At 74.4% G+C, this 111535-nt stretch carries 105 protein-coding genes and 1 pseudogene (2 of these 106 only partly in view); 56 read left to right on the top strand and 50 right to left on the bottom strand.

From position 1 onward, the window contains the following. A protein-coding gene (locus tag NBH00_RS20725) for an NRAMP family divalent metal transporter (protein ID WP_437126625.1) crosses the window boundary here: on the bottom strand, positions 1 to 335 show its start. Its footprint begins 841 nt before the window's first position; 335 of the gene's 1176 nt are visible here — the first part of the coding sequence; its start codon is at positions 333 to 335; its stop codon lies off the left edge, out of view. Between the two features lie 270 nt (positions 336 to 605). Here NBH00_RS20725 and NBH00_RS20720 point away from each other — a divergent pair, with 270 nt between their 5' ends. The 5 genes from NBH00_RS20720 (at position 606) to NBH00_RS20700 (ending at position 4268) form a co-directional block, all read left to right on the top strand. Next, positions 606 to 1043, top strand: coding sequence for a hypothetical protein (locus NBH00_RS20720; protein WP_254570477.1), 438 nt, complete (start codon positions 606 to 608; stop codon positions 1041 to 1043). A gap of 10 nt (positions 1044 to 1053) precedes the next feature. Continuing rightward, positions 1054 to 1968 carry a universal stress protein gene (locus tag NBH00_RS20715; RefSeq protein WP_254570476.1) on the top strand — a complete coding sequence of 305 codons (915 nt, stop codon included), beginning with the start codon at positions 1054 to 1056 and terminating at the stop codon, positions 1966 to 1968. A 6-nt stretch (positions 1969 to 1974) separates the two neighbouring features. Beyond that, positions 1975 to 2676, top strand: coding sequence for a universal stress protein (locus tag NBH00_RS20710; protein WP_254570475.1), 702 nt, complete (start codon positions 1975 to 1977; stop codon positions 2674 to 2676). An 87-nt stretch (positions 2677 to 2763) separates the two neighbouring features. Beyond that, entirely contained in the window at positions 2764 to 3666 is a 903-nt protein-coding gene (locus tag NBH00_RS20705) for a universal stress protein (protein ID WP_254570474.1), read from the top strand. 35 nt (positions 3667 to 3701) lie between these two features. Beyond that, complete coding sequence (locus tag NBH00_RS20700; protein WP_254570473.1) at positions 3702 to 4268, top strand: HD domain-containing protein; 567 nt, start codon at positions 3702 to 3704, stop codon at positions 4266 to 4268. A 78-nt stretch (positions 4269 to 4346) separates the two neighbouring features. Here NBH00_RS20700 and NBH00_RS20695 read toward each other — a convergent pair whose 3' ends face one another. Continuing rightward, on the bottom strand, positions 4347 to 4979 hold the full coding sequence (locus NBH00_RS20695; RefSeq protein ID WP_254570472.1) for a TetR/AcrR family transcriptional regulator: 633 nt from the start codon (positions 4977 to 4979) through the stop codon (positions 4347 to 4349). Between the two features lie 128 nt (positions 4980 to 5107). Here NBH00_RS20695 and NBH00_RS20690 point away from each other — a divergent pair, with 128 nt between their 5' ends. Genes NBH00_RS20690 through NBH00_RS20680 form a run of 3 tightly spaced genes read left to right on the top strand, consistent with a single transcriptional unit; the run spans position 5108 to position 8435 of the window. Then, a complete protein-coding gene (locus tag NBH00_RS20690; protein ID WP_254570471.1) occupies positions 5108 to 5941 on the top strand; it encodes an SDR family NAD(P)-dependent oxidoreductase in 834 nt (277 codons plus the stop codon). Between the two features lie 3 nt (positions 5942 to 5944). After that, entirely contained in the window at positions 5945 to 7096 is a 1152-nt protein-coding gene (locus tag NBH00_RS20685) for a thiolase family protein (protein ID WP_254570470.1), read from the top strand. A gap of 16 nt (positions 7097 to 7112) precedes the next feature. Further along, on the top strand, positions 7113 to 8435 hold the full coding sequence (locus tag NBH00_RS20680) for a phytoene desaturase family protein (protein ID WP_254570469.1): 1323 nt from the start codon (positions 7113 to 7115) through the stop codon (positions 8433 to 8435). A 42-nt stretch (positions 8436 to 8477) separates the two neighbouring features. On the opposite strand, the gene NBH00_RS20675 is transcribed toward NBH00_RS20680, so the two are convergent. Further along, on the bottom strand, positions 8478 to 8714 hold the full coding sequence (locus NBH00_RS20675) for a hypothetical protein (protein ID WP_254570468.1): 237 nt from the start codon (positions 8712 to 8714) through the stop codon (positions 8478 to 8480). A 134-nt stretch (positions 8715 to 8848) separates the two neighbouring features. Between NBH00_RS20675 and NBH00_RS20670 the strand changes: the two genes are divergently transcribed. After that, a complete protein-coding gene (locus NBH00_RS20670) occupies positions 8849 to 9160 on the top strand; it encodes a hypothetical protein (RefSeq protein ID WP_254570467.1) in 312 nt (103 codons plus the stop codon). 90 nt (positions 9161 to 9250) lie between these two features. Here the strand turns inward: NBH00_RS20670 and NBH00_RS20665 are convergent, their stop codons facing one another. From NBH00_RS20665 to NBH00_RS20640, 6 genes are all read right to left on the bottom strand, one after another. After that, on the bottom strand, positions 9251 to 10336 hold the full coding sequence (locus NBH00_RS20665; protein ID WP_254570466.1) for an Rv3169 family protein: 1086 nt from the start codon (positions 10334 to 10336) through the stop codon (positions 9251 to 9253). Then, positions 10320 to 11864 (bottom strand): pyruvate, phosphate dikinase, encoded by a 1545-nt coding sequence (locus NBH00_RS20660; protein WP_254570465.1) that lies wholly within the window; start codon positions 11862 to 11864, stop codon positions 10320 to 10322. Before NBH00_RS20660 ends, NBH00_RS20665 begins: the two co-directional genes overlap by 17 nt. Beyond that, positions 11864 to 14176, bottom strand: a complete 2313-nt coding sequence (locus NBH00_RS20655; protein WP_254570464.1) for a PEP-utilizing enzyme — start codon at positions 14174 to 14176, stop codon at positions 11864 to 11866. The genes NBH00_RS20660 and NBH00_RS20655 overlap by 1 nt, the downstream gene beginning before the upstream one ends. A gap of 84 nt (positions 14177 to 14260) precedes the next feature. Next, entirely contained in the window at positions 14261 to 15022 is a 762-nt protein-coding gene (locus NBH00_RS20650) for an SDR family oxidoreductase (protein WP_254570463.1), read from the bottom strand. After that, positions 15015 to 16385, bottom strand: coding sequence for an aldehyde dehydrogenase family protein (locus NBH00_RS20645; protein WP_254570462.1), 1371 nt, complete (start codon positions 16383 to 16385; stop codon positions 15015 to 15017). The genes NBH00_RS20650 and NBH00_RS20645 overlap by 8 nt, the downstream gene beginning before the upstream one ends. A gap of 38 nt (positions 16386 to 16423) precedes the next feature. Next, complete coding sequence (locus NBH00_RS20640; RefSeq protein WP_254570461.1) at positions 16424 to 17626, bottom strand: cytochrome P450; 1203 nt, start codon at positions 17624 to 17626, stop codon at positions 16424 to 16426. A gap of 75 nt (positions 17627 to 17701) precedes the next feature. On the opposite strand from NBH00_RS20640, the gene NBH00_RS20635 reads away from it, so the two are divergent. After that, the gene (locus tag NBH00_RS20635) at positions 17702 to 18316 is read left to right on the top strand and encodes a TetR/AcrR family transcriptional regulator (RefSeq protein ID WP_254570460.1); all 615 of its coding nucleotides are present in this window, start codon (positions 17702 to 17704) and stop codon (positions 18314 to 18316) included. 15 nt (positions 18317 to 18331) lie between these two features. Here NBH00_RS20635 and NBH00_RS20630 read toward each other — a convergent pair whose 3' ends face one another. From NBH00_RS20630 to NBH00_RS20620, 3 genes are read right to left on the bottom strand one after another with little or no spacing between them, the layout of a single operon-like run. Then, complete coding sequence (locus tag NBH00_RS20630) at positions 18332 to 19174, bottom strand: EamA family transporter (RefSeq protein ID WP_254570459.1); 843 nt, start codon at positions 19172 to 19174, stop codon at positions 18332 to 18334. 46 nt (positions 19175 to 19220) lie between these two features. Then, positions 19221 to 20570, bottom strand: coding sequence for a protoporphyrinogen/coproporphyrinogen oxidase (locus NBH00_RS20625; RefSeq protein WP_254570458.1), 1350 nt, complete (start codon positions 20568 to 20570; stop codon positions 19221 to 19223). Between the two features lie 46 nt (positions 20571 to 20616). Further along, positions 20617 to 22410, bottom strand: coding sequence for a 1-acyl-sn-glycerol-3-phosphate acyltransferase (locus NBH00_RS20620; RefSeq protein ID WP_254570457.1), 1794 nt, complete (start codon positions 22408 to 22410; stop codon positions 20617 to 20619). 247 nt (positions 22411 to 22657) lie between these two features. Between NBH00_RS20620 and NBH00_RS20615 the strand changes: the two genes are divergently transcribed. The 5 genes from NBH00_RS20615 (at position 22658) to NBH00_RS20595 (ending at position 28416) form a co-directional block, all read left to right on the top strand. Then, positions 22658 to 23641, top strand: a complete 984-nt coding sequence (locus NBH00_RS20615) for an iron ABC transporter substrate-binding protein (RefSeq protein ID WP_254570456.1) — start codon at positions 22658 to 22660, stop codon at positions 23639 to 23641. Between the two features lie 4 nt (positions 23642 to 23645). Further along, positions 23646 to 25244: an ABC transporter permease gene (locus NBH00_RS20610; protein WP_254570455.1), complete on the top strand. Its 1599-nt coding sequence runs from the start codon at positions 23646 to 23648 to the stop codon at positions 25242 to 25244. Next, positions 25241 to 26335: an ABC transporter ATP-binding protein gene (locus NBH00_RS20605; RefSeq protein WP_254570454.1), complete on the top strand. Its 1095-nt coding sequence runs from the start codon at positions 25241 to 25243 to the stop codon at positions 26333 to 26335. Before NBH00_RS20610 ends, NBH00_RS20605 begins: the two co-directional genes overlap by 4 nt. A gap of 132 nt (positions 26336 to 26467) precedes the next feature. Continuing rightward, complete coding sequence (locus NBH00_RS20600; protein ID WP_302182760.1) at positions 26468 to 27484, top strand: DegT/DnrJ/EryC1/StrS family aminotransferase; 1017 nt, start codon at positions 26468 to 26470, stop codon at positions 27482 to 27484. 2 nt (positions 27485 to 27486) lie between these two features. After that, positions 27487 to 28416: an NAD-dependent epimerase/dehydratase family protein gene (locus NBH00_RS20595; protein ID WP_254570452.1), complete on the top strand. Its 930-nt coding sequence runs from the start codon at positions 27487 to 27489 to the stop codon at positions 28414 to 28416. Between the two features lie 11 nt (positions 28417 to 28427). Here the strand turns inward: NBH00_RS20595 and NBH00_RS20590 are convergent, their stop codons facing one another. Continuing rightward, positions 28428 to 29129: a polysaccharide deacetylase family protein gene (locus tag NBH00_RS20590; protein WP_254570451.1), complete on the bottom strand. Its 702-nt coding sequence runs from the start codon at positions 29127 to 29129 to the stop codon at positions 28428 to 28430. Positions 29130 to 29155: 26 nt separating this feature from the next. On the opposite strand from NBH00_RS20590, the gene NBH00_RS20585 reads away from it, so the two are divergent. Beyond that, positions 29156 to 30028 (top strand): DMT family protein, encoded by an 873-nt coding sequence (locus NBH00_RS20585; protein WP_254570450.1) that lies wholly within the window; start codon positions 29156 to 29158, stop codon positions 30026 to 30028. A gap of 3 nt (positions 30029 to 30031) precedes the next feature. Here NBH00_RS20585 and NBH00_RS20580 read toward each other — a convergent pair whose 3' ends face one another. Then, on the bottom strand, positions 30032 to 31087 hold the full coding sequence (locus NBH00_RS20580) for an MGDG synthase family glycosyltransferase (protein ID WP_254570449.1): 1056 nt from the start codon (positions 31085 to 31087) through the stop codon (positions 30032 to 30034). A gap of 18 nt (positions 31088 to 31105) precedes the next feature. Next, on the bottom strand, positions 31106 to 32449 hold the full coding sequence (locus NBH00_RS20575; protein ID WP_254570448.1) for an MptA/MptB family glycosyltransferase: 1344 nt from the start codon (positions 32447 to 32449) through the stop codon (positions 31106 to 31108). A 131-nt stretch (positions 32450 to 32580) separates the two neighbouring features. On the opposite strand from NBH00_RS20575, the gene NBH00_RS20570 reads away from it, so the two are divergent. Next, positions 32581 to 33003, top strand: a complete 423-nt coding sequence (locus tag NBH00_RS20570) for a CHRD domain-containing protein (protein WP_254570447.1) — start codon at positions 32581 to 32583, stop codon at positions 33001 to 33003. Positions 33004 to 33079: 76 nt separating this feature from the next. On the opposite strand, the gene NBH00_RS20565 is transcribed toward NBH00_RS20570, so the two are convergent. Both NBH00_RS20565 and NBH00_RS20560 read right to left on the bottom strand, forming a co-directional pair. Then, positions 33080 to 34237, bottom strand: a complete 1158-nt coding sequence (locus NBH00_RS20565) for an acyl-CoA dehydrogenase family protein (protein WP_437126624.1) — start codon at positions 34235 to 34237, stop codon at positions 33080 to 33082. 258 nt (positions 34238 to 34495) lie between these two features. Then, positions 34496 to 35779 (bottom strand): IS1380 family transposase, encoded by a 1284-nt coding sequence (locus NBH00_RS20560; protein WP_254570445.1) that lies wholly within the window; start codon positions 35777 to 35779, stop codon positions 34496 to 34498. A 119-nt stretch (positions 35780 to 35898) separates the two neighbouring features. Here NBH00_RS20560 and NBH00_RS20555 point away from each other — a divergent pair, with 119 nt between their 5' ends. Genes NBH00_RS20555 through NBH00_RS20540 form a run of 4 tightly spaced genes read left to right on the top strand, consistent with a single transcriptional unit; the run spans position 35899 to position 38057 of the window. Next, complete coding sequence (locus tag NBH00_RS20555; RefSeq protein WP_254570444.1) at positions 35899 to 36468, top strand: TetR/AcrR family transcriptional regulator; 570 nt, start codon at positions 35899 to 35901, stop codon at positions 36466 to 36468. Positions 36469 to 36513: 45 nt separating this feature from the next. Next, complete coding sequence (locus tag NBH00_RS20550; protein ID WP_254570443.1) at positions 36514 to 37005, top strand: CinA family protein; 492 nt, start codon at positions 36514 to 36516, stop codon at positions 37003 to 37005. Positions 37006 to 37046: 41 nt separating this feature from the next. Continuing rightward, the gene (locus NBH00_RS20545) at positions 37047 to 37589 is read left to right on the top strand and encodes a hypothetical protein (RefSeq protein ID WP_254570442.1); all 543 of its coding nucleotides are present in this window, start codon (positions 37047 to 37049) and stop codon (positions 37587 to 37589) included. A 12-nt stretch (positions 37590 to 37601) separates the two neighbouring features. Beyond that, on the top strand, positions 37602 to 38057 hold the full coding sequence (locus NBH00_RS20540) for a DUF421 domain-containing protein (RefSeq protein WP_254570441.1): 456 nt from the start codon (positions 37602 to 37604) through the stop codon (positions 38055 to 38057). Here NBH00_RS20540 and NBH00_RS20535 read toward each other — a convergent pair. Further along, positions 38054 to 39139 carry an IS630 family transposase gene (locus NBH00_RS20535; protein WP_254569016.1) on the bottom strand — a complete coding sequence of 362 codons (1086 nt, stop codon included), beginning with the start codon at positions 39137 to 39139 and terminating at the stop codon, positions 38054 to 38056. The genes NBH00_RS20540 and NBH00_RS20535 overlap by 4 nt on opposite strands. 156 nt (positions 39140 to 39295) lie before the next feature. Between NBH00_RS20535 and NBH00_RS20530 the strand changes: the two genes are divergently transcribed. Both NBH00_RS20530 and NBH00_RS20525 read left to right on the top strand, forming a co-directional pair. Beyond that, entirely contained in the window at positions 39296 to 40165 is an 870-nt protein-coding gene (locus NBH00_RS20530; protein WP_254569017.1) for an IS982 family transposase, read from the top strand. Positions 40166 to 40340: 175 nt separating this feature from the next. Further along, positions 40341 to 40709, top strand: a complete 369-nt coding sequence (locus tag NBH00_RS20525) for a Na-translocating system protein MpsC family protein (RefSeq protein WP_254570440.1) — start codon at positions 40341 to 40343, stop codon at positions 40707 to 40709. Positions 40710 to 40725: 16 nt separating this feature from the next. On the opposite strand, the gene NBH00_RS20520 is transcribed toward NBH00_RS20525, so the two are convergent. Beyond that, on the bottom strand, positions 40726 to 41754 hold the full coding sequence (locus tag NBH00_RS20520; protein WP_254570439.1) for an LLM class flavin-dependent oxidoreductase: 1029 nt from the start codon (positions 41752 to 41754) through the stop codon (positions 40726 to 40728). A 117-nt stretch (positions 41755 to 41871) separates the two neighbouring features. Between NBH00_RS20520 and NBH00_RS20515 the strand changes: the two genes are divergently transcribed. From NBH00_RS20515 to NBH00_RS20505, 3 genes are read left to right on the top strand one after another with little or no spacing between them, the layout of a single operon-like run. Beyond that, entirely contained in the window at positions 41872 to 42732 is an 861-nt protein-coding gene (locus tag NBH00_RS20515) for a lysophospholipid acyltransferase family protein (protein ID WP_254570438.1), read from the top strand. Beyond that, positions 42729 to 44822 carry an AMP-binding protein gene (locus tag NBH00_RS20510; RefSeq protein ID WP_254570437.1) on the top strand — a complete coding sequence of 698 codons (2094 nt, stop codon included), beginning with the start codon at positions 42729 to 42731 and terminating at the stop codon, positions 44820 to 44822. Before NBH00_RS20515 ends, NBH00_RS20510 begins: the two co-directional genes overlap by 4 nt. A gap of 41 nt (positions 44823 to 44863) precedes the next feature. Further along, on the top strand, positions 44864 to 45067 hold the full coding sequence (locus tag NBH00_RS20505) for a hypothetical protein (RefSeq protein ID WP_254570436.1): 204 nt from the start codon (positions 44864 to 44866) through the stop codon (positions 45065 to 45067). Here the strand turns inward: NBH00_RS20505 and NBH00_RS20500 are convergent. The 9 genes from NBH00_RS20500 to NBH00_RS20460 all read right to left on the bottom strand — a co-directional run bounded on the left by NBH00_RS20500 (position 45064) and on the right by NBH00_RS20460 (position 52359). Next, positions 45064 to 45534, bottom strand: a complete 471-nt coding sequence (locus NBH00_RS20500) for a DUF2269 family protein (protein ID WP_254570435.1) — start codon at positions 45532 to 45534, stop codon at positions 45064 to 45066. The two genes, NBH00_RS20505 and NBH00_RS20500, sit on opposite strands and share 4 nt — an antisense overlap. Before the next feature lie 33 nt (positions 45535 to 45567). After that, positions 45568 to 46077, bottom strand: coding sequence for a DUF6328 family protein (locus tag NBH00_RS20495; RefSeq protein ID WP_254570434.1), 510 nt, complete (start codon positions 46075 to 46077; stop codon positions 45568 to 45570). Positions 46078 to 46081: 4 nt separating this feature from the next. Then, positions 46082 to 46636 carry a type 1 glutamine amidotransferase domain-containing protein gene (locus NBH00_RS20490; RefSeq protein WP_254570433.1) on the bottom strand — a complete coding sequence of 185 codons (555 nt, stop codon included), beginning with the start codon at positions 46634 to 46636 and terminating at the stop codon, positions 46082 to 46084. Then, positions 46633 to 46989 carry a Rho termination factor N-terminal domain-containing protein gene (locus tag NBH00_RS20485; RefSeq protein WP_254570432.1) on the bottom strand — a complete coding sequence of 119 codons (357 nt, stop codon included), beginning with the start codon at positions 46987 to 46989 and terminating at the stop codon, positions 46633 to 46635. The genes NBH00_RS20490 and NBH00_RS20485 overlap by 4 nt, the downstream gene beginning before the upstream one ends. 81 nt (positions 46990 to 47070) lie before the next feature. Further along, a complete protein-coding gene (locus NBH00_RS20480; RefSeq protein ID WP_254570431.1) occupies positions 47071 to 47418 on the bottom strand; it encodes an STAS domain-containing protein in 348 nt (115 codons plus the stop codon). A gap of 143 nt (positions 47419 to 47561) precedes the next feature. Continuing rightward, entirely contained in the window at positions 47562 to 48347 is a 786-nt protein-coding gene (locus NBH00_RS20475) for a nuclear transport factor 2 family protein (protein ID WP_254570430.1), read from the bottom strand. 55 nt (positions 48348 to 48402) lie between these two features. Next, positions 48403 to 49875 carry a phytoene desaturase family protein gene (locus NBH00_RS20470; RefSeq protein WP_254570429.1) on the bottom strand — a complete coding sequence of 491 codons (1473 nt, stop codon included), beginning with the start codon at positions 49873 to 49875 and terminating at the stop codon, positions 48403 to 48405. Then, a complete protein-coding gene (locus NBH00_RS20465) occupies positions 49872 to 51719 on the bottom strand; it encodes a DUF3556 domain-containing protein (protein ID WP_254570428.1) in 1848 nt (615 codons plus the stop codon). The genes NBH00_RS20470 and NBH00_RS20465 overlap by 4 nt, the downstream gene beginning before the upstream one ends. Positions 51720 to 51963: 244 nt before the next feature. Beyond that, a complete protein-coding gene (locus tag NBH00_RS20460; protein WP_254570427.1) occupies positions 51964 to 52359 on the bottom strand; it encodes a plastocyanin/azurin family copper-binding protein in 396 nt (131 codons plus the stop codon). A 139-nt stretch (positions 52360 to 52498) separates the two neighbouring features. On the opposite strand from NBH00_RS20460, the gene NBH00_RS20455 reads away from it, so the two are divergent. Both NBH00_RS20455 and NBH00_RS20450 read left to right on the top strand, forming a co-directional pair. Next, positions 52499 to 53794 carry a sensor histidine kinase gene (locus NBH00_RS20455; protein ID WP_254570426.1) on the top strand — a complete coding sequence of 432 codons (1296 nt, stop codon included), beginning with the start codon at positions 52499 to 52501 and terminating at the stop codon, positions 53792 to 53794. After that, entirely contained in the window at positions 53791 to 54420 is a 630-nt protein-coding gene (locus NBH00_RS20450; RefSeq protein WP_254570425.1) for a response regulator, read from the top strand. The genes NBH00_RS20455 and NBH00_RS20450 overlap by 4 nt, the downstream gene beginning before the upstream one ends. A gap of 146 nt (positions 54421 to 54566) precedes the next feature. On the opposite strand, the gene NBH00_RS20445 is transcribed toward NBH00_RS20450, so the two are convergent. Continuing rightward, on the bottom strand, positions 54567 to 54710 hold the full coding sequence (locus NBH00_RS20445; RefSeq protein WP_254570424.1) for a hypothetical protein: 144 nt from the start codon (positions 54708 to 54710) through the stop codon (positions 54567 to 54569). Positions 54711 to 54855: 145 nt separating this feature from the next. On the opposite strand from NBH00_RS20445, the gene NBH00_RS20440 reads away from it, so the two are divergent. Further along, complete coding sequence (locus NBH00_RS20440) at positions 54856 to 56088, top strand: YncE family protein (RefSeq protein ID WP_254570423.1); 1233 nt, start codon at positions 54856 to 54858, stop codon at positions 56086 to 56088. 32 nt (positions 56089 to 56120) lie between these two features. On the opposite strand, the gene NBH00_RS20435 is transcribed toward NBH00_RS20440, so the two are convergent. Further along, positions 56121 to 56501 carry a DoxX family protein gene (locus NBH00_RS20435; protein WP_254570422.1) on the bottom strand — a complete coding sequence of 127 codons (381 nt, stop codon included), beginning with the start codon at positions 56499 to 56501 and terminating at the stop codon, positions 56121 to 56123. Positions 56502 to 56597: 96 nt separating this feature from the next. Between NBH00_RS20435 and NBH00_RS20430 the strand changes: the two genes are divergently transcribed. Then, positions 56598 to 57569, top strand: a complete 972-nt coding sequence (locus tag NBH00_RS20430) for an alpha/beta hydrolase family protein (RefSeq protein WP_254570421.1) — start codon at positions 56598 to 56600, stop codon at positions 57567 to 57569. A gap of 45 nt (positions 57570 to 57614) precedes the next feature. Here NBH00_RS20430 and NBH00_RS20425 read toward each other — a convergent pair whose 3' ends face one another. Beyond that, positions 57615 to 58085 (bottom strand): Hsp20/alpha crystallin family protein, encoded by a 471-nt coding sequence (locus NBH00_RS20425; RefSeq protein ID WP_254570420.1) that lies wholly within the window; start codon positions 58083 to 58085, stop codon positions 57615 to 57617. A gap of 174 nt (positions 58086 to 58259) precedes the next feature. Between NBH00_RS20425 and NBH00_RS20420 the strand changes: the two genes are divergently transcribed. Further along, entirely contained in the window at positions 58260 to 60140 is a 1881-nt protein-coding gene (locus NBH00_RS20420) for a hypothetical protein (RefSeq protein WP_254570419.1), read from the top strand. 1546 nt (positions 60141 to 61686) lie between these two features. Here the strand turns inward: NBH00_RS20420 and NBH00_RS20415 are convergent. The 3 genes from NBH00_RS20415 to NBH00_RS20405 all read right to left on the bottom strand — a co-directional run bounded on the left by NBH00_RS20415 (position 61687) and on the right by NBH00_RS20405 (position 64591). After that, positions 61687 to 62568: an alpha/beta hydrolase gene (locus tag NBH00_RS20415; protein ID WP_254570418.1), complete on the bottom strand. Its 882-nt coding sequence runs from the start codon at positions 62566 to 62568 to the stop codon at positions 61687 to 61689. Further along, positions 62556 to 63353 carry an alpha/beta fold hydrolase gene (locus NBH00_RS20410; protein ID WP_254570417.1) on the bottom strand — a complete coding sequence of 266 codons (798 nt, stop codon included), beginning with the start codon at positions 63351 to 63353 and terminating at the stop codon, positions 62556 to 62558. The genes NBH00_RS20415 and NBH00_RS20410 overlap by 13 nt, the downstream gene beginning before the upstream one ends. Positions 63354 to 63436: 83 nt before the next feature. Next, positions 63437 to 64591: a LuxR C-terminal-related transcriptional regulator gene (locus NBH00_RS20405; protein ID WP_254570416.1), complete on the bottom strand. Its 1155-nt coding sequence runs from the start codon at positions 64589 to 64591 to the stop codon at positions 63437 to 63439. A 344-nt stretch (positions 64592 to 64935) separates the two neighbouring features. Between NBH00_RS20405 and NBH00_RS25335 the strand changes: the two are divergent. The 3 genes and pseudogenes from NBH00_RS25335 to NBH00_RS20390 all read left to right on the top strand — a co-directional run. Continuing rightward, a pseudogene (locus tag NBH00_RS25335) lies at positions 64936 to 65451 on the top strand (FAD-binding oxidoreductase); the annotation flags it as partial. 833 nt (positions 65452 to 66284) lie between these two features. Further along, the gene (locus NBH00_RS20395) at positions 66285 to 67709 is read left to right on the top strand and encodes a flavin-containing monooxygenase (protein WP_254570415.1); all 1425 of its coding nucleotides are present in this window, start codon (positions 66285 to 66287) and stop codon (positions 67707 to 67709) included. A gap of 78 nt (positions 67710 to 67787) precedes the next feature. Further along, on the top strand, positions 67788 to 67991 hold the full coding sequence (locus NBH00_RS20390; RefSeq protein ID WP_254570414.1) for a hypothetical protein: 204 nt from the start codon (positions 67788 to 67790) through the stop codon (positions 67989 to 67991). Positions 67992 to 68059: 68 nt separating this feature from the next. On the opposite strand, the gene NBH00_RS20385 is transcribed toward NBH00_RS20390, so the two are convergent. Genes NBH00_RS20385 through NBH00_RS20370 form a run of 4 tightly spaced genes read right to left on the bottom strand, consistent with a single transcriptional unit; the run spans position 68060 to position 71549 of the window. Next, the gene (locus NBH00_RS20385) at positions 68060 to 68956 is read right to left on the bottom strand and encodes an SDR family oxidoreductase (protein ID WP_254570413.1); all 897 of its coding nucleotides are present in this window, start codon (positions 68954 to 68956) and stop codon (positions 68060 to 68062) included. A 34-nt stretch (positions 68957 to 68990) separates the two neighbouring features. Beyond that, entirely contained in the window at positions 68991 to 69857 is an 867-nt protein-coding gene (locus NBH00_RS20380) for a MaoC/PaaZ C-terminal domain-containing protein (protein WP_254570412.1), read from the bottom strand. Beyond that, positions 69854 to 70288 carry a type II toxin-antitoxin system Rv0910 family toxin gene (locus NBH00_RS20375; protein ID WP_254570411.1) on the bottom strand — a complete coding sequence of 145 codons (435 nt, stop codon included), beginning with the start codon at positions 70286 to 70288 and terminating at the stop codon, positions 69854 to 69856. The genes NBH00_RS20380 and NBH00_RS20375 overlap by 4 nt, the downstream gene beginning before the upstream one ends. Before the next feature lie 58 nt (positions 70289 to 70346). After that, the gene (locus NBH00_RS20370; protein WP_254570410.1) at positions 70347 to 71549 is read right to left on the bottom strand and encodes a lipid-transfer protein; all 1203 of its coding nucleotides are present in this window, start codon (positions 71547 to 71549) and stop codon (positions 70347 to 70349) included. Positions 71550 to 71634: 85 nt separating this feature from the next. Here NBH00_RS20370 and NBH00_RS20365 point away from each other — a divergent pair, with 85 nt between their 5' ends. Together NBH00_RS20365 and NBH00_RS20360 are read left to right on the top strand one after the other, a co-directional pair. After that, complete coding sequence (locus tag NBH00_RS20365) at positions 71635 to 71940, top strand: ArsR/SmtB family transcription factor (protein WP_254570409.1); 306 nt, start codon at positions 71635 to 71637, stop codon at positions 71938 to 71940. After that, positions 71937 to 72902, top strand: coding sequence for an SRPBCC domain-containing protein (locus NBH00_RS20360; RefSeq protein WP_254570408.1), 966 nt, complete (start codon positions 71937 to 71939; stop codon positions 72900 to 72902). Before NBH00_RS20365 ends, NBH00_RS20360 begins: the two co-directional genes overlap by 4 nt. Positions 72903 to 73004: 102 nt before the next feature. Here the strand turns inward: NBH00_RS20360 and NBH00_RS20355 are convergent, their stop codons facing one another. Then, the gene (locus NBH00_RS20355; RefSeq protein ID WP_254570407.1) at positions 73005 to 74525 is read right to left on the bottom strand and encodes a flavin-containing monooxygenase; all 1521 of its coding nucleotides are present in this window, start codon (positions 74523 to 74525) and stop codon (positions 73005 to 73007) included. Between the two features lie 81 nt (positions 74526 to 74606). Between NBH00_RS20355 and NBH00_RS20350 the strand changes: the two genes are divergently transcribed. Then, the gene (locus NBH00_RS20350) at positions 74607 to 75833 is read left to right on the top strand and encodes a PucR family transcriptional regulator (protein WP_254570406.1); all 1227 of its coding nucleotides are present in this window, start codon (positions 74607 to 74609) and stop codon (positions 75831 to 75833) included. Positions 75834 to 75857: 24 nt separating this feature from the next. On the opposite strand, the gene NBH00_RS20345 is transcribed toward NBH00_RS20350, so the two are convergent. The 3 genes from NBH00_RS20345 to NBH00_RS20335 form a co-directional block, all read right to left on the bottom strand. Beyond that, complete coding sequence (locus NBH00_RS20345) at positions 75858 to 76496, bottom strand: TetR/AcrR family transcriptional regulator (protein ID WP_254570405.1); 639 nt, start codon at positions 76494 to 76496, stop codon at positions 75858 to 75860. Positions 76497 to 76610: 114 nt separating this feature from the next. Continuing rightward, on the bottom strand, positions 76611 to 77429 hold the full coding sequence (locus NBH00_RS20340) for an alpha/beta hydrolase (protein WP_254570404.1): 819 nt from the start codon (positions 77427 to 77429) through the stop codon (positions 76611 to 76613). Positions 77430 to 77555: 126 nt separating this feature from the next. Further along, entirely contained in the window at positions 77556 to 79154 is a 1599-nt protein-coding gene (locus tag NBH00_RS20335; protein ID WP_254570403.1) for an acyl-CoA carboxylase subunit beta, read from the bottom strand. Between the two features lie 75 nt (positions 79155 to 79229). Here NBH00_RS20335 and NBH00_RS20330 point away from each other — a divergent pair, with 75 nt between their 5' ends. The 9 genes from NBH00_RS20330 to NBH00_RS20290 all read left to right on the top strand — a co-directional run bounded on the left by NBH00_RS20330 (position 79230) and on the right by NBH00_RS20290 (position 91149). Beyond that, a complete protein-coding gene (locus NBH00_RS20330) occupies positions 79230 to 80807 on the top strand; it encodes a 3-hydroxyacyl-CoA dehydrogenase NAD-binding domain-containing protein (RefSeq protein WP_254570402.1) in 1578 nt (525 codons plus the stop codon). A gap of 69 nt (positions 80808 to 80876) precedes the next feature. Next, entirely contained in the window at positions 80877 to 82100 is a 1224-nt protein-coding gene (locus NBH00_RS20325; protein ID WP_254570401.1) for an acyl-CoA dehydrogenase family protein, read from the top strand. A 14-nt stretch (positions 82101 to 82114) separates the two neighbouring features. Next, entirely contained in the window at positions 82115 to 83203 is a 1089-nt protein-coding gene (locus tag NBH00_RS20320; RefSeq protein WP_254570400.1) for an acyl-CoA dehydrogenase family protein, read from the top strand. Between the two features lie 5 nt (positions 83204 to 83208). Next, positions 83209 to 84609: an OB-fold domain-containing protein gene (locus NBH00_RS20315; RefSeq protein ID WP_254570399.1), complete on the top strand. Its 1401-nt coding sequence runs from the start codon at positions 83209 to 83211 to the stop codon at positions 84607 to 84609. A gap of 3 nt (positions 84610 to 84612) precedes the next feature. After that, complete coding sequence (locus NBH00_RS20310) at positions 84613 to 85806, top strand: acetyl-CoA acetyltransferase (protein ID WP_254570398.1); 1194 nt, start codon at positions 84613 to 84615, stop codon at positions 85804 to 85806. A gap of 143 nt (positions 85807 to 85949) precedes the next feature. Continuing rightward, on the top strand, positions 85950 to 87215 hold the full coding sequence (locus NBH00_RS20305; protein WP_254570397.1) for an aromatic ring-hydroxylating oxygenase subunit alpha: 1266 nt from the start codon (positions 85950 to 85952) through the stop codon (positions 87213 to 87215). Continuing rightward, complete coding sequence (locus tag NBH00_RS20300; RefSeq protein WP_254570396.1) at positions 87215 to 87748, top strand: aromatic-ring-hydroxylating dioxygenase subunit beta; 534 nt, start codon at positions 87215 to 87217, stop codon at positions 87746 to 87748. The genes NBH00_RS20305 and NBH00_RS20300 overlap by 1 nt, the downstream gene beginning before the upstream one ends. Next, entirely contained in the window at positions 87748 to 87978 is a 231-nt protein-coding gene (locus NBH00_RS20295; RefSeq protein ID WP_254570395.1) for a hypothetical protein, read from the top strand. Before NBH00_RS20300 ends, NBH00_RS20295 begins: the two co-directional genes overlap by 1 nt. Before the next feature lie 339 nt (positions 87979 to 88317). After that, positions 88318 to 91149: a hypothetical protein gene (locus NBH00_RS20290; RefSeq protein ID WP_254570394.1), complete on the top strand. Its 2832-nt coding sequence runs from the start codon at positions 88318 to 88320 to the stop codon at positions 91147 to 91149. A gap of 97 nt (positions 91150 to 91246) precedes the next feature. On the opposite strand, the gene NBH00_RS20285 is transcribed toward NBH00_RS20290, so the two are convergent. Next, on the bottom strand, positions 91247 to 92494 hold the full coding sequence (locus tag NBH00_RS20285) for an Ig-like domain-containing protein (RefSeq protein ID WP_254570393.1): 1248 nt from the start codon (positions 92492 to 92494) through the stop codon (positions 91247 to 91249). Between the two features lie 236 nt (positions 92495 to 92730). Continuing rightward, a complete protein-coding gene (locus tag NBH00_RS20280) occupies positions 92731 to 93024 on the bottom strand; it encodes a hypothetical protein (RefSeq protein WP_254570392.1) in 294 nt (97 codons plus the stop codon). A 73-nt stretch (positions 93025 to 93097) separates the two neighbouring features. Between NBH00_RS20280 and NBH00_RS20275 the strand changes: the two genes are divergently transcribed. The 3 genes from NBH00_RS20275 (at position 93098) to NBH00_RS20265 (ending at position 96377) form a co-directional block, all read left to right on the top strand. Next, positions 93098 to 94714, top strand: coding sequence for a chloride channel protein (locus tag NBH00_RS20275; RefSeq protein ID WP_437126596.1), 1617 nt, complete (start codon positions 93098 to 93100; stop codon positions 94712 to 94714). Continuing rightward, positions 94711 to 95121: a MarR family winged helix-turn-helix transcriptional regulator gene (locus NBH00_RS20270; protein ID WP_254570390.1), complete on the top strand. Its 411-nt coding sequence runs from the start codon at positions 94711 to 94713 to the stop codon at positions 95119 to 95121. Before NBH00_RS20275 ends, NBH00_RS20270 begins: the two co-directional genes overlap by 4 nt. A 95-nt stretch (positions 95122 to 95216) precedes the next feature. After that, entirely contained in the window at positions 95217 to 96377 is a 1161-nt protein-coding gene (locus NBH00_RS20265; protein WP_254570389.1) for a metallophosphoesterase, read from the top strand. Between the two features lie 46 nt (positions 96378 to 96423). Here the strand turns inward: NBH00_RS20265 and NBH00_RS20260 are convergent, their stop codons facing one another. Continuing rightward, positions 96424 to 96735: a hypothetical protein gene (locus tag NBH00_RS20260; RefSeq protein WP_254570388.1), complete on the bottom strand. Its 312-nt coding sequence runs from the start codon at positions 96733 to 96735 to the stop codon at positions 96424 to 96426. A 204-nt stretch (positions 96736 to 96939) separates the two neighbouring features. Between NBH00_RS20260 and NBH00_RS20255 the strand changes: the two genes are divergently transcribed. Beyond that, the gene (locus NBH00_RS20255) at positions 96940 to 98679 is read left to right on the top strand and encodes an LVIVD repeat-containing protein (protein WP_254570387.1); all 1740 of its coding nucleotides are present in this window, start codon (positions 96940 to 96942) and stop codon (positions 98677 to 98679) included. 48 nt (positions 98680 to 98727) lie between these two features. On the opposite strand, the gene NBH00_RS20250 is transcribed toward NBH00_RS20255, so the two are convergent. After that, a complete protein-coding gene (locus NBH00_RS20250) occupies positions 98728 to 100302 on the bottom strand; it encodes a S53 family peptidase (RefSeq protein WP_254570386.1) in 1575 nt (524 codons plus the stop codon). Positions 100303 to 100608: 306 nt separating this feature from the next. Between NBH00_RS20250 and NBH00_RS20245 the strand changes: the two genes are divergently transcribed. Then, complete coding sequence (locus NBH00_RS20245; RefSeq protein WP_254570385.1) at positions 100609 to 100998, top strand: hypothetical protein; 390 nt, start codon at positions 100609 to 100611, stop codon at positions 100996 to 100998. Positions 100999 to 101183: 185 nt separating this feature from the next. On the opposite strand, the gene NBH00_RS20240 is transcribed toward NBH00_RS20245, so the two are convergent. Continuing rightward, positions 101184 to 101390: a hypothetical protein gene (locus NBH00_RS20240; protein WP_254570384.1), complete on the bottom strand. Its 207-nt coding sequence runs from the start codon at positions 101388 to 101390 to the stop codon at positions 101184 to 101186. Between the two features lie 112 nt (positions 101391 to 101502). Between NBH00_RS20240 and NBH00_RS20235 the strand changes: the two genes are divergently transcribed. Further along, a complete protein-coding gene (locus NBH00_RS20235) occupies positions 101503 to 102525 on the top strand; it encodes a hypothetical protein (RefSeq protein WP_254570383.1) in 1023 nt (340 codons plus the stop codon). On the opposite strand, the gene NBH00_RS20230 is transcribed toward NBH00_RS20235, so the two are convergent. Next, positions 102503 to 103510: a patatin-like phospholipase family protein gene (locus NBH00_RS20230; RefSeq protein ID WP_254570382.1), complete on the bottom strand. Its 1008-nt coding sequence runs from the start codon at positions 103508 to 103510 to the stop codon at positions 102503 to 102505. The two genes, NBH00_RS20235 and NBH00_RS20230, sit on opposite strands and share 23 nt — an antisense overlap. After that, positions 103507 to 104259 carry a ferritin family protein gene (locus NBH00_RS20225; RefSeq protein ID WP_254570381.1) on the bottom strand — a complete coding sequence of 251 codons (753 nt, stop codon included), beginning with the start codon at positions 104257 to 104259 and terminating at the stop codon, positions 103507 to 103509. The genes NBH00_RS20230 and NBH00_RS20225 overlap by 4 nt, the downstream gene beginning before the upstream one ends. Before the next feature lie 342 nt (positions 104260 to 104601). On the opposite strand from NBH00_RS20225, the gene NBH00_RS20220 reads away from it, so the two are divergent. Beyond that, entirely contained in the window at positions 104602 to 105057 is a 456-nt protein-coding gene (locus tag NBH00_RS20220; protein ID WP_254570380.1) for a helix-turn-helix transcriptional regulator, read from the top strand. Between the two features lie 21 nt (positions 105058 to 105078). Here the strand turns inward: NBH00_RS20220 and NBH00_RS20215 are convergent, their stop codons facing one another. Then, the gene (locus NBH00_RS20215; protein ID WP_254569017.1) at positions 105079 to 105948 is read right to left on the bottom strand and encodes an IS982 family transposase; all 870 of its coding nucleotides are present in this window, start codon (positions 105946 to 105948) and stop codon (positions 105079 to 105081) included. A 161-nt stretch (positions 105949 to 106109) separates the two neighbouring features. Between NBH00_RS20215 and NBH00_RS20210 the strand changes: the two genes are divergently transcribed. From NBH00_RS20210 to NBH00_RS20200, 3 genes are all read left to right on the top strand, one after another. Beyond that, entirely contained in the window at positions 106110 to 106541 is a 432-nt protein-coding gene (locus NBH00_RS20210; RefSeq protein ID WP_254570379.1) for a VOC family protein, read from the top strand. 48 nt (positions 106542 to 106589) lie between these two features. Continuing rightward, entirely contained in the window at positions 106590 to 108809 is a 2220-nt protein-coding gene (locus tag NBH00_RS20205) for an MMPL family transporter (protein ID WP_254570378.1), read from the top strand. Positions 108810 to 109026: 217 nt separating this feature from the next. Further along, positions 109027 to 111535, top strand: partial view of an MMPL family transporter gene (locus NBH00_RS20200; protein WP_254570377.1) — the 5' portion only. 752 nt of this gene lie beyond the right edge of the window; only the first 2509 of its 3261 coding nucleotides appear in the window; its start codon is at positions 109027 to 109029; its stop codon lies off the right edge, out of view.

The following is a 111535-nucleotide window of genomic DNA, read 5'->3' as shown; positions in this document are numbered from 1 at the left end:
ACGAGCACGGCCAGCGGGACCGACACGACCTTGGGCACCCCGCCGAGCAGCTCGCCGCCCGCCGCGACGCCGGCGAGCTCGGCGCAGAGCGTGCCGAGGTTCGCGACGACGAGCACGGCCGCGGCGCCGGTCGCCGCGCGGTGGCCGTAGCGCTCGCGCACGAGCGCGAGCAGGCCCTTGCCCGTGACGACGCCGAGCCGGGCGCCGAGCTCGTGGAAGACGATGAGCGCGGCGGTGGACAGGGTCAGCACCCACAGAAGCTGGTACCCGTACCGCTGTCCGAGCAGCGAGTAGGTCGTGATCCCGGCGGGGTCGTCGTCCGAGAGCCCGGCCAGCAGCCCGGGCCCCAGGACGGCGAAGAGGGTCAGGCGGCCGCCGCTGCGCAGCCCCTCGCGCCGGCGGTGGACGAGGCGGCGCGGCAGGTGGCGGCCCGGCGTGGGCCGGTGGATGTGGTGGTGCGGGGGGCGCGTGGGCGGGACACTAGACGCCGCCCCGGCCGCGGCCGCGGGGCCCGCGGCGGGCCCGACGCGGACTTCGGGAAACCCGCAACCGGGCCGCGGTCACCTCCCGATGGCGACGGGCGCCGACCGGGTCACGCTCGGGGGATGGATGTGTTCCCCGGCATGGAGACGGTGCTCGGCCGCGCAAGCGTGCTCGCCCGCTCCGCCCCGATCGACCGGCGCCTCGGGCGCCGCGCGGGGGTCGATGCCGGAGTCGCCGCCCTCATCCCGCTCTACGGACCGCGCGCGGAGCTCGCCGTCGCGCTGCGCGACCCCGCCGACCTGAGCCTCGCCGACGAGCTCGTGGCAGAGCTCGCGTGGGTCGCGAACCTCCGCGGGATCGACACGCTCATCGCCCCGCTGCAGATCGGGCAGCAGGCGATCGCCCGGCGCTTCTCGACCGGCCGGAAGGTGGGCGGGGCGCTGCACCTCCCCACGGCCCAGACGATGCCCGCGGGGTGGGCGCCCGCCGCGGAGGCTGCGGGGGACTACCGACCCGGAGCGGGGGTTGCGCCGGATGACCCCCGCCGCCGGTCGGCTTAGCGTCGTCGTCATGTTCACCAACGTCATCGTCGGAGTCGACGGGCACAGCGGAGGTCGCGACGCGACCGCGCTCGCCCGTCACCTCACCCGCGACCGCCTCACGCTCGTCGGCGCGTATCCGCATGACCCGCTGCGGATCCGCGGCTCGCTCGGCGGCTTCGAGGAGATCCAGCGCGGGGACACCGAGCGCGACCTCGAGGAGTGCCGCGCGGCCGCGGGCGTCGAGGCCACGATGCTCGCGATCGGGGACAGCGAGCCCGCGCGGGCGCTGCACGAGGTGACCGTCGCGGAGGACGCGGACCTCCTCGTCATCGGCTCCGCGCACCACGGCCGCGTCGGCCGCCTCTTCCTCGGGGACGTCGGACGCGAGGTGCTCCACGAGTCGCCCTGCCCCGTCGCCGTGGCGCCGCGCGGGTTCGCGGGTCACGCGCCGCGCCGCGTCATCGTCGGCCACGACGGCTCGGACGAGAGCCGGGCGGCCGTCGACCTCGCCGCCGCCCTCGCGGCCGACCTCGGCGCCGCGCTCACCGTCTGCGTCGCCTGGCAGGACCCGCCGGCCCCCTCCGCCGCCGCGGGCGGCTTCGGCGCCGCCTACCCGGTCCTCGCCTCCGACCTGCGCGACAGCGCGCAGCACGTCCTCGACCGCGTGCTCGCCGAGCTACCCGCCCGGACCGAGGGCCGCCTCGTCCACGGCTCCGCCGCGCCGGTGCTCGAGCAGCAGGCCGACGCCGACGACCTGCTCGTCGTCGGTTCGCGCCGCACCGGGACCCTCCGCCGCATCACGCTCGGCAGCACGTCGGACCACCTCGTGCACCACGCCGCGTGCCCCGTCCTCGTCGTGCCGCGGCCGGAGCCGAGCACCGACCCGAGGGCTGCGCCGGCCCCGGCCACCGGCGTGGTGGCGGGTGACGCGGGCCGGGACTGACCGCGCATGGGACCGCACCCCGTCATCGCCGCCTACGCGGGCGGTGCGAGTGCGAGCGCCGTCCGGCTCGCCGCCGCGCTGGCCACGGCGCTCGAGCGGCCGCTCGCCGCCGGCTCGGTCGCCGAGGCGCTCGACGACCTCGCCCGCGAGGAGGACGCGACGCTCATCGTCGCCGGCGCCGACGAGGACGGCCGCGTCACCCGCAGCCTCCTGGCCCGTGGGTCCTGCCCCGTCGCCGTGGCGCGCACCGGCCACGCGGTGCCGCGTGTCCTGCGGGAGATCGCCGTCGCCTACGACGGCTCGCCCGCGGCCGACCGCGCCGTGACCGCGGCGATGCACGTCGCGGCGCGTCACGGGGGGCGCGTGACGGTGCTCGCCGCCGGTGGCCCGGGGACGGACGCCGGGGCCGACGCGGCCGACGGGGACGCGGCCGAGCGGGCGGCGGCGTCCATCGCGGAGGTCGTGCCGTCGGCGGTGCTGCGGCCTCGGGGCGACGACCCCGCGGCGGCGCTCGTCGGCGTGGCCGGCGCGTTCGACCTGCTCGTATGCGGCTCGCGCGGCCGCGGCCCGCTCACGGCCCGGGTCCTCGGGAGCGTCTCCGAGCGGCTCGTGACGCGGTCCCCGTGCCCCGTGCTCGTCGTCCCGGCGCGGGCAACGCATCACGCCTCGGGCCCGCTCGGCCTGACGACCGCGGCCGCCGCCGGATAGCCCGCGGTCACGACTGCGGGTCTCCCGCAATCCGCGGCCGTGCGTTCCCCGGATGGCGGGCCGCACGCCGGGCGGGAGCATGGGGACATGTTCTCCAAGGTCCTCATCGGCATCGACGGCGGCGACGGCGGCCTCGATGCGCTCGCGCTCGGCCGGTCCCTCGCGGCCGCCGACGGAGAGCTCGTCCTCGCCCACATCTGGGAGCCCGCGGCCGGCATCGTCGCCGCCGCGACCGGGGAGCCCCACCCGGCGCGTCTCGCCGAGGAGCTGCTCGGCGCGGCCGCCCGCGGCCTGACCGGCCCCTACCGGACCATCGCCCGTCCGGCGGCGTCGCCGGGCGCGGGCCTGCACGCCCTCGCCGAGCAGTTCGGCTGCGACCTGCTCGTCGTCGGGTCCGCGAGCGCGCAGCGCACCGGCCGCGTCCACCTCACCCGGGACGTCCGCATGGCGCTCCACGGCGCGCCGTGCGCCGTCGCCGTCGCGCCCGCCGGCCACCGCACGGCCGGGAGGGACATCGAGCGCGTCGGGCTCGGGTTCGAGGAGACGGACCTCTGCGAGCAGGCGCTCGTGAGCGCCCGCGGGCTCGCGGCCGGGCTCGGCGCCGAGCTCTGGGTCGAGACCGTCGTGCCGCTCGTGCCGAGCGCCTGGTTCGGCGGCCCGTTCACGTACCTCGCCCTCTTCGACGACATCGCCGGGCGGACGGTCGAGGAGGCGCGCGAGCGCCTCGAGGCCCGCGGCGGGTTCAAGGTGAGCATCGCCCGCGGCGCCGCCGCGCCGAGCCTGCTCGAGTTCTCCTCCCGCGTCGACCTGCTCGTCCTCGGCTCACGGTCGTACGGCCCCGCGCGCCGGATGCTGCTGGGCAGCACGAGTGACGCGGTCGTCCGCGACGCGGCCTGCCCGGTCCTCATCCTGCCGCTCCCGGTGCTCGCGGAGACCGAGGCGCACGAGGCCGCCGCCGCCTCCGAGCCGGTCGCCGCCGGCGGGTCGTGAGCACGGCGCGGTCGCGCCGCGACTAGGCTCGGGCGATGCCCGTCGCCGACGACCTCTGCACCACCCCGGCCGGCCGCCGCTGCCTCGAGCTCGTGCGCGAGCTCAGCGGCGCCGGTCCCGACGGCCCGATGGAGCGCCACTCCGTCCGCGTCGTACTCCTCGCCGAGGAGCTCGCGCGGCGGACGGGCCGGGCGATCGACCACGAGGTCGTCCTCTGCGCCGGCCTGCTGCACGACCTCGGCCTGTACCCCGGCGCCGCGACGAAGGCGGCGTACGTCACCGACGGCCGGCATCTCGCCGAGCGCGAGCTCACCGCCCTCGGCTGGGACGCCGCCCGCGTCCGCCTCGCGGCCGACGCCGTCGAGCACCACCACGAGCTGACGGCCCAGTGGGCCCGCGGGAACGAGGTTGAGCTCCTGCGCAAGGCCGATCTCGTCGAGGTGAGCCACGGGCTCGTCATGGCGGGCGTCCCGCGCCCGTTCTACCGCGACCTCCTGCGGCGCGTCCCGCGGGACGGCTTCGTCCCCGAGGTCCTCCGCGGCCTCGGCGCCGCGCTGCGGGAGCGGCCCGGCTCGCTGTGGCGGATCGCGCGCCCCGGCTGACGGGGGCCGGTGGCGCGCCCGGTCTCCGGATGGGCCCCGGTGACTGACAGCTGACGCAGAGGGGGTCTGCCTCAGCTGTCAGTCGACGCGCCGGTACAGCACGCCCCACACGATGTACGTGTAGGTCTCGGTGAGCTGGGTGACGGCGCGCGGCGGCGCGCCGGGGAGCAGCTGGTTGAACGTCCGTTCGGCCATCCAGGTGAGGTGGGTCGCGCAGCTCTCGGGATGCAGGCCGGGGTCGACCCAGCCGGCCTTCTGGCCCCGGATGATGTGACGGCGCAGGCCGTCGACGCTCTCGGAGATGAGGACGTCCGTGAGGCGGCGCAGGTCGGCGTCGTGGGTCGCCGCGTCGAACGTCGCGGCCATGAGGCGCGCGTGGAGGCGGTAGACCGTGACGATCGCGCCGAGCGCGTCGCGTACGGCGCCGCGGTCCGGGGCGGGGCCGACGGCCCACCAGCCGCGCGTCGCCTCGACGATCTCGTCGACGACGGACGAGAACCACAGCCGCATGAGGTCGGCCCGGTCCTCGAAGTAGACGTAGAACGACGAGCGCGAGACGCCGGCCTGCTGCGTGAGCCGGTCGACCCCGAGGTCGGCGAGGGTCACGCCGTCGTCGAGCAGCTCCTCAGCGGCCGCCATGAGGCGGACGCAGAGCTCGCCGCGGCGGCGAGCGCGCGGGCTCTCGGTGCGCGCGGGGAGGGGGACCGGCATGGCGCCAGCGTACCAGCCGGGACGGCGAGTGTGGACACCATGTCCATGCTTCGTGTATAAATCGGACGTGCAGAACGTCCGGACGAGGTGTCCGAGCGGACGAGGGCCGATACGAGGAGCAGACACGCATGGGTGAGCTGGACGGCAGGGTCGCGATCGTGACCGGAGCAGGGCGCGGGATCGGCGAGCAGGTGGCGCGCAAGCTCGCCGCCGCGGGCGCGCACGTCGTCGTGTCCGATCGTGACGGCGCGGAGGCCGAGGCGGTCGTGGCCGGCCTGCAGACCGCCGGGCACGCGCACGTCGGCGACCTCACGGCGCCCGGCGTCTGCGACGCCCTCGTCGCGAGCGCCGTCGCGACGTTCGGCGGCCTGGACATCGTCGTCAACAACGCGGGCTACGCGTGGGACGGCCCGCTGCACAAGGTCACCGACGAGCAGTACCAGGCGATGCTCGACATCCACACGATCGTGCCCTTCCGCGTGCTCCGCGCCGCCGCGCCGCACCTGCGCGAGGCCGCGAAGGCCGAGCGCGCCGAGGGCCGCGAGGTCTTCCGCAAGGTCGTGAACGTCACCTCGCTCGCCGGCGTCATGGGCAACGCGGGGCAGACGGCCTACGCGTCGGGCAAGGGCGCGATCGTCGGCCTGACCCGGGCGACGGCGAAGGAGTGGGGCGCGCTGAAGATCAACGTCAACTGCGTCGCCTTCGGGGTCATCGACACGCGCCTCATCGCCCCGGTCGGCGAGGCGGGGGAGATCCCGGCCGGAGACACCGGCGGGACGATCACGCTCGGCGTGCCCGCGAAGGTCCGCGAGAGCTTCGGCCTCGCGATCCCGCTCGGCCGGCCCGCGACGCCCGAGGAGGCCGCGCGCGGCGTGTACTTCCTCTGCTCACCCGCGTCGGACTACGTCCACGGCCAGGTGCTGAACGTCAGCGGCGGCCTCTCGCTCGGCATGGCGGGCTGAGCGGTGGCCACGCGCGACGCCGTCATCGTCGAGGCCGTCCGCACGCCAGTGGGACGCCGGGACGGCGGCCTGGCCGGTACGCATCCGGTCGACCTCTCCGCGCACCTGCTGCGGGCGCTCGCCGAGCGGACCGGCATCGACCCGGCGCAGGTCGAGGACGTCGTCTGGGGGGTCGGGGCGCAGGTCGGCGACCAGTCGTTCAACGTCGCGCGCTCCGCCGTCCTCGCGGCGGGCTGGCCCGAGGCGATCCCGGGCGTGTCGATCGACCGCCAGTGCGGCTCCTCCCAGCAGGCCGTCCACTTTGCGGCCGCCGGCCTCGTCGCCGGCCACCACGACGTCGTCGTCGCGGGCGGCATCGAGTCGATGTCGCGGGTGCCGATGGGCGCCTCCGCCGCGGGCGGTGAGCCGTACGGGCCCGGGCTCCTCGCACGCTACGGCGGCGTCGCGCCGAACCAGGGCGTCGGCGCCGAGCTGATCGCCGAGCGCTGGGGCCTCTCCCGCACGGAGCTCGACGAGTTCGCGCTCTCCTCGCACGAGCGCGCCGCGGCCGCGATCGACGGCGGCCGCTTCACGGCGCAGATCGCGCCGGTCCCGACCGCGGGCGGCGTCGTCGTCGACACCGACGAGGGCGTGCGCCGGGGCGGCACCGTGGAGTCGCTCGCCCGGCTGCGGCCCGCCTTCCGCGAGGACGGCACCGTCACCGCGGGCAACGCCTCGCAGATCAGCGACGGCGGCGGCGCGCTGCTCATGACGACGAGCGCGAAGGCCGCCGAGCTCGGCCTCGAGCCGATCGCCCGTGTCCACAGCGTCGCGGTCGCCGCCGAGGACCCGGTGATCATGCTCACCGCCCCGATCCCCGCGACGGCGAAGGTCCTGCGGCGCGCCGGCCTGGCGCTCGCCGACATCAACTGCTTCGAGGTCAACCAGGCGTTCGCGTCCGTCGCCCTCGCCTGGCTCGCCGATACCGGGGCGGACCGCGAGAAGCTCAACCCGAACGGCGGCGCGATCGCCCTCGGCCACCCGATCGGCGGCTCCGGCGCGCGGATCATGACGACGCTCGTCCACCACCTTCGCGACACGGGCGGCCGGTACGGTCTGCAGACCATGTGCGAGGGCGGCGGGATGGCGAACGCCACCATCATCGAAGCCCTCTAGAGGAGCGAGCCAGACCATGAGCACCACTGACACCAAGCACGTGGACGTCCTCGTCGTCGGTGCCGGGATGGGCGGCATCTGCGCCGCCGCCCGCCTCCAGCACGCCGGCGTCAGCACGCTGCTCGTCGAGCGCGAGGACCGCGTCGGCGGCCGCGCGTCCACCTTCGACGTCGACGGCTTCAAGGTCAACACGGGCGCCGTCGCGATCGAGAACGGCGGCGACATGGAGCAGACCTTCGCCGACCTCGACGCGACCCTCGACCTCCGCTACCCGCAGCCGGCGAACGTCTTCCGCATCAAGGGCAGGACCGTGAACCCGGCGAAGGGCGGGTGGGCCTTCCTCCTGGACCAGATCACGAAGAAGGGCGCGAAGGTCCTCGCCGGCCTCGGCAGCGCGCGCAAGGGCGAGATGCCCGAGGAGCAGCTGACCCTCGAGGACTGGATCGGCGGCGCCACGCCGAACGAGACGGTGCACCGGCTGTTCCGCAACCTCAGCGCGGCGATCTTCGCCGTCAACGCCGACGAGATCCCGGCGAAGGCGTTCCTCACGTACTTCATGCAGAAGGGGGCGTTCCGGAACTTCGGCTTCCACCCGGACGGCACGATCGGCGTCTGCCAGGCGATCGCCGACGTCGTGACCCGGGACGGCGGCGAGGTCTGGCTCTCCTCACCGGTGACGCGTCTGCACGTGGCGGACGGCCGCGTGACCGGCGCGACCATCGAGCGCGAGGGCGTCACCACCGAGGTGACGTGCGGCGCGGTCATCTCGAACGCCGGGCCGGTCGCGACGATCGCGCTCTGCGGCGGGGCCGACGTGCTCGGCGCCGAGTACGTCGACCGGATCGCGGCGGCGTCGAAGCCGTCGGCGAACATCATCATCCACGTCGCCTCGCGCGAGCCGCTGCTCGACACCCCGGGCCTCATCGTCTTCAGCGCGACCGACCGCATCTGCAACGCGGGCAACATGACCGCGACCTGCCCGGAGCTCGCGCCGGAGGGCTGGCACCTCACCGTCGTCTACGCGGTGCCGCGGCCCGCGATCGGCGAGTTCGACTCCGAGGAGGAGCTGCGGCTCTCGCTGGAGGAGCTCGAGGAGGAGCTGCCCGGGATGAAGGACCCCGAGACGCGGGTCATCGACGCGCGCGTGATGCGCGACGGGTGGCCGGCCCAGCGGGCGGCCTCCGGCTACGAGCTCCCGCGGGAGACGCCGCTCGACAACCTCTTCAACGTCGGGGACGGCGTGCGCGAGTACGGCGACGGCGGGACCCAGTCGTGCGCGACGACCGCCCGGCTCGTCGTCGAGGAGCTGCTCGCGACGCGGAGCGGGGCGGCGTCATGAGCACCGCCCGACCCGCTCCTCGTGCTGCTCGCCCTGTTGCGCTCAGCGCGCGCGGCAGTCGCCGTCGGCGCAGCCGGTGCGCTCGCGCGTCTGCATGAGGCCGACGGCCCAGCACGTCGGGCAGCCCCGCCACGCCACGGCCGTGACGAGGAGCAGGGCGAGGGCGGCCGGGGCGCCGAGGGCGACGCCGGCGATCGCGGCGACGACGGCGAGCAGGCCGACGACGCCGCGCGCGTAGTGACGCGGGACCGACGAGCTGGCGAAGGGCGAGGAGGCCATCGGTCCTTCCTAACGGACGCGGCACCCGGGCGGATCAGTCACGTCGGGTCCTGCCGACCCCGCGGCTACGGTCCGCCGCGCAATCCGGCGGCGGCGTACTGTGAAGGGCCAGACCACCCGCGACGGAGGTGCGCATGACCACCAGGACCGACGTCCCCGAGCAGAGCGCCATCGGCACGGCCAGCCGCCACCTGCCGAGCAGCCCGCTCGTCACCTTCCTGCGCTGGTGGCTCCCTGCGATCGTCTGCCTCGTCGGCGTCGCGCTCGCGGCGGCGGGCGGCTTCAGCGACGACAGCCTCGAGGGCGCGTCGGCGGTCATCGGCGCCGGGAGCTCGATCTGGCTCATGAACTTCCTCTGGCGGATGGGCGTCAGCGGCGACGACGAGCGCGAGGCCGAGGCCGCCGCCCGGGAGCACTTCGACCGCCACGGGCGCTGGCCTGAGTGACAGCTGACGCAGGACAGGTCTGCGTCAGCTGTCAGTCGGCGCGGGGTGCGGGCGCTGCGCGGGGTGCGGGGCGCGGCGGGCCCCCGCCGCTCAGCCCAGCCCGAGCGGCGCGTACGGCCCGATGACGAGGTGCTCGAGGATCCCCGTCCCGCGCTCGGTGGTCTCCGCCGCGCGGTCGACGGCCGTCACGTCGCAGAGCAGCTGGCGGTGCCAGCGGTGCAGCGCGCCGGGGTCCGGGGCGGTGAGGTCGATCGTCTCGCGGGCGACCTCGAGCTCCCCGTGGGCGAGCCCGTGCGACCACGACGGGTGGCGGTAGCCGAGCCCCTGCATCTCCAGGTGCGCCCGCGGCTCGTACGTCAGCTCGAGGTCGGTGCCGTCGTCGGCCGCGATCGTCAGGGTGGCGCCGGCGACCCAGCGCGTCCCCGGCTCGAGCACCGGCGTCATGACGCCGTGGGCGTGGACGTGCTCCTCCTCGCCCGCGCGGTCGGGGCAGATCGTCGCGCGCGTGTTCCACGGGCGTCCCGCCGCGTCGGCGTTCAGGTGCCAGAAGATCGTCCGGCCGGGCAGGCGGACCGGCGTCCACAGCCAGGCGAACTGCGGAGCGCGCGGCGGGAGGTGCGGCTGCGGGTCCGGGGCGCCGGTCGGGCGGATGCCCCACGAGCGGTCGCGCAGCGCGAAGGCGCCCGCGCCGAGGACGTGGCGCTCACCGTCCACCGACACCCACCCGTCGACCGTGCATCCCTGCGAGAGCCGCGTGTAGTCCATGAACGTCCGCGGCCCGATGCGGTAGACGAACCGCGGCTCCTCGATCGGGAAGTGCGTCCCGGTGACCGTCAGCTCGGCGGCGACGCCGTCGGTCTCGTCGACCGTCACGCGTAGGCACCGCAGCGGCTCGACGACCTCGATCGCGACCGGCCCGACCCGCAGCGTCGCGCGGTCGGAGTGCAGCGTCTTGGACGCGTGGACGGCGTGCTGCACGCCGCCGAGGACGACGGTGAGGTGCGCGTCGGCGACGTTCAGGTGCGGGTACATCCCGAACGCCGCCGCGACCATCAGGCCGCTCTGCGGGTCGAAGGCCCCGAAGTACGAGCGGTCGTAGAAGTTGCGGTCGGTGCCGGCGACCGCGATCGGCTCCGGGGTCTGGTGGACGTGCCACTCGTCAGCCGCGGTGAGCATCGTGCCACTCCAGGAAGGTCTTGATCTGCGGGTCGGCGTGCGCGGGGTGCAGCGGCTGCGCGCCGCGGAGGACGAGGCCACGGTCCCCGTCGACGGAGACCGTGTCCCCGTCGGCGATGCCGGTCGGCCCGGTGCCGCACACGGCGGGGCGGTCGAGGCCGCGGGCGACGACGGCGGCGTGCGACGCGCGGCCGCCGCGCTCGGTGACGACCGCCGCCGCGGCGAGCACCCCGGGCAGGTCGGCGGGCGCGGTCGTCGGGCGGACGAGGACGACGCTCTCGCCGGCCTCGGCGCGCCGCTGGGCGGCCTCGCACGTGAGCGCGGCGACGCCGACGACCGCGCCCGGCGAGCAGGCGAGGCCCCGCGCGATGACCGCCTCCTCGTCGGGGGCGTCCGCGAAGATCGGCGCCTGCGCCGTCTGCAGCTGCTCGTCGCTCACGCGGGCGAGCGCCTCCTCGACGGTGATCGCCCCCTCCTCGCAGAAGGCGACCGCGAGCTTCACCGCCGCCCGTGCGGCCCGCTGGCCGGCGCGCGTCTGGAGGATCCACAGCGCACCCTCCTCGACGGTGAACTCGATGTCGCAGAGGTCGCGGGTGTCGGCCTCGAGCGTCCGGCAGACCTCCTCGAGCTGCGCGGCGACGTCGGGCATCCGCTCGGCGAGCGCGGCGACCGGGAGCGTGTCGCGCTCACCGGCGACGACGTCCTCGCCCTGGGCGTCGAAGAGGATGTCGCCGTAGGCGCCCGCCTCGCCGGTCGCCGGGTCGCGGGTGAAGCAGACGCCGCTGCCCGACGTCTCGCCGCGGTTGCCGAAGACCATCCGCTGGACGACGACCGCGGTGCCCATCCCGTCGTCGATCCCCTTGTGGCGGCGGTACGCCTTCGCCCGCGGCGAGTTCCACGAGCGGAAGACCGCCTCGACGGACTCGAGGAGCTGGCCCCGGGGATCCGGAAACCCACCCACCCCGGCCGCACCGCCTTCGGCCTCGATCAGCGCGAGCAGCGCGTCGCACCGCGCGGCCGCGTCGCTCCCGGCGGGGAGGTCCAGCAGCGCGTCCTCGACGACGCCCGCCGAGATGCCGCGCACGGTCGTCGCGAACCCGTGCAGAAGGCGCTCGAACGAGGACCAGGCGAAGTGCGCGCCGCCGCCGCTCTCGGCCTCGAGGGCGGCGACCCCGCCGGCGGTGAGGCCGACGTTGAGGATCGTGTCCATCATGCCCGGCATCGACACGGGCGCGCCCGACCGGACCGAGATGAGCAGCGGCCGCGCCTCGTCGCCGAAGCGCCGGCCGGCGCCCGCCTCGAGCGCCGCGACCCGCGCGTCGACCTCGGCGACGAGCCGCTCCGGCAGCGTCCCGTCGCTGAGGTAGGCGTGGCCGCAGGGCGTCGTGAGGATGAACCCGGGCGGGACCGCGAGGCCGAGCCGGACCATCTTCACGAGCCCGGCGCCCTTGCCGCCGAGCAGCTGCCTGTCGGCCTCCGGCGCGTCGTCGAAGGCGTAGGTGAGGTGGTCCGGCGCGGCGACGGACATCAGTAGGACCCCTCCTCCTCGCGGGAGATGCCGAGCGTCTGCAGGAAGTTCTCGTGGAGCTCCATCCAGACGGTGTGCAGCGAGTCGAGCCGCACGCTCGTCACCCAGTCGAACTCGCCGGCCTCGACCTTCGCGAGCGCGCCCTTCAGCCGCGCGTCGTAGCCGCCGAAGCGGGGGAGGTGCTCGCACGTGCGGCGCAGCACCGGATCCACGCGGCCGACGAGGTCGGCGAGCTCCCCGACGAGCTCCCAGCGGGCGTCCTCGCCGGCCGACTGCCACTTGCCGTTCAGCGCCTTGAACGGGCCGTTGGCGGCGAGGAAGCGCTCGTAGACCGGCCTGAGCGCGTCCGTGTCGAGGCCGCGCTGCTCGGCGGCGAGCAGCTCGGCGTGCTTCGCCGTCCCGGCCTCGGTGAGCATCCACCCGGCCGGCGTCTGCACAGCGAGGCCGGCGGCGGCGAGCGCGTCCATGTCCCCGGCCGGCTCGGCGACCGACCCGCGCAGGGCGAGCGGGTGCAGGTCGGCGAGCTCGACGTCCGCGAAGGCGCCGTCGGGCAGCGCCGGGAAGCCCGTCCCGGTGATGAAGAGCTTGCCGACGAGCTGCGCGCCGAGCCCGTCCCGCACGAGCGGGAAGTACGACTGCGAGGTGACCTCGTCGTACTCCCAGAAGTCGTGCTCGGTCAGCAGCTCGTCCCACACGCCGGCGGCGCGGGCCACGGCGGCCACGAACTCGCCGTAGTACACCTGCGCGCCCGCGGCGATCTTGTCGCGCTTGGGCATCGAGGCGATCCGGCGGTAGAGCTTCGCGGTCGCGACCTCGGTCTTCGCGAGGATCGCGCGCATCTCGTCCTCGTCGAGGAGGCGGATCTCGGACGCGGGGGTGTCCCACGTCTCACGGCAGTAGACGCTCATCGACTCCAGGCGGCGCAGGTAGTTCGCCGGCTCGGAGAAGAGCGTCCCGCCGTCCATGAGCATCGTCTGCAGCTCGTCGGGCGACGCGCGGAAGACCATCGCCTGCGTCAGGCAGTGGGGAAGCTCCTCCGCCACGTCGTGCCAGTGGTACATCGGGTCGTGGAGGAAGTGGTCGCGGACGATCATGAAGCGCCCGTCGCCGAGGTCGTACGGGCCCGTGTCGTTCAGCCCCGAGCGGTTGTCGAAGTGCAGGAGGAAGCCGAGCATCTCGGTGTTCGCGTTGAAGGACTGCAGGAGCCGGCGGCGCTCCTCGTCCTCGCCGATCGCGATCTGGTCGGCGGCGAACCGGTCGATCCACGCCTGGTCGAGCATCGGCGCCGCGTAGCCGCGCATCGAGGTGAACATGTCCCCGCCCTCGCCCCAGAGGCCGCGGTAGAGGCGGCGCATGAACTGCAGCAGGAGCCGCGAGTCCTCGGCGCGCTCGTCCGGCGACGCCATGCCGAGCTCGCCGAGCAGCGCCCGGCCGAACATCGGCGTGAAGCCCGAGCACCACACGTGCAGGAGGTTCACCTTGTTCGCCGGCTCGCGGCGGGGGATCGCGCCGATGTCGACGAGGCCGTCCACGCCGACCCGGTCGAGGATGAGGCGGTAGAAGCCGGGGTAGCGCTGCCACTGGTGGATGCAGCCGAAGCACTCGTACTCCTGCCGCGGGATGAGCCCGGACTCGCCCTCGGTCGCGCGCAGGGCGAGGAAGTCCCAGATGTTCCAGGCCATGTAGCGCTGCAGCTCGTTCGCCTCCTCGACGGTGAGCTCGCGCTGCGTGTTCTCGTCGGTGACCTGGAGGATCCCCGTCGTCATGTCGGCCCGGATGGCGGCGTCGCCCTCGCTGCCGTGCGGCACCTGGCCCTGGAAGGACTGCAGGAGGACGGCGATCTGCTCCTGCATCGCGACGGCCTCCGCGTCGGGGTCGGGGAGCGGGGTGTCGTCGACCGGCGCGCCGGGCTCGACGAGCACCCGGCCCTGGGCGGACGAGATGTCGAGGCGGACGCGGACGCCGTCGGCGGGGATGACCTCGCCGCGCGCCGACCGCACGCCCTTCTCGAAGGTCACGCCCATGACGCACGGGATGCCGTACTCGCGGGAGAGGATGCCGAGGTGGCTCGTCGGCGCGCCCTGCAGGGTGATGACGCCCTTCACGCCGCCGGTGAGCGCGGGGGTGAGGAACGTCGTCGTCCCGCCGCGGGCGAGGACGATCGTCTCCTTCACCGCCCCCGAGCTGACGAACGTGATGACGTCCTGCGGCGAGTCGAGGAAGACGACGGGGCCCTCGACGACCGCGTCGTCCACGAAGACCGTCGTGCCCGCGCCGACCGGCTCGAACTCCTGCCCTGCGATCTGCTCCATCTCGATCTCTCTCCCTCGTTGCCTGTCGTTACCTGATGCCCTGGGGGCCCGATGAAGCAAGCCCGTCGTTCGACGGCAGATGCCTCATCGGACCCCCAGCAGTCCGCCGTCGACCCGGATGTCGACGGCGTTGACCCAGCGCGCCTCCCGCGAAAGCAGGAAGGCGATGAGCGGTGCGTTGTCCTCGGGCCGTCCGTGCCGGCCGACGACCTGCGCGGCGGCGGCCATGCGGTCCGCTCCCATCGTCTGCTCGAAGTCGCCGAGGATCGGCGTCTCCGTCGGGCCGGGGGAGACGCTCAGCGCCCGCACGCCCGCCGCCAGCCCGTCCCGCGCCTGCCGCAGCGTGAGCGCCAGCAGGGCCTTCTTCGTGAAGTCGTACGTCGCGCTGCCGTCGAGGCCGTGGGCCGCGACGGCGGCGAGGACCGCGGCGTCGCCCGACGCGTCGAGGACGGCGGCGACCTCCGCGTCGGTCGCGGCGCTCCGCTGCGCGGCGACGGACGCGACGTTGACGATCGCGCCCTCGCGGGCGATGCGCGGGGTGAGCGCGGCCCCGAGCCGCCGGGGCACGAGGAGGTTCACCGCGACGATCCGCTCCGGCGGGTGTGTGCCGGGGACGCCGGCGACGGACGCGAGGCCGCCGAGCCGATCGGGCAGCGCAGCGACGGCGGCGTCGATCGCGGCCGGGTCCGAGAGGTCGCAGGCGCGCGCGTCCACGCCGTCCGGCGCGGACGCGTGCCGGTCCAGGCCGATGACCGGCGTGCCGCCCGCGACGAGCAGCGCCGCGACCGCGGCGCCGATGCCGGAGGCGGCGCCGGTGACGACGACGGGGAGGGGTGACTCAGACACCGAGCACGGCCTTGACCTCGACGAACTCCTCGAGGCCGAAGCGCCCGAGCTCGCGTCCCAGGCCGCTGAGGCCGTAGCCGCCGAAGGGGGCGCCCAGGGCATCCCGTGCGCTCACCCCGCCGACCTTCACCTGGCCGGCGCGGAGCCTCGCCGCGACGGCGCGGGCGCGGTCCGGGTCGCCGGTGAAGAGCTCCGCGGAGAGCCCGTAGTCCGTCGCGTTCGCGAGGCGCACGGCGTCGTCCTCGTCGTCGTAGGCGACGATCGCCAGGACCGGTCCGAAGACCTCCTCGCGGTGCACCCGCATGTCCTCGGTGACGCCGGCCAGGACGGTCGGCGCGACGTAGAAGCCGCGGTCCGGGGTGCCCGCGGGGGCGGCGCTGCCGCCGTGGACGGCCCGCGCCCCGGCGGCGACCGCCCCGTCGATGTGCGCGCGGATGCGGTCGCGCGCGGCGGCCGAGACGACGGGGCCCATCGTCGTCCCCTCGTCCAGCGCGGGGCCGACGACGAGCGCTGCCGCGGCGTCGGCCGCGATCGCCACGGCGTCCGCCTCCTGGCCGCGGGCGACGAGCAGGCGGGTCGGCGCGTTGCACGCCTGCCCACTGTTGAAGCAGCAGCGGGCGGTCGTGTAGCGGACCGCGTGCTCGAGGTCGGCGTCGTCGAGGACGACGGCGGGCGACTTGCCGCCGAGCTCCAGGCACGCGCGCTTGACGGCGCCGCCCGCGATGGCGCCGACCCGGCGGCCGGCGGCGACCGAGCCGGTGAGCGAGATGACGTCGACCCCGGGGTGCGAGACGAGCGCCTCGCCCGTCACCGGGCCGGTGCCGTGGACGACGCCCAGCACGCCCGCGGGGAGGCCGGCCTCGCGGGCGGCGTCCTGCAGCAGGTCGATCGTCAGCGGCGCGAGCTCGCTCGGCTTCAGGACGACGGTGCAGCCGACCGCGAGCGCCGGCGCGAGCTTCGCGGCGATCTGGTGCAGGGGGAAGTTCCACGGCGTGATCGCGGCGACGACGCCGGCGGGCTCGCGGAGGATCGTCGCGCCGCCCTCGTGCGAGGAGAACGGGAAGTCCCGCGCCGCCGCGACGGTCGCGCGGATGACGCCGACCGGCAGCGCGGCTTGGACCGCGGTCGCCTGGGCGAGCGGCATCCCCATCTCGCGGGCGAGGGATGCCCCGATGGCGGCGGCGCGCGCCTCGAGCCCGTCGGCGAGGGCCGACAGCATCGCGAGGCGCTCGTCCAGCGGCGTGCCCGACCACGCGGGGAGCGCGGCGCGGGCGGCCCGCACGGCGGCGTCCACGCCCGCGGGCCCGGCCTCGGCGACCTGCCCGATGACCGCCTCGGTGCTCGGGTCGACGACGTCGATCATCGGCGCACCGCGACCGGGAGCTTCTTGATGCTGCGGCATCAGGGTCCGACCCCGACGGAGACGGGAAGTCGTTTGATGCCGCGGAAGAAGTTCGAGCGCAGGCGCTCGGGCTCGCCGGTGACCGCGATCCGCAGGTCGCGCCGCACGAGCTCCTCGAGGAGGATCTCGCCCTCCAGGCGCGCGAGGTGCGACCCGATGCAGAAGTGCGGCCCCCAGCCGAACCCGAGGTGCTTGTTCGGCGTGCGGTCCAGCCGGAGCGTGTCGGGGTCGTCGAAGACCCGCTCGTCGCGGTTGGCCGACGTGAACCAGAGGACGACCTTGTCGCCCGCGCGGACCTGCCGGCCGTGCAGCTCGACGTCGCGCGTCGCGGTCCGGCGCATGCAGACGATGGGGGAGACCATGCGCACGATCTCCTCGATCGCGACCCGCGGCGTCACGAGGCCGGCCTTCAGCCGCTCCCACTCGCCGGGGTTCTCGTGGAGGAGCAGCGCGGCCCCGGTCATCATGTTGCGCGTCGTCTCGTTGCCCGCGACGAGCAGCACGAGGTAGTACGGGTCGAGCTCGTCGCGCTCGAGGCGCTGCCCGTCGATCTCGCCGGTGACGAGGACGCTGATGAGGTCGTCCTGCGGCTGCGCGCGGCGCGCCTCGGTCAGCGCGTGGAAGTAGTCGAAGACCTCGTGCCGCACCCGCTCGACGACACCCGGGTCGGCGACGTAGTCCGGGTCGGTCTGGCCCGACATGACGTTCGTCCACTCGAGCAGGCGGTGGACGTCCTCCTTCGGCGCGCCGAGCATCGTGCCGAAGACGAGGATCGGGATCTGCATCGTCGCGGTGGCGACGAGGTCGCACCCGCCCGCGGCGACGAGCCGGTCGAGGTACTCGCTCACGACCTCGCGGGCGCGGGGCTCCATCCGCTCGACGCGCTCGCGGGCGAAGTCGCTCGTGAGCAGGCCGCGGAGGGGCTTGTGCCGCGGCGGGTCCATGTTGTGGATCGACGGCTTGCCGTGGCCCTCGGCCCGCCGGCTCTGGATCTGCGTGCCCTGCGCGCTGGAGAACGTCTGCCAGTCCGAGCCGGCCGCCTTGACGTCCTCGTAGCGGGTGAGCGACCAGAAGCCCGGGCCGTCCTGCTCGTCGTTCCAGTGGCACGGGTCCTCGTCGCGCAGGCAGCGGAAGAGCGCCCCGTCCTCCCCGGCGACGAACGGGTCCAGCTCCATCAAGTCGATGTCCAACCCCTGGGGCATCCCGGCTCCTCCGACCTGTTTGCGATTGCGTATTCACATTCGCATAGTCGCCCGGCGCGTGTCAAGCTGTCGTTCGTGACGGACATCGCCCTCCCCGGAAATGCCCGCGGCCGGGCCTCCCGTGCCCGCCTGCTGGAGGCCGCCGCGCGGTGCTTCGGGGAGCGGGGCTATGCGGCGACGCGGATCGCCGACATCACCGCCGCCGCGGGCATGTCGCAGGCCGGCTACTACCGCCACTTCCCCGACAAGAACGCGCTCCTCCTCGAGGTCCTCGAGGAACCGCTGGATGCGCTGCTCGCGGCGACCGGCCCGCTCACCGAGGGCAGTGAGGTCGACGAGGAGACGATCGTCGCCCGCAACACCGAGTTCTTCCGCGTCTACGCCGAGCACCGCCAGGTGCTCCGCGTCCTGCGCGAGCTCGCCGCCGCCCACGAGCCCGGCCTCGACGCGGTCTGGCTCGACGTCCGCCGCGCCTACGTCGAGCGGATCGAGCGCTGGCTGCGCCGCCTCGAGAAGGCCGGCCACCTGCAGACCTCCGACGTCGGCCTCCTCGCCGACGCGCTGGGCGGCGTCCTGGACCAGCTCGCCTACACGCGCCTCGCGCTCGCGGCGACGCCGCCCACCGAGGCGACGATCACCGCCCTCGGCCGCGTCTCCGGCGAGATCTGGTCGCGGACGCTGCTGGGCTGACAGCGGGGCCGCCCCTCAGGCGGCGACCGCGACGACGCCCGCGATGATGCAGCCGATGCCGACGGCCTGCGTCCGCGTCACGCGCTCGCCGAGCAGCACGAAGGCGAGTGCGACGGTGACGGCCGGGTTGAGGCTCGCGAGCACGGCGACGACCGACAGCGAGCCGCGCTCGGTCGCGAGCGTGTAGAGCAGCGTCCCGCTGATGAGCAGGACGCCCGGGACCGCGAGCCGCGGCAGCTCCCGGGCCGGGGCGCGGAGGCTGCGGCCGGTCGCCGCGGCGAAGCCGAGCACCGCCAGGACGATGACCGCGCGGGCGTCCGCGAGGGCCCACCAGCGGCCGCCGTCGGCCGCCTGCGGCAGGGCGATGAGCAGGAGGCCGAAGCCGGCGGCGCTCACGAGCGCGAAGGTGACGCACCGGCGCAGGTCGTGGTGGGCGGGCGGCGCCGCGCCCCCCGTGGGCCGGCGGGCGGCGATGACGACGCCGACGAGCGCGAGCGTCAGGCCGACCGCCTCGAGCCTGCCGAGCGACGCCCCGCGGGCGAGGTCGTAGACGACGGGGAGCACGCCGCCGCTCGCGCCGATCGGCGCGACGAGGGAGACGGGGCCGGCCTCGGCGGCGAGGAGGAACCCGATGAGCCCCGCGGCGTTGCCCACGCCGGCGAGCACCCCGAAGCCGATGTCCCCGGCGCCGGGCACCGGCTCGCCCGTGACCGCGAGGCCGACGAGCGTCAGGGCCAGCGCGGTCGCCTGCCCCGCGAGGAGGACGGCCGCGAGCGGGAAGCGCTGCGCGAAGAGCGGCGCGAGGAGGTTCGCCACGCCGTACCCGACCGACGTGCCGAGGGCGAGGAGGACGGCCACGGGGCGCCCACGGTCTTGCCTCCGCCGCCCCGGCGTCGCCGGTGATCTACCCGAGCCCGTCCCCCACCCCGGCCGGGGTGGCCACCGGCGCCGGACCCGCCGCCCGCAGCCGCTGCGCCGCGAGCTCGCCGCTGAAGATCGCCGCCTCGACACCCGCGTGGGCGAAGTAGTCGCCGGCCAGCGTGATGCCCGGCGGCATCTCGAGGTGGACCGAGTTGAGCGTCGCGTAGTGCCCGGGGCCGGCGATCGACAGCCCGCGCCGGTAGTGGAAGACGTGCACGAAGCTCGGCTCGGGCGCGTCCCCGTAGGCGAGCCGCGCGGCGTCGACCGCCGCCCGGCCGATCTCCTCGTCGGTCATGCCCGCGAGCGGGGGCGTGTAGAAGTAGACGCCGACCGCCTCGCCGCCGGGCGGCACCGCGCCCGGGTGGCGGTGGCTCTGCAGGACGGCGGCACCCCACACGGCGTCGGGCATGTTCGCCGGCAGCGCGACGGAGATCTTCGACCCCGGCCACGGGTTCTGCTCCCAGCAGACCTGCGCGTGCGCGTACTCGGAGTAGCGGCAGACGCGGAGCTTCGTCGTCGCCTCCTCGGGGACGAGGCCCGCGAGCAGGTCGGCGGCGACGCCGGGCTCACAGGCGACGACGATCGCGTCCACCTCGTAGGTCTCGCCGCCCGCGGTGACGGCGTAGCCGGACGGCGTCCGCGTGATCGCCTCGGCGGGCGTCGAGAGGTGCACGCGCGCGCCGGGCGACCCCTCGACGAGCCAGTCGCAGATCTGCCCGATCCCGCGCGGCGGCACCGACAGCGAGAGCTTGTAGAACTGCTGGAGGATCGCCTGGTAGAGCGACGTCGACAGCCACGACATCGGCACCGCGTAGAGGAAGCCCATGTACGGGACCGTGATGTAGTCGTGGCCCTTGTCCCCGAGCACGCGGCGCGACCACGTCTCGAGGGTCTCGCCGCGGTCGTACCGCGCGAGCTCGGCGCCGTCGAAGCAGCGCTTCGGGCCGCGCGACAGCAGCTGCCTCGCCACCCCCGCCGCGATGCGCGCCTTGTCCTTCACGCTGAAGACGGGCAGCTTCAGGAAGCTCATGACCTGGTCGAACTTCACGACGTAGCGCCTGCCGTCGGCGTCGATGACGTGCGTCTGCGCGTCCCACGGGACGAGCTCCTCGTAGTGCCCGAGCTCCTTGAGGATCGCGTTCGTCCGCGGGTAGATCCCGCCCATGAGGAAGAGCGCGCCCGACCCGAGGTTGAAGCCCTCGCGCATGAGCTGGCTCGTGCGGCCGCCGACCCGGTCCGCGGCCTCGAACACCTCGACCTCGTGGCCCTGCCGGCGTAGCGTGTAGGCGGCGGTGCACCCGGCGGGGCCGGCTCCGATGACGGCGGTCTTCATGGCGTGGCGGGTCCCTTCCGATGGCGAATGGTCGTGGCGCGCGCGGTCATGAGAACGCGAGCGCCTGCTCGATCGAGGCGTGGGCGAGGTCCCCGGCGGCGCCGAGCCGGCGCTGCAGCGCGTGGAGGTAGGCGGCGTGCTCCCGCCGCCGCCGCACGAGCTCGGGCCCGTCGAGCAGCCCGTAGTTCGCGCAGAGCTTCACCGCGGGGGAGAAGAGGTGCAGCGAGATCGCGTCGCGGCTCGTGATGCGCCGCTGCCGCAGGTACTGCGTGCCGAGCCCGAGGCAGTCGTCGGCGATCGCGCCCGGCTCGGTCGGCCACTCGCCGAGGGCCTGCAGGCGGTCGGCGACGACGAGGTGGGTCTCGATGAACGAGCGCAGGATGCGCGGCGCCATGAGCGCACCGCTGCGCACCATGGCCGGGCCGATCTCGCCGAGGTGCTCGCGGCCGTGCTCACGCCAGCCCGGTTCGATGAGCTCGATCTCCGCGGTGAGGTCGGCGCGGGACTGCTCGCGATCGGCGAAGAAGAAGTCGAACTTCAGCAGGTCGCGCAGGCGGAAGGCCTCGTCCCAGGCGGACTCGACGACGTCGTCGCCGGGCTCGTCCGCGACGTGCAGGAGGGCGAGCTCGGCGATCGCCCGGTCGAGGAACCAGTGGATCGAGATGTTGCGGTAGAAGCCGGCGACGAGGGCCTGCTCGGCGCCGATGCCGAAGACCGTCTCGGTACCGCCGTCGTAGCGGTCGACGACCCCGTGGGTGACGAGCGTCGCGAGCGTCTCGCGGACGCCGTCCTGCGTCGTCAGGCGGCGGGCGCCGTCGTCGGCGGGGATGTCCCGCGCGATGACGTAGCGGAGGACCGGCCGCAGGACGTCCTGCACCTGCTGGAAGGTCAGCGCGCGGTCCTCGACGCCGAGCAGCGCGAGGGTCAGGAGCGACGGCGCGGTCGCCGGGGTCGCGCGGTTGATGCGCGCGCAGACCTCGATCGCGACCTTGTGGCGCGCGAGCCGCCGCGCCGCCTTGTCGACGGGGTCCGACCCGTTCGCGGCGAGCGCCTCGGCGAGGTCGATCGGCTCGCCGAAGTTCACCTGGACGTTCCCGTAGTCGCCGCGCTGCTGGCGGGCGAAGCGCAGGAGCCAGGGCAGCCCCTCGGGCGGCTTGACGGCCCCGTGCGACTCGGTCGTCATCTCCTCGACCTCGGGCAGCTCGTCGTAGACGATCGACGTCGGGATGACGTGGACGCCCTGCACGCCGTGGTCCTCGACCGCGTCGGCGAGGTACGTGAAGAGCCCGAGCGTCGGCGGCAGGAGCTTGCCCGTGCGGGTGCGCCCGCCCTCGATGTACCACTCCAGGTCGTGGCCCTGGCGGACGAGGTGGCCGAGGTAGTGGCGCAGCGTGAGCTTGTAGACGTCGTCGTCGCGGAAGCTCCGGCGGATCCAGATGACGCCGCTGCGCCGCCCGAGCGGGCCGATCGGCCAGAACGCCATGTTCTTGCCGCCGAGCGTGAAGTTCCCGGGGAAGCCGTGCTTGTACAGCAGCGACGCCATGACGTAGCCGTCGAGGTTCGACCGGTGCGAGGGCAGGAAGACGAGCGGGTGGGTGCGCCCGAGGTCGCGGATGCGGGCGAGCGCCTCCTCGTCGACGGTCAGCCGGTACGCGCGCGAGTAGAGATAGGTGGCCCAGCGCGCCCAGATGGCCCGCCCGACGCGCTGCTGGGAGGTCTCCATCTCGGCCAGGCACGCGGCGGCGTCCGCCATCACGGCGTCGCCGGGGCGCTCCTGACGCTCGGCCAGTTCGTGCACCGCCCCGACGAAACGCGGGTCGGACAGCAGGGAAGTGCTCATGCAGCCGCTCGATCGTGGTGGACGGACGGGAGCCAGCCTCGCCGATCGTGGAGCGCACGCCCATCCTCCAATGGGGGAACCCCGCACCTCCCGCGGAGGACCGCGGCGGACCGCGGCCGTCGCGGGCCCGGGTCGCCCCGGCGCGATCGTGTGTTAGGTTGCCCTTAGTAAGGGTCGCCTAAGCAAGAGAGGGACGCGCGTGCGTCGCAGTGTCATCGGCCTTCTGGCCATCGGTTCGGCGTTCGGCGTGACCGCATGCGGAGGCGGAGGTCCCTCCTCGGGCGGCGCCGCGGGCGCGAAGGGCCCGATCACGGTCTACAGCGGCCAGCACGAGCAGACCATGGCGAAGCTCGTCACCGACTTCGAGCGGCGCACCGGCATCACCGTGAAGCTCCGCTCGAGCGACGAGGGCTCCCTCGCGAACCAGGTCCTCCGCGAGGGCTCCGCCTCGCCGGCGGACGTGTTCGTCGCCGAGAACCCGCCCGCCCTCACCGTCCTCGAGAAGCAGGGCCTCTTCGCGCCGGCCGCGGCGAGCACGCTCGCGAAGACGCCGGCGCGCTACAACGACCCGAACGGGCAGTGGGTCGGCGTGTCCGCCCGCTCCGCCGTCCTGGCCTACAACACCGGCGAGCTGAAGGCCGCGCAGCTCCCGGCCACCCTCCTCGCGCTCGGCGGGCCGCAGTGGAAGGGCAAGATCGGCTTCGCGCCGACCGAGACCGACTTCCAGCCGCTCATCAGCGAGCTCGACGCCCTGCACGGCGCAGGCACCGCCGCGACCTGGCTCAAGGCGCTCAAGGCGAACGGCAGGGTCTACGACGACAACGAGGCGCTCATCGCCGCCGTCAACCGGGGCGAGGTCGCCGCCGGGATCATGGACCACTACTACTGGTACCGCCTGCGCGACGAGGTCGGCGCGGCGAAGACGACGTCGGCCCTGCACTACTTCGGCCCGGGCGACGCGGGCGCCCTCGTCGACGTGTCCGGCGCGGCCGTCATGAAGTCGAGCGCCCACGCCGCGGCGGCGCAGCGCTTCCTCGCCTACCTCGTCAGCCGGCCCGCGCAGCGGATCATCGCGACGAGCGAGAGCTACGAGTACCCGCTCGCCTCGGGCGTGAAGACCGCGCGCGACCTGAAGCCCTTCGGCGAGCTGAAGCCGCCGCCCATCAGCGTCGACGACCTCGGCGACGGCCGTGGGCCCCTGCGACAGCTCCAGGACGCCGGGCTGCTCTGATCCCATGCCCGGCCCGACCGCGACACCCGTGTCCGTGCCCGCCGCCCCGCTCGGCGGCGCGTGCCGCCGCGGGTGGCGCGGGCGCCGGACGGGGGCGCCGGGCGGGCTGCTGCTCGCCGGCCTCGGCGTCGCGGCGCTGTCGCTGCTGCCGATCGTCTTCCTCGTCCTCGAGGTGCGCGGCGTCAGCCTGAGCGAGGCGCACCGCCTCCTCTTCCGGCCGCGCATCGGGCGGCTGCTGACGAACACGCTCGGCCTCGTCGCGGCGTCGACGGTCCTCTGCGCGGTCGTCGGCGTCGCCGCCGCGTGGTGCGTCGAGCGCACCGAGCTGCCCGGCCGCCGGGTCTGGATGGTGCTGCTCGTCCTGCCGCTCGCGATCCCGGAGTTCGTGTCGAGCTTCGGGTGGGTGTCGTTCCTCCCCGGCCTGCGCGGCTTCGGCGGGGCGCTGCTCGTCACCGTCGTCGCGTACTACCCGTTCGTCTTCCTGCCCGTCGCCGCCGTGCTGCGGGGGACGAACCCGGCGCTCGAGGAGGTCGCCCGCGGGATGGGCCTCTCCGGCTGGCGCGCCTTCTGGCGGGTGACCCTCCCGCAGCTGCGGCTGCCGGTCCTCGGCGGCGGGCTCATCATCGCCCTGCACCTGCTCGCCGAGTACGGCGCGTTCGCGCAGCTGCGCTTCCCGACCTTCGCGACCGAGATCTACGTCGAGTACCAGCTCGGCTTCGACGGGGCGAGCGCCGCGGTCCTCTCGCTCGTGCTCGTCCTCCTGTCGCTCGCGCTGCTCACGGCCGAGGTCGCGGCGCGCGGGCGCGGCCGCTACGCGCGCGTCGGCGGCGGGGCGACGCGCCCGCACCGCCGCGTCCGGCTCGGCCGCCGGGCCGCCGCGGTCCTCGGCGGGCTGACGCTGCTCGTCGTCCTCGCGCTCGGGGTGCCGCTGTCCGCACTCGTCTACTGGGTCCTGCAGGGCAGCTCCTCGACGCTGCCGTCCTCGTCGGTCTGGGGCGCGACGGTGACGACGCTCGAGTACGCCGCGGCCGCCGCCGCGGTCACGACGGTGCTCGCGCTGCCCGTCGCGCTGCTCTCGGTGCGGTATCGCGGTGCCGCCGGGCGCGGGATCGAGCGCACGACGTACGTCCCGCGGGCACTGCCGGGCGTCGTCATCGGCCTCGCGATGGTGTCGTTCAGCCTGCGCAGCGCCCACGGCCTCTACCAGACGTCCACGCTGCTCGTGCTCGCCTACGCGATCCTCTTCCTGCCGCTCGCGATCATCGCGCTGCGCGGCCCGCTCGCGCAGGTGACGCCGCGGATCGAGGACGTCGCGCGGAGCCTCGGGCTGGGACCGGTGCGCGCGTTCCTCCGCACGACGTTCCCGCTGCTGCGCTCGGGGATCGGGGCGGGCGCCGGCCTCGTCTTCCTCTCGACGGTGACGGAGCTCACCGGGACGCTGCTCCTGCGCCCGACCGGCACCGAGACACTCGCCACGCGCTTCTGGACGTACGCGTCCAGCCTCTCGTACGGCGCGGCGGCCCCGTACGCTGCGGTGATGGTCGGGATCTCCGCCCTCCCCGCGTACCTCCTCATCCGCCGCGTCGACGAGGCGGGCGCATGAACGCGATCAGCCTCCGCGGGGTGACGCGCGCGTACGGCACGACGCCCGTCCTCCGTGGTGTCGACCTCGACGTCGAGAGCGGGGCGTTCGCCGCGATCCTCGGCGTGTCCGGCTGTGGCAAGAGCACGCTCATGCGGCTCATCGCGGGCTTCGACCACGTCGACGGCGGGACGATCGATCTCGGCTCCGTGCGGGTGGACGACGGCCACCGGGCGCTCGCGCCGGAGCGCCGCCGGGTCGGCTACGTGCCGCAGGAGGGCGCGCTCTTCCCGCACCTCGATGTCCGCGCGAACGTCGCCTTCGGCCTGCCCCGGCGCCGGCGCGGGCAGGCGCGGGTCGACGAGCTGCTCGACCTCGTCGGCATCGGCGGCCTGCAGCGCCACCGGCCGCACGAGCTCTCCGGCGGCCAGCAGCAGCGGGTCGCCCTCGCGCGGGCCCTGGCGACGGAGCCCGAGGTCATCCTCCTCGACGAGCCGTTCTCGGCGCTCGACCCGGGCCTGCGGGCGGAGACCCGTGCCGAGGTCCGCCGCGCCGTGAAGGCGCTGGGGACGACGGCGCTGCTCGTGACCCACGACCAGGACGAGGCGCTCTCTTGCGCCGACCTCGTCGCCGTGCTCCGCGACGGTGTCATCGTCCAGGCCGCGCCGCCGCGCGAGCTGTACCGCGCGCCCAGCGACGTCCCGCTCGCCTGCTTCCTCGGCGAGGCGAACGTCGTCCCGGCGACGATCGAGGACGGGGTCGCCCAGACGCCGCTCGGGCCGGTGCGCCTACGTGACGCCGCGGGCGAGGGCGCCCGCGGCGTCGTCGTCCTGCGGCCGGAGGAGCTGACGCTGACGGCGGCGGGGCGGGACGCGGGCGGCGCGAACGCCGAGGTCGGCGCCGTCGAGTTCTACGGACACGACGCGCGCGTCGAGCTGCGCCTCGACGACCCCGCCGGAGCGCTGCCGCTCATCGTGCGCACCGGCGGCCACGACGCGCCCGAGGTCGGGCAGCGGGTCGTCTGCGCCGTCGGCGCCGACGGGCACTTCGTCGGCGACGGCCACGCGCCGGACGACCTCGGCCGCGGCACCGGGACCGTCGCCGCCGCCTGAGCCGGCCGCCCGCGCCCGCCTGACACGAGCATGAACAGGCGCATCGGGGCCATACCCGTCGACGGGGCGTCCCGGTACTGTCGCCCGGGCGAGCCGCGGGGTGCGGATCGCCTTATCTGATCGGAGCACCGCATCCTCGACCACACGTCGTTCGCCATCGGGTTCGACCCGCGAGACCGGGAGCGCCTGCACGCGCTCTGGGACTCCGTCATGGACAACCAGCGCTGGTCCGAGGGCCCGCTCACCGCGCGCTTCGAGGACCTGTGGTCCGCCCACTGCGACGGGGCGGCCTCGGTCGCCTTCGGGTCGTGGACCGGCGGCGCCCTCGCCGCGCTGACGTACGCCGGCGTGAAGGGCGGCACGGTCGTCTGCCCGTCCAACACGTTCATGGCGACGCCGCTGGCCGTCCGCGCCGCGGGCGCCGAGCCCGTCTTCGCCGACTGCCGCCGCGACGACCTGTGCCTGTCGTACGAGGCGGTCGAGGAGGCGATCGCCCGGCACCGCCCGCGCGCGGTCTTCCTCGTCCACATCGGCGGGCACCTCGCGTTCGACGTCGAGCGGATCGCCGCACTGTGCCGCAGCGAGGGCGTCTTCCTCATCGAGGACTGCGCCCACGCGCACGGCGCGTCGCTCGACGGGGCGCGCGCGGGGACGTTCGGCGACGCGGGCATCTACTCGTTCTACGCGACGAAGACGATCTCGACGGGCGAGGGCGGGATGCTCGTCACGCGCGACCCCGAGCTCGCGGCGTTCGCGCGCGGCTTCCGCAACTACGGCAAGCCCGATCACGAGGCCTTCGGGCTGAACTTCCGCCTCAGCGAGTTCACCGCCGCGATCGGCATCGTCCAGACCGAGCGCCTGCCCGAGATCGTGGCGGCGAAGAACCGCATCGCGCGCGACGTCCTCGACCACGAGCACGCGAGCCGCCTCGAGCTGCCGTCCGGGATGATCTCGGGGTACTACAAGTACATCGTCTTCGACGAGATCCCGAAGACCACCGGCCGCGTCTACGAGCAGCCGTGCCACCGGCTGATGGGCCACCAGGTCGACCTGCCGAACACCGACTGGGTCGCCGAGAACCACTGGTGCGTGCCGCTGTACTACCACCCCGATCCCGTCCGTCCCGACCACGACACCGTGGAGGCCTGACCATGCGCGTCCTCGTCACCGGCGGGAGCGGCTTCATCGGCTCCCACGTCATCGACAAGCTCGGGGAGGCCGGGCACGTCGCGCGGAACTTCGACATCGTCGAGTCGCCCCACCACGCCCCGGGGAGCGTCGACACGTACCTCGGCGACCTCGCGGACGTCGCGGCGCTCACCGACGCGCTGCGGGACTGCGACGCGGTCATCCACCTCGCGGCGGTCGCCGACGTCGGCCAGGTCGTCCTCGACCCGGTCTTCAACGACACCGTCAACGTCCGCGGGACGCTCAACGTCCTCGAGGCGGCCCGGGCGGTCGGCGGCGTCCGCGTCCTCTACGGGTCGACGATCTGGGTCTACCACGGGCTCACCGGCGAGACCGTCGACGAGACGACGCCGCTGACGCTCCCGGCGCACATCTACACGGCGTCGAAGCTCGCCGGTGAGATGTACTGCAGCTCCTACGCCGAGCTCTTCGACGTCCCGTACACGATCCTCCGCTTCGGCATCCCGTACGGCCCGCGGGCCCGCCCGGCCGCGGTCGTCCCGGCGTTCGTCCGCAAGGCGCTCGCCGGCGAGCCGCTCACCGTCGCCGGGGCGGGTGAGCAGTGCCGCCGCTTCGTCTACGTGGAGGACCTCGCCGACGGCATCGTCGCCGCGCTCGACCCGGCCGCGGTCAACGACATCTTCAACCTCGTCGGCGACGTCGACACGTCGATCCTCGAGATCGCGTCGGTCGTCCGGGAGATCGTCGGCGACGTCGACATCGTCCACACCGAGGCACGCGCGGGCGACTTCAGCGGGGCGGAGGCGTCGGGCGCAAAGGCCCTCGCCGTCCTCGGCTGGGCGCCGCGGACGCCGTTCGCCGAGGGCGTCCGCCGGTACATCGCGTGGCTGAAGGACGCGGCGGGCGAGGCCCGGGCGCCGCAGCTCGACTGAGGTCGTGGGGCCTAGCGAAGAGCGAGCGCGGGCAGCCCCGCGGCGGCCGTCGCCGCGAGGATCGCGGGCAGCGCGCCGGCCGTCGCCCGCCAGCAGCCGGGTGCGCCGTAGTCGTCGGCGTCGTGCAGGAGCACGACCTCGCCGGCCGTGAGCGGGCCCGGCCGCAGGACACGGGCGGCGACGCTCGCGGGCGTCGCGCGCGCCGTCCAGTCCGCGCCCCAGCGCGACCACAGCAGGGCGGGGACGCCGAGCGCGCGGAGGGCGGGCAGCGAGAGGATCCCGTACGGCGGGCGGTACAGGGCCAGGGGCGCCTCGCCGAGCGCGTCCCCGATCGTCGCCGCGGCCCGGCGCCGGTCCTCCTCGACCGCGCGCGGCGTCAGGCGCAGGGCGCTGCGGTGGCGGTCGGAGTGGACGGCGACGGCGTGGCCGGCGGCGCGGATCTCGGCGGCGAGCGACCCGGTCCGGCGGACCTGCTCGCCGACGAGGAAGAACGTGGCCTGCGCGCCGGCGGCGGCGAGCGCGTCGAGCACCCGCGGCGTGCCCTCCGGGTGGGGGCCGTCGTCGAAGGTCAGGGCGACGCCGGGGAGGCCCGGACGGCGGCAGGGGAGCCGCAGCGCGGCGGCGAGCGCGGGGACGTGGGCGGCCGGCGCGGGCAGCGCCCAGGCGGCGGCCGCGCCGAGCGCGGCGGTGGTCGTGAATGCGCTGGAGGCCACGGCCTGCCATCGTCGCGCACATCGACGTGCATCTGCTCCTGGGCATCTCCGCGGCCGCCGGTGCCGCCCTCTGCTACGACGGCGCCGGCGTCCTCCAGGCCGGTGAGGCGCGGGCGGTCGCGGGCCCGGTCCTGAAGGCGTCGCTCCTGCGGGACCTCGCGCGCCGCCCGCGGTGGGTCGCCGCGACGGCGCTCGCGGTGGCGGGCTGGCCGCTGCAGGTGACGGCGCTCGCGCTCGCCCCGCTCGCCGTCGTGCAGCCGACGCTCGCCGTCGGCCTCGTCCTGCTGCTCGTCATGGGGGCCCGCCTCTACGGGGAGCGCGTCACCCGGGCCGACTGGGTCGCGTCCGCCGCGGTGCTCGCGGGCGTCGTGGGGCTCGCGGTCTGCGCGCCCGCGGCGAGCGGCCACGCCCATCATCCGCTGACGCTCGCGCTCGTCCTCGGCGCGCTGACCGTCGCCGCGCTCGGGCCGCCGGTGCTGCGTGGCGCCACCCAGCGTGGCCCCGTCCTCGTCGTCGCGGCGGGCTGCGCGTTCACCGTCACGGCGATCGCGAGCGACCTGCTCGCGACCGCGCTCGGCGACGGCCGCTGGGGGGCGGCGGTCGCGTGGGTGGCCCTCTGCGCGCCGGTCGCCGCGCTCGGGACGCTCGACGAGATGGGGGCGATGCAGCGGCTGGCGGTCGCCCGGGTCGCCGTCCCGATCTTCGTCGTGCAGACGGCGCTGCCGGTGGCGCTCGCGCCGATGCTCGTGGGGGAGCACTGGGGGCCGACGCCGGGCGGGGGCGCGGGCCTGCTCGCGGCGCTCGCGACGTGCACGGCGGGCGCGGGATGGCTCGCGCGGTCGCCCGCGGTCGACGCGATCGTCGGGGCGACGCACGCCGGCGACGCGCCGCCCGCCTGACGGTCAGAGCAGACCGAGGACCGCGTCGGCGGCGTGGGGGCGCTGCGCGTAGCCGGGATCGGGCGCGAGCGGCGCGGCGAGTGCGCCGTCGAGCGCGACCGCGAGCGCGCCGGCGTCCGCGGCGACCTGCGCGAGCCCCGTCGCCGCGTAGGCGCGGTTGTTCACCCGGATGTGGCCGACGCCCCAGCCGTAGGAGATCGGCCGCGTGCCGCACACGAGCGCCTCGAGCACCGTGAGGCCGGCGGTCCCGTGGACGAGGACGTCGGCGGCGGCCAGCACCTCGGGCATCCGGTCGGTGAAGCCGAGCGCGTGGACGCCGGCGCCGGCCGCGTCCATCCGCCGGCGCAGCGGCTCGTTCGTGCCGCAGAGGACGACGGCCTGCGCCCCGCGGCCGCGCGCCACGGCGACGGCACCGCCGACGTCGCCGACGCCCCAGCCGCCGCCGCTCACGGCGACGACCGGCCCGTCGCGCGGCAGCCCGAGCGCCCGGCGCGCCTCGGCGGCCGGCGGGGGCGCCTCGAAGCCCGCGTCGCTCAGCCCCCGCACGGTGATGGTCCGGGCGCCGGGCCCGGCGATCCACCGGACCTCGCCGGCGGACTCGGGGTGGACGAGGAGGTGCAGGTCGACCCCGGGGTGCGCCCAGCCCCACAGCGCCGAGAGGTCGGTGATCGCCGAGACGACCGGCGTCCGCAGGCGGCCCGCGGCGCGCAGGCGGCCGAGGATCTCGGTCGTCCCCGGATAGGTCGAGACGACGACGTCGGCCGCCGCGGCGGCGCCGAGCAGGGCGGGGCCGCCGAGCGCGCCCGCGATCCGGCTCGCCGCCCGCCGCGCCCGCGGGCGCACGAGCAGCCGGTACTGCCAGTCGTAGGCGTCGGGCGCGGCGAGCAGGCGCTCCTCGATCCCGTCGCGGACGAGGCGGCGCAGCAGGCCGCCGATGAGGTCGAGGCCGTCGACGACCTCGACGCTCGCGCCGCGCGCCGCGAGCGCCTCGCGCAGGCGGGCGGCGGGCAGGTCGTGTCCGGCGCCGATGTCGGCGGTGACGACGAGGACGCGGGGCATCGGGGGCATCCTGACGCCTCAGAGCCCGGCGGCGGGGATCCGCGTGAGGGTGAGGAACACGACGAGGGCGACGGTGGCGGCGCGCAGGCGGCGGCTCTCGCCGAGCGCGGCGAGCGGCGTGAGCCAGGTCGCGTACCACGGGAGCAGCCACGTCGAGCCGCAGAGGACCGCCAGCGTCGCCCACCCGGCGCAGGCGAGCCAGTCCGCGCCGCGCCAGGCGCGGACGAGGAGCGCGGCCACCACGGCGGCGACGGCGAGGACGAGGGCGAGACGGGCGTCCGGGGCGATCCTCGTCGCCCCGAACGCCCGCGCGACCGTCATCGGGACGCTGTGCGTGGCGACGCCGCCGGCGGCGTTCGCGGAGGCCGTCAGCCAGGCCGTCGAGTGCCGGCCGACCGTCGCGAGGGTGAGGGCGAGGACCGCCGCGCCCGCGGCGGCGAGGCCGCCCGCCGCCGCGCGCCGGTCGCGCGTCCCGGCGAGGGCGAAGGGCGCCACGAGCCCGCCCGTGACCTTCAGCGCGGCGGCGACGACGAACGTCCCGGCGCCGGCCGCCGTGCGCCGCGTCAGGACGAGCGCGACCCCGGCGAGCCACGCGAGGACGACGAGCGGGTCGTTGTGGCCGCCGCCGACCGCGAACGCGAGCACGAGCGGGTTCAGGCCCATGAGGACGACGGCGGGGCGCGGATCGCGTCCCTCGCGGCCGAGCAGCCGCGCGACGAGCGCCACCCCGGCGAGGCTCGCCGCGCAGGCGAGGAGCTTGAACGCCCACAGCCCGCCCGCGACGCCGAGGGGGACGACGGCACGGCTCGACACCGTGAAGAGCGGGCCGTAGGGCGAGCGCGCGTTGCGCCAGCGGAGGTAGGCGTGCACGGGGTCGTGGGGGGCCCACCCCGTCCCGAACCGATAGGGGTCGAGATGGTGGACGACCTGCAGCCGCGCGAACCCGATGTAGCCGAAGACGTCCGCCGAGAAGAGCGGCGGCCCGAGGAGGAAGACGACGTGCGCGGCGAGCGCCGCCGCGCCGAGCGCGCGCACGGGCAGGTCGCGCGCCCCCGCCAGGGCGAGCAGCCACCCGGCGAGCAGCGCGCCGAGCGTCACCGTGAGGGTCGCGGGCGTCCCGTGGCCGCCGCCGAGCCCGGCGAGCGGCCCGGCGAGCCAGCCCGGGAAGGCCCGCGCGCCCGCGGGCACGAGCAGCGAGGGCCCGGCGGCCGCCCGCACCGTGAGCAGGACGGCGGCCGCGAGGACGAGCAGCAGGCCGCCCGTCGCGCCGGCCCGTCGCACGCGGGCCACGGCCGCCCCGCGCGACGGCGGCCGCAGGGCGAACGGGCCCACGGCGACCGGCTCGGAATGCGCGACCTCCATACGGGCAGGGAAGCGCAGCGTCCCTGAACCCCGCCTGAAAACGCGGGCGATTGCGGGGTGTGCGCGGATTCCCAACACGGCGAGAACATGGGCTTGGGCCGCCGTGAAGGCCGTGGCGTAGGCTGGCGTTCATGATCATCACGAAGACCAAGGTCGCCCTCGCCACCGCCGCCACGACGTTCGCCGTCGGGGCGCCGCTCGCCATGGCGGCCTCCACCACGACGCTGCACACCTCGCTCACGGGCAAGGCCGAGTCGCCGAAGGGCGACCCGGACGGCTCGGGCAAGGCGACGATCAAGATCACCGGGAAGAAGGTCTGCTACACGTTCTCGTACAGCAAGATCGGCGCTCCGAACGCCGCCCACATCCACAAGGGCGCCAAGGGCAAGGCCGGCCCGGTCGTCGTCGGCCTCTTCGCCGGCAAGGCGAAGAAGTCCGGCTGCGTGACGACGACGTCCGCGATCGCGAAGGCCATCGCCAAGCACCCGTCCTCGTACTACGTGAACCTCCACAACACGAAGTACGCGAACGGCGCCCTGCGCGGCCAGCTCTAGCCACCCCGCCCGTCGACTGACAGCTCACGCAGGAGGGGTCTGCCCCAGCTGTCGGTCGGCGGGAAGCGGCGCGCGTTCAGGCGCCGCGCGCCAGGCCCCGCGCGATGACCATGCGCTGGATCTGGTTCGTCCCCTCGAAGATCTGCATGACCTTCGCCTCGCGCATGTGGCGCTCGACCGGGAACTCCTTCGTGTAGCCGTAGCCGCCGAGGACCTGGACCGCGTCGGTCGTGACCTTCATCGCTGCGTCGGTCGCGACGAGCTTCGCGATCGACGCCTGCTGGCCGAAGGGGAGGCCGCGATCGCGCAGCCGTGCCGCGTCGAGCGTCACCGCCCGGGCGGAGGCGACGGCCGCCGCCATGTCAGCGAGCAGGAAGCCGAGGCCCTGGTGCTCGATGATCGGCCGCCCGAACGTCTCGCGCTCCTGCGCATAGCGGACCGCGTGGTCGAGCGAGGACTGCGCGAGACCGACGGCGACGGCGGCGATCCCGAGGCGGCCGCTGTCCAGGGCCTGCAGCGCGATCGACAGGCCCGCGCCCTCGTCCCCGACGAGCCGGTCCCCGTCGACCTGGACGCCGTCGTAGTCGAGCGTCGCGGTGGTGGACCCCGTGAGGCCCATCTTGTGCTCGGGCGCCTGCGGGTTCAGCCCGTCCGCGTCGCCGGCGACGAGGAAGCACGAGATGCCGCGCGAGCGCTCCTCCGAGGTGCGGGCGAAGAGCGTGTAGAAGTCCGCGTCGCCGCCGTGGGTGACCCACGCCTTGCTGCCGGAGATGCGGTACCCGTCCGGCGTCCGCTCGGCGCGCGTGCGCATCGCGCCCGGGTCCGACCCCGCGTCCGCCTCCGAGAGGCAGTACCCGCCGAGGAGCTCGCCGCCGAGCAGCTCGGGCAGCCAGCGTTCGCGCTGCTCGTCGGTGCCGAACGTCGCCAGCGGGTAGCAGGCCATGACGTGGACGGAGAGGCCGACGCCGACGCTCGCCCACGCCCCTGCGATCTCCTCGAGGACCTGGAGGTAGACCTCGTAGGGGAGCCCGGCGCCGCCGACCTCCTCCGGGTAGGGCATCCCCAGAAGGCCGAGCGCGCCGAGCCGGCGGAAGACGTCGCGCGGGAAGGCGCCCGCGGCCTCCGCCTGGGCGACGCGCGGGGTGAGCTCGTTCGCGGCGAAGTCGCGCGCGAGGGCGACGATGTCCTCGGCGTCGGTGGAGGGCAGCAGGCGGGTCGCGGGGCATGGCGACAGTAATATCAAAGGTACCGTGGTACTGGTAGAGGTATCAGCCGTCGGCTAACCCTCGATCCACCGTTCGCCCCTGCGGTCGGCCGCGTCAGCGGCCGAGTGGGTCAGCTCGGAGTGGCGGCGCGGGTGATCGAGCGCGCTGAGGGACTCGGCGTGCGGGTGGGGCCAGTTGAGGCCGTCGCGCCAGCGTGATTGCGGCCGGTGGCGGGCAGGCCGAGGCCGGCAGTGCTGCGGCTGATTATCGTCGGTGGCCGGCGAGTGTCAGGTGGGTGGCGGGAGCGCCCGGATGTGCTGTAGGGCGGTGAGGAAGTCGTGGGCCCAGGGCCAGCGGGCGGGCATCCGCAGCAGCGTTTTGCGGCCGCTGCGGGCGAGTCGTCCGGGGATCGTGAGCAGCCTGCGGCGGAGGGTCCGCGCGGTGCGGGTGGTGGCGTCGGGGAGGGCGATCTTCTGGGTCCAGCGCAGCAGGTTGTGCGCGATCGCGGCGATGACGGTCCAGGCGGCGTTGGCGTTGTACTTGCCCGAAGGGAAGTGCGCGAGCGCTTGGTCTTTGAGGTCGCGGATCGCGAGCTCAACGACGGCGTGCTGGCGATGCTCGGCCTCGACAATCTGGAGGTCGTCGGTGCGGTTGGTGGCGAACGGGTAGTGCTCCCAACTCGGGAGCAACTCGCCCTGCTGGGAGAGCGTGCGAACCCGCCTGACGATCATCCGAAAGTCGCCGATCGTCGTCTCGGCGATCTGCGCGATCGACGTCTTGGGGTAGTCCTCCAACGTGGCCCAGGCGTCCTCGGGAATCGCTTCTACGAGCGCGCGAACATGGGGCTGCATGCGGATCCCGATCGAGAACTGCCAGCCGGCCCGGTCAAGCCGCACGAACGTCTTCTTCGCCCAGAACCCCGAGTCGGTGCGCATGAGCTTCTGGCCGGTGGCGCCGGCGCGGTCAACGCGGGCGATGAGCTCCTCGCAGAAGCGGAGCATGCCGCGGGAGGTGTTCGCCGAGCCCTTTCGCAGCCGGATGTGGAGGACCTCACCGGTGTCCGCGCGGGTCGCCAGGAGTGGGTGGTAGCCGAGCTGGCGGGTGTAGCCGTAGCCCGCGCCCTGCTTCTTGTAGCCGTGGACCTCACCGACGAACGAATCAACGTCGATCACCAGCCGCTGATCGCCCGGGCCGGCGCCCGCCGCCCACGCGCGTTCAAGCGCGAGGCCGAGCACCCGGTCCAGCTGCCTGACGTGCCCGAACGTGAACGCCCGCAGGAACGTCCCCAAGGTCGAGGGCGCCGCAACACGATGCCCGAGCACCGCCGCGGTCTGCCCCGACCGAAGCAGGTCGCAGTCATCGATGCAGTCCGCGCCGAGAACCATCGCCGAGCACATCGTCATGACCTTCCGGCCCGGGTTCGCCGCGCCCGGACGGTCGCCGAGATCAACACAATCGTCGACCAGCGCCTCCAGGCCGAGGCGGCCGGCGAGCAGTGCCGGGAGCATCACGCCCGCGTTCGCCACCGCCCGCGCATCATCGAACACCACGACCGCCGACTCGTTCACCATGAGGGTGACCTCCTGAGCAGAGCCGCGACAGGCGCAATCTGTCGCTTTCAAGCCCTGCTTGGGAGGTCACTTAAGCGAACCGTCCGGCGGAACGGTGGATCAAGGCTAACCTGACGACCTTGCCCCCGGTCGTCACCCACCGCCACGAGGAGCTCCTCGACCAGCTCGTCGAGCTCGTCCTCGCCGAGGGCCTGCGCGACCTGACGCTGAGCGACCTCGCGGCGCGCCTGCGCTGCTCGAAGAGCACGCTCTACGCCCTCGGCGCGAGCAAGGAGCAGCTCATCGCCGTCGCCGTCCGCCGGTTCTTCAAGACCGCGACCGCGTTCGTCGAGGACCGCACGGCGGCCGAGGCGGACGCGCCGGGGCGCATCGTCGCGTACCTGCGCGCCGTGGCCGACGCGCTCGCCCCGGCGTCGCCGCGCTTCATGGCCGACCTCGCGCGGCATCCCGCCGCGGCCGAGGTCTACCGCCGCAACACCCGCGTCGCCGCCGAGCGCGTCGGGCAGCTCGTGTCGGAGGGGGTCCGCGACGGGAGCTTCCGCGCCGTCCACGCCGCCTTCGTCGCCGACATCGTCGCCGCGACGATGGAGCGCATCCAGGCCGGCGCGGTCGCGGAGGCCACGGGGCTCACCGACTCGCAGGCCTACACCGAGCTCGCGACGCTCGTGCTCAACGGCATCCGCAGCTGAGGACCCGCGCCGGCCGGCGTCCCGGCGTAGCGGTACGGTCGGGACATGCCGAGCCCGGAGCTGACCGCCGTCGCCGCCACCGTCGGAGCGCGGCTCGCCGAGCGCGGCGAGAGCGTCGCCGTCGCCGAGTCCTCCGCCGGCGGCCTCATCTCGGCCGCGCTGCTGTCGGTCGGCGGCGCGTCCGCCTACTACCGCGGCGGCATGGTCATCTACACGCTCGACGGCGCGCGGGCGATGCTCGCCGGCGCGACCGACGTCGAACCGGGCCGCCGCAGCGCCAGCGAGCCCTTCGCCCGCTACCTCGCCGCGGCCGTAGCCGGGAAGCTCGGTGCCGACTGGGGCGTGGGGGAGACGGGCGCGACCGGACCGTCCGGCAACCCGTACGGCGACCCGGCCGGGCACGCATGGGTCGCGGTCACCGGGCCCGGCGGCCTCGTGCGGGCCGAGCATCAGCTCACCGGCTCCGCGGACCGCACCGCGAACATGCAGGCCTTCGCGCTCGCCGCGCTGCGGCAGCTCGCCGCCGCGCTCGGCTGACCGGTGCGTCCCAGGCCCGGGCACCGGGTACGTGATCTGACATGCCGGACGGTGCCGCGACCCGCGAGCTCCCCCAGGGCCTGGACCACGGGCGCCACGTCGACCTCCGGCGCCGCCGCGCCGAGCCGTGGGCGCGGCGGGGGATCCTCCTCCTGCTCGCGGCCGTCGTCGCCGCGGCGCTGCTGAACGCCTTCGGGCAGGTGCAGAGCGTGCGAACGGTCGCGACCCCCGCGGCGACGCTGCAGGTCACCGCGCCGGACCGCGTGCGCGGCGGCCTCTTCTTCCAGGGCCGCTTCGACATCACGACGCCGACCGGGCTCAAGGACCCGCGGCTCGTCCTCGCCCGCGGCTGGAACGAGCAGCTGCAGGTCGACACGATCGAGCCGTCCCCGTCCGACGAGTACTCCGAGGACGGCCGGGTCGAGCTGCGCTACGGCGCGGTCGACCCGGCCCACAAGCTCACCGTCTGGATGGAGTTCGAGGCCAACCCGACCGGGGTCGGCCACCGCGACCAGACCGTCGAGCTGCGCGACGGGCGCCGCACCGTCGCCGTCCTGCACCGCACCCTCACCATCCTCCCCTGAAGGAGCCGCGCCATGGACCTCGTGCTGCGCATGACCGTCGTGTTCTTCCTCATCCTCCTCGTCACGCGGGTGACGGGGCGGCGGGAGCTCGGCACGATGGAGCCGTTCGACCTCATCATGCTCGTCATCATCGGCGACCTCGTGCAGCAGGGGGTGACGCAGTCCGACTACTCGATCACGGGGACGCTCATCGTCCTGGCGACGCTCGCGGTGCTCACGGTCGCGACGTCGTACCTGAGCTTCCGCGTCAGGCCGCTGCGCGGGCTGCTCGAGGGCGAGCCAATCGTCCTCATCGCCGACGGCGAGCTCATCGGGGCGAACCTCCGGCGCGAGCGCCTCACGGTCGACGAGCTGCGGGCCGAGGCCCGTCAGCAGCAGATCGCCGACCTCGGGGACGTGCGCTTCGCGGTGCTGGAGACGAGCGGTCGCATCAGCTTCCTGCAGGACCGGGCGCCCTTGGGCGCCTAGTGTTCTGATCGGTTAGTTTCGTTGCAGCGGATGGCGATGGATTCGAGGATCTCGTCGCTGCTCTTGGTCCAGGTGAACGGTTTGGGGTCCTCGTTCCAGGTCGCGACCCAGTTGGTGATGTCCATGTTCAGCTTGCGAACTGAGCGATGAGCTGAGCGCTGCAGCAGCTTGCGGGTCAGCTCGGCAAACCAGCGCTCGACGAGGTTGATCCAGCTGCTGCTGGTCGGGGTGAAGTGCAGCACGAACCGGGGGTGCGCTTTGAGCCAGCGCTGGATTGCCGGGGTCTTGTGCGTGCTGCTGTTGTCGAGGACCAGGTGCACGTCCAGGTCGGCCGGGACGGCCTTGTCGATGCGCTGAAGGAACTTCTTGAACTCGACGGCGCGGTGGCGCTGGTGCAGTGCGCTGATGACCTGCCCGCTTCTCACGTCCAGCGCGGCGTAGAGGCTTGAGGTCCCGAAGCGCTTGTAGTCGTGGGTCACGCGCTCAGGGGTCCCGGGGCGCATCGGCAGGATCGGGGCGGTGCGGTCCAGTGCCTGGATCTGGGACTTCTCATCAACGCACAGCACGACAGCTCTTTCGGGCGGGTTGAGGTAGAGGCCGACGACGTCGTGGACCTTGTCGACGAACAACGGATCCTTGGACAGCTTCCACTTCTCCTGGCGGTGCGGCTGCAACCCGTACGCGTGCCAGATCCGCAGGACCGCGTTCTGCGTCAGGCCGGCCTCCTTGGCCATCGACCGCGTCGACCAGTGCGTGGCGTCCTTGGGCGTGGACTCCAAAGTCTTGACCACCACCGCCTCCACATCCTCATCGGTGATCGTCCGCGGGCGCCCCGGACGCGGCTCATCCAGCAGCCCGTCCACGCGCCGCTCGACAAACCTGTTGCGCCACCGCGTGACCGTCGGCCGGCTCACACGCAACCGCTGCGCGATCTCCGTGTTCGTCCGCCCGGCCGCCGCCTCCAACACGATCTGTGAGCGCTGCGCCAACCCCCGGGCGCTCTTGCGGCGCCGCGCGAAGCCCTCCAGAACGGCGCGCTCCTGGTCGGTCAACACGATCTCACGGGCGGCAGCGATAGGCATGAAGTATCCATGCCCCCGCTGCAACAGAACTAATCAATCAGGACACTAGATGGTTCGTTCCACGGCGGGGGCGGAGGAGTCGGGTAGGCAGGTGACATAAGCAGGCAGGTCGAAGTCGGCGGTGCTATCTCGCCAACGCCGACCCTGGGGGCCTCGATGGACGCCGACCTCGACCTGCTGCTGATCGCTGTTTACTGCACCTGCGACGATCTCCTGCCTGCGAAGGGCAAGAACGCCAAACGGATCTTGACCGACGCGGAGGTCGTCACGTTGAGCGTGGCTCAGCAGGTACTGCGGATCAGCTCTGACGAGCAGTTCTGGGCGATGGCACCGCATCGCTTGGGGCACCTGTTCCCGCGACTGCCCAAGCGCCCGGGTTTCGTCAAACGCCGCCAGCGCCTGTCGGACAAAATCGAAGCGCTGATCCTCGAGTTCGCCCGCCACACCAACGGCTTTGACGACGACCTGCTCGTGGTCGACAGCACACCGGTCGAATGCGGTCGCTCGGTCGAAACGACGCGCCGCAGCGCCCTGGGCAACGCCGCGGAGTACGGCTACTGCGCCAGCCATTCCCGCTTCTTCTGGGGCTTCCGCCTGCACGGCCTGTTCGCGACCGACGGCACTCCACGCGCCCTTGCCCTGACCTCCCCGAAAACGGGCGAACGAGACGTCGCGCTGGACATGCTCGCCCGCTGCCACCGCAACGGCCCGGTCACCGTCATCGGCGACAAGGGCTACTCCGGCCGCGACTTCCACGCCCAAGCCTCCGCGCTCGGCGCCACGATCGTCCGCCCCCGACGCAAGGACGAGGCCGGCAAAGAGCCGCACCTGGCCCCGATCCGGCAATGCGTGGAATCGATCTTCTGGACATGCAAAGACATGCTCAACCTCGAGGACCACCGCGCCCGCGAGCTCCACACGCTCCGCACCCGCCTGGCCGCCAAGTTCCTCGCTCTCACCGCCGCGATCGCTCTCAACGAACGCCTCGGCCGCCCACCACGCAACCTCACTGCCTACTACGCCTGACCGATCCGTGGAACGAACCATCTAGACCCGCGGCCGGTGTACCATCGGTCGCCGCGAGTCTGCGTCGGACAGTCCTGGACGCTCGCCGGTGCGCGGATCACCTGGGTGGATCGTTCGTCTCCTGCTGCTTCCTCGGTGATCCGTTGCCGACGGCGGAGGCGGGAATCGACGTGAGATGTCCGACGGGCAAGCAGGACCGACCGGCCGGGGCGCCGTCACCGCGGCGATCGCGAACATGGTCGTGTCGGTGCTGAGCGAGTACACGGGGCGCGGTCCGACGAAGGCCCGGGCGTACGTCGAGGGGGACCTCGTCAGCGTCCTCGTCCGCGACACCCTCACCCGCGGGGAGCAATCGCTCGTCCGCGGCGGCCACGCCGAGCTCGTCCTGCGCACGCGCGAGGCCTACCAGGCGACGATGCGCAAGGAGCTCGTCGCGGGCGTGGAGCGGATCATGGACCGCGAGGTCATCGCGTTCTTCAGCAGCAACCACATCGAGCCGGACATGGGCCTCGAGTCGTTCGTGCTCGCGCCGCTCTCCGCCTGACCGGCGCGCCCGGGGCTCAGCGCGCGGCGCCGGAGCCCGCGCCGCACTCGGCGACGAGGACCTCGGCGAGCTCGTCGCAGCGCTCGCCGGTGAGGCCGAAGCTCGGCGGGTAGATGACGATGTGGTCGTAGACGTCGCCCAGGGCGTCGAGCTTGGCGCGGACCTCGTCGGCGGTGCCGGCGACGCCGATCGCGTCGATCATGTCGTCGGAGACGGCGGCGGTCATCGCGGCGAAGTCGCGCTCGGCGAACGCGGCGCGCACGGCGTCGCCCTCGCCGGCGAAGCCCGAGAGCTCGAGCAGCGTCGCGTAGGACTTCGGGGCGCAGTAGAAGCCGATCTGGGCGGCGACCTCGCGGCGGGCCTGCTCGGCGTCGTCGGCGATCGACGTGATGACGATGCCGACCTTCTCGACGGGTGCGTCCTCGCGGCCGGTCTTCGCGCGGCCCTCGTCGATCGCGGGGTTCACGACCTGCTCGACGTACGCCGGGGAGAAGAGGACGTGGCCCAGGAGCCCGTCCGCGACGCGGCCGGCGGTCTGGATCATGCGCGGGCTGACGCCGGCGGTGAAGACGGGGATGTCGGTGCGCAGCGGCTCCTCGACCTCGGCGGTCGGGGTGACGCTCAGGGTGTAAAAGCGGCCCGCGTGCTTCACCGGGCCCTCGTGCAGGCGCCACAGGCGGCGCAGGAGCGGGACGAGCTCCTCCATGCGGACGGCGGGGGCGTCGCCGGGCAGCCCGTGCCAGTCCTCCATCATCCGCTTCGTGCCCAGGCCGAGACCGAGGACGAGGCGCCCGCCGCTGAGCTCGTCGAGCGACCGGGCCTCGGTCGCGAGCATGAGCGGGGAGCGCCCGCTCGCGTAGGCGATCGACGTGCCGAGGCGGATGTCGCTCGTCCGCGCCGCCATCGCCGCGAGCGTCACGACGGAGGAGCGGGTGTAGAACTCGGGCGTCCAGGCGGAGTGGAAGCCGGCGGACTCCGCCCGGGCCGCGGTGTCGGCGAGGGTCTGCACGGAGCCCCTCAGGATCGTCACTCCACGCGTGGCCATAACGATCGTTATACCATAACGATCGTTACCCCGGGGATCCGTCGATCCTCACCGGGCGCGAAGCAGTGCGCGAACACGGCGCGCGCAAACGGCGGCGGGCTGCGCGATGCTTGCGCCATGTCGCTCCTCAACCAGGTCGCCGGGGCCGCCGCGCGCACCGCGGGCGGGCTCGTGCCGCGCTTCCGCCCCGGCAACCTCGACGACCGCGACCCGGATACGATGCGCGAGCTGCTGCCCGGGACGTGGCTGCTCGCGAGCGCCTGGTACCGGCCGGACGTCCGCGGCCTGCACCACATCCCGCAGGAGGGCGCCGCGCTCATCGTCGGCAACCACAGCGGCGGCAGCCAGTCGCCGGAGGTCTTCGTCTCGCAGCTCGCGATCGCGTCGTACTTCGGGGTCGAGCGGCCCTTCTACCAGCTCGCCCACCGCATGGTCCTCAACTCGCCGGTCGGCGGCCTCCTGCGGCGCTTCGGCACGATCGAGGCGGACCCGCGCAACGCCGAGCGCGCGCTCCGCGAGGGCGCGCTGCTGCTCGTCTTCCCCGGCGGCGACTACGAGGTCTTCCGCCCGAGCTGGCAGTCGGCGACCGTCGACTTCGGCGACCGTAAGGGCTTCATCCGCCTCGCCCTCGAGCACGACGTGCCGATCGTCCCGCAGGTGACGATCGGCGGCCAGGAGCAGGCGCTCTTCCTCTCGCGCGGCGAGGGGCTCGCGAAGCTCCTGCGCCTCGACAGGACCCTGCGCCTGAAGTCGCTGCCGATCATCCTCGCGCCGCCCTTCGGCCTCGTCGTCGGGCCGTTCACCCCGTTCATCCCGCTCCCGACGAAGGTCGTCATCCAGTACATGGAGCCGATCGACCTGCGCGCCACCTACGGGGAGGACCCGGACGTCGACGCGGTCTACGCCGACATCACCGGCCGGATGCAGGACGTCCTCACCGCCCTGCAGCACGAGCGCCGCTTCCCGGTGATCGGATGAAGATCGAGGAGACGGTCCGCATCGGCGCGCCGCCGCAGGCGGTGTGGGACGCCGTCGCCGATCCGGTCGCGATCTCGCACGCGATCGGGCCGGCCATGCGCGTGCAGCCGGAGGACGAGGACGCCGCGCCCGGCCTCGGCGTCCGCTACCGCGTGCTCGTGCGGCTCGGCGCCGCGCTCGTGGGCGGCCAGGTGGAGATCGTCGAGTGGGAGCCCGGTCGCGAGCTCGCCTGGGTCGCGCTGCGCGGCGTGAGCCACCGCCTGCGCCTGCGCATCCGGCCGACCCGCGACGGCGGGACGACGCTGACGCTGCGCTTCGCTTACGACGCGCCCGGCGTGCTCGGGACGCTCGCCGACGTCGCCGCGCTGCCGCGGATGCGCACGATCCTCCGCGACGGCCTCGCGACGATCGCGCACGGACTCGACCCGGAGGTGCCGCCGCCCGCCGCGCCCGGCCCCTCGCTCTTCGGCCGCGGCCTCCACGAGGCGGGCAACGTCGCCGTCCTCGCGCGCTCGGGCCTCGTGCGGCCGATGCGCCCGGACAAGGTCGCCCGGATCGCGCTCGCCGCGCGCACCTGGGGCCCCTCGATCGGCGCCGCCGTCGCGATCGGCGCGATCCGGCACGGGCGCCGCGTGCTCGTCGAGGACCACCGCGGCACCCTCACCTACGGCGACGCCGACCGTCGCAGCGACGCGATCGCGGTGGGGCTGCAGGAGCTCGGCGCCGGCTCCGGCGCCGTCGTCGCGCTCATGGCCCGCAACCACCGCGGGTTCGTCGAGGCGGCCGCCGCCGCGGCGAAGGCGGGCGCCGACGTCCTGCTCCTCAACACCGCGTTCGCCGGCCCGCAGCTCACCGACGTCTGCGCGCGCGAGCAGCCGGTGGTCGTGCTCCACGACGCCGAGTTCGCCGGCCTCCTCCGCGGCGTCGATCCGCGCATCCCGCGCGTCGTCACCGACACCGAGGGGGCGCCCGGCGAGGCGAGCCTCGACGCGCTCGCCGAGGCCGCCGCCGGCCGGCGCCCGCCCGCGCCCGCGCCCGGGCACACCGGGCGCGTGACGATCCTCACCTCGGGGACGACGGGCACCCCGAAGGGCGCGACCCGCAGCGCCACCGCGGAGGGCCGCCTGCCGAGCCTCGACGCGCCCGCGGGGCTCCTCGAGCGGATCCCGCTGAAGGAGGGCATGCGCGTCGGGCTGGCGTCTCCCATGTTCCACGCCTGGGGCCTCGGCAACCTCGCGATGGGGCTCGGCCTCGGCGCGACGTTCGTCGTGACGCCGCACTTCGACCCCGCCGAGTGGCGTGCGCGGATCCGCGGCGGCGAGGTCGAGGCGCTCGTCGTCGTCCCGGTGATGCTCCAGCGGATCCTCGAGCTGCCGCCGGAGCAGGACCCGGGGCCGGACGCCTCGCGGCTGCGCGTCGTCGCCGCCTCCGGGTCGGCCCTCCCCGGCGACCTCTCGACGCGCTGGATGGACGCGTACGGCGACACGCTCTACAACCTCTACGGCTCGACGGAGATCGCGAGCGTCTCGATCGCCACGCCGCGGGACCTGCGCGCCGCGCCCGGGACGGCCGGCCGCCCCGCCCGGGGGACGACGGTGAAGCTGCTGGACGCGGACGGGCACGAGGTGGAGCAGGGCCGGACCCGGCGGATCTTCGTCGGCAGCTCCGCGCTCTTCGACGGCTACACCACCGGCGGGGACAAGGAGCGGGTCCGCGGCCTCGCCTCCTCCGGTGACGTCGGGCGCTTCGACGAGACCGGCCGCCTGTTCGTCGAGGGCCGCGACGACGAGATGATCGTCTCCGGCGGCGAGAACGTCTTCCCGAAGGAGGTCGAGGACACCCTCGCGCGCCACCCGGCGGTCGTGGAGGCGGCGGCGATCGGGGTCGACGACCCGGCCTTCGGGCAGCGCCTGCAGGCCTACGTCGTCGTCCGCGACGGCGCGCAGGCGACCGAGGACGAGCTGAAGGCGCACGTCAAGGACGAGCTCGCGCGCTTCAAGGTCCCGCGCGAGATCGTCTTTGTCGACGGGCTGCCCCGCAACGCCGCGGGAAAGGTGCTCAAGCGCGAGCTGCGCCCGCCGGACGCCTGACGGTCACCCGGGCGGGCCCCGGTCTGCGAGCCTTGGCAGCGATGCGACCGCTCGAGCAGCTCATCCAGTGGGAGGACGCGGGGGCCGGCTGGCGGGTCGCGGCGCTCGGCCCGGACGCGGCCGTCGTCGACCTCCTCGCCTGCACGGGCGAGCCGGTGGACGTCCTGCGCTCCGACGACCCGGAGCTGCTCGCGTACCTCGGCGCGCGCCGCAGCTCCGAGGAGGACCCGCCCGCCGGCGGCTAGGCCGGCTTGGCGACCATGAGCCACAGGACGCCGAGCATCGCGACCGCGGACGCGGCGTTCGCGATCCGGGCGCGGGGCGCGTCGAGCAGGGCGCGGAGCTCGGGCGTCGCGGGCTCGCCGGCGGCGGCGAGGCGCTCGGCGAGGACGCGGGCCTGACGCGGGGTGCGGCCCCCGGCCGCGCCGAGGACGAGCGAGACGCCGAAGAGCACGAGGGCGTGGTCGAGCCAGTGCGTGTCCCACGGCAGGTGCTCGAGGTGGACGAGCCACACGCCGCCGCCGACCAGGATGAGCGACCCGGGCGCGGCGAGGAGCACCCCCGTCCGCGCGGCGCCGAGCAGGGCCGCGACCGCGCCGACGTCACCCGCCCGCCGCGCCGACGCGTGCGCCACCGCCGCGACGGCGATCCCGGAGACGACGGTGAGCACCCCGAGGAGGTGGAGGAACAGCGCGGCGTGGAAGGAGCTCATCGCGCCATTTCAGCGGTTTCCGCCGCTGCGTGCCTACGGCCGGTCACCGTGGCCGGCGCGCACGCGCCGCCGGCGGGCGAGCGGCGCCACGCCCCAGGTCGCGAGGAAGAGGACGGCGGCGGCGGTGACGACGATCACCGCGGGCCACCCGGGGTAGATCACGGTGGCGATGAGGGCCACGACGCCGAGGACGGCCACGCCGACGCAGACGAGCCCGGCGATCGCGAGCCGGTTCGAGACCTCGACGAGGTGCGCCTTGTCGCCCTGCGCGAAGAGCGCCCGGTGCCACGCCCCGGGCGCGAGCAGGAAGCACACGGCGGCCGCCGCCGTGAGCAGCACGCCGAAGTACAGGAGCCGGTCGCCCGAGCCGAGCGACGTGAAGCGCTGCGTGAACGGGACACCGAGCAGGAACGCGAACAGGACCTGGACGCCCGTCTGCATGACGCGCAGCTCCTGCAGCAGGTCGTCGAACTGCCGGTCCCGCTGCTCGAGGACGGTCTCGTCGCGACCGTCGTGCGCGCCCTCCTCGGTGTCCGCGCCCATCGGGTCAGCCGGTGCGCGCCGCGGCGAACTCCTCGACGATCGCGGCGCAGAACGCGTCGAGGTCGTCGGGGTTGCGGCTCGTGATGATGCCGCCGTCGATCACGCACTCCTCGTCGACGACCGTCGCGCCGGCGTTCCGCAGGTCCGTGCGCACGCTCGGGTAGGACGTGAGCGTCCGGCCCCGGACGATGTCGGCCTCGATGAGCAGCCACGGCGCGTGGCAGATGGCCGCGATCGGCTTGCCGGCGTCGGCGAACGCCCGCACGAATGCGACGGCGTGCTCGTCCTGGCGGAGGTTGTCGGGGTTCACGGCCCCGCCGGGGACGATGAGCGCGTCGTAGTCGCCGGCGTCGGCGTCGGCGACGACGCGGTCGACGGTGAACGTGTCGGCGGGCTCGATGTCGCCGTTCATCGCCTGGATGGAGCCGGACTCGAGCGAGATGAGCTCGACGCTCGCGCCGGCCTCCTCGACGGCCGCCCGCGGGCGCTCGAGCTCGACCTGCTCGACGCCGTCGGCGGCGATGATGGCGATCCTGCGATCGGTGAGGGGCGTGGTCATGAGCGGGCTCCCTTCTTGCCGGCGACGGCGTGCAGCAGCTGGTCCTTGTTCATGCGCGAGCGGCCCTCGACGCCGAGGTCCTTCGCCTCGGCGTAGAGCTGGTCGCGGGTGCGGCCCTTCGCCCGGCCCGTGCCGGAGCGCCGGCCGCCGCGCTCACCGGAGGAGAGGCGGTCGCCGGTGGATGTCCGGGACGCGGCGCGTGACTCGCCGTGGCGGGCGCGCTCCTTGTTCACGGTGCGCGCGGCGATCTCCTCGGCGCGGGACTCCGAGGCGCCCTGGTCCTGCTCGCTCTGCTTGATGTGCTCGTACTGCCGGGCGCGCTTCGTGCCCGGCTTGACGCCGCGGGGTGGCATCGGGACCTCCTGGGTCGGCGGGTGCGTGATGCCGCCCGGGTACCCGGGGACGACGCCGTCACACGCCGGGCGGACCCGGGATCAGGCGGGCTCGACGCCCAGCACGTCGAGCAGGCCGGACACCTCGAGGACCCGCATGACGGAGGGGCCGCCCGGCGCGAACGTGAGGCGACGACCGGTGGGGGCGAGCGCCTGATGCAGGACGACGAGCTCCCGCAGCCCGGTGGAGTCGATGAACCGCAGCGGCCCGAGGTCGACGTGGACCGCCGGGCAGCCGCTGGCCCGGGCGGCGCCGAAGGCACGCCGCACGTCGTCCACGCGCGCGAGGTCGAGCTCGCCTGCGAGCGTCACCGTCACGGTGCCGTCGTCCTCGGCCACGGTGGCCGTGAACTCCGGCCCGCGCGGAGCGCGCGGCAGATCACCGTCCATCAGGCGGATGGGGTGCTTCCGGTCGGGGCGAACAGGGACACTTCCCATAAGGTAGACACGAACCGGGGCGATCGTCCAGCTTCCCGGTAAGCACGCCGTCGAAGCAGGACACAACGTGCCGGTTGCGGGGCGGAACGCGCGGGTCAGGTTCGTCGCCCGGCCGCGAAGCGCAGCCGCACCTCGGTGCCGCGCGCCCGCTGCGGTGGCCCGACGAACGAGATCTCGGCGGCGCTGCGGTGCATGATCGAGAGGCCCATGCCCAGCCCCGGGGAGTCGTCGCGCGGCAGCAGCCCGCGTCCGTCGTCCTGGACGCAGAGGAGGACGTCGTCGCGGTCGCGACGGCCGACGAGCGTCACCGCCCCGGGCGCCGGCTCGTCGATGTACGCGTGGAGGACGGCGTTCGTCGCCGCCTCGGTGATCGCGAGCTCGACGGCGTGGAGGTCCGCCACGCCCGCGGCCGCCGCGTACGCCCGCGCGGCCCGCCGGACGGACGGCACGCTGCCGGGGACGGCGGGCAGCTCCACGCGAAGGTCGCTCGCGCCCTGCGACGGGCTGAGGCCGAGCTGCGCCTGCGCCTCCGGCGCGTCGGCGAGCGTCACGAGCTCGCAGATGAGGCCGTCCCGGATCTGCAGCACGTACACGACGTCGGTCTCGAACTCACGCTGCGCTGAGACGATCGCGATCCGGCCGCGGAGGACGACGACGTCGCCGACCTCCTGGGCGCCGAGGATGCGGACCTCGCCGGCGTCGGTCCACTCGAAGGCGTCCTCGACGAATCGCCGCATGCCCGCGCGGCCGCGGTAGGGGCCCGCGCTCGTGAGCAGCGGCGTGAAGACGATGTCCGGGTGCATCGTGGCCGCGAACGCGTCGGCCTCGCGCGCGTTGAAGGCGTCGAAGGCACGGCGCGCCAGTGCTTCCCTCTCGGTCATGAGCCTCCCGGCACTCTCGCAGAGCGGCGGGGCAGGAGGGCGACGGAGTGCTCCGCTACCAGCCGCCGACCGCGAGCCCGGCGGCCGGCGCCGCCGGCGTGCCGGCGGTCTCGATGCCGTGCGCCTTCAGCGCCGCGTTCGCCGCGTTGAAGCCGCACATGCCGTGGGCGCCCGCGCCCGGCGGGGTCGCCGCGGAGCAGATGTACACCCCGTCGATCCCGAGCGAGTACGGGTGGGCCGTGACCCGCGGGCGGAAGACCATCTGCAGCGGGTCGTTCGCGCCGGTCACGATGTCGCCGCCGACGTAGTTGACGTTGTGCTCCTCCATCGCGACGGCGCTGCGCACGTGGCGCGCGAGGATGCGGTCGCGGAAGCCCGGCGCGAAGCGCTCGAGCTGCGCCTCGATCGCGCCGGTCGCGTCGCCCGTGTAGCCCGCCGGCACGTGGGCGTAGGCGTAGAGGGGGTGGACGCCGTCCTTTGCCCGCGTCGGGTCGGCGACCGACTGCTGGCAGACGAGGACGAACGGGCGCTCGGGCATGCGCCCGGCGCCGGTCGCCTTCTCGGCCGCGGCGATCTCGGCGAGGCTCCCGCCGACGTGGACGGTGCCGGCGAGCCGCGAGGGCTCGTGGGTCCACGGGACGCCGCCCTCGACGGCGAACTCGACCTTGAAGGCCCCCGGCCCGTGGCGGAAGCGCCGCAGGCCGCGGGCGACGCGATGGGGCATCCGGTCGCCGGCGATGTCCACCGCGGCGGCCGGGGCGACGTCGAGCATGACGATGTCCGGGGCGCCGAGCTCGTCGAGCGACGTGATGTGGACGCCGGTCTCCAGGCGCGCGCCGTGCTGCTCGAGGAGGGTGATCATCGCGCCGCTGATGGCCGACGAGCCGCCCTCGGCGACGGGCCAGCCGAAGCGGTGCGCGGCGGTCGCGAGCGTCACGCCGACGGCGGAGGACATCGGCGACCCGAAGGGGCGGAAGGCGTGCGCGGCGACGCCGGCGAAGAGGGCCTGCGCCTCGTCGCCGCGCCAGCGGCGCGCGAGCAGCGCGGCGGGGAGCCCGGACACCGCGCCGAAGGCGCCCATCGCGAGCGGGTGGCGGGGCACGTGGAGCATCGGCTGGACGATCTCCGCCGCGATCCCGTCGAAGTGGTCGGTGAGCGGTCCGAAGAGCCGCTGCCAGCGCCGGCCGTCGCGGCCGCCGAGCGCGTCGGCCGTCGCCTCGACCGACCGCCAGGCCGCCGCGCCGCGCCCGCCGTCGAGCGGGTGGGCGTACTGCACCTCGGGCCAGATCCACTTCAGGCCGTGGGCCGTGAGGTCGAACCGCCGGGAGAACGGGGTGTCGAGCGCGAGCGGGTGGGCCGCCGAGCACTCGTCGTGGATGAGGCCGGGGAGGGTGAGCTCGCTGCTGCGCGTGCCGCCGCCGAGGCGGTCCGCCATCTCGAGGACGCGGACCTCCACGCCGGCGGCCGCGAGGGTGAGGGCGGCAGCGAGCCCGTTGGGCCCGCTGCCGACCACGACGGCGTTCGTCACGCGCTGATGCGCGCCGCCTGCGCGACGCCGTCCACGTCGGGCGCGGCCGGCGGCGGGTTGGGGCCGGAGTACCGGCGCCGCTGGTACCCGTCGAGCTGCCACGTGACCTTGTGGGCGATCGGGCCGTTCGGGAGCCACGGCTGCTCCTTCACCGCGTCGGCGACCGCGAAGCTGCCGCGCTCGATGATCCCGACGGCGGCGTCCATGATCCAGTACTCCTGGCGGCCGCGCTTCGGCCCCCACGGCTCGGACTCGATCCACACGACCATCATCTCGCCCGGCTCGAACTTCGCGATCCGGTTCAGCGACTCGATGAAGTGCTGGTTGTGGAAGTGGCCGTCACCGAAGTTGAAGCCGATGAGCGCGTTGCAGCTGAACTCGGCCTCACGCAGCGTGTACGTGTCCATGTCCGGCCCGAGCGTCTTCATCATGAGCGAGTTCAGTGCGCGGCCCTGGCTGTGCAGCGAGCGCCAGCCGAGCAGCTGGTGCAGCACGACCTCGGCCGCCTCCTCGCCGTAGATGTCCGTCAGCTGGGCCTTCTGCATCATGCCCGGCTTCGTCACCGCCGCGTCGAGCTTCTCCTCGACCCCGGGCGCGAAGCCCCAGAAGGCGGTCGCCCAGTTGCCCGAGTACTGCCGCATCGAGGGCAGGAACGAGACGAGGTCCGGCCGCAGGTTGCCGAGGATCGGGAAGAACAGCAGGCAGACGACGACCGGGATGATCAGGCCGACGTTCATCGCGCCGAGGTCGTACCCGTCGTAGGCCGGGAAGCCGAGGAACAGGAACGCCGTGATGTAGCCGAACAGGACGTTCCACTCGAGCGGCACCGCGAGCGGGAACGTCGAGGTGATGAACACGTGGAAGCCGATCATGAGGAACGCGGCCGCGTACGTCACCGTCTCGTTGTGCGAGAAGAGCAGCACGAGCGGGGCGCCGAACTCGACGAGCGTGCCGCCGACGTGCGCGAACGTCGTCGCGCGGATCGACTGGCGCATGTCCTCGGGGAACGCCCGGTACTGGAAGCGCTTGATCGCCTTGGAGGAGAGCCACGGCGTGTTGGAGACCATCGGCGGGATGACGAGGTCGAAGTGCTTGCCGACCTTCGAGAACGCCGCACCGCACCAGACGATGACGATGAGGAGCTTCGCCGCGACGATCATGTCGACGAACGGGAAGAACGCGAAGAAGATGAGCGCCGGCGCATACTGCTCGGTGCGTGCCTGGAGGAACGCGACCTTGTCACGCAGCCCGAGCAGCCCGAGGAAGACGAGGCCCGGGATGAGCGGCGCCGCGGAGACGAGGCCCTTGTTCGCCCCGACGAGCCGGCTCAGGTCGCCGTCCTGCTGGCCGGGGAGCACGATTGCGATGAGCAGGCAGGCGATGAAGCCGACGTACAGGCCGACATCGAGCGCCGTGCGCGTGTCGCCCTCGGTCCCGGGGACCTTCGACGGCCACGGCGGGTTGCGCAGCGTGCCGACCCGGGCGTAGTAGTTCGCGCCGCCGGTCATCGGCTTGAAGTGGCCCGCGAGCGGACCCCACGAGCCGGCGATGCCGAGCGCCTCGAGCATCATCGTCCAGATGACCATCTTCTGGTAGACGATCGGCTCGTCCCACCAGGCGCCCGGATGAAGGGGGTTCAGGCTCGAGGTGAGCGTCACGAGCGACACGCCGATGGCGACGTAGAAGACGAGCAGCTTGACGATGTAGATCAGGGCCGTGATCTTCGGCGCGCCGAAGCCGTACTCGGCCCAGTGCCGTCCGAGCGTCTTGATCCGCTCGGTGTACGGCATGTCCCTGAACGTCGCCGGGTCGACCGGCGGGAAGTCGCCTTCCTTAAGTCCCATTCTTCTCTCTCCCTCTGCTGGCCCATGACCAGGTGGTTGGTGCGTCGCGAGCAGGCTACGCCCAGGGCACGTCGCAGATATGGGGTGAGGCGACGAACCGAAGGGGGTCCTTGTGGGGCGGCGCCATGGTTCGGGTGGGTCATCGTGTCCGCGTGCCGACCTCCGCCCCCGCCACCGGCTCGCTCCAGGCGTGGCTCGCCGCGACGGGGGCGCCCCTCGCGCCCACGCGGGCGTCCAAGCCCGCTCAGCGCACGACGAGCTTGCCCACCATGCCGGCCGCCTTGTGGCCCTTCACGGGGCAGTAGAACTCGTAGGTCCCCCGCTTCAGCGTCACCGTGACCGTCGACGTGTGACCCGAGGTGACGATCCGGCCGTCGCGATCGACGCCGTGGCCCTCGACGGCGATGCCGTGCGGCAGGCCCGACCCCGCCGGGTTGAGCATCTTCACCGTCACCCGGCCGGCCTTCGCCGTCAGGCGGGTGGTGGTGAAGCGGAGCTTGCCGCTGGGGTTCGCCTTGAGGTGGACGGTGGAGGAGGTGGTGGCGGTCGCCGGGCCGGCGACGAGCGCGGCACCGCCGCCCCCCAGGACGAGGGCGGCGAGCACCGCGCCGGTCGGGGCGGGACGGAAGGAGATGGGCATGGGGGAGTCCTCGGTTCGTGGCCGCCGGTGCGGCCGATGTCCGGTCGCGTCCAGCGTGGCCGGGGAGGCGCCGCGGGACCATTGGACTTTGGTCGTAGACGGGTGGCACGGCGGCGGCGGCGCGGTAGCGTCGACGGCGATGACCCGCGCACGACGCCTCGCGCGCTCCCCGGTGACGCACTTCGCGGTCAGCGGGCTGCTCGCGGTCGCGCTCGTCGCCGTCGTCGCCCTGGCCCTGCTGCGCAGCAGCGCCCGGACCGAGGCGCTGCGTGACGCCCAGCGCCTGACGCGGCTCGCCGGCCGCGGGATCGCCGAGCCGGCGCTCACGCCCGCCGTCCTGCGCCGGGACCCGGCCGCACTGCGCGCCCTCGACCGGATCATCCGCACCCGCGTGCTGGGCGGGCCCGTCGTCCGGGTGAAGATCTGGCGGCCGGACGGGACGATCGTGTACTCGGATGACCGGCGGCTCATCGGGGAGCGGTACGCGCTCGGGGAGGACGAGCTCGGCGTGCTGCGCCACAACGGCATCCAGGCCGAGATCAGCGACCTCGAGCGCCCGGAGAACCGCTTCGAGCGGCGCTTCCACCGCCTCACCGAGGTCTACCTGCCGGTGGCGTCGCCGGCCGGCGGCCGGCTGCTCTTCGAGACCTATCTGCGCGACAGCGCGATCACGGCCTCGGGGCACCGCATCTGGCGCACGTTCGTCCCGATCCTGCTCGGGGCGCTGCTGCTCCTGGAGGCGACGCAGGTGCCGCTCGCCGCGTCGCTCGCCCGGCGTCTGCGGCGCGCCCAGCGCGAGCGCGAGGAGCTGCTGCACGCAGCGGTCACGGCGAGCGAGGCCGAGCGCCGCCGCATCGCCCGCGACCTGCACGATGGCGTCGTGCAGGACCTCGCCTCGGTTTCCTACGAGCTCGGCGCCGCCGCCCGCGCCCCCGATCCGCAGGCCGCCGCACGCGCGACCGAGGCCGCCGCCGGCCAGGTCCGGCGGTCCATCCGCCGGCTGCGATCGCTGGTCCTGGACCTCTACCCGGACACGCTGCACCGGCAGGGCCTGGAGGGGGCGCTCGGGGACCTGCTCGCGGGCGCGCAGACCCACGGGCTGCGCACGCACCTGCGCATCGACGACGGCGCCCGGCCCGGCCCGGCCGCCGAGGCGGTCGTCTTCCGGACCGCCCAGGAGGCGCTGCGCAACGTCGTCGCCCACGCCGCGGCGACCGAGGTCGACGTCGCGCTCGCCCGGCACGACGGCGCCTGGATGCTCACCGTGCGGGACGACGGGCGCGGGACGCCCGCCGTGCCGTCGGCGGGCCCGCACTTCGGCCTGCGGATGCTCGCCGACCTCGCGTCCGAGCACGGCGGGGTGCTCGACGTGCGCTCCGGGCAGGACACCGGGACGACCGTGACGCTGACCCTGCCGGGGGCCCCCGGGACATGATCCGCGTCCTGCTCGTCGACGACCACGCCCTCCTGCGCGCCGGGCTCTCCCGGCTGCTCGAGGCGCACGAGGACGTGGAGGTCGTCGCGGAGGCGGCCGACGGCGAGGCCGGGGCGGCGCTCGCCGCGCAGCTGCAGCCGGACGTCGCGCTCGTCGACCTCGCGATGCCCGGGGAGGACGGGATCCAGGCCACCCGGCGGATCCGTGCCTCGTCCCCGGCCACGCGGGTCGTCATCCTCACCGCGTTCTCCGACCGGGCGCAGATCCTCGGCGCGCTCGACGCCGGGGCGGTCGGCTACCTGCTGAAGGACGCCGCGCCTGAGGAGCTTCTCGACGGGCTCCGGGCCGCCGCGCGCGGCGAGGCACCGCTCGCGCCCCAGGCGGTGGCCGCCGTCTCGGACCGGGGCAGCGCCGCGGCCGGCGGGACGCTCACCCCGCGTGAGCGCGAGGTGCTCAAGCTCGTGGCGGAGGGCCTGCCGAACAAGCAGATCGCCCGCGCCCTCGGCATCAGCGAGAAGACGGTCAAGGCCCACCTGACGAAGATCTTCGAGGCGGTCGGCGTCACCGACCGGACCGCCGCCGCGCTCTGGGCCCACCGCAACGGCGTGGCCGCGGTGCGGCGCTGACCGCCGGGCCCGCGACCACGGGCCGGGCCCGCGGCCCGCGGCGCTCGCCGCTCGTCGCGGGAGCGAGCCACGCGCGTGGTGGCCCGCTGCCCGGCGACGTCGTGATCCTTCTCAGCGGCTGCGGCGCAGCGTGCGCCTCGGCCCGGCTATACGACGCGGCCGCCGCGGCGGCCGTTGATGAGGATGACGAGCAGGATGACGCACACGATGAGCAGCAGCGGCGAGCTGGCGACGCCGCCGATGAGGAAGAGGATGAGGAGGACGAGCAGGACGATCTCGAGTGTGGTCATGTGTTGTACCGCTTTCTTGAAGGTTGGACGAGGGACCCTTACCCTGCACGCGCCCGGTTCACGCATCGCCCATTCGTCCAGGGGTCGTCGCCGCTCCTCCGGGCCGCGTGCGACGGCAGCACCCGGAATCCGGGATGATGCGGCCATGCGCGGGGCACGGATGGCACTGGCGATGCTGGTCATGGGGGCGCTGGGGCTGCTCGGCCCGGCCGCGCCGTCGCAGGCGGCGGCGAAGCGCTCGCCCCTGCGGCCGATCATGCTCGCCGGCAACAACTGGGATGCGACGGTCTCGATCGTCGACGCGAGGACGTACAAGGTCATCGACCGCTTCAGCTCGGTGCCCGACCGCGCCGCGCGGGAGCGGGAGATCCACGCCAGCCCCGTGCGGCTCGCGCAGTTCCTCGCGATCCGCGAGGCGGTCGGGGAGGGGCACGACCAGCTCGTCGACGACGTCTTCAGCTCCAGGGACGGCCGCTACGCGTACATCTCGCGACCGAGCTTCGCGGACGTCGTCGCCGTGAGCCTGCGGACGAAGAGGATCGTCTGGCGCCGGCCGGTCGACGGCTACCGCGCCGACCACATGGCGCTCTCGCCCGACGGGAGGACGTTGCTCGTGTCGGCGTCCACCGCGAAGGTCATCGACGTCATCGACGCGGCCACCGGCAGGATCACCGGGCGCATCCCGTCCGGCGACACGCCGCACGAGTCCAACTACTCCGCCGACGGCAGGCTCATCTACCACGCGTCGATCGGCACGGTCTACACCCCGCTCGACGAGCCGGCCTTCGACTCCACGAAGGGCGAGCGCGTCTTCGAGATCATCGACGCGAGGACGAACAAGGTCCTCAGGCGCTGGGACATCGGGAAGATCCTGAAGACCTTCGGCTACCCGGGCATGAGCTCCGCGGTGCGTCCGATGGCGATCTCGCCCGACGAGAAGACGGCCTACTTCCAGCTCTCGTTCTTCCACGGGTTCGTGGTCTTCGACCTCGTCCACGGGACGCCGGTGCGGATCGTCAACCTCCCGATCCCGCCGAAGGTCGCGGCGCTCCCGCGCACGAGCTACCTGCTGGACTCCGCGCACCACGGCCTCGCGATCGACCGGGCCGGCAGGGAGCTGTGCGTCGCGGGGACGATGTCCGACTACATCGCCGTCGTCGACGTCGGGACCTTCGCCCCGGTGATCGCGAGCCACGGCACCAAGCCCTACTGGGCCTCGACGACCGCGGACGGCGAGCACTGCGTCGTCTCCTACTCCGGCGACGACCGCCTCGCGATCGTCGACTACCGGACGAAGACCGAGGTCGCCTCGATCCCGGTGGGCGACCACCCGCAGCGCGTGCGCAACGGCTTCATCCGCCGCAGCTACCTGGGCTGACGCGCGGGGGCCCGGCGCGCGTGGGGCGGCGGCTACGCCGGGCGGCGGGCGCGCAGCGCGCCCCAGATGAGCGGGAGCTGGAGCGGGACGCGGGCCCACATGAGGCGGCGGTCGTCCATGAGGCCGCGGTTCCTGCCGGTGCCGGCGTCGAGCGCCATCTGGATGTTGGCCGGCCAGATGGCCGCGAGCGTCGCGGCGGCGAGCGGGCCGGCCCACGGAGCGCGGCGTCGCAGCCCGACGCCGCACGCGACCTCGACGACGCCGCTGACGTAGACGAGCTCGCGCTTGAACGGGATCCAGGCCGGGATCTGCTCGGCCATCATGCCCGGCACCACGAAGTGCAGCGAGCCGACGGTGATCATGAGGCCGCCGACGAGGTCGGGGGCCGCCCGGCGGGTGGGGAGGAGGCGCATGGCCCGCCACCCTACCCGCGCGCGGACGAGCGCCGACGCGCCAGATCAGCCGGGCCGGGCGTCACGAACGGCGCGGCGGCCGCCTCTTCCGGGGTGATGCGCCGCCCGACCCTCACCGCCCTGCTCCTCGCCGCCGCGACCCTCGTCCTCGGCGGCCTGCCGTCCGTGGCCTCCGCGCGCGAGCGACCCGTGAACACCGGCACGCCCGGCAGCGTCTGCCGCGCCTCCTATCCCGGCGGCGCGACCGACCCGGCCCTCGACAGCACGATCCTCGGCGCCCTGCCGGCGGCGTACGAGGTCGGGGCGCCCGCGGGCGGCGGCGACGTGCAGCGGGTGATGATCGTCGTCCACGGCGGCGGCTGGTACCGCGTCGGGCCGGGGATGCTCGACGCCGACCGGGCGGCCGCGGCGGCCTGGCGCGGGGCGGGCTGGGAGACGGTGAACACGAGCTACCGGGCCTGCCGCCACAGTCTCGGCGACCTGCTCGCGCTCTACGACGCGGTGCGCGCCCAGGTCGGGCCGGCGGTGCCGATCTGCCTCCGCGGCGAGTCGGCCGGCGGCCAGCTCGCGCTCATGGTCGCGGCCGAGCGCCCCGACGTCGCGTGCGTCATCGCCGAGGCCGCGCCGACCGACCTCTTCACGATCCGCGCGCAGGGGGTCGCCGACGGCCTCACGCAGGCGCCGCCGCTCGTCTTCGGCTACGCCCGGGCCGCCTTCGGCCGTCGCCGGCTCAGGGCGGTGAGCCCGGTCTTGAACGTGGCGGGCGTCGCGGCGCGCGTGCTGCTCGCCCAGGCCGCCGACGACCCGGTCATCCCCGCCCAGCAGCAGCAGGAGCTCGCCGACGTGCTGCGCGCCGCCCGCCCGTCCGCGTCCGTCGACGTCGACCTCCTGCCGGCCGGCGACAAGGTCTTCGTCCACGGGACGACGAGCGCCGCCGGCCTGAGCGAGCTCGACGGCCGCGTGGCGGCCCTCGTCGCGCCGTTCGGCAGCGCGCCGGTGAGCGCGCCGCCGAAACCCGCGCCGCTGCGCCTGCCGTCCCTGCTGCAGCAGCTGCTCAAGCTCCTCTGACGGGCCGCCGGCGGCCGCGCGGCGCGGCCGCCGGCGGGGGGCAGGTCAGGCCTCGACGAGCGGCGGGCTGTCACCGACCGCGATCTCGACGCGGCGGGGACGGCGCTCGGCGGGCTTCGGGATGCGGACCTCGAGGACGCCGTCGGCGAAGTTCGCCGCGACCGACTCCGGGTCGATCCCCTTCGGGAGCGTCAGCACGCGGCGGAAGCTCCCGGTGGCGCGCTCGACGCGCATGAAGCCGCCGTCCTGCGCCTCGTGCTCGGCGCGGCGCTCGCCGCTGATGCTCAGGGCGTCACCGTCGAGCTCGACCGCGACGTCGTCCTGTCGCACGCCCGGCAGGTCGGCGCGGATGAGGTAGTGGTCCTCCTGCTCGACGACGTCCATGGCCGGCGTCCAGCTGCGGGGGTGCTCCCCGCCGGTGAGCGGCGCGGGCTCGAAGAAGGTCGAGAAGAGCCGGTTCATCTCCGTCTGCAGCGAGCCGATCTCGCGCGCGGGTTCCCAGCGGATGAGTGCCATGAGAAGACCTCCTGAGAGAGAGTGTTGCTGGCTACGTCCGCAAGTATGAAATCTCAGTCGCGACGTGTCAAGTTTTCTTGGCGGTCCGGGTCCGCGTGCGCCCTCCGGCGCCACCCCGCTCGACCACACAGAATTCCAACCACCTCCGCGGAGCGAGGACATAGCGTCGGAGCGATGCTCGCTCCGTCCTCGCCGGCGCCCTCCGTGGCCCGGCGCCGCCGCCGCGCCGGCCTCCTCGCCCTCGTCCTCCTCGGCCTCGGCTGGGGCTGCATCATGCAGTCGCTCGGGTGGGCCCAGACCTCCTACTACGCCTTCGTCAAGGCCCTGGCGGGCGGGACGACGACGATCGACCGCTATCACTGGGAGACCCGGGACAAGTCGTACATCAACGGGCACTTCTTCTCCGTCAAGGCTCCCGGCCTGCCGCTGCTGCTCACTCCGGCCTACGCCGGGCTGAAGGCGGCCGGCGGCGAGAAGCTGGCGCGGACGGTCGCCGATCGCGCCCGCCGCGGCGGCGCGCGCCAGTGGACCTACCGCGGGCTCAAGGTGGCGGCCTACGGGTACAGCACGCGCCGCGCGGCGCAGATCAAGCGCCGGCTCGAGGTCCAGGCGCCGCTCGTGTGGGTGCTCACGCTCCTCGGGAGCGTCGCCCCCGCCCTCGTCCTGCTCGCCCTCGTCCGGCGCCGCGTCGAGCGTCTCGAACCGGGCCACGGGACGATCACCGCGCTGACGCTCGGCACCGGCACCCTCGTCATGCCGTTCGCCGTGCAGCTCTTCGGGCACGTGCTCGCGGCGCTGCTCGCCTTCTCCGCCTTCTGCGTCGCCTGGGGCGAGCGCGAGCGCCTGCGCGCCCGCCCGTCCCTGCTCGCCGGCGCCGGGCTGCTCGCCGGCCTGGCCGTGACCGTCGAGTACCCGCTGGCGATCGCCGGCGCGATCGTCGGCGCCTACGCCGTCCTGCGCCCGGACGCGATCGCGGCGGGGTGGCGGGGCCTCGCCCGTCGCGCCGCCACGTACGCGGCCGGGGTGCTCGCGGGCGTCGTCCCGCTGATCACGTACAACCTCGTCGCCTTCGGCAGCGTCACGACGCTCTCCTACAAGGACGCGGTGAACGAGCAGGGGACGACGGGGCACGCGACCCTCGGCCTCAACGGCTCGGGCTTCTTCGGGATAGGGCTGCCGCGCCTGCGCCAGGCGGTCGAGCTGCTGCTCTCGCCGCGCGGGCTGCTCGTCCTCACGCCGGTCGTTCTCGCGGCGGCCGCCGGGACCGTGATCCTCGCGCGCCGCGGCCGCCGCGCGGAGGCCCTCGTCATCGCCGCCGTGTGCGGCGCCTTCTTCCTCTACGACACCGGCTACTGGCTGCCGATGGGCGGCGGCTCGCCGGGTCCGCGGTTCCTCATCCCGGTCCTCCCGTTCCTCGCCGTCGGCCTCGCGCCGGCGTGGCGGGCGCTCCCCGGGCCGACGCTCGCGCTCGCGGTCACCTCGGCGGTGACGATGATCGCCGCGACGGTCTCCTACCCGCTCGTCGGCGCGGGCGGCACCCACCAGTGGATGGAGCGCATCCGGCTCGGCAACTTCCAGAACACCGTCCTGAGCATGGCCGGCCTCGACAACGGCTGGCTCGCGATCGCCCCCGTCCTCGTCCTCTTCGCCGGGGCGGCCGCGCTCGCGGTCGCGGCGACGCCGGCGCTCCGCCTCGCCGGGCAGTGGCGCCTGGCCTGGGCGACGCTCGTGGCCTGGGGCCTGCTCGCCGGCGTCATCGCCCCGTGGCTCGGGGAGGAGCAGATCGGCGGGCCGCTGGCCCGGCCGACGGGCTACGTCGACCACCGCGCCCAGGGGTCCCTCGTCGTCGTCGCGCTGCTCGCGGGCGCGCTCGCGCTGGGCGTCGCGCGGTGGCGCTCAGCGCAGGCGGTAGACGACGACCCGGCCGACGATCTGCCGGCGGATCCCGAGGCCGCCCACCGGCCGGCGCCGCCACTGCGCCCATGGCGTGCCGGCCGTGCGGTCGCGATGGAGCACCACGGTCTGCACCCCGAGCCGGCGCAGGCGGCCGACTGAGCGGCGGTCCGGGAAGCGCGTGACCTGCGCGAGCAGCCGCGCGGTGAAGACCGGCTGCAGGCTGCTGCGGCCGTTGACCATCGGCTCCAGGCCGGCGGTCGACCACAGGAGGTACTCGCGGTTGTCCTGCGGCGCGGCCGGGAGGTGGAGCAGCGGCCCGCGGAGCCCGGCCTGCCCGGCCGGGGCGACGGGCGCGACCGGGTGCGGGTACCACCGGCCCGGCGTCGCCCCCGCGCCCTCGGCGAGGACGAGCGCGGTGAGGCCGGCGGCGAGGAGCGCGCGGCGGCCGCCCGGGCGCAGCGCGGAGACGGCGCGGGCCGCGCCACCGGCGGCGAGGAGCGCGAGCGCGAGGGACGTGAAGGTGTTCAGGCGCTCGGGGACCCGGATGCCCGACCAGCCGGGGACGACGTCGTAGAGCAGGCGGTAGGGCAGGAGCCGTCCGGCGCCGTGCGTCTCGAAGCCGAGCGACAGCACGGCGAACGTCCCGGCGGCGGCGAGCAGGCCGAGGCGCAGGCCACGCCGCCAGCGCGCCCAGCCGACGCCGGCCGCCCCGAGGAGCACGACGGTGAGCCCGGGGAACAGCGTCTGCTCGGGCACCGCCGGGAGGGCGCGGCGGACGCCCGCGCTCGCCCGTCCCCACAGCGGGTTCAGCGCCGAGGAGGCGAGGAACATCCGCGGGCCGGCCGAGTAGTGCGCGACGGTGACGGCCGAGCGCCGCGCCTGCGGCTGCGCGTCGCGCACGCGGACGTAGGGGCCCCCGAGGACGCCCGCCGTGGCGAGCAGCAGCGCGACGCCGGCGGCCGTCGCCGCGCGGTGCGCCCGCGGCGGCAGCGGGCGCCCGGCCCGCCACCACCACGGCGTGAGCGCCGCCGCCCCGACCGCGAGCGCGACGAGCAGCGGCAGCCCGAGGCTGAAGCCGATCGACACCTGCCACGCGGCCGCGGCCCAGCCGGCGAGGACGAGGGCCGCCCCGCGCGCGTCCGTCCGCCGGTACCCGCGCAGGAGGAGGAAGAGCGCCAGCGGGATCGCGCCGCTCGAGAGGATGTGCAGGTGGCCGCCCTGCTCCAGGCGCCAGGGGGCGTAGCCGTAGGCCGCCCCGGCGACGAGGGCGCCGGCCACGCCCGCGCGCAGCTCCCGCGCGAGGAGGTAGGCGCCGACGGAGGCGCCGGCCGAGGCGAGCAGGAAGACGACGTCGTAGCGCGCCACCGCGGCCCGCGTCCCCGAGCCGATGGCGGCGAGCGGCGCGTACCCTACGAGCGCGTCGGAGAACGCGAGCGTGTCGTGCAGCGGCCAGAACTGGTTGGCCTGGAAGAAGGCGCCGGGCTGCGTGCGCAGCGCGTGCCCGTCCCAGGCGAGCTGCCACGCCTGGGCGAGCGGGTCGCCGAGGTCCTTCGGCAGCTCGGTGCCCGGGTGGAGCGCGAGCGGCCAGAACATCGCGACGGCGAGCGCGAGCGCCCCGGCGAGGAGCGCGGCGACCTCGCCGCGCGTGATCTCGGGGGACGGTCGCATCGCCGGCGATCTTGCCAGGCGCGCGGGCTCCGGCGTGTCAGGCGCGGACGGGCTCACGGGCGCTCGCGGCGAGCGGACCGAGGATCGCGGCGAGGCGCCGGCGGAAGAGGAAGTGGCCGTCCCCGGCGGCGAACGTGATGCGGTGGCGGGGGAGGGCGGCGGCCAGCGCGACGGCGTGGGCGGGCGGCACGAGCGTGTCGCGCGCCCCGTGCCAGAGCTGGACCTCGGGCGTGACGTCCTCGAGTCGGAAGCCCCACGGCCGTGCCGACAGCAGGTAGTCGTCGACGAGCCCCCGGACGCCGCCCGCCGTGGCGGCGAGGAAGCCCGCGACGGCCGCCTCGGCCCGCGCCGGATCGTGGAGCAGCTCACGGTCGGCGCTGTCCGCCCCGAGGGTCATCGCCCGCAGCAGGAGCCCCGGGTGGCGGCGGACGAGGGCGACGGCCGCCCCGCCGGCGCCGCAGGTGACGCCGGGGGCGGTGGCGATGCCGCGCAACGCCGTCCGCGCCCGGCGGGACATCCCCGGCGCGGCCCACGGCCGGTAGGCGGGCGACGGCGAGCCGACGGTGGCGACGGCGGTCAGGCGCTCCGGGAGGACCGCCGCGGTGGCCAGCGCGTAGGGCCCGCCCGCGGACACGCCGACGAGGCCGAAGCGCGCCAGGCCGAGCGCGTCGGCGAGCGCGCCGAGATCGGCCGCGAGGTCGGTCATCCGGCGGCCCGCCACCGGGTCGGACGCCCCGAACCCCGGCCGGCTCACCATGACGTAGCGGATGGCGAGCGCGTCGAGGACGGTGGCGAGGTCGTCGCCCACGCGCAGCGGGGAGCCGATCGCGCCGTGGAGCACGAGCACCGGCGCCCCGTCCGGCGGCCCGGCCTCGGTGTACGCGAGCCGCCGGCCGCCGCTCAGCGTCACGCTCCCCACGGCAGCAGCTCCTCGAGGGCGGCGGCGAAGCGCTCCGGCCGCTCGACCATCGCGATGTGGCCGGTGCCGGGGATGAGGCGCACGCGCGCGTCGGGGCGGCGGACGAGGACGTCCCGCGCGACGCCGGGCGGGACGACGCGGTCGGCGGCGCCCCAGATGAGGCCGGGCGGGGCGTCGAGGCGGGTGAGCGCCGGGCGCAGGTCGGCGCCCGCGACCGCCGACAGCGCGGCCGAGACGCGGGTCGCGCCGCGCGAGGCGGTGAACATCGTCCGCGCCTGCTCACCGCTGATCCGGCGCGGGTCGGCGACGCCGCCGGTGAGCAGGAGGCGCCGGGCGAGCCCCAGGCGGGCCAGCGGCGCCGCGGCCCGGCGCGCGTCGATCCCCGCCGCCGCGACGGGACCCGCGATGCGGCAGAGCGCCGGCGGCAGCGCCCGCAGCCCGGCGGGCGCGGCGAGGACGAGGCCGCGCACGAGCTCCGGGTGGCGGTCGGCGAGCACGAGCGCCACGGCGCCGCCCATCGAGTGGCCGACGAGGTCGACCGGCGCGCCCGTGTGGTCGCCGATCGCCTCCGCCACGCGGTCGGCGACGTCGTCGAGGACGAACCCGCGCCCCGCCGGGGCCGCGTCGCCGAACCCGGGCACATCGAGCGCGACGATCTCGAGGCCGGCGGGCAGGTACGGGCGCAGCCACGTCCAGATCACGCCGGTCGTCGCCAGCCCATGGAGCAGCACGAGCGCCACCGGGCAGTTGTACGCGCTGCGGGCCGCCCGGTCGCCCCGCGTCACCGAACGTTCACGGGCGGCGGTGGCCGGCGCGCCCGGTCGCTCACGGCCGCCCCGTCCCCCCGTCCCTTCGCGGGTGGATCGCGCTAGACCGCGGCGAGCCCGTGCATCCGCGCCTCGGTCCGGGCTATCGCGCCCCCGATCGCCCGGTCGAGCGGCGCGTGGTAGTGCTCGGCGAAGAGCCGGGAGGTGAGCTCGCCCCGGGAGGAGACGCCGACCTTCTCGAAGATCGCCTTCAGGTGGTCGCGGATGGTGTGGCGGGAGAGCAGGAGCTCGGCGGCGATCTCCTCGGTGCTGAGGCCGCGGGCGACGAGCCGCGTCACCTCGACCTCGCGCGGGGTCAGCGCGTACGCCTCGACGACGATCGGCGCGATCTCCGACGCCTTCGCCGGCTCGATGACGAGCGCGACGTGGCCGGTGCCCCGGAGGACCGAGGCCTGCGCGACGAGCCACGTGCCGTTCCGGGTCCGCAGGCGCGCGCGCCGGGGCCGCGCGTCGGCGTCGAGCGTCGCCAGCGAGAGCGTCAGCAGCTCGGGGTGGATGAGGATGTCGCTCAGGCCGGGGACGTCCGGCATCCGCCAGCCCGAGGCGAGCTCCTGCAGCCACGCGTCCGCCTCGTCGGTGCAGCTCAGGATCGTGCCGTCCTCGTCGAGGAGGACGACGCCGGGGCCGCGGGAGGGGTCGGTGTGCGCGGGCTCCTCGAGCAGTGAGCGGCGCAGCGCGACGCCCGCGAGCGGGGCGGCGGCGCGGAGGAACGCGCGGTCGGCGGCCGAGAACGGCGCGCCGCCCGAGCGGCGGTTGAGCTGGAGGTTGCCCCAGGTCCGGCCGCCCGCGCAGAAGATCGCGCGGAGCTCCTCCTGGAGGTCGGAGATCCCGTACAGCGCCCGGAAGCGGGCGCTGCGCGTCGGCCGGCCGCCCGTCGCCTCGCGGAGGTCGGCGACCGGGTCGGCCGGGTCGAGGTCCGCGAACTTGTTGTAGTCGGGGACGAGGAACTCGTGCTCCCAGAAGGGCTGGCAGACCTCGTGGTGGTAGTTGAAGACCATCCCGGCACCGAGGCACAGGCCGGTGTCCGGGTCGGTCGCGCCGGCGAAGAAGCAGTCGACGTCGATGGCCGCCGCGATCTCCGCGACGACGTCCTCGACGACCTGCTGCGTGCCGAGCTCGCGCGTCGCGAGGTGCTCGATCCGCTCGAGGGCGGCGAGGCCGCGGAGGGAGAGGTGGGGAACCGGCTGCTCGGTCATGGGCAGACCCTCCCGCGGGCGCGTTGCCGCAACGTTGCGGTCGCCTTGCCGCGCGCGCCCGAGGCCGGCGTGCGCCCGAGGGGGCGTGCGTCCGAGGGGGGGGCGTGCGGTCTAGGCCGGCGTGCGGTCTCGTGGGACATATGCCCCCACGCGACCGCACGGCGACCCGGGGTTGACGGCGACCCGGGGGTTGACGGCGACCCGGGGTTGACGGCGACGCTCGCGCAGGCGCGCTCGCGCAGGCACCCCCGCACGAGCCCCCCGCAGCTGCGGGGGGCGGCGGCCGCGAACTCCACCCACGCTCGGGATGGTGCCCCTGCTTTCCGGAGCGCAGTCTTCCCGGCATGCCGATCAACACCATCCTCAGCCGGGCCCTGCCGACCCACCTGCCGCCGGTCGTCCTGCCCGACTCCGCCCTCTACGACCATGCCCGCCGGGGCTGGAACCTCGCCGCCGACCAGCGCCCCGCCGCGGTCTGCGTCGCCACGTGCGTCGAGCACGTGCAGGCGGCCATGGCCTACGCCCGTGCCCACGGCCTGACCGTCGCGGCCCAGACGACGGGGCACCTCGGGCAGGCGCTGCCGAGCCTCGAGCGCACGCTGCTCCTCCGCACCGCCCTCCACGACGGCGACGTCGAGGTCGACCCGGTCGCCCGCGTCGCCCGGATCGAGGCCGGCGCCCGCTGGGGCGACGTCGTCGAGGCGGTCGCGCCGCACGGCCTCGCCGTAATGCACGGCTCGTCGCCGACCGTCGGGGTCATCGGGTACCTGCTCGGCGGCGGCCTCTCCTTCTACGGGCGCGCCCACGGCCTCGCGGTGAACCACGTCCGCGCCTTCGAGGTCGTCACGCCCGACGGGACGCTCCGCCGCGTCGACGCGGACAACGGGAGCGAGCTGTTCTGGGCCCTGCGCGGCGGCGGGGGCGGCTACGCCGTCGTCACCGCGGTCGAGCTCGGGCTCCTGCCCTATGCGACGGTCACCGCGGGCGCGCTGTTCTTCGCCGAGGCGGACGGCCCCGCCGTGCTCCGCGCGTGGCGCGACTGGACCCGCGAGGCGCCGGCGAGCATGACGACGACGCTGCGCCGGCTGTTCCTGCCGCCGCTGCCCGAGGTCCCGGAGCCGCTGCAGCTCAAGGCGACGTTCTGCATCGACGGCGTCGCGCTGGAGGCCGGCGTGGCCGAGGCGCTCGAGGCGCGGCTGCGCGCCGTCGCCGAGCCGATCCTCGGCGGCTTCGGCCCGATGCCGAGCGCGGAGATCGTCCGCCTCCACGGCGACCCCGAGGACCCGCTGCCCTGCGCCGGGGACTCGATCAACCTGCGGACGCTCGACGACGCGGCGCTCGACGCCTTCCTCGCGATCGCCGGCGGGCCGTCGCCGCTCGTCGCGGCGGAGCTCCGCCACACCGGCGGCGCGCTCGCGAGCCCGCCGGAGGGCGCCGGCGTCCGCGGCCACCTCGAGGGCGAGTACGTCCCCGCGGCGGTTGCCGGGCCGTTGTCCGGGCGTTCCGTGCGATTGCCGCCCGTTTGCCGCCGCGTTGCCGCCCGGCAGGAGTACGCTCGCTGCGGGTCCGACGAGAGGAGCATGAGGTGCAGACTGGCAACGGGACGATCACCGGCGCGGAGCGGGCGGGCGGCGACGTCCCCACCGAGCGGGTCGACATCGCGATCATCGGGGCCGGCTTCGCCGGGCTCGGGATGGCGATCCGGCTGCGGCAGGTCGGCCTCGACGACTTCGTCGTCCTCGAGCGCGCCGACGACCTCGGCGGCACGTGGCGCGACAACCAGTACCCCGGCTGCGCGGTCGACGTGCAGTCGCACCTGTACTCCTACTCGTTCGCGCCGAACCCGGACTGGAGCCACGTCTACTCGCCCCAGCCGGAGATCTGGGCGTACATCCGGCGGACGGCCGAGGCCCACGGCGTCCTCCCGCGCGTCCGCTTCGGCCATGAGGTGACCGACGCGACGTGGGACGACGACGCGCAGCGCTGGCTCGTCACGACGGCTGCCGGGCGCGTCGAGGCGCGCTTCCTCGTCTCCGGGATGGGCCCGCTGAGCAACCCGATCCCGCCGCGCATCCCCGGCCTCGACACGTTCGCCGGGCCGTGCTTCCACTCGGCCCGCTGGGAGCACGAGCACGACCTGCGCGGCAAGCGGATCGGCGTCATCGGCACCGGGTCGTCGGCGGCGCAGTTCGTCCCCGAGGTGCAGAAGGTCGCCGGGCACCTGACGGTCTTCCAGCGCAGCCCCGGCTGGACGATCCCGCGGATGAACCGCCGCATCACGCGCGTCGAGCACGCGCTCTTCCGCCGGTTCCCGGTCCTGCAGCGGCTCGCCCGCGGGCGCCAGTTCCTCTATCGCGAGAGCCTCGCCTTCGGCTGGCTGAAGGACGGTCGCTCGAACTGGCTCGGCGCGGTGCTGAAGCTCCGCCTCCGCGCGCAGGTGAAGGACCCGGAGCTCCGGGCGAAGCTCACCCCCGACTACCACCCGGGCTGCAAGCGGATGATCGTGTCGGACGACTTCGCGCCCGCGCTCGCGCGGCCGAACGTCGCCCTCGTCACCGACGCGGTCAGCTCGATCACGCCTGGCGGCGTCGTGACCGCCGACGGCACCGAGCACCCGCTCGACGTCCTGATCCTCGCGACCGGCTTCGAGATCATGCCGGTCGCCGACCCGCTGCGCGGCCGCGACGGCGTCCCGCTCACCGAGCACTGGGGCGCGCACCGCTCGGCGTACCTCGGCACCGCCGTCGCGGGCTACCCGAACTACTTCATGCTCGGGGGCCCCAACACGGCCACCGGTCACACCTCGGCACTGCTCTACGTCGAGGCGCACGTCGAGTACGTCATCCAGGCCGTGCGCGCGGTCCTCGCGCGGGGCGGCGGGTCGGCCGAGGTCCGGGCCGACGTCGACGCCGCCTACCGGCAGGAGATGGCCGAGCGACTGCGCCGGACGGTGTGGGTCAGCGGCGGCTGCACGAGCTGGTACCTCGACGCGACCGGCGGCAGCTCGGCGCTGTGGCCGGGCTACACGTTCGAGTTCCGGCGGCGCCTGCGGACGTTCGACCCGGGCGACTACGTCATGCGCGGCGCGGGTGACCGCGAGACGGTCGCGGCCGCCTGAGAGGGTTCTCAGGGGCGGGCAACCGTTCATCCGCACCAGCATTACGTGGGGTTCATGTTGGCGCGCGACGGTGTCCGCATGCCCCGTAAGCCCGCCCTGCCCGCCGCTTCCCCGACACCGCCGCGCACCCCGCGGACGCGTCCCACCGCCGCGCCGAAGCCCGCCCCCGAGGCCGAGGCCGAGGCCGTGACCGCGGCCGGGGCGGACGCCGGGCGCCGCCTCGAGGAGACGGTCGCCCGCGAAGGTCATCGCATCCACCGGGCCGCCCGCCGGCCGCGCTGAGCGGGCCCCGTCCGGGCCTGGCGTGGGCGCGGTCCGGCCCCGGCTCCGGGGCTGGCCCCGCCCGCCGCTCAGGCCGGGACGCCCGCTCCCGCGCCCGGCAGCCGCGCCGCGATGTCCTCGATCCGCCACGGCCCCTCGGTCTCGATCGTCCGCTCGACCGACCACCCGCCGAGCGTCTGGATCGCCCCGCCCTGCACGGCGAAGACCTGCCCCGTGATCGGGCAGTCGGCCGCCGCGAGGTAGGCGACGAGCGGCGAGATGTTCGACGGGTCGAAGAGGTCGTGGCCCGTCGCGTCGGTCACCCCCGCCGCGAAGATCGCGCCCATCCCCGGCGTGGCGAGGGTCAGCCGCGTGCGCGCGACCGGCGCGATCGCGTTCACCCGCACCCCGTACCGCTCGAGCTCCTGCGCGGCGACGAGCGTCAGCGCCGTGATGCCGGCCTTCGCCGCGCCGTAGTTCCCCTGGCCCGCGTTCGGCAGCGTGACGCCCGAGGCCGACGCCGTGTTGACGACCGCGCCGCGCACGGCCTCGCCGGCCTTCGAGCGCGCCTTCCAGTGCCCGGCGGCGTGGCGCAGCACGGCGGCGTGGCCCTTCAGGTGCACGCGCACGACGGCGTCCCAGTCCGCCTCGCTCATCGACGCGACGAAGCCGTCGCGGAGGATGCCCGCGTTGTTCACGACGACGTCGAGCCCGCCGAAGCTGTCCGTCGCGCAGTCGACGAGCGACCGCGCGCCCTCCCACGTCGAGACGTCGTCAGTGTGCGCGACCGCCTCGCCGCCGGCGGCGCGGATCTCGTCGACGACCGCCTGCGCGGGGCCCGCGTCGGTCCCGGAACCGTCGTTCGCGCCGCCCAGGTCGTTGACGACGACGCGCGCACCCTCGCGGGCGAAGAGCAGCGCGTGCTCGCGGCCGATGCCGCGGCCCGCGCCGGTGATGACCGCGATGCGGCCGTCGAGCGTTCCCATGTCCAGATCTCCTGTGGTGGTCGGTCGTCGGTCGTCAGTCGGCGAGGACGGCGAGGCCGTCGCGGAGGACCGGCACCCCGTCGACCGTCGTCTCGAAGGCGTAGGTCGCGGCCCCGTCGGCGTCGCGGCCCGCCGCGTACATCCGGGTGCGGATCTCCTGCCCGGGCAGGACGGGCTTCGCGAAGCGGACGGCGAGCCGCTTCAGCCGGGCCGTCTCGCTGCCGCCGAGCTGCTCGAGGATCGCGTGCGAGGTGAACGCGAGGACGCAGAAGCCGTGCGCGATGATGCCCGGCAGCCCGGAGTCCTTCGCGACCTGCTCGTCGAGGTGGATGGGCATCGGGTCGCCTGACGCCGGCGCGTAGCGGAACGTCTGGTCCTCGTCGATCCGCTGGGTGACGTCGGCGACGGGCGCCGCGTCGCGCAGCGCGTCGTCGAACGGGTGGGCGGGGGAGAGGTCGCCGAGCGCCCGGCCGTCGTCGAAGCCCCGGATGAAGAACGTGACGTACTGCTCGTTCACGAGCTCGCCGCCGGCGTCGCGCGTCTCGAGGTACACGCAGGCGCGCGTCCCGTTCGGGCGGCCCTCGAACCCGGTCATCCGCGCTCGCGACGTGAGCGTCTCACCCGGCCGGATGGGGCGGTGGAAGCGGAAGTCCTGCTCGCCGTGGAGGACGCGCCCGAGGACCGACAGCGGGACGACGTCCAGCGCGGGCTCGAGCAGCGCGTCGAACACCGGCACGATCGCGAAGACGGGGCCGGCGACGTCACCGGCGACGTGCGCGGCGATCGGATCGTTCGTCGCCGCCGCGTACACCCGCAGGCGCTCGGCCTCGACGACGAACGTCTTCTCGCCGGTCCACTTCCCGAGGCCCGCCTCGTTGAACCGCAGTGTCTCGGTGCTCATGCCGCGACGAGCTTCGCGATGTTCGCGAGCGACTGGTCGAGGTTCGCCTTCGCGTCCTTCTCGACGGCCATCCCGAGCGCGCCGGTGATCATCGCGCCCTCGAACTCGGCGTCGATCTGCGCGGTCGAGCCGCCGCTCCCGTCCCCGGCGACCGAGAGCGAGAACGTCGTCCGCACCCCGGCCATGCCGGTGCCGGCGATCGTCAGCGTGGACGGTGCGTCGAACCGCTGGACCGTCCACTCGATCGTGTTCGGCATCCCGAGCATCGTCACGACCTCCGACGCGGTCGCGCCCTCGCTGAAGCGCTCGGGGACGCTCTTCCACTTCGTGTGGATCGTGAGCCACTGCTCGTAGGACGCCGGGTCGGAGATGACGGCCCAGACCGCGTCCGGGTCGGCGCCGAAGCTGGCGGTCGCGTTGATCCTGCCCATGGTGGTGACCTCGTTCTCGGTGGTGGTGAGGGTGGTGCGGCGGTGACCGGCGGGTGGGTCAGCGCTCGGCGCGCTGGTAGGCGGTGACGACGACGGCCCCGCCGAGGCCGATGTTGTGCTGCAGCGCGGCCTCGACGCCGTCGACCTGCCGCTTGTCGGCGGTCCCGCGCAGCTGCCAGGTGAGCTCGGCGCACTGCGCGAGGCCGGTCGCCCCGAGCGGATGGCCCTTCGAGATGAGCCCGCCGGACGGGTTGACGACCCAGCGGCCGCCGTACGTCGTGTCCTCGGCGTCGATGAGCGCGGGTGCCTCGCCCTCGCCGCAGAGCCCGAGCGCCTCGTAGAGCAGCAGCTCGTTCGCGCTGAAGCAGTCGTGGAGCTCGATGACCTGGAAGTCCTCGGGCCCGAGGCCGGCCTCCTCGTAGACGGCCTGCGCCGCCTTGACGTTCATGTCGTAGCCGATGACGTCGCGGGCGCGACGGGTCGAGAGGGAGCTCTCGAAGTCGGTCCGCATCGCCTGGCCGACGATCTCGACGGCCTGCTCCGCGAGCCCGTGGCGCTCGACGAACTCCGCGCTCGCGAGGATCGCCGCACCGGCGCCGTCGGAGGTCGGGGAGCACTGCAGCTTCGTCAGCGGCGCGTAGATCTCCTTCGACGCGAGGATGTCGTCGAGCGTGTACTCGGTCTGGAACTGCGCGTACGGGTTGTCCACCGAGTGCTTGTGGTTCTTGTACCCGATCTTCGCGAAGTGGACGGGCTCGGAGCCGTGCTCGGCCATGTGCTCGCGCCCGGCCGCGCCGAACATCCACGGCGCGGGCGGGAACTTCACCTCCGAGATCTGCGCGAGCAGCTCGATGTGGCGGAGCATCGGCTGCTCGCGGTCGTCGTAGGTCGAGCCGAGCGAGCCGGGCTTCATCTTCTCGAAGCCGAGGGCGAGCGCGCAGTCGACCGCGCCGCTGCGGACCGCCTGCGCGGCGAGGAAGAGCGCCGTCGACCCCGTCGAGCAGTTGTTGTTGACGTTGACGACCGGGATGCCGGTCATGCCGAGCTCGTAGACCGCGCGCTGCCCGGACGTCGATTCGCCGTAGACGTAGCCGACGTAGGCCTGCTCGACCTCGTCGTAGGCGACGCCGGCGTCCTCAAGGGCCCGCGTCCCCGCGATGCGGGCGAGCTCGGGATAGTCGGCCGCGCCCTCCTGACCCGGTTTCACGAACGGGGTCATGCCGACGCCGACGACGTAGACGGGTGCGCTGGGGCGGGCCATGGCGAACTTATATACCAGTCGCGTGACTTATAACAAGCGCGTCCGGGCTCGTCGCGCCATATAGCCGGTGAGTTATATTTGACGCATGTCGGCCTACGCCGCGCTCGCCGAGCCCCACCGTCGCGACATCCTCGACCTCCTGCGCGGAGGCGAGCGGTCGGTCGGCGAGCTCGTCGCCCGGCTCGACATCAGCCAGCCGGGGGTCTCGAAGCACCTGCGGGTGCTCCGCGACGCGGGCCTCGTCACCGTCCGGCCGGAAGGACGGGTGCGGCGTTACGCGCTGAGCCCGGCCCCGCTTGCCGAGGTCGACGCGTGGCTCGAGCCCTACCGGGCCGCGTGGTCCGCCCGGCTGGACGTCCTGCAGCGCCATCTCGAGGAGCACCCGGAATGAGCCTGACGACCGGCATCGCGACCACCGTCGACGGACGCCCCGCGCTGCGCTTCGAGCGCCGCCTGCGCCACGCCCCCGAGCGCGTCTGGCGCGCGGTGACCGAGCCCGCCGAGCTCGCGCAGTGGTTCGTCGCGCCGCCGACGTGGACGCCGGCGCTCGGCGAGAGGCTGTCCGGCTTCGGCGGCTCGGGCGAGATCGTTGCGCTCGACCCGCCGCGGCACATCGCCTGGACGTGGGGGACGGCCCGCTTCTCCTTCGACGTCGAGCCCGACGGTGACGGGACGCGGCTCGTCTTCGTCCATGTCCTCGACGACGGCACGCCGGTCGCGCAGACGTCGGCCGGCTGGGAGACGTACCTCGACCGCCTCGGTGCGGCGCTCGGCGGGGCCCCGCTGTCGGAGGAGGACGCGCACGGCGCGGTCGGCGTCTACCACGAGGCGCACGCCGCGCTGAGCGGCGAGGATCCCGCGCGCGGCCGCGCGTTCGTCGCGGGCCTCGCCTTCCGTGACCCGGAGCTGCACGACGGGCCACCGCCGCAGCTGCGCATCGAGCGGCTGCTGCCCGCCCCGCCCGAGCGGGTGTGGGCGATGCTCACCGAGCCGGATGACCTCGCGCACTGGTTCCCCGGCGGCGCCCACGCGCTCACGGTGGTCCGCGCCGACGCGCCGCGGACGCTCGAGGCGACGTGGTCCGGCGAGGCGCTGCGCTTCGAGCTCACGGCGCACCCCGTCGGCTGCCGTCTCGTCTTCACGCACCGGTTCGCCGAGCGCGAGGTCGCGGCCCGCACCGCCGCCGGCTGGGACCGCTGCCTCGCCCGCTTCGACGCGCGGCTCGCGGGGGTCGCCCTCGCCGAGGCCGGGTCGCTCGAGCTGTGGCCCGTCGTCCACGAGCGGCTCGCCGAGGCCTACGGCGTGGATCCGGAGCTCGGGCGCGCCGCGTTCGCCGCCCACCCCGCGACCTGACGGCGCCGATCGGGAACCGGCTGGACCGCCGACTCGGGGAGCTCGGCCGTTGCGTCCGCCGGCGCGGTGCCGTGCACGGAGACGACGAGCGAGCGGGGCCGATCAGCCGGCGGCGGCGAGGGCCGCCCCGGTGTCCCCGTCGCGCTGCGCGGCGGCCGGGCGGTGGACGAAGCACGCCGGGTCGAACGTCCGCGTGCGGCGGCCGTACTCGACGTGGGAGCCGGCCCACACCTGCGTGACCTTGCCGCTCTCGGTCGCGTACCAGCCGGGGCAGCCGGTCGTGAACGTCGTGCGCCCGAGGCGGTCCTGGATCTCGGCGTTGAACGCGTCGTGCACGTCGGCGCGGACCTCGAGCGTGCCGCCGCCGCGCGCGCCGAGGTGCTCGATCGCCTGGCGCATGTACGACGCCTGCCGCTCGAGGAGGTAGACGATCGTGTTCGTCAGCGAGTTCGTGTTCGGCCCGTAGCTCATGAGGAGGTTCGGGAAGCCCGGCGTCGTCATGCCGAGGTACGCCTCGGGACCCTCGGCCCACGCCTCGCGGATCGAGCGCCCGCCGACCCCGCGCAGGTCGATCGGCGCGAGGTACTCGGTCGCGGTGAAGCCGGTGCACCAGACGATGACGTCCGCGTCGACGCGGGTCCCGTCGTCGCAGGTGAGCCCGCCGGCGTCGACCGACCGCAGCCCGGCGCCGACGACGGCGACGTCCTCGCGGGCGAGCGTGGGGTACCAGGCCCGGGAGAGCAGCAGGCGGTTGCAGCCCATCTGGTAGTCCGGGATCGCCGCGGCGACCTTCGCCGGGTCCCGCAGCGTGCGCCGGATCGTCCGCTTGCGCTCCTGCTCCCAGGCCCACACGAGGGGCCGCATCGACCGCTTGACGACGGGGTACCGCGACTCGAACCAGAGCCACATCGCGTTGTGGTAGAGCCGCTGGGCCCGCGGGGACCGCATGAGCGCGCGCTCGACGCGCCCGGGCGTCCAGTCCCACTTGTTCACGACCCACGAGGGCGACCGCTGCACGACGGTGACGTGCGCGGCGGTGTCCGCGATGGCGGGCACGACCTGGATCGCGCTGGCGCCGCCGCCGACCACCGCGACGCGCCTGCCGGCGAGGTCGACCGAGTGGTCCCACTCGGCCGAGTGGAACTGCGCGCCCGCGAACGTCTCGCGGCCGGGGACGTCGGGGACCTTGGGGCGGGAGAGCTGACCGGTCGCGCCGATGAGGACGTCGTACGCGGTCGTCTCGCCGTCGGCCGTCGTGACGTCCCAGCGGCCGGCCTCCTCGTCGAACGCGGCGGCGGTGACCTCGGTGCCGAAGCGGACGTGGGGGAGGATCCCGAACTCCTCGGCCACCTGCTCGAGGTAGGCGCGGATCTCCGCCTGGGTGCCGAAGCGGCGCGACCAGTCGGGCTTCAGCGCGAAGGAGAACTGGTAGATGACGGACGGCACGTCGCAGGCCGCGCCCGGATAGCTGTTCGCCTGCCAGACGCCGCCCACGCGGTCGGAGCGCTCGAGCACCGTGAAGCGCTCGATGCCGTGGCGCTTGAGCTCGATGGCCGCGGCGAGGCCGCCGAAGCCCGCGCCGACGATCGCGACCGAGGGGGACGGGGTGGCGGAGGGGCTCATGGGTCCAGCATCGCGGGCGTGGTGCACCACGGAAAGGTGGGATCTGCTCCCTCACGCGGCTCTTGTGGTGCAATCTGCACCGTGCGAACCCTGGAACAGCTGCTCGCGGACGATCTCGACGTCGCGCTGACCACGTACTCGGCGCTCGTCATGGCCCGGATCCGCGCGGACATCCCGGAGCTCGCCGTCGACCCGGAGGTCGAGGTCGCCGCGACCCTCGGCACCGAATCGATCCTCCGCGAGTTCGCGCGCGTGCTGCGCCTCGGGCTCGAGGACGGGTTCGTCACGCCGCCGCAGTCGCTCGCCTACGGGCGCCGCGCGGCGCGGGCGGGGGTCTCGCTCGCCGCCCTCCTGCGCTCCTACCGCGTCGGGCAGGCGGCGATGTTCACGCGGGCCGCCGAGCTCGCCGACGCCCACCGCGTCCCGGACGCCGCCGACGCGATCGTCCGCCTCGGCGTCCTCTCCTTCGCGTTCGCCGACGCGGCGATGAGCGACGTGACCGCCGAGTTCGAGCGTGAGCGCGAGGCGCTCCTGCGGGCGACGTACGTCCGGCGGGACGCGACGATCCGCGCGCTGCTGACCGGCGCGCGTGTCGACCTCGACGCCGCGGAGCTCACGCTCGGCCACCGGCTGCGCGGCGTGACGCACCGGGCCGTCCTCGCGTGGCGGCCGCCCGGCGCCGGCGAGGACGCCACGGCGGGCGGGCCCGACGCGCTGCGCGAGGCCCTCGCGGCCGCACTCGCCGACGCCGCCGCGCCGCGGCCCCTCCTGCTCAGCGAGGGCGAGCTCGCGGTGGCGTGGCTGCACGCCGGCGGGGAGGGCGACCCGGGCACGGCCGCCGAGCCGCGCTGGGCGTCGGTCGTCACGGCGCTCGAGCCGCTCGCCGCGCAGGTCGCCGTCGGCGCGCCCGCCGCGGGGCCGGAGGGCTTCGCGCGGACCCGGCGGCAGGCCGGCCTCGCCCGCGCCGTCGCCCGGCGCGACCAGGCGCGCCGCCTGACGCACTACGGCGACGTCGCGCTCGCAGCGCTCCTCACGCGCGACCCGGACGCGGCGTCGGCCTTCGCCGCCGACGAGCTCGGCGGCCTCGCGGCACGGACGCCGGCGATGGCCACGCTCCGCGCGACCCTCACCGCCTACCTCGCCGCCGGGCACGACCGCACGCGCACCGCGCACGTCCTCGGCGTCCACCGCAACACGGTCGCGCGACGGCTGCAGCGGGTGCACGAGCTGCTCGGGCACGACGTCGCGACGCGGGGTCGCGAGCTCGACGCGGCGCTGGCGGTGGTGGACGTCCTCGGCGCCGCCTGACCCGTGTCCGCGCGGCCCGGCGGGTCAGGCGCCGGCGCCGACCCCGTCGTAGAGCGTGTGCCAGACGATCGCCGTCTGCGCCTTCGCGAGCCGCGCCATCTCGGCCGGCTTCGCGTCGGACGCGAGCTGGTGCAGGCCGCGCTCGGTCATCCAGGTGAGCCACGCGGCCGTCCGGTGCGGGTCGAGCTCCGCCCGGATCGTGCCGGCCTTCTGCCCGTGGCGGATGTGCTGCTCGAGCCCCGCGATCGAGCCGTCGGCGACCTGGCGGAAGGACGCCCGGACGCGCGGGTCGTACGCGGCGCCGTCGACGAGCGCCGACCAGATGTACGCATGCCGGCGGTAGGTCTTGAAGATGCCGCGCATGACCTTCTCGAGCGTGTCGCGGTCGACGTTCGCCGGGAGGTCCCACCAGGCGCGTGCGGCGATGTTGAGCTGGGAGACGACGTCCTCGGCGAGCGCGAGCAGCAGCGAGCCCTTGTCCTCGAAATACACGTAGAACGTCGACCGCGAGATGTTGATCGCGGTGATGAGACGCTCGACGCTGATCTCCGCGTAGGTCTCGCCCGCCGCGAGGATCTGCTCGACCTCGACGAGGAGCGCGTCGGTGATGCTGCGGCGTCGATCGTCCCGGGAGCGCCCGGTGGCGCGGCTGGCGGCTGGCACGTGCGGAGTCTACGTTTCCCCGGGCCGCCGGAAGTGCGCATGGACCGGCACGCGGGCCGCCGGACGTCCGCGAGCGATGGCAGGCCATCGCGGGCGGACGTCCGGCCCCCGGCGTCAGACGGACGAGGGGCTGCCGACCGCGCTGGCGATGAACGCGATCGTGTCGCCGATGACCTCGTCCTTGTTCGTCTCGTTGTAGATCTCGTGCATGGCGCCGGGGTAGACCTTCTCCTGCCAGGAGCCGGTCTTGATGAGGGCGGCGGCCTCGCTCGTGGCGTCGAGCGGGGCGAGCGCGTCGAGCTCGCCGTGGATCCACAGCACGGGGAGCTCGAGCTTCGGGCCGCCCTTCACGTCGTCGACCGCGGAGAACAGGGCCTGGAGGGTCTCGCGCTTGAACGGACCGTGGTAGACGAGCCCGTCGGCGGCGTACGCCTCGCCGGTGGCGGGATCGCGGGAGAGGGCGGCGGGGTCGATCGGGATCTCCGGGATCGGGTCCATCTCCAGGAGCTGGGCGAACCCCGGGTTGCCGCCGATGACGGGCCCGCTGAGCACGAGCGCGGCGAGCTTCTCCGCATGCTGCTGCGCGTAGCGGGTCGCGATGAGCCCACCCATCGAGTGGCCGATGAGGACGACCGGGAGTCCCTGCTCGGCGGCGCCGTCCACGACGGTGTCGAGGTCGGTGACGAACTCCTGGATGTCGGTCACCGACGCGCGCTCGCCCTCCGAGCGGCCGTGGCCGTGGTGGTCGAGGGCGTGGACGACGGCGCCGTCGGCGACGAGGGCCTCGGCCACGTGGTCGTACCGGCGAGCGTGCTCACCGTAGCCGTGGGCGATGACGGCGACGTAGCGCGCCGTGGCGTCCGGGTCGGCCCAGCGGTAGGTCTGCACCTGGCCACGGATGCCGGGGAAGGCGTTCTCGTCAACGGTCGTCATGGGACTCCTTCACGGGTGATGTCGGGTTCGTCCAACGCTAACGCGCCCGCGGGGCCCGCGCCCCGGCCGGCTGGGGGAGCACCGTAGGCCCTTCGGGGGGTCGGGAGCCCCGGCGCCTGCCCGCGCTCAGCGGTAGCCGCAGCCGACGAACAGGCCGTCGACGACGGCCTGCCGCGTGTCCTGCGGGCGGATGACGTCGTGGATGAACGACTGCGTCGCCGCCTGCCACGGGGCGAAGGCGTGGTGCATCTGCTCCTCGAGCTCCGCGGCGAGCGCGCGGGCCGCGTCGTCCCCCTCCGCGGCCCGGGTGTCGCGCAGGCGCCGGTGGTGGACGACCTGCACCGCGTTGTCGGCGGCCATGAACCCGATCTCGGCGTTCGGCCACGCGACGACGTAGTCGGTCCCCATCGACGGGCCACCGAGGGTCATGTAGCCGAAGCCGAAGGCCTTGCGGATGATGACCGTCACCTTCGGGACCGGCGAGCGGGCGACGGCGGTGTAGAGCGCCATGAGCCGGCGGGCGAGGCCGAGCCGCTCGGCCTCGACGCCGATCATCGCGCCCGGCATGTCCTGGAGGAAGACGAGCGGGAGGCCGAACGCGGTGGCGAGCGAGACCAGCCGCTCCGCCTTCGTCACCCCCTCCGCGTCCAGGACGCCGCCGCGGAACTTCGGCTGGTTCGCGACGACGCCGACCGCCTGGCCCTCGACCCGGGCCAGGCCGGTGACGAGCGACCGCGCGTACCCGGGGTGGAGCTCGAAGAACGAGCCGGCGTCGACGACGGCGGCGATCACCCTGTGGATGTCGTAGCCGCGGCGCCCGCGGTCGGGGACGATGTCGAGCAGCTGCTCGCCGCCGGTCGCGGGGGCGATCGGCGCGCTCGCCGGCGGATCGAGCCTCGCGTGCGACGGCAGGTAGGACAGGAAGGTCCGGATCGACGCGATCGTCGCGGCCTCGTCCTCCTCCAGCCGGGTGACGAGGCCCGACGTCCTCACGGTGACCTCGGGGCCGCCGAGCTCCTCGTGGGTCGTCGCGGCGCCGAGCGAGGAGCCGACGAGCGACGGGCCCGAGAGCGCGACCGAGCAGCCCTTCGCCATCGCGACGTAGTCCGACGAGCCCGCCCAGAACGCCGGGTCGCCGTAGGCGTTGCCGAGGATGGCGGTGACGCGCGGGATGCGGTCCTCCATGACGCGCAGGCCGAGGAAGTGCTCGCCCTCGTCGCCGCCGGCCGCCGCCGCGAAGTCGGACCCGAGCAGGTCGGGCAGGCGCCCGCCGTTCGCGTCGCCGAGCATGACGAGCGGGTAGCCCTTGCGCGCGGCGAGGCTCATGATCTGGCCCTGCTTGCGGCTGCCGACCTTCCCGGTCGAGCCGGCCATGACCGTCGAGTCGTTCGCGATGACGCCGACCTTGCGCCCGTCGACCGTCCCGACGCCGGTGACCGCGGCGTCGGCAGGCGCGCGCTCGCCGATCTCGGGCCGGTCGGAGTGGGCGAGCAGCCCGAGCTCGACGAACGAGCCGGGGTCGACGAGCAGGGCGACGCGCTCGCGCGCGGTGAGCCGGCCGCTCGCGTGGTGCGCGGCGACCCGCGCCTCGCCGCCCATCCCGAGGGCGAGCGCCCGGCGGCGCTCGAGCTCGGCCAGGCCCTCCGCCTTGGTGACCTCGCCGGGGGCGGGCGCGTCGCGGGGGTCCACCGACGCGGTGGGGTCCTCGGGGGTGGGGGCGGCCATGGGCGGGATGCTAGGGGAGGACCGCGTGATCGTCACACGAAATGCCCATACACACTGTCCGATAGCATCGGCGGCATGTCCCCTGGTCCGGATCCGGCGAGCGCGACGATGCCCGAGGCGGTGGGCGTCCTCGGCGCCGGCCAGATGGGCGCCGGCATCGCGCAGATGGCCGCGCAGGCCGGCGCGGTCACCTACCTCTACGACCCGGACCCCGCGGCGCTGGCCCGCGGCCTCGCACGGATCGAGGAGGGGCTGGGCAGGCTCGAGTCCCGCGGGAAGATCGACGCGCAGGCCAGGGCGGACGCCCTCGGGCGCCTGCGGCCGATCAGCGCGATCGCAGACCTCGCGCCGTGCGGCTTCGTCATCGAGGCCGCACCGGAGCGGCTCGAGCTCAAGCTCGCGCTCTTCACCGAGGTCGCCGCGGCCGTCGCGGAGGACTGCATCCTCGCGACGAACACCTCGTCGCTCTCGATCACCGAGATCGCGGCGGGCGTGCCCGGGCCCGAGCGGGTCGTCGGCCTGCACTTCTTCAACCCCGCGCCGGTCATGCGCCTCGCCGAGGTCGTCGCCGGCCTGGAGACCGGGGACGCGGCCCTCGCGACGGCGCGCGCGGTGGGTGAGGCGATGGGGAAGACCGTCATCGACGCCGCCGACATCGCGGGCTTCCTCGTCAACCGCGTGAACCGGCCGTTCTTCCTCGAGGCGCTCCGCATCCTCCAGGAGCGGATCGCCACGCCGGAGCAGATCGACCGCATCCTGCGCCTCGGCGGCGGCTTCCGCATGGGCCCGTTCGAGCTCATGGACCTCATCGGCATCGAGACGAACCACGCGGTCGCCGAGTCCTTCCTGCGCCAGACCTACGGCGAGCCGCGCTACCAGCCCTCGCCGCTCGCGGCGCGGATGGTCACCGGTGGCCGGCTCGGGCGGAAGACCGGCGCCGGCTGGTACCCGTACGGCGACGACGCGCCCGCGAGGACGCCCGACCCGCAGGCGGCCGAGCCCGGGGGTGGGGACGGCCGGCCGCTCGTCGTCCTCGGCGGCACGCGCCTGGCGAGCGAGCTGCGGTCGGCCGCCGCGGCCGCCGGCTGGGTGGTCACCTCGGAGGCGGACGCGGGCGGCGACGCCCCGTACCTGACCGTCGACGCGTCCGACGAGCCGGGCGACGGCGGCCGGGGCGCCGGGCCGCGCGCCGTCCTGCTCTCGCGTGGCGCGCTGCACCTCGTCGCCCCCGAGGCGGCGGGCTTCCACGTCGCCGGACCGCTCGCGGCCACCCGCCTGATCGAAACGACGCGGACGGTGCTCAGCGACCCCGAGGCGGTGGCGCGCCTGCGGGAGCTCGTCGTCACGCTCGGCAAGCACCCCGAGCCCGTCGCGGACGGTCCCGGCCTCGTCCTCGGCCGGATCCTCGCGACCGTCGTCAACGAGGCGGCCGTCCTCGTCGGCGAGGGCAACGGCACAGCCGAGGACGTGGACACCGGCATGGAGCTCGGGCTCAACTACCCCGCCGGGCCGGTGAAGCTCGCCGACCGCATCGGCCTCGACCACGTGCTCGGGCTGCTCGACGGCCTCGCCGACGACCGTCGCGAGCCGCGCTACCGGGCGGCCCCGCTGCTGCGCTACCGGGCGGCGATCGGCGGCTCGCTCCGAGGCTGAACGCGCGCGCCCCACCGTCCGGGCAGGGCGCCCGCACAGCTTGCTCGGACACGCTGTACAGTCTGCGCCATGTCGCTCGAGCTGACGGCCGACCAGCAGGACTACCGCCGGCGCTTTCGTGCCTGGCTCGACGAGCACGCGCTCCACGCCCCGCCGCGGCACGTCCTCGAGCCCCAGGACGACGCGGCCGTCGCGCGGCTGCGCGCCTGGCAGGGCGTCCTCGCCGACGCGGGCTACGTCGGCATCACCTGGCCCGAGGCGGCCGGCGGGCCCGGCGGCACCCAGGCCGAGGCCGTCATCGTCGAGCAGGAGCTCGACGCCCGCGGCATCTCCGGCCCCTTCGACTTCATCGGCATCGGCATGGTCGGCCCGACGCTCATGGCCCACGGCTCCCCCGAGCAGCAGGACCGCTACCTGCGCCCGCTGCTGCGCGGCGACGAGTTCTGGTGCCAGCTGCTCTCCGAGCCGGGTGCGGGCTCGGACCTCGCGAACGTGCAGACGAAGGCCCGGCAGCGCGAGGACGGCACCTGGCTCGTGAACGGCCAGAAGGTGTGGACGTCCTTCGCCCAGCACGCGGCCCACGGCATCATGCTCGCCCGCACCGACCCGTCGGCCGCGAAGCACAAGGGCCTGACGATGTTCGCGGTACCGATGGACGCCGACGGGCTGAAGATCGTCCCGCTGCGGCAGATCACCGGCGACGCCGAGTTCAACGAGGTCTTCATCGACGACCTCGAGCTGCCGGCCGACAGCGTCATCGGCGCGGTCGGGGACGGGTGGCGCGTCGCGCTGACGATGCTCGGCTTCGAGCGGGTCGCCGTCGGCTCGGGCCTGCACGCCGTCCGCCTCGAGCGGCTCGTCGCAGCGATCGCGGGGGACGACGCGGCCCGCGAGGACCCGGCGCTCCGCGTCCGCATGGGCCAGGTCGCGTCGCAGCTGCTCTCGCTGCGCCACACGAGCGAGCGGGTCACCGCCGAGATCGCGGACGGCCGCACGCCCGGCCCGGAGGCGGGCCTCATCAAGATCACGAGCGTCCTCGCGTCGCTCGACGCGTGCCGCTTCGTCGTCGACGCGATCGGGCCGGACGCCCTCGCCGGCGGCGAGTGGGGCCACCAGGTCTCCGCGCTGCCCGGCGTCCGCTCCGCCGGCGGCACCGAGGAGATCCTCCGCAACCTCATCGGCGAGCGCTTCCTCGGCCTCCCGCCGGAGCCGCGGGTCGTGCCCCCGCCGGCCGCGCGGCCGGTCGCCGCCGCGACCGCCGCGCCCGCCGCGCCCGCCGGCGCCACGGCGTAGAGGAGCCCGAGCCCATGTATCTCGCCCTGACCGACGAGCAGTCCTTCCTGCAGGAGGCCGCCACCGCGGCGCTCGCCCGCTGCAAGACCGTCGAGGCCGCCCGCGCCGCGCTCGACGGCGAGCCGTACACCGACCTGTGGCCCGTCGCCGTCGACGCGGGCTGGACGGGCCTGCTCGTCTCCGAGGACGCCGATGGCGTCGGCCTCGGCGCCTACGAGGCGCTCCTGATCCTCGAGGCCTGCGGCCGCACGCTGGCCGACGCGCGCCTGCTCGGCCACCTGCCCGCGACCGCGCTGCTCGAGGCGGCGGGCGCGGACGCCGAGCGGCGCGGCGCCCTCGCCCGCGGGGAGCGCCGCGCCGCCCTCGTGTGCCCGTCCTCCGGGGACCGCCCCGGGAAGGTCGCCGTCGCGCTCGATGGCTCAGGGGTCGCGGTGCTCGACGGCGCCGTCCCCGGCGTGCTCGACGCCGACGGCGCGGACGTCCTCGTCGTCCTCGGCCGGGATGCGGACGGCACGCCCGTCCTCAGCGTCGTCGACGCGGGGGCCGACGGCGTGACGGTCACGCCGAAGCGGGGCTACGACGGCAGCCGCGCGCTCGCGAACGTCGCCTTCGCCGGCGCCCGCGCGACCGCGCTCACGCTGCCGGCGGACGTCGCCCCGTCGCTTGGCCGCGACCTGCAGCGCGCGCTGCTCGCCGCCGAGTCGGTCGGCTCGGCCGACGGCGCGCTGCAGATGGCGACCGCCTACGCGAAGGACCGCATCGCCTTCGGCCGCGCGATCGGCTCCTACCAGGCGATCAAGCACAAGCTCGTCGAGATGCTCCGCCTCACCGACGGCGCCCGCTCGCTGCTCGTCGCCACCGGGTCGGCCTGGGACGCGGAGGGCCGTGAGGGCTTCACGCTCGCCGCGAACGCCGCCCGCACCGCCGCCGCCGACGCGCTCGACTACGCCGCGCCGGAGAACATCTTCATCCACGGCGGCATCGGCGCCACCTGGGAGGGGGACGCGATGCTCTACTACCGCCGGGCCGAGCTCTCGCGCCGCCTCTCGGGCGGGGCCGAGGCGGCCGCCGCGACCGTCGCGACCGCGCTGCTGGCGGGCTGACGCACATGCCGCTCGGGATCACCGGCTACGGGGCGTACCTGCCCCGGCATCGCCTCACCCACGAGGAGCTCGGCGCCGCCCTGGGAAGCGGGCCCACCCACCTCGGCAAAGGCACGCGCACGGTCGCCTCCTACGACGAGGACGCGACGACGATGGGCGTCGAGGCCGCGCGCCGCGCGCTCGGGGACGCCGCGCCGGACCGGTGGACGTCGAACCTGCTTTTCGCGACGAGCAGCCCGCCGTACCTCGACAAGTCCAACGCGACCGCGATCCACGCCGCGCTCGACCTCGGCCACCGGGGCTTCGCGGCCGACACCGGTGGCGCGCCGCGGTCGGCGATCGCGGCGCTGCGGGCCGCCGCCGCGCTCGGCGGGCTCGCGGTGCTCTCCGACCTGCGTACGGGCCTGCCGTCCTCCGCGGACGAGCGCGGCGGCGCCGACGGGGCCGCGGCGTTCCGCTTCGGCGACGAGGCGGACGCGCTCGCGACGATCCTTGCCGAGGCCTCTGCGAGCGCCGAGTTCCTCGACCGCTGGCGTGTCCCCGGCCAGGACGCGAGCCGCTCGTGGGAGGAGCGCTTCGGCCAGGAGATGTACCTCCCGCTCATCGCGGACGCGGTCGGGCGCGCCCTCGCCGCCGCGGGCATCGAGCAGGCCGACCACGTCATCGTCTCCTCGCCGCACACCCGGAGCGCCGGCGTGGCGGCGAGGACGTACGCGGGCCGCGTGCCGTCGCAGGAGGGTGCGCTCGGGTACGCCGGGTCCGCCGACGCCGGGCTGAAGCTCGCCGCGGTCCTCGACCGGGCCGGGGCCGGCGAGACGATCCTGCTCATCTCGGCCGCCGACGGGTGCGACGCGCTCGTGCTGCGCACGACGGCGTCGCTGCCGGGGCGCCGCGCCGCGCACCCGGTCCTCGCCCAGCTCGAGGGCGGTCGCGAGCTGCGCTACGCGACGTACCTCACCTGGCGGGGGATGCTCGACCGCGAGCCCCCGCGCCGGCCCGAGCCCGACCGTCCCGCGGGGCCGCCGTCGGCCCGCGGCGAGGCCTGGAAGTTCGGCCTCGTCGGCTCGCGCTGCAGGAGCTGCGGCTTCGTCCACCTGCCGCCCTCGCGCGTCTGCAAGCGCTGCCACCACATCGACGAGATGGAGCGCATCGCCCTCGGGCAGCGGTCCGGGACGGTCGCGACCTTCACCGTCGACCGCCTCGCCTTCTCGCCGTCGCCGCCGATGATCAACGCCGTCGTCGACTTCGACGGGGGCGGGCGGTACACGCTCGAGGTCGCCGACGCCTCCCCGGACGAGGTGGAGATCGGCACGCGGGTGCAGATGTCCTTCCGCCGGCTCTACACGGTCGACGGCGTCCACAACTACTTCTGGAAGGCGACCGTCGTCGCCGCCGAGGAGGACTGACCCATGGCCAGCAACGGCATCCGCGACAAGGTCGCCATCGTCGGGATGGGCTGCACGCCCTTCGGCGAGCACTGGGACCGCTCGGCCGACGACCTCCTCGTCGACGCGATCAAGGAGTGCTTCGCGACGACGCCCGCGCTGACGCTCGAGGACGTCGACGCCTTCTGGCTCGGGACGATGAACTCGGGGCAGTCCGGCGCGGTCCTCTCCCGCCCCATGGCGCTCGACTACAAGCCCGTCACGCGCGTGGAGAACATGTGCGCGACGGGCTCGGACGCCGTGCGCAACGCGTGCTACGCCGTCGCCTCCGGGGCCTACGACGTCGTCATGGCCGTCGGCGTGGAGAAGCTGAAGGACACCGGCTTCTCCGGGCTCGTGCGCTCGAACGTCGCGGGCGACGGCACCGCGCCCGAGAACACCCTCACCGCGCCCGCCGCCTTCAGCCTCCTGGACCCCGCGTACTGCAAGAAGTACGGCGTCGACCAGCAGGACATGCGCGACGCGATGACCCACATCGCCTGGAAGAACCACCACAACGGCGCGCTGAACCCACGGGCGCAGTTCCGCAAGGAGGTCTCCAAGGAGAAGATCGCCGCCTCGCCGCTCGTCGCCGGCCGCCTGGGGATCTTCGACTGCTCGGGCGTCTCCGACGGCGCCGCCTGCGCGCTCGTCGTCCGGGCCGAGGACGCCCACCGGTACACCGACCGGCCGATGTTCGTCAAGGCCCTCGCGCTCGCCGCCGGGCCCGCGAACGGCCCCATGGACCCCGGCTACGACTACACGAGCTTCGAGGAGGTCGTGCGCTCCTCGGCCGACGCCTACCAGCAGGCGGGCATCACCGACCCGCGCACGCAGATCGACCTCGCCGAGGTCCACGACTGCTTCACCCCGACCGAGCTCGTCCTCATGGAGGACATGGGCTTCTCCGCGCGCGGCGAGGCGTGGCGCGACGTCCTCGACGGCGCCTTCGACCTCGACGGCCGCCTGTCCGTCAACCCCGACGGCGGCCTGAAGTCCTTCGGCCACCCGGTCGGCGCGAGCGGCCTGCGGATGCTCTTCGAGAACTGGCAGCAGTTCCGCGGCGAGGCGGGGGCGCGGCAGCTCGACGCCCCGAAGCTCGGGCTGACCCACAACCTCGGCGGCCGGCCGGGGACCTGCGTGTCCTTCGTGTCGATCGTGGGGCCGGAGCGGGACTAGAGGGAGGACCGCTCGAGCGGTGGGTGGTGGATCGCGGTTGCTGAGCAACCGTGATCCACCACCCAGCCTCCCGGAGGAGACCACCGACCCAGCTCGGACAACCTGTCCAGACAGAGCGCCTGAATTCGTGTAGGATGCCGCGCATGCCGAGCGTCGCGCCGCACCTGCCCTGGGACGAGCTCATCGAGCCCGGCCGCGTCCACGGGTCGCTCTACACCGACCCGGACATCTACGCGGCCGAGCTCGAGCGCATCTGGTACCGGACGTGGGTGTTCGTCGGGCACGTGAGCGAGGTGCCGGAGCCGAACGACTACGTGCTGAAGTCGATCGGGCCGCAGCCGGTGATCATGTCGCGCGACCGGCAGGGCGAGATCCACCTGCTGCTCAACCGCTGCACGCACCGGGCGAACCTCGTCTGCGACGCCCCGAAGGGCAACTCGTCCGCCTTCCGCTGCCCGTACCACGGCTGGACGTTCTCGAACACCGGCAAGCTCCTCGGCTACCCGTTCAACAGCGGGTACGACGGGACCGCGCTCAAGGCCGAGCTCGGGCTCGGCCGGGTCCCGCGGGTCGCGCAGTACCAGGGCTTCGTCTTCGGCTCCTTCGCGGAGGAGGGCCCCACGCTCGAGGAGCACCTCGGCGCCGCGACCGACGCCTTCGACCGCCTCGTGCGCCTCTCGCCCACCGGCGAGGTCGAGCTCACCGCAGGCTGGCTGCAGCACAAGTGCAAGGCCAACTGGAAGATGCTGCTCGAGAACGAGACGGACGGCTACCACCCGCAGTTCGTCCACTCCTCGATCTTCTCCGTCGCCTCGTCGGGCATCGGCGACCTCTACGGCGACAAGTCGACCGCGGTCTGCCGCGACCTCGGGAACGGCCACACCGAGAACGACCTGCGCCCGGAGTTCCGCCGCATGGACCAGCCGCTCGGCTGGTTCGGCACGAAGCCCGAGAAGGTCCCGGACTACGTCGCCCAGCTCGAGGCGAAGCTCGGCGCCGAGACCGCGCGCGAGGTCCTCGTCGACGGCTCCCCGCACGTGATGGTCTTCCCGAACCTCTTCATCGCGGAGATCCAGCTCTTCGTCATCCAGCCGACGGCGGTCGACGAGACGGTTCAGCACGTGACGGCCGTCCAGTACAAGGGCGCCCCGGACATGAACCGGCGCATGCTCCAGCAGACGATCGGCTCGGTCGGGCCGGCGGGCTTCCTGCTCGCCGACGACTCCGAGATGTACGAGCGCAACCAGCGGGGCGTGCAGGCCCGTAGCCCCGAGTGGCTGACGATCAGGCGCGGCATGCACCGCGAGCGCGAGGACGCGGACGGGTTCACCGTCGGCGACGCGACCGACGAGGTCCCCCAGCGCGCGATCTGGAAGCACTACCGCTCGCTCATGGGAGGGGCCGCGTGATGCACGGTTCCGCGACGAACGGAGCCGTCGGCTCCGGCCTCGACGTCGCCACCCTGCGCGAGGTGGAGCAGTTCATCTACCGCGAGGCGCGCTACCAGGACGAGCTCGAGTACGACGCGTGGGAGGCCCTCTGGACCGACGACGCGATCTACTGGGTCCCGGCCAACGGTGGCGACAGCGACCCCACGCGCGAGGTGTCGATCCTCTTCGACAACCGCGCGCGCATCGCGACCCGCATCAAGCAGCTGCACACCGGCAAGCGCCACTCGCAGACGCCGCCGTCGCAGCTGCGCCGGATCGTCTCGAACGTCGAGCTCCTCGACGGCGAGGCGGACGGGATCGGGCCGGAGGGGGACATCCGCGCCGGCGCGAACTTCCTCGTCTACGAGTCGCGCGAGCGCGGCGTCACCCTCTGGGCCGGGCGCAGCGACTACACGCTCCGCCGCACCCCGGACGGCCTGCGCATGGCCTACAAGAAGGTCACGCTCGTCGACTCCGACCGTCCGCTCTACACCCTCGCGTTCCTTATCTGATGGCGCGCGGGGGCCGGTCCGGCGTCGGTGAGCTGAGCTCCGAGTTCGCCTCGGTGCACGTCTCCATCGACCTCGAGGGCAACGGCCCGCGGCTGCGCGTCGAGGACCTGCGGACGGGCCAGGTCGGCTTCCTCGACCCGCTGGAGCTCGAGACGCTCGCCTGGCTGCCGGAGGGTGCGCTGCACCGCTTCCTCGACCCGAGCCTCCATCGCTGGCGGGCGGAGTCGTGAGCCGCCCCGCCGTCCCCTGAACACGAGCGCACATATTGTCCGGGCAGCATGTCTGTCCTGGCGTGTTCCCGGAATGCTCGCCGCGTGGCCTGCGGACCCGTCCCGCCCTCCGCGCCCGCCGCTGCTCCCGGCGGGGCCAGGCCGGATGCGTCATCCGCGTCATCACACGAGAAAAACGACTATCGAAATGGGTCGTACTGGATTTTCGCTTGATTCCCTCGCGGCGTCGGCGTAAGTTCGCGCTTGCCGCCGATAGTCCGAAATCAGGGATGATGAGATCGGACGCAAGGACGACGTGACGTCGGGGTGCCATTGCCGCCACGAGAGGACGTCGAGATGTTGGGATCACGCACTGCGCGCCGGGCGCTCGTCGCCCTCGCCGCCATCGCCACCTTCGGCGCTCTGCCCGCCGTCGCCGGGGCCACCGATCCAAGCCACGTCGGCTCGACGCTCGAGGGCTGCAAGTTCAGCTCCACGACCGTCCTGCCCGACGGCAACGGCAACTTCATCTGCCCGTCGGCGGCGTACACGACGGGCAACCTCGGCAAGGGGTGGAACGAGCTCGATCTCGTTCCGCACCGTGTGACCCTCGATGCGGGGAACGCCGCGCCGGCGACGCAGACCTACACCATCGCCGTCGTGCTCGACGGCAGGGACGCAGGCGCACCCGGCTACGACGTGATCTCGGCCCCGACGCTGAACGCCGCGCTCTCGGACGCCGGATGCGACACCGGGACATCGAGCGGCCAGCTCACGACGACCGGCTTCGGCGGGATCGACGAGTCGATCTACCGCACGCTGACCGTCACGCAGGCGCAGGGCTCGACCTGCGTCTACGACTACTACGGGCGGCTGGCCCTGGGGTCGCACCTCTTCCCCGGGTCGTCGCTGCACGCCAACCTCGCGCTGATCGGTTCCGACGGCAAGCCGACGACCCAGGGCATCGGGGCGTCCGACGTGTCGATCCCGGTCAACGAGATCCTGCCGCAGGAGCTGACGAAGGACATGTCGGCCCTGCAGAACTCCGACCACGCCTGGTCGATCGTCAAGGGCGCCGAGCCCGACCACGTGAACTTCACGAACACCTGCGCCACCGGCGCGGCCCTCGACGCGACGGTCGCCGTGACGGTGACGGTGACGTGGACGAAGCTCGCCGCGACGCCGTCCGGCGACATCACGGTGACGACGCACGTCTATGCGAAGAACCCGGCGGCGCGCACGATCACCGTCACGCCGACGGACGTCATCAGGTCCGGAAGCACGACGCTCGACACCGTCAACGGCGGTGCGGTCGACGTCCCGGCGAACACGAAGCTCCTCGTCCTGACGCACACGATGACCGTGCCGGCCGGGACGCTCGCCCTCAACGACGTCGCGACCGCGACCTACACGGACAAGGTCACCGGCATCGCGATCCCCGGCTCGACCTCGGCCGTCGCCGCGGCCACCGTGCAGGGCTCGGGCATCGTGACGAACGACAGCGCGGTCATCTCCGACAGCGAGAGCATCACCGGCCCGTTCTCCTACTCGGCCGACTCGTTCACCCCGGACATCGGCGCGTTCCAGAACGGCTACGTCGCCGGCACGAAGACGACCTCCCAGACGGACTGGCTGTCCTCGTCCCAGGGCGACTCCGGAGCCGTGACGTTCAGCAAGACGGTGTACACCTCGGCCGGTTCCAGCGGCTCGGGCACGCTGAGCGACGTCGCCCACGTCACCGGGTCGGACGGGTTCGACGCCCACGCGAACGCCTCCGTCGCCCTCGTCTCCGCCCGGCAGGCGACGATCTCGATCGTCAAGCACATCCCGAACGTCCTCTCGGGGACGGAGACGGCGTCCTTCACGTTCGACGTCAAGGATGCGGCGGGCAACGTCGTCGAGACCCGGACGCTGAACTTCGCGGCGGGCGACACGACGAAGTCCGTCGACGTGACCGGCCTCACCCCCGCGCAGTACACCGTCGAGGAGCGCACGGCCACCGGCTGGGCCCCGCAGGACCCGGTGCCGGTCGACGTCACGACCGCCTGCAGCGGCGGCGCCGAGTTCACGAACAACTTCGGCCCCGCCACGGCCGAGGCGCACAAGATCTCGGATCCGACCGGCTTCGAGAGCGGATGGCAGATGGTCCTGACCGGCCCCGGCACCCCGGCCGGCGGCGAGAAGGTGCTCACCGACGCCACCGGCACGGCCTCGTTCACGACGACCCTGCAGGAGGGCTCGTACACGATCACCGAGACCGGGCAGTCCGGCTGGTTCAACAGCGGGTCGAGCGGCGAGTGCTCGTTCACCGTCAACTATCCCGCCGATGCCGACCACGCCTACTCCTGCACGTTCACGAACGTCGAGTACGGGCATCTGAAGGTCCAGAAGACGGTCAGCGGGTCCTCGGACCTCGGCGGGCGCAGCTTCACCTTCCAGCTGCGCACCGGAGCGAGCCCGTCCGCGGTCGGGACGACGCTCGAGACCCAGACGGTGGACGCCGCCCACAACCCGGCGACGTTCACCTCCGACCTCGTCCCCGGCACGACCTACCAGCTGTGCGAGACGGTGCCGGCCGTCGGGTGGATGACGTCCCTGTTCGCGGGCGGCTTCACCCCGAACGTCGTGAACGACCCGTTCGCCGACAACAGCGTCATCTGCCACGACTTCACCGTCACGGCAGGTGAGACGAAGACGTACACCGTCGACAACACCCCGCCGCCCGGCGGCCTGGCGCTCACGATCGGGTACTGGAAGACCCACGCGTCCTGCTCGTCGAACAACGGCAAGATGAAGCAGACGACCGATCAGGTGCTGGCCTCCTTCCCGATCGCGGCCGGCCAGAGCACCCACGGGGTCTACATCGGGAGCCTGTACGTCGACACCTGCAAAGAGGCGGTGAACCTGCTGAACAAGTCGACGGTCAACAGCGGCAAGAAGATGGCCTCCGACCCGGCGTACAACCTCGCGGCGCAGCTCATGGCGGTCGAGCTGAACCTCCAGGGCGGGGCCGGGGCGTGTGGCGGGCTGCTCACCTACCGCGCGCAGGCGCAGACCCTGCTGGCGAAGTACGGCTTCGACGGGGTCTCCTCGTACACGAGCGGCGCGAGCAAGATGTCGGCCGCCGACCAGGCCCTGGCCAACGCGCTGGCACACCAGCTCGACCAGTGGAACAACAACACGCTGTGCTGACCCCGGGCACGGCTGCGGACCGGGAGGCGCCCGTCCCGCGCCTCCCGGGCGCAAGGGGGCGAGGGGGTCGTGTCGGACCCCCTCGCCCCGGTGGCGCTCATCGGGCCCAGCCGGTCAGGAAGAAGTCCTTCAGGCCGGGGACGAGCCGCGGATCGGTCGCCTCCGAGTTGATGTAGCCCGCCTCCGAGACGGCGGCCGACGTGCCGAAGAGCATCCGGTAGTCGTCCGCGATCATCTCGTTCTTGGACCAGTTGTAGGACGAGTCGACGCGGCTGTCGCCGAGCAGGCCGCGGGCGGAGAGCCACGGTGACCAGTCGCCCTGGCGGGTCAGGTAGAGGTGGTACATCGTCCAGGCGTGCCCGTACTCGTGGGCCACGATCTGGTCGGGGCGCGAGGTGAACGTCGAGCCGGCCTTCGCCTGGAGGTAGATCGTCGCGCGAAACGAGGTGTAGACGCCGCCGGTCGTGCCGGCGCTCGTCGAGGTCTGCGACGAGGTGGCCGCCTGGGCCTTGACGGTCAGCGACGGTCCTATCTTGTCGAGCTCGTAGGCGTTGGGCTTGAGGAGGTCGTAGACCTGCTGCGCCGTCCAGCCGGACGCGTCGCTGTAGACGAGGATCTTCGCGCCCTCGGGAGTCGTGAGGGAGTCGACGACGGTCGGGGTCCCCGACGTGTTGCTCACGGTGAACGACCGCGACGCGACCGCCGCGTTGCCGGCGGCGTCGGTGGCGCGGACGGCGACCGTGTGGGTCCCGTTCGTGAGCGTGGTCGTGTTCCAGCCCCACGACCATGCGGCGGTCCCGGACGCGGCGCTCCACGGGCCGCCGTCGACGCTCGTGGCGACCGCGGCGACCGACGTGTCGTCCGTCGCGCTGCCGGAGACCGTCGTCGTACCGGAGACGGTGGCGCCGGCCGCGGGCGCGCCGAACGCGACGGTCGGGGCGGTCGTGTCCGGCGGCGGGGTGGCCGCCGCGTTCTGCACCGAGACCGTGACGGTGGTCGTCGTCCGGTTCCCCGCGCCGTCGGTCGCCTGCGCGGTGATCGTGTGCGTCCCGTTCGCGTAGGCCGTGCTGTCGACCGGCGCGGACCAGGCGCTCGTGCCCGTCGCCGTCTGGTAGGCACCCGCGTCGACCTTCACCGCGACGCCGGCGAGCGACGTGTTGTCGGCCGCCTTGCCGCTGACGGTGATCGTGCCGGCGACGGTCGCGCCGGCACCGGGCGCGCCGATGGACACGGTCGGTGGCGTCGTGTCGCCGCCGCGGACGGGCTTCCCCGCGTGGGCGATCGTGGCCGGGGCGAGGGCGAAGCAGGCAGCGGTGAGCAGGGACAGGCCGGGGCGGACCTTCATCGGGACTCCTTGGGCGGCGGCGGGGGTGTCGCCGGTCGCGGTACGCGGGAGGGGCAGGGGCCCGCCTCGCGTCCCTGATGGACCGGACTTCTGTCCCTCATCGGCCCGGTCCCAGCCCGTGCACAGCGGTCAGGGTGGTGAATCGGACATCCGTCCGGAACGGTGGACAGGGATTCGCGCGGGTGGGCGCAGTTCCTCCCCCCGCACCGCCGCGCCCGGACCGGGCGGGTCCGTGGTCAGCGGAAGCGCACGGTGCCGAGCGTCACGGTGTACCGTCTGCCCTGTCGGACGACGGTCGCCTTGCCGGTCCCGGCGTGGGACGCCCTCCGGCCGATGAACCGGCAGCGGAAGTGCGCCGGCGCGGTCTGGTCGCAGGCGGCCGTCCACAGGTAGCGGTGGTACTTCGCGTGGAGGGCCGTCTCGACGGCGTCGGCGGCGTCGATGCGCGCGCGGATCCCGGCGGACGCCACGGGAACGGCGACGAGCAGGCTCGCCGCGACAAGGGAGGCGATGCGGAAACGAAAGGACACCGGAAACCGGACCGTAGCGGCGGCGCGCCCTTTGGGCAAGCAAAAGTATCGCGCTTCGATATCGTGAGGCGATATGATGTCCAAGGATCGCGTCGCCCACCTCGGCGACTTCACGCTCACCCCGGCCGTCCTGCGGGTCATCGCCTGGGCGGTGCCGGTCGGCGCGGTCGCGGCGGTGGCGGCCCTCGGCCTGCAGCGCCTCATCGGGCTCGTGACGCACCTCGTCTTCTTCGGGGACGCCGGCTCGTCGCTGGCGGCCCCCGGGGCGGGGCACCCGGCGGCGTGGCTCATCCTCCTCGCGCCGGTCGCGGGCGGCCTCATCGTCGGCCTGATGGCGCGCTACGGCTCCGAGAAGATCCGCGGGCACGGGATGCCCGAGACGATCGAGGCGATCCTCGTCGGCGGCAGCCGGGTCGCCCCGCGCGTCGCCATCCTCAAGCCGCTGTCGGCCGCCGTCTCGATCGGCACCGGCGGGCCCTTCGGCGCCGAGGGGCCGATCATCATGACCGGCGGCGCGGTGGGCTCGATCCTCGCGCAGACCCTGCACCTCACCGCCGCCGAGCGCAAGACGCTGCTCGTGTCGGGCGCGGCCGCGGGCATGGCGGCGACGTTCAACGCGCCGCTCGCCTCGGTCCTGCTCGCCGTCGAGCTGCTGCTGTTCGAGTGGCGGCCGCGGAGCTTCATCCCCGTCGTGGCGGCGGTGGCGACCGCGACCATGCTGCGGGTGCCGCTGCTCGGGGGCGGGGCGCTCTTCCCGCTGCACGCGGTCCCGACCCACATCGGCGCCTGGCCGGAGCTGCTGTGCGTCCCGGCCGGGGTGCTCGGCGGCCTGCTCGCCGTCGCCGCGACGGGGCTCGTCTACGCCTCCGAGGACGCCTTCCACCGGCTGCCGCTGCACTGGATGTGGTGGCCGGCGATCGGCGGCGCGATCATCGGCGTCGGCGGCCTCATCGAGCCCCGGGCGCTCGGCGTCGGCTACGACGTCATCGACTCGCTGCTCACCGGGCGCGGGGGGATGTCCCTCATCGTCGGGATCCTCGTGGTGAAGACGGCGATCTGGAGCCTGTCGCTCGGCTCCGGGACCTCGGGCGGCGTCCTCGCGCCCGTGTTCATGATCGGCGCCGCCCTCGGCGGCCTCGAGGCGCACGTCCTGCCGCACGTCGCCCCGGGGTTCTGGGCCCTCGTCGGGCTCGGCGCGGTCGTCGGCGGCGTCATGCGGTCGCCGCTCACCGGAGTGATCTTCCCGCTCGAGCTGACGCGGGCATGGCCGTACGTGCTGCCCCTTCTCATCGGCGCGACCGCCGCCTACCTCGTGTCGGCGCTGCTGCTCAAGCGCTCGGTCCTCACCGAGAAGATCGCGCGCCGCGGGCTGCACCTGTCCCGCGAGTACGCGGTCGACCCGCTCGAGGTGCTGCTCGTCGACGAGGTGATGTCCTCAGCGCCACCCGACGAGGAGACCGCGCTCGTCATCTGCATCGACGACACGCTGCGGGAGGCCGCCCTGCAGTTCGCGGGCGCGCACGTCGCCGTCGCCGCCGTCGTCACGCGCGAGGCCCCGGACGTCGTCATCGGCCACCTGACCGTCGAGCACCTCCTCGAGGGCCGGCTGCGCGACCTCCTCGCCGAGCGCCACCGCGAGCGCCTCATCACGCCGCTGCCGACGCGCCCGCGTGCCACTCTGTCGGCGTGAGCACGCGGGGGCCGCGACAGCCGGACTACGAGCGCCTCGCCGCACTGCGGGCGGGCATCCGCGACTACCTCGCGTGGGCGGAGGATCGCGCCCGCGACCTCGGCACGACGCCGGCCCAGTTTCAGCTCACGCTCGCGGTCCGCGCCGACCCGCGGCCGGACGGGCCGACGCTCACCGACCTCGCGGCCACCCTGCGCCTGCGGCATCACAGCGTCGTCGGCCTCGTCGACCGCGCGGTCGAGGCGGGACTCGTCGAGCGCCGGCGCGATACCGAGCACGGTGCGCGGGTGCACGTGCGGCTCACGCCCCAGGGGGAGGAGCGGCTGGCGGAGCTCGCGGCCCTCCATCTCGCCGAGGTCGCCACGCTCGCCCCCCAGATGCGGGCGCTGTGGGGCGAGTTCGGCTGACCGCACACCGGCCGCGGCGGTAACGGCCCGGTAACCGGGGCGGGCGCGGGCCGCCATAGGTTCACGCGCCCACCCACCTTCTGGAGGCATCACCAATGAGGAAGCTCCTCGCGGTCACCGCCGCCGCCGCCGTCGCCCTGAGCGCCGGCGCCGCGGCCACCGCGTCTGCCGGCAACGGCAGCCCGTTCGACGCAGGCTCCGACGGCCCGGTGACCTTCGCCGTCTACGGGGACGCGCCCTACGGCACCACCCCGACCGACACGTCGGAGTTCGCCGCCACGCCGGCGTTCGTCAAGAGCATCAACGACGACCCGAAGGTCCGCCTCGTCATGCACGTCGGCGACATCCACTCGGGCTCGCAGTACTGCACCGAGTCCTACGACCGCGCGGTCCTCGGCCTGTGGGACGACTTCAAGGATCCGCTCGTCTACACCCCCGGGGACAACGAGTGGTCCGACTGCCACAAGGTCAAGGAGGGTGGCGGGCTCTACAACGCCGCCACCGGCCAGATCGACCACGTGAAGGACTCGAGCGGCAACTGCGTCGACTTCGCCTGCGGCGACCCGGCGGCGAACCTCGACCTCGTCCGGTCGGTCTTCTTCGCCCGCCCCGGCGTGACGCTCGGCGGCCGGAGGAAGGCCGTCCTCTCGCAGGGCAGCGTCGTCGACCCCGCGCACCCGTCCGACGCCAAGTACGTCGAGAACGTCATGTGGGAGCAGAACCGGACGGTCTTCGTCACCGTGAACATCCCCGGCGGCTCGAACAACGACGCCGACCGGTGGTTCGGCACCCCGGCGACCTCGGCGGCGCAGACCCAGGAGATGACCGAGCGCACGGGGGCCGACCTGCGCTGGATCGACGCGGCGTTCGCCCGCGCCCGGGCGGACGGCGCGAAGGCCGTCCTCATCCAGACCCAGGCGGACATGTGGGACGTCGACGGCAAGGACCCGGCGCACCTGCAGAACTACCAGCCGATCGTCACGTCGATCGCGTCGCACACCGCGGCGTTCGGGCGGCCGGTCCTGCTGCTCAACGGCGACTCGCACGTCTACCGGTCCGACAACCCGATGTCGCCGGCCAGCCCGTTCGACGCGATCTACAGCCCGGCGCTGGACGTGCCGAACTTCCACCGGATCGTCGTGCACGGCAGCACGTTCCCGCTGGAGTGGCTGAAGCTCCGCATCGACCCCGCGCAGGACGCCCCGAACGGCGACGACGCCTTCGGCCCGTTCTCGTGGGAGCGCATCACCGGGTAGGACGGCCGATCGGTGGCGCGGGCACGATCGCCCGCGCCGCCTGGGTCTACAGCCCGACGGGGACCATCAGGCGCAGGCGCCGGTCGGTCGCGAGGTCGACGAGCTCGACGTGGTGCCCGTCACGCCGCACGAAGACCGCCGCGCCGGCGCGGGGCCCGAACGTCGACCGCACCCGGGCGAGCGCGTCGGCCTTCGCCTGCGCGGGCCAGTCGGCGAAGAGGGCCTCGAGGCGGACGCCGCGGCCGGCGAGGCCGTCACGCAACACGACCCGGACGTCGAGGCGGCGCGAGACGGTGGGCGAGGCCGCGCGAGCGCTCGTGAGGGCGTCCGGGGACGGCGTCGCGAGAGGGCTGAGCACGCGTGGACTTCGTCCGTGAGCAGACACGTCCACGTCAGCTTGGCGCACACCTGCGCGAACGTCCCCAAGCCGGGCGATTTTGCACACCTTTCCCCGGGAGAACCCCCTCGTCTGCCCGCGTGCGTTCATTTGACGGGATAGGCTCCGCGCCATCACGTAGGGCCCGCGTCACCGACGGCGCGCGGCCGGGTCACGAGGAGAGTCATGCGCCGCACGCCGAGAACGCTGGGCCGGGTCGTCGCGACGCTGTGCGTCGCCACGGCGGTCGTCGCCCCGCAGACCGCCGCCGCCCAAGGAGCGCTCGGTCCGCTGAACGACCTCGGCGCGCTCTCCCAGGGTGCGGGCCAGACGCCCGCGAAGCTCCCGATGCAGCACAACCCCGAACCGGCGCTCGTCGCGACGCCGCGGGCGGTCTGTGGCCCGGGCGCGAAGCCGGAGCCCGGGATCCAGGGCCGCGTCCCGGCCAGCGCCGCCACGGGCGGGCTGCACTGCAACGCGACGCTGCTCGCCCACCAGGGGACCTCCGGCGGCTTCAAGGTCCTGCGCTACGTCGACACCCAGGGTCGCGAGTGCGCGTACTACGACACGGCCCTCCTCTTCCCGCTCAACGCGCTGAAGCTCGACTCGACCTCGGTCGGCGTCGCCGTCCTCGACATGTCCGACCCGGCGCACCCGGTGCAGACCGACACGCTCACCGAGCCGCCGATGCTGTCGCCGCACGAGTCGCTGAACCTCAACGTCAGGCGCGGGCTCATCGCGGCCGTCCTCGGCAACCCGGCCACCGCGCCCGGCCTCGTCTCGATCTACGACGCGCACGCGGACTGCCGGCATCCGCAGCTGCAGTCGACGCAGCTGCTCGCGCGGCTCGGCCACGAGAGCGGCTTCTCCGAGGACGGCCGCACGTTCTACGCGACCGGCACCGCGACGACTTCGATCACCGCGATCGACGTCACCGACCCCAGGCACCCGCACGACCTGTGGCAGGGCAACGTCGTCTCGCACGGCATGACGCTGAGCGACGACGGCAACCGGGCCTACATCGCCGACCCGCTCGGGCACAACATGCTCATCCTCGATACGAGCGAGATCCAGGCGCGGAAGGCGCACCCGCAGGTCCGCGAGATCAGCCGCCTGACGTGGCAGTCCGCGACCATCCCGCAGAACGCGATCCCCTTCACCGAGGACGGCCATCCCTACGTCCTCGAGTTCGACGAGTACTCCGCCGGGACGTTCGGCGGCAACCCCGACGACGTCGGCGCCGCGCGGATCATCGACATCGCCGACGAGCGCTCACCGCGGGTCATCGCGAACCTCCGCCTGCAGGTCGACCAGCCGGCCGACCACAAGGCGGCGGCGGGCGACCCGGGCGCCCTCAGCCCCGTCCAGGGCTACGCCGCCCACTACTGCAACATCCCCACGCGGACGGACCCGAAGGTCGTCGCCTGCTCGTTCATCGCCTCCGGCCTGCGGGTCTTCGACATCAGCGAGCTGACCAGGCCGAAGGAGATCGCCTACTTCGTCGCGCCCACGGTCCCGCGCGCGGAGAACGGCTTCATGGCGAGCGACTTCGCGATGTCGCAGCCGGCGTTCGCGGCCGACCGCAAGGAGATCTGGTACACGGACGGCGCCTCGGGCTTCAACGTCGTCCGCATCGACCCGTCGGTCTGGCCGGCCGCGGCGCCCGCTCTGCGCTGCTCCAGCCGCCGCCGCTTCACCGCGACGCTCACGCTCCCGCGCGGGGCACGGGTCCGCACCGCCACGGCGACCCTCGGCGGCAGGCGCGTGCGGACGACGCGCCGCGGCCGGCGGCTCAGCGCGGTCGTCGACCTGCGCGGCATCCGGCGCCTGACGGTGAAGCTCACGATCCGCGCGACGCTGCGCGGCGGCCGCACCGCCGGCACGACCCGGACCTACCACCCCTGCACGCGGGGCGGCAGGCGGTAGCAGCGCCGGCGCGGCCCCGGCGCACCGGGGCCGCGCCGCCGGGCCCGTCTACGGCGTCGCGTCCCGCGCGGCGCCCAGGGCGCTGACGAAGGCGGCGGCGTTCGGGACGCCGAAGCCCGTCGTCATGTCGTACCCGCCGGTCGTCGGGTTGCCCGTGACCGGGTCCTTCGTCACAGCGACGCCGTCACCGTTGTAGTCCCAGTCCTGGTTGTCGTCGAGGCGGCCGCTCAGCGCGGTGCCCTCGGTGACCGGGACGACGTCGGTGAACGCCGGGCCGCTGCCGACCGAGTAGATCAGCGGGTTGAGGAAGCCGAGCGGCTTGCCACCGGGCTTGGCCGCCTGCCGCTGGTTGCCGAGGGCGACGAGGCCGGCGACCTGCGGCGAGGACGAGCTCGTCCCGCCGTAGATGTGCCAGCCGACGCGGTTCGTGTCCGGGTAGAAGGACGTGTAGACGAGCACGCCGCCGTTGACGGCCGCGTCCCACGCGAGGTCCGGGATGCCCCGCTGCGCGCCGACGACATCGGCCACGGAGTCCTGGTAGCCCGGACGGGCGTAGATCGAGCTCTGGCCGCCACCGGTCGCCGCCGGGAGCCACGACTCGTTCCAGACGACGTCCTGCTCGCCGCCGGGCGTGAAGGCCCAGTAGCTCGGGTTGTAGTCGCCGGCCGCGGTGAACGGGATGTCGCTCGTCGGGTTCCAGGTCCAGCCCTTCTGGAGCTGGGTGCCGCCGACGGCGGTGACGTACGGGCTCGACGCGGGCCAGCCGACGGTCGGGTGGCCGTACGTCGTGGACTCCTTGTGCTGCTTCGACGTGCCGAGCGTGCCGTCGTCACCGGAGGACGCGAGCACCGTGTCGCCCTTCGCGGCGGCCTTCCGGTAGACCGCGTCGAACTTCGCCGTCTGCGTCGCCGCCGCGCCGCCGAAGGTCTCCTCGCTCACGCCGAAGGACTGCGAGAAGACGGTCCCCGCCGGGTACCGGTCGATCGCGGCGCTCATCGCCTTGAAGAGGTTCGGGAAGCCCTGCACGCCGAGCGTCTCGGCCGGCGGCACGGCGAGCATGACGATGTGGGCCCTGGGAGCCATCGCGTAGGCCCATTCGAGGTCGAGCGTGACCTCACCCGCCCAGCCCGCCGCGGCCGACGGGCCCGAGACGCCCTGGCTCGTGGACGTCTTGTAGTCGGGGGCGCCGAACGGGTAGTCGGCGGTGAAGTCCGGATCCGGGAGGCCGGGGTAGAACGTGTCGTGGAAGGTCTGCAGGTCGGCCTTCGCCGTCGGGCTGCCGTAGGCGTCGACGAGGACGATCGTCTGGCCCTGGCCCATCGTGCCCGCGTCGTGCAGCGCGCTCACGCCGTAGTGCGAGGCGATGTCGGCGGGCGTGTAGCAGTGGATGTACGGGGTGACGCGGACCGGCGGCGGCGAGGTGCAGCCCGTCGTGGCGTCGGCGGCGCCGGCGACCGTGCCGCGGGTCGACGGGGCCTCGAGGGCGAGCGGGCTGACGCTCGCGTGCGGCGGGGAGAGGCGGTGGGTGCGCGCGGCGTGGCGCGTCCTGGCGACCGCGCCGGGGGTGGCGCAGCCGAACGTGGCGACCGCGGCCAGCGCGATCGCCGCATGGCGGACATGCATGGGGGTGGACCTCCGTGGGGGTGGGGTGGGGGCCGCCGTCCGCGCCTCCCAGCCCGGAAACGCGACCTCGGGGTGCAGCTGCGCCCGACCCTACCCCGCGGTCAACCGCCCTGACCATGGACACGTTGGAGGATGTACACCCGGCGCTTCGCACCCAACCGGCGTCCCGGTTCGCGTCCCGGTTGCGGCGGCCGCCGGCCCGGCGCGCGACCCACTGGACGATCGTTGTGCGGCGCCGCGCGTGGCGCCCGCGCGTTCGGGGTAACCCTCGGTCACATCCCGCCCGTCACCCCGAGGAGAGACGTCATGCGCAGGACGCTGCAACCCGTCAGGACCACCACCGGACATGGACGTCGCGGCGTCGGCGCGACCGCGGCCGGGGGCGCCGGTGCGGGCCTCCTGCTGCTCGCGCGGCTCGTGCAGGCGATCACCTCGATCGTCGTCGGCATCATCGTCATCGCGATCGTCCTGCGCCTGCTCGGCGCTCACAGCACGAACGACGTCGTCCGGTTCTTCCACGACACCGGCCGCACGCTCGTCGGTCCGTTCGACGGGCTCTTCACCTTCAAGGACCGCAAGGTCGAGATGGTCGTCGACTGGGGCCTGGCGGCGCTCGTCTGGCCGATCGTCGGCGGCATGATCGCCCGCGCGCTGGCGGGCGCCGGCCTGGCGGGCACCTCGCGCCGCCGAGTCTGACCGCGGTCTGACCCCGTGGCACTTGCGGATCGCGGCGCGCCGGCCGATCACCCGGGCATGACCTCCCCGTCGCCGCGTCCGCTCCACTGGGTCAAGCCGTTCGGCCTCGCCCTCACCCGCCCGGACTGGGCGGTGCCGGCCCGCCGCACCTGAGGCGGCGCCGCCCCGCGCCGGCGCTCGCCGGTTCAGGGCTCCCGCGCCAGGATCCGGCCGCGCGCCGGGCGCAGGAGCCGCTCGAGCTCGGCGCGACCGTGACCGGGCGAGAGCTCGACCTCGAGGGCGACGCGATCGTCCTCGCCCACCGCGACGCTGCGGCACGGAAAGCCGGCCGCCTGCAGCCGCGCGATGAGCCGCCGTCGCTCGGCGGCGGTCCAGCACCCGATCACATCCACCCCGCGCGTCACTGAGGGGGATTACGCACCCGCCGCCGCACGGATCAGGGGTCCGGCGCAGCGCCGCTCTCAGGATCGCCGCAGCCGGGCCGACCATCCGGGGACGAGCCCGATGCCGCCGACGCACCCGCCCCTCATCGACCGCACCGCCGCGCTGCTGCGGCAGGCCGACCACCGGAGCCTGGACGGCCTGGTGACCGCGCTCCTGGCCGACGGCTCGAGCGCGCCCGCGCTGCTCGACGACCTGCTGAGCCCGGCGCTGCGGCTGCTCGGGAGCACCGCCGGCAGCGACGAGGCCCGCGCGGCGCTCCCGCGCGCCGCGCCCGCCCGCGCCCAGACGGCCGCCGCCGAGCGCGTCCTCGCCCGGCTCGCCCCGGCCGAGCCCGGCTCCCGCGGGCGTCTCGTGCTCGCGACCTTCCCGGCCGACCCGCACCGCCTCCCCGGCCGCGTCGCCGCCCAGCGCCTGCGCCACGAGGGCTGGCACGTCGACGAGACGGCGCTCGCGGGCGGGCGCACGGCGACCGGGCAGCGGACGGGCGAGGACCCGGTCGCCGTCCTCGTCAGCGTCACCCTGAGCGCGCAGCTCCTCGCCTGCGCGGACACGATCCGCGCCATCCACATCGCCGGGCACCGGGTCCTCGTCGGAGGCCGCGCCTTCGGGGCGGACGGCGCCGCGGCGCGCGCGGTCGGCGCCGACGGCTGGGGCCCGGACGCCGTCGCGAGCGGCGCCGTCCTCGAAGCCTGGGCCGCCGACCCGGCGCCCACCGCCCTCTGCCGCCCCGCGGCGCTGCGGGAGGCACGCGAGCTCGAGCGGATCGGCCACCGGCTCGCCGCGCAGATCGCCGGCGAGGTCGTCGGGGCCGCCGCGCGCTCCCGCGCCGAGGCCCGGGCGATGGCCGGGGCGGTCCGCACGACGATCGACGTCGTCGGGGCCGCGACGTTCGCCGGGGCCGACGTCCTCGAGGGGCACGCCGGCCGGCTCGGGGCGCTCGGCTACGGCGGCGACGGCGAGCACTTCTGCCGCGGGGTGCTCGGCGCGCTCCGCCGGGCACTCCCGGCCGGCTGCACCGCCGCGGCCGCGGTCGTCGACGCCGCGCTCGCGGCGCGGGCGCTCAGCCCGGCCGGTCCGCGCTGAAGCCGGCCTCGTCGAGCGCCTCGCCCATCCGCCGGCGGCCGATCTCGATCATCGGGGCGGCCCGGTGGAAGTCGAGCGTGCGGCAGGCGTCCTTCGGGATCGTCACGAGGAGGTCCGGCGGCGAGCCGGCGAGGCGGTACCGGGTGACGACGTCCTGCATCGCCTCGAGCGCCTGGTTCATGACGTCGAGCTTCGTGAGGCCCGGGGGCGCGGGGGCGGCCGCGGCGGCCGCGGCGGCGGGCACCGTGACACGCGCCGCGGCCTCCTCGGCGGCGGCGGGGAAGCGCGCGAGCAGCGACTTCGCCATGTCCGTGTCGAGGGCCTGCGCGGCGCCGCGGCGGAAGCGCTCGGCCCACTCGTCGATCGGGCGCGGCTCGGCGGTCTCCGCGGCGCTGCCGCTCACGACCGCGGCGCCGGCGGGGCCGGCCCCGCCGGCGCTCCGCTCCCCGCCGAGCGAGATCGCGATCGTCAGGTCGGCCGGGACCGCCGCGGTCGGCGCGACCGGCACCGGATCCATGAGCCCGCCGTCGACGAGCATGCGGCCGTTGAGCAGCACCGGCGGGAAGATGCCCGGGATCGCGATCGAGGCGCTGATCGCCTCGTCGACGGGGCCGCGCTGGAACCACACCTCCCGCCGGGCGAGGAGATCGGTGGCGACGGCGGTGAAGGGGATGGGGAGGTCCTCGATGCGGCGCCCGGCGAGGAGCTCGCGCACGCGCGAGAGCACGCGCTCGGCGCGGATCGCCCCCGGCGCGGAGAGCGAGAGGTCGAGCAGGCGCAGGACGTCGAGCTGGTTCAGCCCGACCGCCCACTCGGTGTAGGCGGCGAGCTCGCCCGCCGCGTAGACGCCGCCGACGAGGGCGCCCATCGACGAGCCGGCGACCGCGACGACCTCCAGGCCCCGCTCCTCGAGCACCTGGATCGCGCCGATGTGGGCGTAGCCGCGGGCGCCGCCGCTCCCGAGCGCGAGCGAGACCTTCGTCATCGCGCCGCCGCCCCGGCCCGGGCGAGGACCGTGAGGCGACGGGCGTGGACGGCGAGCGCCCGTTCGACCCGCTCGGGCGTCGCGACGTCCGGGCCCCAGGCGGCCGCGGCGCGGGCGGCGAGCGTCGCGACGTCCCCGGCCTCGGCGGTGCCCCCGGCGTCCTGCAGGCACATGACCCCGAGGCCGACGTGCCAGCGCTCGTCGCCCTGGACGCGCGCGAGCCCGTCACGGACGCCGGGGAGGACGCCGGCGACCGTGAGCGTATCGAGCAGCGCCTCCTGGCCGATCGCGAAGACGATCCCCTCGAGGACGAGGTGGTAGAGGCCGACGGCCTCGGGCAGGGCGGCGTCACCGGCGGCGAGCCGGTCGGCGAGCGCAGGGAGGTCGGTCTCGAAGAGCGCGAGCACCCCCGGGGCGGCGAAGGCGCGGGCGCCCGTGTCCGGGTCGATCCCGAGCACCTCGGCGGCGGCCCGCGCGAAGAAGCGCGCGTGGCGGCGCTCGTCCTGCGCCTGGAGCGCGAAGCAGGCGGCCGCGGACGGGTTGCCGGCGGCCGGGCCGAACGGGTGCAGGTGCGCGGCGACGGCGACCTCGGCGACGCAGAATCCGGCGACGAGCGCGGTGACCCGGGCCGCGAGCGCGGGGTCGAGCGCGGGCCAGGCGGCGGCGTCGGCCCGCAGGTCGACGGCCGCGTCGTCCCACTGCAGGCGGCGGCCGGCGGCGAGGAGGTGGTCGTACCCGGCCAGCGTCATCCGTGAGGACGGTATCGGGGTGGCGCGCGCGGAGGCCGCGGGTCCGGCCATCCGCCTCCCGCCCGCCGGCGCCCGCCGGCCCGCCGCCCCGGCGCCGCCGCCCGCCGCCCCCGTCCGCCGCCGCCGCCCGCCGCTCCCGCCCGCCGGCGCCCGCCGCTCCCGCCCGCCGGCGCCCGCCGCCGCCCGCCGGCGCCCGCGTCCTAAAAGTGAATGAAGATTCACGGTGTCGTGGACACCGTGAATCTTCATTCACCCTGCGCGCGCCCTGGCGGCGCGCCCCGCCCGACCGCCAGGCGCCGAACGCGCGCCCTCCCCGCAGCCACCCGCCGCTACGCTCATCCCGTGGCGAGCGCCCACCGCCCCCTCGTCTTCCATCCGCCCGCGCGGCACCTGCTGCGCGCGAAGGACCTCGCCGACGCGCGCTACGCCGAGCCGCTCACCGTGGACGACCTCGCCGCGGCCGCCGGCCTCTCCCGCGCGCACTTCAGCCGCGAGTTCCGCCGGGCCTTCGGCGAGTCCCCGCACGCGTACCTCCTGACCCGCCGCCTCGAGCGGGCCGCCGCGCTGCTGCGCGGCACCGACCGCTCGGTCGCGGAGGTCTGCCTCAGCGTGGGGCTGCGCTCGGTCGGCTCGTTCACCTCGACGTTCACCCGGACGTACGGCCGCTCCCCGACCGCGTACCGGGCCGCGTTCCCGCCCGCCGCGGCCCACGCCCGGGTCCCGGCGTGCGTCGTCCGCGCCTACGCCCGGCCGCGACACCGCACGTTTGGAGAAGACAACGGCGCCGCGCCGGACTAGATGGTTCGTTCCACGGATCGGTCAGGCGTAGTAGGCAGTGAGGTTGCGTGGTGGGCGGCCGAGGCGTTCGTTGAGAGCGATCGCGGCGGTGAGAGCGAGGAACTTGGCGGCCAGGCGGGTGCGGAGCGTGTGGAGCTCGCGGGCGCGGTGGTCCTCGAGGTTGAGCATGTCTTTGCATGTCCAGAAGATCGATTCCACGCATTGCCGGATCGGGGCCAGGTGCGGCTCTTTGCCGGCCTCGTCCTTGCGTCGGGGGCGGACGATCGTGGCGCCGAGCGCGGAGGCTTGGGCGTGGAAGTCGCGGCCGGAGTAGCCCTTGTCGCCGATGACGGTGACCGGGCCGTTGCGGTGGCAGCGGGCGAGCATGTCCAGCGCGACGTCTCGTTCGCCCGTTTTCGGGGAGGTCAGGGCAAGGGCGCGTGGAGTGCCGTCGGTCGCGAACAGGCCGTGCAGGCGGAAGCCCCAGAAGAAGCGGGAATGGCTGGCGCAGTAGCCGTACTCCGCGGCGTTGCCCAGGGCGCTGCGGCGCGTCGTTTCGACCGAGCGACCGCATTCGACCGGTGTGCTGTCGACCACGAGCAGGTCGTCGTCAAAGCCGTTGGTGTGGCGGGCGAACTCGAGGATCAGCGCTTCGATTTTGTCCGACAGGCGCTGGCGGCGTTTGACGAAACCCGGGCGCTTGGGCAGTCGCGGGAACAGGTGCCCCAAGCGATGCGGTGCCATCGCCCAGAACTGCTCGTCAGAGCTGATCCGCAGTACCTGCTGAGCCACGCTCAACGTGACGACCTCCGCGTCGGTCAAGATCCGTTTGGCGTTCTTGCCCTTCGCAGGCAGGAGATCGTCGCAGGTGCAGTAAACAGCGATCAGCAGCAGGTCGAGGTCGGCGTCCATCGAGGCCCCCAGGGTCGGCGTTGGCGAGATAGCACCGCCGACTTCGACCTGCCTGCTTATGTCACCTGCCTACCCGACTCCTCCGCCCCCGCCGTGGAACGAACCATCTAGCTTCGGGCACGCCGCAGCCCGCGGACGAACCCCCCGAACGGAGAACCCCGATGATCAGCATCTCCTGCGCCCAGCTGTGGGTGCACGACCAGGACGAGGCGCTCGCCTTCTACACCGACAAGCTCGGCATGGAGGTCCGTGCCGACGTCACCCTGCCCGAGATGGGCGACTTCCGCTGGCTCACGGTCGGCCCGGCCGGCCAGGACGACTTCGCGATCGTCCTCATGGCGATCCCGGGCGAGCCGGTGATGGACGCCGAGTCCGCCGGCCAGGTCCGCACGCTCATGGCGAAGGGCTTCGCCGGGACCGTCTTCCTCACGACCGACGACGTCCACGCGAGCTACGCGGAGCTCCGCGCGCGGGGCGTGGAGTTCACCGAGACGCCCGAGGACCGGCCCTACGGCATCGATTCCGGCTTCCGCGACCCGTCCGGCAATTCGTTCAGATTGACGCAGGTGCGCCAGGAAGTCGCGACGAACTGACGCGGCTCGTCCGTCTACCCTGTTCGCGAACCGACTCCCGGAGCCTGCATGACCGACCCCGCCCGTCCCGCCACCTCGTCCGCCTTCGTCCGCCTCGCGCGCGTGTGCAACGCCCACCGCTGGCGGACGTTCCTCGCGTGGCTGCTGGCGCTGGCGGCGCTGCAGGTGGTGGCGGCGGGGGTCGGGAAGAAGGAGATCCAGTCCTTCCGCCTCCCCGGCACCGAGAGCCAGCGCGCGTACGACCTGCTCTCCCAGCACTTCCCCGCCCAGAAGGGCGACACCGACCAGTTCGTCTACCGGGCGAAGACGGGCTCCCTGAGGGACCCGCAGGTCAAGGCGGAGATCGAGCGGACGCTGAGGGCGGCCGCGGCCCGGCCCGAGGTCGCGGGCGTCATCACCCCCTACCAGCCGGGCGGTCAGATCACGGCCGACGGGAAGATCGGCGTCGCGAAGCTCGACTACCGGAAGTCGACGAACGACCTGACGGCGCCGCCGCTCGAGAAGATCGAGAAGGCCGCGTTCCAGGCGCGATCGGCGTCGCTGCAGGTCGAGCACGGCGGCCCGGGGGCGAAGCTCATCCGCTTCGCCAACAGCCAGGGCCCGTCGGAGTTCCTCGGCATCATCGCCGCCGCGATCGTCCTCTTCCTCACCTTCGGCTCGCTCGTCGCGATGGGCCTGCCGCTCGTGTCGACGCTCCTGGCGATCGGCTGCTCGCTCGGCATCATCACCGTCCTCAGCCACCTCGTCGACACGCCCGACTTCGCGACTCAGCTCTCGCTGCTCATCGGCATCGGCGTCGGCATCGACTACGCCCTCTTCATCGTCACGCGCTTCCGGGCCGAGGTCCGGGCGGGCCGGTCGAAGGACGACGCGATCGAGACGGCCATCGACACCGCCGGCCGCACGGTCGTCTTCGCGGCGATCACGGTCGTCATCGCGCTGCTCGGCCTCCTGCTGCTCGGCCTGAACTTCATGCACGGCGTGGCGCTCGGCGCCGCGGCGACCGTGCTGTCGACGATGTTCGCCGCCCTCACCGTGCTGCCCGCCCTCATCGGCGGCGCCGGCACGAAGATGGACGGCCTGACGAAGAAGCGCGTCGCCAGGCGGGCGGCGAAGCGCGCGGTCAAGGCGGAGGGGACGGGCTGGGCGCGCTGGTCGCTCGCCGTGCAGCGCCGGCCCTGGCCCGCGGCCCTCCTGTCGATCGTCCTGCTGCTCGGCATGGCGATCCCGGCGCTGAGCATCCGCCTCGGCTCGAGCGACGCAGGCGTCGACCCGCCCGGCTCGACGACACGCGCCGCGTACCACCTCATCGCCGACGGCTTCGGCGCGGGCACGAACGGCGCGTTCCTCATGGTCGCGAAGCTCGCGAAGCCGGGGGACAGGGCCGCGGCCGCGACGATCGCCGCGACCCTCCGGGCCGACAAGGACTTCACGTTCGTCGCGCCCTACGCGCTCTCGCCCGACGGCGCCGTCGCGACGATCAACGCCTATCCGCGCACCGGGCCGCAGGACGAGCGGACGACGACCGCGCTCAAACGGGTGCGGAACGACGTGCGGCCGGGCCTGGAGCAGAAGACCGGCGCGACGATCGAGGTCGGCGGGTACACGGCGGGCGCCGAGGACTTCTCGCGCGTCGTCGCGAGCAAGCTCCCGCTGTTCGTCGGCGTCGTCGTCCTCCTCAGCGCCCTGCTCCTGCTCGTCGTCTTCCGCTCGGTCGTCATCCCGGTGAAGGCCGCCGCGATGAACCTGCTGTCGATCGGCGCCGCGCTCGGGTTCGTCACGCTCATCTTCCAGGACGGCCACGGGGCCGGCCTGCTCGGGATCGGGACCGGCCCGATCGAGTCGTTCGTCCCGGTGCTCATGTTCGCGATCGTCTTCGGGCTCTCGATGGACTACGAGGTCTTCCTCATCTCGCGCGTGCACGAGGAGTGGGAGCAGACCGGGGACGCGTCGGGGTCCGTCGCCCACGGGGTGCAGTCGACCGGCAAGGTCATCACCGCCGCGGCGTCGATCATGGTGCTCGTCTTCGCCTCGTTCGCGCTCGGCGACGACCGCATCATCAAGCTCTTCGGCGTCGGCCTCGCGAGCGCGGTGTTCTTCGACGCGGTCATCATCCGCTGCCTGCTCGTCCCGGCGCTGATGGAGATCCTCGGGCGGCACGCGTGGTACCTGCCGGCCTGGCTGGACCGGCGCATGCCGCGCCTGGCGATCGAGAGCTCGGAGCACCGCCTGCCGGGCGTCCCGGAGCCCGCGCCCGACGCGGCGTAGGCGGGCGGGCGGCGCGGGGCCGGGGGGCCCTCGCCCCGCCCGGAGCGCCCGTCGCCGCCGGACCCCGTCAAGTTCTCACGCGAACCTGCCGATCTTCATCCCGACAGGGCTCGGGGCTGGGAGGCCCCCGGTCAGGCGACGTGCCCGGCAGGGGCAGACAGGGGTTGTGCGATGGTCGGCAACGGTGGTTCCCTCAGCGTGATCGGGGCGCAGGCGCGTGCGTAGCGCGGCCGCCCTCGCACGCCGGCGTCCGGTCGCCGCCCTCACGGGATGGCTCGCCGTCGCGGTCCTCCTCGCCGTCCTCGGCGCCGGCCACGGCCGGCTGCAGCCCGCGAGCCTGAAGGTCTCCGGCACCGAATCGGCGCGCGCCCTCGCGCTCACCGCCGGCCGCTTCGACCAGTCGACGACCGTCCCGGTCCTCCTCACCGGCCCGTCACGCGACGTCCGCGCCCAGGGCCACGCCCTCGCGAACCGCCTCGCGAAGGTCCCCGGCGTGACGCTCGCCTCCCCGTGGAACGCGCCCACGCTGCGTCCCGCCCTGCGCCCCGCCGCCGACAGGCTCCTGCTGCTCGCCTCGATCGCGGGGAAGGGCCGCAGGGTCGAGGAGCGCGCCGCGACCGTCGCCTCGCTCGTGCGGGCGGGGACGTCGGGCCCGGTCACCGCCCACGTCACCGGGCTGCCGATCGTCTCCCGCGCGCTCGCCGACGCCTCCCGCCACGCCGTCCACCGCGCCGACCTCGTCGCGCTCCCGGCGCTCCTGCTCGTCCTGCTGCTCGTCTTCCGGTCGATCGCCGCCGCCGCGATCCCCGTCGTCTTCGGCGGCACGACCGTCCTCGCGGCGACCGGCCTCGTCGAGCTGCTCTCCTCGCGGTTGCCGGTCGACGGGCTCGGCACCGCGCTCGCGTCGATGATGGGCCTCGCCCTCGCCGTCGACTACTCGCTGCTCATGGTCTCGCGCTTCCGCGAGGAGCGACGCGGCGGGGCCGGCGTCGACGCGGCCGCCGCGGGCGCCGTCGTCGGGACCCGCCACACGATCCTCACCGCCGGCGCGTCGATCGTCCTCGCGATGGTCCTCGTCGCCGTCCTCGGGCCGGGCACGCCCGTCGTCTCCGCCGCGCTCGGCGTCGGGGCGGCCGGCGCGGTCGCCGTTCTCGGCGCCTGCGTCGCGATGCCCGCCGCCCTCGTCCTCACCGGTGCCCGGCTCACCCCGGCGGCCGGGGCGGCCGGACCCGCCGGACCCGCCGCCGCCGCCGCGGCCGCGGCCGCGGCCGGGCCGCCGCCCGCGACCGTGACGCCCTGGGAGCGCGTCGGCGCCGTGGCCATGCGCCGCCCGCTCGTGACCGTCGGCGCGGGCTGCGCCGCCCTCGCCCTGCTCGCGGTCCCCGCGCTGTCGCTGAAGACCGCCGGCCCGGACGCGGCGCAGCTGCCCGCGTCGAGCGCTGCCCGCGCCGACCTGAACGCCGTCGACCGCGCCGTCGGCCCGGGCTGGGGCGCGAACTTCGAGGTCGTCGCCGTCGCCCGCAAGGGGACGATGACGACCCCGGCGCGGCTGCGCGCGCTCATGCAGCTCCAGCGCGAGCTCGGCGCCGACCCGGGCGTGCGCGTCGTCCTCGGTCCGGGGACCATCGCCGCGCGGGCCGAGCGCCTGCGCCGCGACGGCCGCCGCCTCATCCGCCAGCAGAAGGCGCTCGCCGGCGCGATCCCCGCGCAGACGGCGAAGCTCTCCAGGCTCAAGGGGTCGGTCGGCCGGCTCGAGGGCGGCGTCGGCGGCCTCACCGGCGCCTTCACCGAGGCCGACGCGGCCGCGAAGACGCTCGGCTCCGGCTCGGCCGCCCTCGCCGGCGGCGTGGCCAGGCTCCGCGACGGCGTGCAGGGCGCGGCGGCCGGGGCGCGCACGCTCACCGGCCGGCTGCGGACCGCGGCCGCCGGGACCGGCCGGCTCACCGCCGGCGCCGCGAGCGCCCGTGACGGCAGCGCGGCGCTCGCCGAGGCGATCCATCGGATCGGCAGCGGGTTCGCGCTCGCGTCACCCGCGGTGCGCGTGCTCTCCGGCCGCATCTCGAGCCGTCACGACGACGTCACGCGCGCGGCGAGCGACGCCCGCACGCAGAACGCGGCCGTCCTGCAGCAGCTCTCCGACGCGCAGCGGGCGCTCGCGGGCGTCCGTCCCGGCTTCAACACGACGCGCGCCGCCCGCGCGGTCGAAGCGGCGAAGCAGACGATCGACACCTCCGCGGTCGCGACGTCGCTCGACACCGTCGCCGCCGGGCTCGCCGCGCAGATCGCCGCGACGAACAAGCTCGCCGACTCCCTCGCGAAGATCAGCGTCCACCCGCTCGCGGCGAAGGCCCGCGCGCTCACGGCGGGCCTCTCGCAGCTGCGGGCGAATCTCGCGCAGCTCAGCGGGAGCGTCTCGACCCTCAGCGGCAGCACGGACGCCGTGCAGGGTGCGCTCGCGAAGCTCGGCGGCGGGACCTCTGCCCTCGGCGCGGGCGTGTCGCGGCTGCAGGCGGGCGTCGCGGGCGTGTCGAGCTCGGTCGCCGCGAGCCGGCGCCGCAGCGATGCGCTCGTCCAGGGCCTGAGCGGCGCGAAGGGCGAGCTCGCCGGACTGTCGTCCGGCTCGGCGAAGAAGCCCGCGGGCGCGCCGGTGAACACGTCGCCGTCGGTCGTCGACTCCGGGTACTTCGTGCTCGCCGCGCTCGACGGGCGGGACGGGAACGGCACGG

Source organism: Paraconexibacter antarcticus (assembly GCF_024220175.1).
Taxonomy (GTDB): domain Bacteria; phylum Actinomycetota; class Thermoleophilia; order Solirubrobacterales; family Solirubrobacteraceae; genus Paraconexibacter; species Paraconexibacter antarcticus.
This window is presented reverse-complemented; position numbering and strand designations above follow the sequence as displayed.

Bases quoted from the DNA above. Each gene is read 5' to 3' on its own strand.
- NBH00_RS20520 (WP_254570439.1), bottom strand. From the start codon at position 41,754: ATGGCCACGCGTGGAGTGACGATCCTGAGGGGCTCCGTGCAGACCCTC.
- NBH00_RS20250 (WP_254570386.1), bottom strand. From the start codon at position 100,302: ATGCATGTCCGCCATGCGGCGATCGCGCTGGCCGCGGTCGCCACGTTC.
- NBH00_RS20715 (WP_254570476.1), top strand. From the start codon at position 1,054: ATGTTCACCAACGTCATCGTCGGAGTCGACGGGCACAGCGGAGGTCGC.
- NBH00_RS20365 (WP_254570409.1), top strand. From the start codon at position 71,635: ATGTCGGCCTACGCCGCGCTCGCCGAGCCCCACCGTCGCGACATCCTC.
- NBH00_RS20570 (WP_254570447.1), top strand. From the start codon at position 32,581: ATGATCATCACGAAGACCAAGGTCGCCCTCGCCACCGCCGCCACGACG.
- NBH00_RS20435 (WP_254570422.1), bottom strand. From the start codon at position 56,501: ATGCGCCTCCTCCCCACCCGCCGGGCGGCCCCCGACCTCGTCGGCGGC.
- NBH00_RS20510 (WP_254570437.1), top strand. From the start codon at position 42,729: ATGAAGATCGAGGAGACGGTCCGCATCGGCGCGCCGCCGCAGGCGGTG.
- NBH00_RS20430 (WP_254570421.1), top strand. From the start codon at position 56,598: ATGCGCCGCCCGACCCTCACCGCCCTGCTCCTCGCCGCCGCGACCCTC.
- NBH00_RS20210 (WP_254570379.1), top strand. From the start codon at position 106,110: ATGATCAGCATCTCCTGCGCCCAGCTGTGGGTGCACGACCAGGACGAG.
- NBH00_RS20545 (WP_254570442.1), top strand. From the start codon at position 37,047: ATGCCGGACGGTGCCGCGACCCGCGAGCTCCCCCAGGGCCTGGACCAC.
- NBH00_RS20225 (WP_254570381.1), bottom strand. From the start codon at position 104,259: ATGACGCTGGCCGGGTACGACCACCTCCTCGCCGCCGGCCGCCGCCTG.
- NBH00_RS20540 (WP_254570441.1), top strand. From the start codon at position 37,602: ATGGACCTCGTGCTGCGCATGACCGTCGTGTTCTTCCTCATCCTCCTC.
- NBH00_RS20340 (WP_254570404.1), bottom strand. From the start codon at position 77,429: ATGACGACCGTTGACGAGAACGCCTTCCCCGGCATCCGTGGCCAGGTG.
- NBH00_RS20300 (WP_254570396.1), top strand. From the start codon at position 87,215: ATGCACGGTTCCGCGACGAACGGAGCCGTCGGCTCCGGCCTCGACGTC.
- NBH00_RS20420 (WP_254570419.1), top strand. From the start codon at position 58,260: ATGCTCGCTCCGTCCTCGCCGGCGCCCTCCGTGGCCCGGCGCCGCCGC.
- NBH00_RS20370 (WP_254570410.1), bottom strand. From the start codon at position 71,549: ATGGCCCGCCCCAGCGCACCCGTCTACGTCGTCGGCGTCGGCATGACC.
- NBH00_RS20720 (WP_254570477.1), top strand. From the start codon at position 606: ATGGATGTGTTCCCCGGCATGGAGACGGTGCTCGGCCGCGCAAGCGTG.
- NBH00_RS20375 (WP_254570411.1), bottom strand. From the start codon at position 70,288: ATGGGCAGGATCAACGCGACCGCCAGCTTCGGCGCCGACCCGGACGCG.
- NBH00_RS20700 (WP_254570473.1), top strand. From the start codon at position 3,702: ATGCCCGTCGCCGACGACCTCTGCACCACCCCGGCCGGCCGCCGCTGC.
- NBH00_RS20310 (WP_254570398.1), top strand. From the start codon at position 84,613: ATGGCCAGCAACGGCATCCGCGACAAGGTCGCCATCGTCGGGATGGGC.
- NBH00_RS20275 (WP_437126596.1), top strand. From the start codon at position 93,098: ATGATGTCCAAGGATCGCGTCGCCCACCTCGGCGACTTCACGCTCACC.
- NBH00_RS20265 (WP_254570389.1), top strand. From the start codon at position 95,217: ATGAGGAAGCTCCTCGCGGTCACCGCCGCCGCCGCCGTCGCCCTGAGC.
- NBH00_RS20660 (WP_254570465.1), bottom strand. From the start codon at position 11,864: ATGTCCGTCGCCGCGCCGGACCACCTCACCTACGCCTTCGACGACGCG.
- NBH00_RS20395 (WP_254570415.1), top strand. From the start codon at position 66,285: ATGGCGATCCGGCTGCGGCAGGTCGGCCTCGACGACTTCGTCGTCCTC.
- NBH00_RS20625 (WP_254570458.1), bottom strand. From the start codon at position 20,570: ATGAAGACCGCCGTCATCGGAGCCGGCCCCGCCGGGTGCACCGCCGCC.
- NBH00_RS20465 (WP_254570428.1), bottom strand. From the start codon at position 51,719: ATGGGACTTAAGGAAGGCGACTTCCCGCCGGTCGACCCGGCGACGTTC.
- NBH00_RS20285 (WP_254570393.1), bottom strand. From the start codon at position 92,494: ATGAAGGTCCGCCCCGGCCTGTCCCTGCTCACCGCTGCCTGCTTCGCC.
- NBH00_RS20680 (WP_254570469.1), top strand. From the start codon at position 7,113: ATGAGCACCACTGACACCAAGCACGTGGACGTCCTCGTCGTCGGTGCC.
- NBH00_RS20385 (WP_254570413.1), bottom strand. From the start codon at position 68,956: ATGGGAACGCTCGACGGCCGCATCGCGGTCATCACCGGCGCGGGCCGC.
- NBH00_RS20295 (WP_254570395.1), top strand. From the start codon at position 87,748: ATGGCGCGCGGGGGCCGGTCCGGCGTCGGTGAGCTGAGCTCCGAGTTC.
- NBH00_RS20460 (WP_254570427.1), bottom strand. From the start codon at position 52,359: ATGCCCATCTCCTTCCGTCCCGCCCCGACCGGCGCGGTGCTCGCCGCC.
- NBH00_RS20695 (WP_254570472.1), bottom strand. From the start codon at position 4,979: ATGCCGGTCCCCCTCCCCGCGCGCACCGAGAGCCCGCGCGCTCGCCGC.
- NBH00_RS20690 (WP_254570471.1), top strand. From the start codon at position 5,108: ATGGGTGAGCTGGACGGCAGGGTCGCGATCGTGACCGGAGCAGGGCGC.
- NBH00_RS20500 (WP_254570435.1), bottom strand. From the start codon at position 45,534: ATGAGCTCCTTCCACGCCGCGCTGTTCCTCCACCTCCTCGGGGTGCTC.
- NBH00_RS20440 (WP_254570423.1), top strand. From the start codon at position 54,856: ATGCGCGGGGCACGGATGGCACTGGCGATGCTGGTCATGGGGGCGCTG.
- NBH00_RS20305 (WP_254570397.1), top strand. From the start codon at position 85,950: ATGCCGAGCGTCGCGCCGCACCTGCCCTGGGACGAGCTCATCGAGCCC.
- NBH00_RS20710 (WP_254570475.1), top strand. From the start codon at position 1,975: ATGGGACCGCACCCCGTCATCGCCGCCTACGCGGGCGGTGCGAGTGCG.
- NBH00_RS20655 (WP_254570464.1), bottom strand. From the start codon at position 14,176: ATGGAGCAGATCGCAGGGCAGGAGTTCGAGCCGGTCGGCGCGGGCACG.
- NBH00_RS20495 (WP_254570434.1), bottom strand. From the start codon at position 46,077: ATGGGCGCGGACACCGAGGAGGGCGCGCACGACGGTCGCGACGAGACC.
- NBH00_RS20485 (WP_254570432.1), bottom strand. From the start codon at position 46,989: ATGCCACCCCGCGGCGTCAAGCCGGGCACGAAGCGCGCCCGGCAGTAC.
- NBH00_RS20245 (WP_254570385.1), top strand. From the start codon at position 100,609: ATGCGCAGGACGCTGCAACCCGTCAGGACCACCACCGGACATGGACGT.
- NBH00_RS20380 (WP_254570412.1), bottom strand. From the start codon at position 69,857: ATGAGCACCGAGACACTGCGGTTCAACGAGGCGGGCCTCGGGAAGTGG.
- NBH00_RS20580 (WP_254570449.1), bottom strand. From the start codon at position 31,087: ATGCCCCGCGTCCTCGTCGTCACCGCCGACATCGGCGCCGGACACGAC.
- NBH00_RS20525 (WP_254570440.1), top strand. From the start codon at position 40,341: ATGTCCGACGGGCAAGCAGGACCGACCGGCCGGGGCGCCGTCACCGCG.
- NBH00_RS20670 (WP_254570467.1), top strand. From the start codon at position 8,849: ATGACCACCAGGACCGACGTCCCCGAGCAGAGCGCCATCGGCACGGCC.
- NBH00_RS20480 (WP_254570431.1), bottom strand. From the start codon at position 47,418: ATGGACGGTGATCTGCCGCGCGCTCCGCGCGGGCCGGAGTTCACGGCC.
- NBH00_RS20425 (WP_254570420.1), bottom strand. From the start codon at position 58,085: ATGGCACTCATCCGCTGGGAACCCGCGCGCGAGATCGGCTCGCTGCAG.
- NBH00_RS20675 (WP_254570468.1), bottom strand. From the start codon at position 8,714: ATGGCCTCCTCGCCCTTCGCCAGCTCGTCGGTCCCGCGTCACTACGCG.
- NBH00_RS20560 (WP_254570445.1), bottom strand. From the start codon at position 35,779: ATGGTGAACGAGTCGGCGGTCGTGGTGTTCGATGATGCGCGGGCGGTG.
- NBH00_RS20490 (WP_254570433.1), bottom strand. From the start codon at position 46,636: ATGACCACGCCCCTCACCGATCGCAGGATCGCCATCATCGCCGCCGAC.
- NBH00_RS20640 (WP_254570461.1), bottom strand. From the start codon at position 17,626: ATGCCCCAGGGGTTGGACATCGACTTGATGGAGCTGGACCCGTTCGTC.
- NBH00_RS20405 (WP_254570416.1), bottom strand. From the start codon at position 64,591: ATGACCGAGCAGCCGGTTCCCCACCTCTCCCTCCGCGGCCTCGCCGCC.
- NBH00_RS20450 (WP_254570425.1), top strand. From the start codon at position 53,791: ATGATCCGCGTCCTGCTCGTCGACGACCACGCCCTCCTGCGCGCCGGG.
- NBH00_RS20205 (WP_254570378.1), top strand. From the start codon at position 106,590: ATGACCGACCCCGCCCGTCCCGCCACCTCGTCCGCCTTCGTCCGCCTC.
- NBH00_RS20595 (WP_254570452.1), top strand. From the start codon at position 27,487: ATGCGCGTCCTCGTCACCGGCGGGAGCGGCTTCATCGGCTCCCACGTC.
- NBH00_RS20390 (WP_254570414.1), top strand. From the start codon at position 67,788: ATGCCCCGTAAGCCCGCCCTGCCCGCCGCTTCCCCGACACCGCCGCGC.
- NBH00_RS20330 (WP_254570402.1), top strand. From the start codon at position 79,230: ATGTCCCCTGGTCCGGATCCGGCGAGCGCGACGATGCCCGAGGCGGTG.
- NBH00_RS20360 (WP_254570408.1), top strand. From the start codon at position 71,937: ATGAGCCTGACGACCGGCATCGCGACCACCGTCGACGGACGCCCCGCG.
- NBH00_RS20505 (WP_254570436.1), top strand. From the start codon at position 44,864: ATGCGACCGCTCGAGCAGCTCATCCAGTGGGAGGACGCGGGGGCCGGC.
- NBH00_RS20605 (WP_254570454.1), top strand. From the start codon at position 25,241: ATGAACGCGATCAGCCTCCGCGGGGTGACGCGCGCGTACGGCACGACG.
- NBH00_RS20235 (WP_254570383.1), top strand. From the start codon at position 101,503: ATGCCGCCGACGCACCCGCCCCTCATCGACCGCACCGCCGCGCTGCTG.
- NBH00_RS20455 (WP_254570426.1), top strand. From the start codon at position 52,499: ATGACCCGCGCACGACGCCTCGCGCGCTCCCCGGTGACGCACTTCGCG.
- NBH00_RS20320 (WP_254570400.1), top strand. From the start codon at position 82,115: ATGTATCTCGCCCTGACCGACGAGCAGTCCTTCCTGCAGGAGGCCGCC.
- NBH00_RS20355 (WP_254570407.1), bottom strand. From the start codon at position 74,525: ATGAGCCCCTCCGCCACCCCGTCCCCCTCGGTCGCGATCGTCGGCGCG.
- NBH00_RS20315 (WP_254570399.1), top strand. From the start codon at position 83,209: ATGCCGCTCGGGATCACCGGCTACGGGGCGTACCTGCCCCGGCATCGC.
- NBH00_RS20325 (WP_254570401.1), top strand. From the start codon at position 80,877: ATGTCGCTCGAGCTGACGGCCGACCAGCAGGACTACCGCCGGCGCTTT.
- NBH00_RS20610 (WP_254570455.1), top strand. From the start codon at position 23,646: ATGCCCGGCCCGACCGCGACACCCGTGTCCGTGCCCGCCGCCCCGCTC.
- NBH00_RS20215 (WP_254569017.1), bottom strand. From the start codon at position 105,948: ATGGACGCCGACCTCGACCTGCTGCTGATCGCTGTTTACTGCACCTGC.
- NBH00_RS20645 (WP_254570462.1), bottom strand. From the start codon at position 16,385: ATGATCGACGTCGTCGACCCGAGCACCGAGGCGGTCATCGGGCAGGTC.
- NBH00_RS20255 (WP_254570387.1), top strand. From the start codon at position 96,940: ATGCGCCGCACGCCGAGAACGCTGGGCCGGGTCGTCGCGACGCTGTGC.
- NBH00_RS20230 (WP_254570382.1), bottom strand. From the start codon at position 103,510: ATGACGAAGGTCTCGCTCGCGCTCGGGAGCGGCGGCGCCCGCGGCTAC.
- NBH00_RS20530 (WP_254569017.1), top strand. From the start codon at position 39,296: ATGGACGCCGACCTCGACCTGCTGCTGATCGCTGTTTACTGCACCTGC.
- NBH00_RS20335 (WP_254570403.1), bottom strand. From the start codon at position 79,154: ATGGCCGCCCCCACCCCCGAGGACCCCACCGCGTCGGTGGACCCCCGC.
- NBH00_RS20665 (WP_254570466.1), bottom strand. From the start codon at position 10,336: ATGCTCACCGCGGCTGACGAGTGGCACGTCCACCAGACCCCGGAGCCG.
- NBH00_RS20515 (WP_254570438.1), top strand. From the start codon at position 41,872: ATGTCGCTCCTCAACCAGGTCGCCGGGGCCGCCGCGCGCACCGCGGGC.
- NBH00_RS20705 (WP_254570474.1), top strand. From the start codon at position 2,764: ATGTTCTCCAAGGTCCTCATCGGCATCGACGGCGGCGACGGCGGCCTC.
- NBH00_RS20535 (WP_254569016.1), bottom strand. From the start codon at position 39,139: ATGCCTATCGCTGCCGCCCGTGAGATCGTGTTGACCGACCAGGAGCGC.
- NBH00_RS20620 (WP_254570457.1), bottom strand. From the start codon at position 22,410: ATGAGCACTTCCCTGCTGTCCGACCCGCGTTTCGTCGGGGCGGTGCAC.
- NBH00_RS20550 (WP_254570443.1), top strand. From the start codon at position 36,514: ATGCCGAGCCCGGAGCTGACCGCCGTCGCCGCCACCGTCGGAGCGCGG.
- NBH00_RS20445 (WP_254570424.1), bottom strand. From the start codon at position 54,710: ATGACCACACTCGAGATCGTCCTGCTCGTCCTCCTCATCCTCTTCCTC.
- NBH00_RS20575 (WP_254570448.1), bottom strand. From the start codon at position 32,449: ATGGAGGTCGCGCATTCCGAGCCGGTCGCCGTGGGCCCGTTCGCCCTG.
- NBH00_RS20475 (WP_254570430.1), bottom strand. From the start codon at position 48,347: ATGACCGAGAGGGAAGCACTGGCGCGCCGTGCCTTCGACGCCTTCAAC.